General features: G+C 66.0%; 104 protein-coding genes, 3 pseudogenes and 1 riboswitch (2 of these 108 only partly in view). Of the genes and pseudogenes, 68 read left to right on the top strand and 39 right to left on the bottom strand.

Going from position 1 to position 114,285, the window contains the following annotated elements:
• Positions 1-367: the 3' portion of a MarR family winged helix-turn-helix transcriptional regulator gene (locus DACI_RS18395; RefSeq protein WP_012205483.1), read on the top strand. It extends 125 nt beyond the left edge of the window; 367 of the gene's 492 nt are visible here — the last part of the coding sequence; its start codon lies off the left edge, out of view; the stop codon is at positions 365-367.
• Positions 364-1,149: a DNA alkylation repair protein gene (locus DACI_RS18390; protein WP_012205482.1), complete on the top strand. Its 786-nt coding sequence runs from the start codon at positions 364-366 to the stop codon at positions 1,147-1,149. The genes DACI_RS18395 and DACI_RS18390 overlap by 4 nt, the downstream gene beginning before the upstream one ends.
• Here the strand turns inward: DACI_RS18390 and fur are convergent.
• The 6 genes from fur to DACI_RS18360 all read right to left on the bottom strand — a co-directional run bounded on the left by fur (position 1,136) and on the right by DACI_RS18360 (position 5,029).
• Positions 1,136-1,585: a ferric iron uptake transcriptional regulator gene (gene fur / locus DACI_RS18385; RefSeq protein ID WP_012205481.1), complete on the bottom strand. Its 450-nt coding sequence runs from the start codon at positions 1,583-1,585 to the stop codon at positions 1,136-1,138. The genes DACI_RS18390 and fur overlap by 14 nt on opposite strands.
• 17 nt (positions 1,586-1,602) lie before the next feature.
• Positions 1,603-2,163 (bottom strand): gamma carbonic anhydrase family protein, encoded by a 561-nt coding sequence (locus DACI_RS18380; RefSeq protein WP_012205480.1) that lies wholly within the window; start codon positions 2,161-2,163, stop codon positions 1,603-1,605.
• Positions 2,160-2,309, bottom strand: coding sequence for a type B 50S ribosomal protein L36 (gene ykgO, locus DACI_RS18375; RefSeq protein ID WP_012205479.1), 150 nt, complete (start codon positions 2,307-2,309; stop codon positions 2,160-2,162). The genes DACI_RS18380 and ykgO overlap by 4 nt, the downstream gene beginning before the upstream one ends.
• Positions 2,310-2,354: 45 nt before the next feature.
• A complete protein-coding gene (folE2, locus tag DACI_RS18370; protein ID WP_012205478.1) occupies positions 2,355-3,245 on the bottom strand; it encodes a GTP cyclohydrolase FolE2 in 891 nt (296 codons plus the stop codon).
• A 95-nt stretch (positions 3,246-3,340) separates the two neighbouring features.
• Positions 3,341-4,561, bottom strand: a complete 1,221-nt coding sequence (gene zigA, locus DACI_RS18365) for a zinc metallochaperone GTPase ZigA (protein ID WP_043781933.1) — start codon at positions 4,559-4,561, stop codon at positions 3,341-3,343.
• Positions 4,562-4,627: 66 nt separating this feature from the next.
• On the bottom strand, positions 4,628-5,029 hold the full coding sequence (locus DACI_RS18360; protein WP_012205476.1) for a Fur family transcriptional regulator: 402 nt from the start codon (positions 5,027-5,029) through the stop codon (positions 4,628-4,630).
• A 353-nt stretch (positions 5,030-5,382) separates the two neighbouring features.
• On the opposite strand from DACI_RS18360, the gene DACI_RS18355 reads away from it, so the two are divergent.
• Positions 5,383-5,592: a hypothetical protein gene (locus DACI_RS18355; RefSeq protein WP_012205475.1), complete on the top strand. Its 210-nt coding sequence runs from the start codon at positions 5,383-5,385 to the stop codon at positions 5,590-5,592.
• Positions 5,593-5,701: 109 nt separating this feature from the next.
• Positions 5,702-6,049: an RNA recognition motif domain-containing protein gene (locus DACI_RS18350; protein WP_012205474.1), complete on the top strand. Its 348-nt coding sequence runs from the start codon at positions 5,702-5,704 to the stop codon at positions 6,047-6,049.
• A 154-nt stretch (positions 6,050-6,203) separates the two neighbouring features.
• Here DACI_RS18350 and DACI_RS18345 read toward each other — a convergent pair whose 3' ends face one another.
• On the bottom strand, positions 6,204-8,438 hold the full coding sequence (locus tag DACI_RS18345; protein ID WP_012205473.1) for an NADP-dependent isocitrate dehydrogenase: 2,235 nt from the start codon (positions 8,436-8,438) through the stop codon (positions 6,204-6,206).
• A 338-nt stretch (positions 8,439-8,776) separates the two neighbouring features.
• Positions 8,777-9,727, bottom strand: a complete 951-nt coding sequence (locus DACI_RS18340) for a helix-turn-helix domain-containing protein (protein WP_043783510.1) — start codon at positions 9,725-9,727, stop codon at positions 8,777-8,779.
• Between the two features lie 102 nt (positions 9,728-9,829).
• Here DACI_RS18340 and DACI_RS18335 point away from each other — a divergent pair, with 102 nt between their 5' ends.
• The 7 genes from DACI_RS18335 to DACI_RS18305 all read left to right on the top strand — a co-directional run bounded on the left by DACI_RS18335 (position 9,830) and on the right by DACI_RS18305 (position 18,787).
• Positions 9,830-11,320: a cytochrome P450 gene (locus DACI_RS18335; protein ID WP_080518242.1), complete on the top strand. Its 1,491-nt coding sequence runs from the start codon at positions 9,830-9,832 to the stop codon at positions 11,318-11,320.
• Positions 11,321-11,432: 112 nt separating this feature from the next.
• Positions 11,433-12,842 carry a GntP family permease gene (locus tag DACI_RS18330; RefSeq protein WP_012205470.1) on the top strand — a complete coding sequence of 470 codons (1,410 nt, stop codon included), beginning with the start codon at positions 11,433-11,435 and terminating at the stop codon, positions 12,840-12,842.
• Positions 12,843-13,149: 307 nt separating this feature from the next.
• Positions 13,150-14,187 carry an aliphatic amidase gene (locus DACI_RS18325; protein ID WP_012205469.1) on the top strand — a complete coding sequence of 346 codons (1,038 nt, stop codon included), beginning with the start codon at positions 13,150-13,152 and terminating at the stop codon, positions 14,185-14,187.
• 72 nt (positions 14,188-14,259) lie between these two features.
• Positions 14,260-15,117, top strand: a complete 858-nt coding sequence (locus DACI_RS18320) for a CbbQ/NirQ/NorQ/GpvN family protein (protein ID WP_012205468.1) — start codon at positions 14,260-14,262, stop codon at positions 15,115-15,117.
• Between the two features lie 12 nt (positions 15,118-15,129).
• Positions 15,130-16,866, top strand: a complete 1,737-nt coding sequence (locus DACI_RS18315) for a nitric oxide reductase activation protein NorD (protein ID WP_012205467.1) — start codon at positions 15,130-15,132, stop codon at positions 16,864-16,866.
• A gap of 80 nt (positions 16,867-16,946) precedes the next feature.
• Positions 16,947-18,095, top strand: coding sequence for a transporter substrate-binding domain-containing protein (locus DACI_RS18310; RefSeq protein ID WP_012205466.1), 1,149 nt, complete (start codon positions 16,947-16,949; stop codon positions 18,093-18,095).
• Between the two features lie 2 nt (positions 18,096-18,097).
• Positions 18,098-18,787 carry an ANTAR domain-containing response regulator gene (locus DACI_RS18305; protein ID WP_012205465.1) on the top strand — a complete coding sequence of 230 codons (690 nt, stop codon included), beginning with the start codon at positions 18,098-18,100 and terminating at the stop codon, positions 18,785-18,787.
• A 624-nt stretch (positions 18,788-19,411) separates the two neighbouring features.
• Here DACI_RS18305 and DACI_RS31465 read toward each other — a convergent pair.
• The gene (locus DACI_RS31465; protein ID WP_012205464.1) at positions 19,412-20,719 is read right to left on the bottom strand and encodes an HD domain-containing phosphohydrolase; all 1,308 of its coding nucleotides are present in this window, start codon (positions 20,717-20,719) and stop codon (positions 19,412-19,414) included.
• A gap of 124 nt (positions 20,720-20,843) precedes the next feature.
• On the opposite strand from DACI_RS31465, the gene DACI_RS31460 reads away from it, so the two are divergent.
• On the top strand, positions 20,844-21,182 hold the full coding sequence (locus tag DACI_RS31460; protein ID WP_225970952.1) for a hypothetical protein: 339 nt from the start codon (positions 20,844-20,846) through the stop codon (positions 21,180-21,182).
• Positions 21,183-21,523: 341 nt separating this feature from the next.
• Here DACI_RS31460 and DACI_RS32090 read toward each other — a convergent pair whose 3' ends face one another.
• The 4 genes from DACI_RS32090 to DACI_RS31445 form a co-directional block, all read right to left on the bottom strand.
• Positions 21,524-21,868 carry a hypothetical protein gene (locus DACI_RS32090; protein ID WP_012205461.1) on the bottom strand — a complete coding sequence of 115 codons (345 nt, stop codon included), beginning with the start codon at positions 21,866-21,868 and terminating at the stop codon, positions 21,524-21,526.
• A gap of 377 nt (positions 21,869-22,245) precedes the next feature.
• Positions 22,246-22,980: a hypothetical protein gene (locus DACI_RS18295; RefSeq protein WP_012205460.1), complete on the bottom strand. Its 735-nt coding sequence runs from the start codon at positions 22,978-22,980 to the stop codon at positions 22,246-22,248.
• Positions 22,981-23,028: 48 nt separating this feature from the next.
• Positions 23,029-23,837 (bottom strand): IS5 family transposase gene (locus DACI_RS31455; RefSeq protein WP_085930546.1). Its coding sequence is split into 2 segments (ribosomal slippage): positions 23,029-23,507 and positions 23,507-23,837, totalling 810 coding nucleotides; the frame shifts between segments, so codons are not numbered across the junction.
• Between the two features lie 247 nt (positions 23,838-24,084).
• Entirely contained in the window at positions 24,085-25,077 is a 993-nt protein-coding gene (locus tag DACI_RS31445; RefSeq protein ID WP_080518206.1) for an acyltransferase family protein, read from the bottom strand.
• A 202-nt stretch (positions 25,078-25,279) separates the two neighbouring features.
• On the opposite strand from DACI_RS31445, the pseudogene DACI_RS32830 reads away from it, so the two are divergent.
• From DACI_RS32830 to rsxB, 10 genes and pseudogenes are all read left to right on the top strand, one after another.
• Positions 25,280-25,406, top strand: a pseudogene (locus tag DACI_RS32830) (IS5/IS1182 family transposase); the annotation flags it as partial.
• A gap of 114 nt (positions 25,407-25,520) precedes the next feature.
• Positions 25,521-25,787, top strand: coding sequence for a transposase (locus tag DACI_RS32575; RefSeq protein ID WP_012205458.1), 267 nt, complete (start codon positions 25,521-25,523; stop codon positions 25,785-25,787).
• Positions 25,712-26,437: an IS3 family transposase gene (locus tag DACI_RS31760; protein ID WP_404825863.1), complete on the top strand. Its 726-nt coding sequence runs from the start codon at positions 25,712-25,714 to the stop codon at positions 26,435-26,437. Before DACI_RS32575 ends, DACI_RS31760 begins: the two co-directional genes overlap by 76 nt.
• 30 nt (positions 26,438-26,467) lie before the next feature.
• Positions 26,468-26,644, top strand: a complete 177-nt coding sequence (locus tag DACI_RS32825) for an integrase core domain-containing protein (protein ID WP_080518204.1) — start codon at positions 26,468-26,470, stop codon at positions 26,642-26,644.
• A gap of 57 nt (positions 26,645-26,701) precedes the next feature.
• Positions 26,702-26,977: pseudogene (locus DACI_RS31435) on the top strand (IS30 family transposase); the annotation flags it as partial.
• 4 nt (positions 26,978-26,981) lie between these two features.
• Positions 26,982-27,257 (top strand): annotated as a pseudogene (locus tag DACI_RS18270) (IS3 family transposase); the annotation flags it as partial.
• A gap of 70 nt (positions 27,258-27,327) precedes the next feature.
• A protein-coding gene (locus DACI_RS31430; protein ID WP_085930546.1) for an IS5 family transposase occupies positions 27,328-28,136 on the top strand; the annotation gives its coding sequence in 2 pieces (ribosomal slippage) (positions 27,328-27,658 and positions 27,658-28,136; 810 coding nt in all).
• Positions 28,137-28,497: 361 nt separating this feature from the next.
• Positions 28,498-29,508 (top strand): tRNA dihydrouridine(20/20a) synthase DusA, encoded by a 1,011-nt coding sequence (gene dusA, locus DACI_RS18255; RefSeq protein WP_012205455.1) that lies wholly within the window; start codon positions 28,498-28,500, stop codon positions 29,506-29,508.
• Positions 29,509-29,676: 168 nt separating this feature from the next.
• On the top strand, positions 29,677-31,050 hold the full coding sequence (locus DACI_RS18250) for a polyhydroxyalkanoate depolymerase (protein ID WP_012205454.1): 1,374 nt from the start codon (positions 29,677-29,679) through the stop codon (positions 31,048-31,050).
• A 23-nt stretch (positions 31,051-31,073) separates the two neighbouring features.
• Complete coding sequence (rsxB, locus tag DACI_RS18245; protein ID WP_012205453.1) at positions 31,074-31,790, top strand: electron transport complex subunit RsxB; 717 nt, start codon at positions 31,074-31,076, stop codon at positions 31,788-31,790.
• 108 nt (positions 31,791-31,898) lie between these two features.
• Here rsxB and DACI_RS18240 read toward each other — a convergent pair whose 3' ends face one another.
• On the bottom strand, positions 31,899-33,437 hold the full coding sequence (locus DACI_RS18240) for a methyl-accepting chemotaxis protein (RefSeq protein WP_012205452.1): 1,539 nt from the start codon (positions 33,435-33,437) through the stop codon (positions 31,899-31,901).
• 188 nt (positions 33,438-33,625) lie between these two features.
• Between DACI_RS18240 and dapC the strand changes: the two genes are divergently transcribed.
• The 15 genes from dapC to DACI_RS18165 all read left to right on the top strand — a co-directional run bounded on the left by dapC (position 33,626) and on the right by DACI_RS18165 (position 51,900).
• Entirely contained in the window at positions 33,626-34,831 is a 1,206-nt protein-coding gene (gene dapC, locus DACI_RS18235; protein ID WP_012205451.1) for a succinyldiaminopimelate transaminase, read from the top strand.
• Between the two features lie 51 nt (positions 34,832-34,882).
• On the top strand, positions 34,883-35,707 hold the full coding sequence (gene dapD, locus DACI_RS18230) for a 2,3,4,5-tetrahydropyridine-2,6-dicarboxylate N-succinyltransferase (protein ID WP_012205450.1): 825 nt from the start codon (positions 34,883-34,885) through the stop codon (positions 35,705-35,707).
• A gap of 180 nt (positions 35,708-35,887) precedes the next feature.
• The gene (locus DACI_RS18225; RefSeq protein ID WP_012205449.1) at positions 35,888-37,057 is read left to right on the top strand and encodes a PilT/PilU family type 4a pilus ATPase; all 1,170 of its coding nucleotides are present in this window, start codon (positions 35,888-35,890) and stop codon (positions 37,055-37,057) included.
• 86 nt (positions 37,058-37,143) lie between these two features.
• A complete protein-coding gene (dapE, locus tag DACI_RS18220; protein WP_012205448.1) occupies positions 37,144-38,304 on the top strand; it encodes a succinyl-diaminopimelate desuccinylase in 1,161 nt (386 codons plus the stop codon).
• Between the two features lie 20 nt (positions 38,305-38,324).
• A complete protein-coding gene (prmB, locus tag DACI_RS18215; protein ID WP_012205447.1) occupies positions 38,325-39,302 on the top strand; it encodes a 50S ribosomal protein L3 N(5)-glutamine methyltransferase in 978 nt (325 codons plus the stop codon).
• Between the two features lies 1 nt (position 39,303).
• Positions 39,304-40,302 (top strand): LysR family transcriptional regulator, encoded by a 999-nt coding sequence (locus DACI_RS18210; protein ID WP_012205446.1) that lies wholly within the window; start codon positions 39,304-39,306, stop codon positions 40,300-40,302.
• A 175-nt stretch (positions 40,303-40,477) separates the two neighbouring features.
• Entirely contained in the window at positions 40,478-42,076 is a 1,599-nt protein-coding gene (locus tag DACI_RS18205; protein WP_012205445.1) for a class I adenylate-forming enzyme family protein, read from the top strand.
• A 1-nt stretch (position 42,077) separates the two neighbouring features.
• On the top strand, positions 42,078-43,301 hold the full coding sequence (locus DACI_RS18200; protein WP_012205444.1) for an acyl-CoA dehydrogenase family protein: 1,224 nt from the start codon (positions 42,078-42,080) through the stop codon (positions 43,299-43,301).
• A gap of 41 nt (positions 43,302-43,342) precedes the next feature.
• Positions 43,343-44,362: a tripartite tricarboxylate transporter substrate binding protein gene (locus tag DACI_RS18195; protein WP_012205443.1), complete on the top strand. Its 1,020-nt coding sequence runs from the start codon at positions 43,343-43,345 to the stop codon at positions 44,360-44,362.
• Positions 44,363-44,456: 94 nt separating this feature from the next.
• Positions 44,457-46,520 carry an ABC-F family ATP-binding cassette domain-containing protein gene (locus tag DACI_RS18190; protein ID WP_012205442.1) on the top strand — a complete coding sequence of 688 codons (2,064 nt, stop codon included), beginning with the start codon at positions 44,457-44,459 and terminating at the stop codon, positions 46,518-46,520.
• Positions 46,521-46,777: 257 nt separating this feature from the next.
• Positions 46,778-47,725 (top strand): MurR/RpiR family transcriptional regulator, encoded by a 948-nt coding sequence (locus tag DACI_RS18185; RefSeq protein ID WP_225970951.1) that lies wholly within the window; start codon positions 46,778-46,780, stop codon positions 47,723-47,725.
• A complete protein-coding gene (locus DACI_RS18180) occupies positions 47,722-48,759 on the top strand; it encodes an amino acid ABC transporter substrate-binding protein (protein ID WP_012205440.1) in 1,038 nt (345 codons plus the stop codon). Before DACI_RS18185 ends, DACI_RS18180 begins: the two co-directional genes overlap by 4 nt.
• A gap of 20 nt (positions 48,760-48,779) precedes the next feature.
• Complete coding sequence (locus DACI_RS18175; RefSeq protein ID WP_012205439.1) at positions 48,780-49,829, top strand: ABC transporter permease subunit; 1,050 nt, start codon at positions 48,780-48,782, stop codon at positions 49,827-49,829.
• A gap of 17 nt (positions 49,830-49,846) precedes the next feature.
• On the top strand, positions 49,847-50,929 hold the full coding sequence (locus DACI_RS18170) for an amino acid ABC transporter permease (protein WP_012205438.1): 1,083 nt from the start codon (positions 49,847-49,849) through the stop codon (positions 50,927-50,929).
• Positions 50,926-51,900: an isoaspartyl peptidase/L-asparaginase family protein gene (locus DACI_RS18165; RefSeq protein ID WP_012205437.1), complete on the top strand. Its 975-nt coding sequence runs from the start codon at positions 50,926-50,928 to the stop codon at positions 51,898-51,900. The genes DACI_RS18170 and DACI_RS18165 overlap by 4 nt, the downstream gene beginning before the upstream one ends.
• 717 nt (positions 51,901-52,617) lie before the next feature.
• Here the strand turns inward: DACI_RS18165 and phbB are convergent.
• The 3 genes from phbB to DACI_RS18150 all read right to left on the bottom strand — a co-directional run bounded on the left by phbB (position 52,618) and on the right by DACI_RS18150 (position 56,768).
• Positions 52,618-53,355 carry an acetoacetyl-CoA reductase gene (gene phbB, locus DACI_RS18160; protein WP_012205436.1) on the bottom strand — a complete coding sequence of 246 codons (738 nt, stop codon included), beginning with the start codon at positions 53,353-53,355 and terminating at the stop codon, positions 52,618-52,620.
• A 212-nt stretch (positions 53,356-53,567) separates the two neighbouring features.
• Positions 53,568-54,749 carry an acetyl-CoA C-acetyltransferase gene (locus tag DACI_RS18155; RefSeq protein WP_012205435.1) on the bottom strand — a complete coding sequence of 394 codons (1,182 nt, stop codon included), beginning with the start codon at positions 54,747-54,749 and terminating at the stop codon, positions 53,568-53,570.
• 123 nt (positions 54,750-54,872) lie between these two features.
• A complete protein-coding gene (locus DACI_RS18150; RefSeq protein WP_012205434.1) occupies positions 54,873-56,768 on the bottom strand; it encodes a PHA/PHB synthase family protein in 1,896 nt (631 codons plus the stop codon).
• Positions 56,769-56,909: 141 nt separating this feature from the next.
• Between DACI_RS18150 and DACI_RS18145 the strand changes: the two genes are divergently transcribed.
• Positions 56,910-57,245, top strand: coding sequence for a hypothetical protein (locus DACI_RS18145; RefSeq protein ID WP_012205433.1), 336 nt, complete (start codon positions 56,910-56,912; stop codon positions 57,243-57,245).
• Here the strand turns inward: DACI_RS18145 and pgeF are convergent.
• Positions 57,165-58,010, bottom strand: coding sequence for a peptidoglycan editing factor PgeF (pgeF, locus tag DACI_RS18140; RefSeq protein WP_012205432.1), 846 nt, complete (start codon positions 58,008-58,010; stop codon positions 57,165-57,167). The two genes, DACI_RS18145 and pgeF, sit on opposite strands and share 81 nt — an antisense overlap.
• Positions 58,007-58,672: a maleylacetoacetate isomerase gene (gene maiA, locus DACI_RS18135; protein WP_012205431.1), complete on the bottom strand. Its 666-nt coding sequence runs from the start codon at positions 58,670-58,672 to the stop codon at positions 58,007-58,009. Before maiA ends, pgeF begins: the two co-directional genes overlap by 4 nt.
• Positions 58,673-58,805: 133 nt before the next feature.
• Between maiA and DACI_RS18130 the strand changes: the two genes are divergently transcribed.
• The 3 genes from DACI_RS18130 (at position 58,806) to DACI_RS18120 (ending at position 63,316) form a co-directional block, all read left to right on the top strand.
• Entirely contained in the window at positions 58,806-59,501 is a 696-nt protein-coding gene (locus DACI_RS18130; RefSeq protein ID WP_012205430.1) for a fumarylacetoacetate hydrolase family protein, read from the top strand.
• Positions 59,502-59,648: 147 nt separating this feature from the next.
• Entirely contained in the window at positions 59,649-60,212 is a 564-nt protein-coding gene (locus tag DACI_RS18125) for an NUDIX hydrolase (RefSeq protein WP_012205429.1), read from the top strand.
• Between the two features lie 263 nt (positions 60,213-60,475).
• Positions 60,476-63,316: a chemotaxis protein CheW gene (locus tag DACI_RS18120; protein ID WP_012205428.1), complete on the top strand. Its 2,841-nt coding sequence runs from the start codon at positions 60,476-60,478 to the stop codon at positions 63,314-63,316.
• Between the two features lie 70 nt (positions 63,317-63,386).
• Here the strand turns inward: DACI_RS18120 and DACI_RS18115 are convergent, their stop codons facing one another.
• The 5 genes from DACI_RS18115 to DACI_RS18095 all read right to left on the bottom strand — a co-directional run bounded on the left by DACI_RS18115 (position 63,387) and on the right by DACI_RS18095 (position 74,905).
• Positions 63,387-64,394 carry a patatin-like phospholipase family protein gene (locus DACI_RS18115; RefSeq protein ID WP_012205427.1) on the bottom strand — a complete coding sequence of 336 codons (1,008 nt, stop codon included), beginning with the start codon at positions 64,392-64,394 and terminating at the stop codon, positions 63,387-63,389.
• The gene (ligA, locus tag DACI_RS18110; RefSeq protein WP_012205426.1) at positions 64,394-66,505 is read right to left on the bottom strand and encodes an NAD-dependent DNA ligase LigA; all 2,112 of its coding nucleotides are present in this window, start codon (positions 66,503-66,505) and stop codon (positions 64,394-64,396) included. The genes DACI_RS18115 and ligA overlap by 1 nt, the downstream gene beginning before the upstream one ends.
• Positions 66,506-66,552: 47 nt before the next feature.
• On the bottom strand, positions 66,553-67,899 hold the full coding sequence (locus tag DACI_RS18105) for a cell division protein ZipA C-terminal FtsZ-binding domain-containing protein (RefSeq protein ID WP_012205425.1): 1,347 nt from the start codon (positions 67,897-67,899) through the stop codon (positions 66,553-66,555).
• Between the two features lie 57 nt (positions 67,900-67,956).
• Positions 67,957-71,484 (bottom strand): chromosome segregation protein SMC, encoded by a 3,528-nt coding sequence (gene smc / locus DACI_RS18100; RefSeq protein WP_043781925.1) that lies wholly within the window; start codon positions 71,482-71,484, stop codon positions 67,957-67,959.
• Between the two features lie 133 nt (positions 71,485-71,617).
• The gene (locus tag DACI_RS18095) at positions 71,618-74,905 is read right to left on the bottom strand and encodes a bifunctional diguanylate cyclase/phosphodiesterase (protein WP_043781922.1); all 3,288 of its coding nucleotides are present in this window, start codon (positions 74,903-74,905) and stop codon (positions 71,618-71,620) included.
• A 551-nt stretch (positions 74,906-75,456) separates the two neighbouring features.
• Between DACI_RS18095 and DACI_RS18090 the strand changes: the two genes are divergently transcribed.
• The 3 genes from DACI_RS18090 to prpF are packed head-to-tail and all read left to right on the top strand — an operon-like array spanning position 75,457 to position 80,310.
• A complete protein-coding gene (locus tag DACI_RS18090) occupies positions 75,457-76,437 on the top strand; it encodes a tripartite tricarboxylate transporter substrate binding protein (RefSeq protein ID WP_012205422.1) in 981 nt (326 codons plus the stop codon).
• Between the two features lie 49 nt (positions 76,438-76,486).
• On the top strand, positions 76,487-79,114 hold the full coding sequence (acnD, locus tag DACI_RS18085; protein WP_012205421.1) for a Fe/S-dependent 2-methylisocitrate dehydratase AcnD: 2,628 nt from the start codon (positions 76,487-76,489) through the stop codon (positions 79,112-79,114).
• A complete protein-coding gene (gene prpF, locus DACI_RS18080) occupies positions 79,114-80,310 on the top strand; it encodes a 2-methylaconitate cis-trans isomerase PrpF (protein ID WP_012205420.1) in 1,197 nt (398 codons plus the stop codon). Before acnD ends, prpF begins: the two co-directional genes overlap by 1 nt.
• A 16-nt stretch (positions 80,311-80,326) precedes the next feature.
• On the opposite strand, the gene DACI_RS18075 is transcribed toward prpF, so the two are convergent.
• Complete coding sequence (locus DACI_RS18075) at positions 80,327-81,259, bottom strand: pyridoxal-phosphate dependent enzyme (protein ID WP_012205419.1); 933 nt, start codon at positions 81,257-81,259, stop codon at positions 80,327-80,329.
• Between the two features lie 67 nt (positions 81,260-81,326).
• Between DACI_RS18075 and DACI_RS18070 the strand changes: the two genes are divergently transcribed.
• Together DACI_RS18070 and DACI_RS18065 are read left to right on the top strand one after the other, a co-directional pair.
• On the top strand, positions 81,327-82,259 hold the full coding sequence (locus DACI_RS18070; RefSeq protein WP_012205418.1) for a LysR family transcriptional regulator: 933 nt from the start codon (positions 81,327-81,329) through the stop codon (positions 82,257-82,259).
• 166 nt (positions 82,260-82,425) lie between these two features.
• A complete protein-coding gene (locus DACI_RS18065) occupies positions 82,426-83,286 on the top strand; it encodes a hypothetical protein (RefSeq protein ID WP_012205417.1) in 861 nt (286 codons plus the stop codon).
• A gap of 9 nt (positions 83,287-83,295) precedes the next feature.
• On the opposite strand, the gene prpR is transcribed toward DACI_RS18065, so the two are convergent.
• The gene (prpR, locus tag DACI_RS18060) at positions 83,296-85,341 is read right to left on the bottom strand and encodes a propionate catabolism operon regulatory protein PrpR (protein ID WP_012205416.1); all 2,046 of its coding nucleotides are present in this window, start codon (positions 85,339-85,341) and stop codon (positions 83,296-83,298) included.
• 176 nt (positions 85,342-85,517) lie between these two features.
• On the opposite strand from prpR, the gene DACI_RS18055 reads away from it, so the two are divergent.
• Genes DACI_RS18055 through DACI_RS18045 form a run of 3 tightly spaced genes read left to right on the top strand, consistent with a single transcriptional unit; the run spans position 85,518 to position 88,473 of the window.
• Complete coding sequence (locus DACI_RS18055; protein WP_012205415.1) at positions 85,518-86,513, top strand: Bug family tripartite tricarboxylate transporter substrate binding protein; 996 nt, start codon at positions 85,518-85,520, stop codon at positions 86,511-86,513.
• 44 nt (positions 86,514-86,557) lie between these two features.
• Positions 86,558-87,568: a Bug family tripartite tricarboxylate transporter substrate binding protein gene (locus DACI_RS18050; RefSeq protein ID WP_012205414.1), complete on the top strand. Its 1,011-nt coding sequence runs from the start codon at positions 86,558-86,560 to the stop codon at positions 87,566-87,568.
• Between the two features lie 44 nt (positions 87,569-87,612).
• Positions 87,613-88,473, top strand: a complete 861-nt coding sequence (locus tag DACI_RS18045) for an isocitrate lyase/PEP mutase family protein (RefSeq protein ID WP_012205413.1) — start codon at positions 87,613-87,615, stop codon at positions 88,471-88,473.
• Between the two features lie 52 nt (positions 88,474-88,525).
• Here the strand turns inward: DACI_RS18045 and DACI_RS18040 are convergent, their stop codons facing one another.
• Entirely contained in the window at positions 88,526-89,122 is a 597-nt protein-coding gene (locus tag DACI_RS18040; protein ID WP_012205412.1) for a TetR/AcrR family transcriptional regulator, read from the bottom strand.
• Between the two features lie 122 nt (positions 89,123-89,244).
• On the opposite strand from DACI_RS18040, the gene DACI_RS18035 reads away from it, so the two are divergent.
• Complete coding sequence (locus DACI_RS18035; protein ID WP_012205411.1) at positions 89,245-90,465, top strand: MFS transporter; 1,221 nt, start codon at positions 89,245-89,247, stop codon at positions 90,463-90,465.
• Between the two features lie 34 nt (positions 90,466-90,499).
• On the opposite strand, the gene DACI_RS18030 is transcribed toward DACI_RS18035, so the two are convergent.
• A complete protein-coding gene (locus tag DACI_RS18030) occupies positions 90,500-91,381 on the bottom strand; it encodes a LysR family transcriptional regulator (RefSeq protein WP_012205410.1) in 882 nt (293 codons plus the stop codon).
• Between the two features lie 114 nt (positions 91,382-91,495).
• Between DACI_RS18030 and DACI_RS18025 the strand changes: the two genes are divergently transcribed.
• Positions 91,496-93,040, top strand: a complete 1,545-nt coding sequence (locus tag DACI_RS18025; RefSeq protein ID WP_012205409.1) for an MFS transporter — start codon at positions 91,496-91,498, stop codon at positions 93,038-93,040.
• A 92-nt stretch (positions 93,041-93,132) separates the two neighbouring features.
• Here DACI_RS18025 and DACI_RS18020 read toward each other — a convergent pair whose 3' ends face one another.
• From DACI_RS18020 to DACI_RS32085, 3 genes are all read right to left on the bottom strand, one after another.
• Entirely contained in the window at positions 93,133-93,714 is a 582-nt protein-coding gene (locus tag DACI_RS18020; RefSeq protein WP_012205408.1) for a Fe-Mn family superoxide dismutase, read from the bottom strand.
• Positions 93,715-94,032: 318 nt separating this feature from the next.
• Positions 94,033-95,370, bottom strand: a complete 1,338-nt coding sequence (gene xseA / locus DACI_RS18015) for an exodeoxyribonuclease VII large subunit (RefSeq protein WP_012205407.1) — start codon at positions 95,368-95,370, stop codon at positions 94,033-94,035.
• Positions 95,367-95,618, bottom strand: a complete 252-nt coding sequence (locus DACI_RS32085) for a hypothetical protein (protein ID WP_139093503.1) — start codon at positions 95,616-95,618, stop codon at positions 95,367-95,369. Before DACI_RS32085 ends, xseA begins: the two co-directional genes overlap by 4 nt.
• Positions 95,619-95,765: 147 nt before the next feature.
• Between DACI_RS32085 and DACI_RS18010 the strand changes: the two genes are divergently transcribed.
• The 6 genes from DACI_RS18010 (at position 95,766) to adk (ending at position 99,919) form a co-directional block, all read left to right on the top strand.
• Entirely contained in the window at positions 95,766-96,398 is a 633-nt protein-coding gene (locus DACI_RS18010) for a MotA/TolQ/ExbB proton channel family protein (RefSeq protein WP_012205406.1), read from the top strand.
• A 31-nt stretch (positions 96,399-96,429) separates the two neighbouring features.
• Positions 96,430-96,855: an ExbD/TolR family protein gene (locus DACI_RS18005; RefSeq protein WP_012205405.1), complete on the top strand. Its 426-nt coding sequence runs from the start codon at positions 96,430-96,432 to the stop codon at positions 96,853-96,855.
• A 13-nt stretch (positions 96,856-96,868) separates the two neighbouring features.
• Positions 96,869-97,885 carry a tetraacyldisaccharide 4'-kinase gene (lpxK, locus tag DACI_RS18000; RefSeq protein WP_012205404.1) on the top strand — a complete coding sequence of 339 codons (1,017 nt, stop codon included), beginning with the start codon at positions 96,869-96,871 and terminating at the stop codon, positions 97,883-97,885.
• A 64-nt stretch (positions 97,886-97,949) separates the two neighbouring features.
• Positions 97,950-98,132 carry a Trm112 family protein gene (locus DACI_RS17995; protein ID WP_012205403.1) on the top strand — a complete coding sequence of 61 codons (183 nt, stop codon included), beginning with the start codon at positions 97,950-97,952 and terminating at the stop codon, positions 98,130-98,132.
• Between the two features lie 68 nt (positions 98,133-98,200).
• Positions 98,201-98,998 (top strand): 3-deoxy-manno-octulosonate cytidylyltransferase, encoded by a 798-nt coding sequence (gene kdsB / locus DACI_RS17990; RefSeq protein ID WP_012205402.1) that lies wholly within the window; start codon positions 98,201-98,203, stop codon positions 98,996-98,998.
• Between the two features lie 264 nt (positions 98,999-99,262).
• On the top strand, positions 99,263-99,919 hold the full coding sequence (gene adk, locus DACI_RS17985; protein WP_012205401.1) for an adenylate kinase: 657 nt from the start codon (positions 99,263-99,265) through the stop codon (positions 99,917-99,919).
• Positions 99,920-100,010: 91 nt separating this feature from the next.
• Here the strand turns inward: adk and DACI_RS17980 are convergent, their stop codons facing one another.
• Positions 100,011-100,982, bottom strand: coding sequence for an asparaginase (locus DACI_RS17980; RefSeq protein ID WP_043781912.1), 972 nt, complete (start codon positions 100,980-100,982; stop codon positions 100,011-100,013).
• Between the two features lie 98 nt (positions 100,983-101,080).
• Here DACI_RS17980 and lexA point away from each other — a divergent pair, with 98 nt between their 5' ends.
• The 4 genes from lexA (at position 101,081) to DACI_RS17960 (ending at position 104,046) form a co-directional block, all read left to right on the top strand.
• Positions 101,081-101,755 carry a transcriptional repressor LexA gene (lexA, locus tag DACI_RS17975; RefSeq protein ID WP_012205399.1) on the top strand — a complete coding sequence of 225 codons (675 nt, stop codon included), beginning with the start codon at positions 101,081-101,083 and terminating at the stop codon, positions 101,753-101,755.
• A 162-nt stretch (positions 101,756-101,917) separates the two neighbouring features.
• Entirely contained in the window at positions 101,918-102,340 is a 423-nt protein-coding gene (locus DACI_RS17970) for a hypothetical protein (RefSeq protein ID WP_012205398.1), read from the top strand.
• Between the two features lie 253 nt (positions 102,341-102,593).
• Positions 102,594-103,070, top strand: a complete 477-nt coding sequence (locus DACI_RS17965) for a sigma-70 family RNA polymerase sigma factor (RefSeq protein WP_043781909.1) — start codon at positions 102,594-102,596, stop codon at positions 103,068-103,070.
• Positions 103,071-103,074: 4 nt separating this feature from the next.
• Positions 103,075-104,046, top strand: coding sequence for a FecR domain-containing protein (locus DACI_RS17960; protein ID WP_012205396.1), 972 nt, complete (start codon positions 103,075-103,077; stop codon positions 104,044-104,046).
• A 47-nt stretch (positions 104,047-104,093) separates the two neighbouring features.
• Here the strand turns inward: DACI_RS17960 and DACI_RS17955 are convergent, their stop codons facing one another.
• Entirely contained in the window at positions 104,094-104,651 is a 558-nt protein-coding gene (locus tag DACI_RS17955; RefSeq protein ID WP_012205395.1) for an AAA family ATPase, read from the bottom strand.
• A gap of 178 nt (positions 104,652-104,829) precedes the next feature.
• Positions 104,830-105,216, bottom strand: a complete 387-nt coding sequence (gene crcB, locus DACI_RS17950; protein WP_012205394.1) for a fluoride efflux transporter CrcB — start codon at positions 105,214-105,216, stop codon at positions 104,830-104,832.
• Between the two features lie 81 nt (positions 105,217-105,297).
• Positions 105,298-105,361, bottom strand: a riboswitch (Fluoride riboswitch).
• A 112-nt stretch (positions 105,362-105,473) separates the two neighbouring features.
• On the opposite strand from crcB, the gene DACI_RS17945 reads away from it, so the two are divergent.
• The 5 genes from DACI_RS17945 (at position 105,474) to DACI_RS32070 (ending at position 109,016) form a co-directional block, all read left to right on the top strand.
• Positions 105,474-105,677: a hypothetical protein gene (locus DACI_RS17945; RefSeq protein ID WP_043781903.1), complete on the top strand. Its 204-nt coding sequence runs from the start codon at positions 105,474-105,476 to the stop codon at positions 105,675-105,677.
• Positions 105,678-105,784: 107 nt separating this feature from the next.
• Complete coding sequence (locus tag DACI_RS17940) at positions 105,785-106,315, top strand: DUF4124 domain-containing protein (RefSeq protein WP_012205393.1); 531 nt, start codon at positions 105,785-105,787, stop codon at positions 106,313-106,315.
• Positions 106,316-106,671: 356 nt separating this feature from the next.
• The gene (locus DACI_RS32080; protein ID WP_012205392.1) at positions 106,672-107,481 is read left to right on the top strand and encodes an IPTL-CTERM sorting domain-containing protein; all 810 of its coding nucleotides are present in this window, start codon (positions 106,672-106,674) and stop codon (positions 107,479-107,481) included.
• A gap of 620 nt (positions 107,482-108,101) precedes the next feature.
• On the top strand, positions 108,102-108,542 hold the full coding sequence (locus DACI_RS32075; RefSeq protein WP_157059673.1) for a hypothetical protein: 441 nt from the start codon (positions 108,102-108,104) through the stop codon (positions 108,540-108,542).
• 300 nt (positions 108,543-108,842) lie between these two features.
• Positions 108,843-109,016, top strand: a complete 174-nt coding sequence (locus tag DACI_RS32070) for a hypothetical protein (RefSeq protein WP_157059672.1) — start codon at positions 108,843-108,845, stop codon at positions 109,014-109,016.
• 60 nt (positions 109,017-109,076) lie between these two features.
• Here the strand turns inward: DACI_RS32070 and DACI_RS17925 are convergent, their stop codons facing one another.
• From DACI_RS17925 to DACI_RS32065, 3 genes are read right to left on the bottom strand one after another with little or no spacing between them, the layout of a single operon-like run.
• A complete protein-coding gene (locus DACI_RS17925; RefSeq protein ID WP_225970949.1) occupies positions 109,077-109,595 on the bottom strand; it encodes a lysozyme in 519 nt (172 codons plus the stop codon).
• An 11-nt stretch (positions 109,596-109,606) separates the two neighbouring features.
• Positions 109,607-109,933, bottom strand: a complete 327-nt coding sequence (locus DACI_RS17920; protein ID WP_043781893.1) for a hypothetical protein — start codon at positions 109,931-109,933, stop codon at positions 109,607-109,609.
• Between the two features lie 39 nt (positions 109,934-109,972).
• Positions 109,973-110,149, bottom strand: coding sequence for a hypothetical protein (locus DACI_RS32065; RefSeq protein ID WP_157059671.1), 177 nt, complete (start codon positions 110,147-110,149; stop codon positions 109,973-109,975).
• A 406-nt stretch (positions 110,150-110,555) separates the two neighbouring features.
• On the opposite strand from DACI_RS32065, the gene DACI_RS32060 reads away from it, so the two are divergent.
• Complete coding sequence (locus DACI_RS32060) at positions 110,556-110,807, top strand: hypothetical protein (protein WP_157059670.1); 252 nt, start codon at positions 110,556-110,558, stop codon at positions 110,805-110,807.
• 835 nt (positions 110,808-111,642) lie between these two features.
• Here DACI_RS32060 and DACI_RS32055 read toward each other — a convergent pair.
• A complete protein-coding gene (locus DACI_RS32055) occupies positions 111,643-112,119 on the bottom strand; it encodes a hypothetical protein (protein WP_157059669.1) in 477 nt (158 codons plus the stop codon).
• Positions 112,120-113,583: 1,464 nt separating this feature from the next.
• Here DACI_RS32055 and DACI_RS32820 point away from each other — a divergent pair.
• Complete coding sequence (locus DACI_RS32820) at positions 113,584-113,982, top strand: YXWGXW repeat-containing protein (protein WP_012205386.1); 399 nt, start codon at positions 113,584-113,586, stop codon at positions 113,980-113,982.
• Between the two features lie 93 nt (positions 113,983-114,075).
• Here DACI_RS32820 and DACI_RS17900 read toward each other — a convergent pair whose 3' ends face one another.
• Positions 114,076-114,285 carry the final stretch of a hypothetical protein gene (locus DACI_RS17900; RefSeq protein ID WP_012205385.1) on the bottom strand. The gene runs 519 nt beyond the window's last position, so 210 of the gene's 729 nt are visible here — the last part of the coding sequence; the start codon falls outside the window, past its right edge; it ends in the stop codon at positions 114,076-114,078.

Raw genomic sequence — 114,285 nt, 5'->3', positions numbered from 1 at the left:
CGCCGCACTGCTGGCGCCCCATGGCCTGTCCGAAGGGCGCTTCGTGCTGCTGTTCCTGCTGGAATCCGCCAGCGAAGGGCTGGCGCCCAACCACCTGGCCGAGCAGGCCGGCATCACCCGCGCCACCGTGACCGGCCTGCTGGACGGCCTGGAACGCGAGGCCCTGGCCGAGCGCCTGCCTGACCCGGCCGACCGCCGCGCGCTGCGCGTGCAGCTCACCGCCAAGGGCCGCCAGCTGGCGCGCAAGCTGTTTGCCCGGCACAGCCAATGGATCGCCGGCCTGTTTTCCAACCTGTCGCCCGCCGAACGCGGCCAGTTGGGAAAGCTGCTGGCCAAGGCCGCCGCAGGCGTGGAGGCCAGCGCATGACGGCGCCCGCCCCCCGGCGCAAGGGCGCCAACCGCACGGCCGATATCACTCCCGAACTGCTGCAGGCCCTGTCCCTGGGCGAGATCGAGACCGCCACGCTGACCGAAAGCCTGGCCGTGGACCAGGCCCGGCTGCTGCAGGCCGTCTTTCCCGACGCGTGGCCGCAACTGGAGGACACGGCGCAGGCGCTGGGCCAGCTTGGCATTCTCAAGCGCATGGAGTCCATTGGCGGCCTGCTGTGGCAGGCGCTGGGCCAGGCCGGCTGGCAGCGCTGCCTCACGCACCGCTCTGACACGGTGCGCGGCTGGGCCTGCTTCATGGCCGGTGCGCAGCCGGGCCTGACCCTGAGCCAGCGCCTGGAGCTGCTGCAGCCGCTGGCCGATGACTCGCATTTCGGCGTGCGCGAATGGTCGTGGATGGGCGTGCGCCCGCATCTGGCCAGCGATCTGCCGCAGGCCGTGGCCGAGTTGTCCCGGTGGACAAGGCGGACCTCCGACCGCCTGCGCCGCTTCGCCAGCGAGGCCCTGCGGCCGCGCGGCGTCTGGTGCAGCCATATCGCGGCGCTCAAGCAGCAGCCGGAGATCGCCCTGCCCCTTTTGCAGCGGCTGCGCGCCGATGCCTCGCCCTATGTGCAGGACTCGGTGGCCAACTGGCTCAACGACGCGGCCAAGAGCCGGCCCGACTGGGTGCGCGCCCTGTGCGCGCAATGGCTCGAGGAATCGCCCGTGCCCGCCACGCGCCGCATCTGCGAGCGTGCGCAGCGCAGCCTCAAGGAGAGCTAGCCTCCTGCCGGCCCGCCAGCCGCTCGCAGTCGGGCTGGATGCAGCGCCCGTAGAGGATGTGCGAGTGCTCCACGATGGCAAAGCCATGCGAGCGCGCCAGCAGCTTCTGGCGCTGTTCGATCACGGCATCGTGGAACTCCTGCACCAGGCCGCAGCGCGTGCAGATCAGGTGGTCATGGTGCTCGCCGTCGTCGAGTTCATAGACCGCCTTGCCCGCCGCAAAGCGCTGCTGGCGCAGCATGCCGGCCTGCTCCAGCTGCGCCAGCACGCGGTAGACCGTGGCCAGGCTGGTGCCCCGGCCCTGGTCATGCAGCTGGCGGTAGACCTCCTCCGCCGCCAGATGCCGCTGGTCCCCGTGGCGAAAGATGTCCAGTACCCACAGTCGCGCCAGCGTGGCCTTCAGCCCCAGGTTCTTGAGGTCAGCGGAATCGGACATGCAGCCCTCCCGGCCGGTCAGAACTCATTGTGGATGGCCTTGTAGCCGCGCACCAATTCGTTGTTGGTGCGGACCACGTCCTCGGAGAAATCGCTGGCGTCGGCGGGCACCTGGGCCAGCGTGGACAGGTCGGTCTCCGGGCCTATGCGCGCAGTGGACGGCACATAAAAGCCTGGCGGCAGGTGGCATCCATCGACCACGGCGTTGTAGCGCACCACGCAGCCGTCATCGACCACGCAGTTGAACAGCACGCTGTTGAAGCCGATGAACACGCCATTGCCCACGGTGCAGGGCCCGTGGACGATGGCGCGATGGGCGATCGAGGTGTGCTGCCCCACGCTGACGCGCGCGCCGGACTTGGAGTGGATCACCACCCCGTCCTGGATGTTGGAGTGCGCACCGATCACGATGGGGTCGATGTGGCCTTCCGCATCCATCTCGTCGGCACGGATCACCGCATAGGGGCCGATGAAGACGTTCTCTTCCACGACCACCAGTCCGCACAGGATGGCCGTGGGGTCCACGAAGGCGCTGGCATGGATGCGCGGCAGGTCGCCGCGCGGGTTCTTGCGGATCATCCCTTGCGCCTGTTCCTTGCGCCGCCCTGGCGGGCCTTGAAGCGCGGGTTGCTCTTGCAGATGACGTAGATGCGGCCGCGCCGGCGCACCACCTGGCAGTCTCGATGGCGCAGCTTGGCTTCCTTGAGGGACGAGAGAACTTGCATGGGAAAACTCCTTGGGTTGAAGAGAAACGGGTGCCGGCTCGCCGGTCATGCCCAGGCCACGGCATCGTGCGGATGCAGGCTCTCCATGTGGCGCACATGCACGCGCGGCCGGGCGTAGATGCCTTCCAGCGCGGCCTGTATGCGGCGCGCCGCATCCTCGACAAACATCAGGTTGCGGCCGTTGAGCGCGGCAAAGGCCTGCTCGTCGGCGCGCTTGACGGCGGTCTGCACGGGCGTGCCCAGCGCCTGCTCCACGCGGGCGATCAGGGGCAGGATGCCGAGGTCCGGCGCATCACAGGCCAAGTCCACGCTGACCTGGGCCTCGCTGCGCTGGCTGTGTGCCGTGGCCAGCGTGCCGTGCCGGCGCAGCCAGGAAGCCACCTGGTCCGGCTCCACCAGGGGCTCGCCCGCAAAGGCCTGCAAAAAGCCCTGCTCCAGCAACTGGCGCGACAGTGCCGCCGAGCAGGGGCAGGTCGAGGAATAGCCCACGCCCACCTGCAGCCGCAGCTGGAACACGCCCTGCGCCAGCGTGGCGTCCAGGCGCACGGGATAGGACTTCCAGCCCGACAGATCGTGGGTGACCAGGGCGGGCCGCTGGGCCAGCAGGTCCAGCGACAGGCGCATTCGGGCGCTGCGGCTTTGGCAGTCGAGGTGGCTGTCGATCATGGCCTGCAGCGCATGGCGCAGCGCCAGGGCAGACAGCGCGGATTCCTCGGCCAGGCTGTCCAGTTGCCGGTACAGCCGGGACATGTGTATGCCCTTGACATGGGCCGCAGGAAGATCGACCTGCACATCGGCGCGCGCATGCAGCTCGCGCCAGTAGCCGGGCTCGGCCACGGTCACGGGCAGGTCTATGCCCTGCATGCCCACCCATTGCAGCGGGCTGAGGCTGGGCGCGGGATCGGTCAGGGAAACATCGGGAAGAGGTGCAAGCATTCGGGGCTCCAGGGGCCGCGCCCGCGAGGGCGGCGCGGCAAGCGTTCAATGTCGACTCAGGGCCAACTCAGGGCCGGCTCGGTACCGGCCGGGCATCAGTTCCATCCGGGAAAGGGGTTGTCCCACTGCGTCCAGGCCTGCGGGCCCATGGCCATTTCCGCATCGGTCAGCAGGCATTCGTCCAGGCGTGCGCGCAGCGCCTGCTCGTCCATGCCCATGCCGATCAGCACCAGTTCCTGGCGCGCGTCGCCCACGCCATCGACCCATTTGTCCAGGATGCGCTCCACGCTCTCGGGGTCGCGCGGCCAGCGCTCGGCCTCTACGGCGGCCCACCAGTGGCCGGCCGGGCCATGGCGGGCCACGGCGCCGGCCTGGGACCAGGAGCCGGCCAGCGCCGGATGGCTGGCCAGCCAGAAAAATCCCTTGGAGCGCACCACTCCCGGCCATTCGCTTTGCACCAGGCCGAAGAAGCGCCGGGGATGAAAGGGGCGGCGGGCGCGGTAGACAAAGCTGGCAACGCCATAGGCCTCGGTCTCGGGCTGGTGCGTGCCACGCAACTGCTGCAGCCAGCCCGGCGCCCTGGAGGCCTCCTCGAAATCGAACAGCCCGGTATCGAGCACGCGATCCAGCGGCAGCTGGCCGAAGGAGGCGGCCTCCAGCCTGGCACGCGGGTTGAGCCCGCGCAGGATGGCCATGAGCCGGCTGCAGTCCTCATCGGTGACCAGGTCGATCTTGTTGAGCACGATCACATCGCAGAACTCCACCTGCTCGATCAGCAGATCGACCACAGTGCGGCGGTCCTCCTCGCCCAGCGATTCGCCGCGCGAGCGCAGGCTGTCACGCGAGCCATAGTCGTGCAGGAAGTTGAAGGCATCGACCACGGTTACCATGGTGTCCAGCCGCGCCACATCGCCCAGGCTGCGTCCGTCCTCGCCAGCGAAGGTGAAGGTCTCGGCCACCGGCAGCGGCTCGGAGATGCCCGTTGACTCGATGACCAGCTGGTCGAAGCGGCCCTCGCCCGCCAGCCGCGCCACCTCCAGCAGCAGGTCCTCGCGCAGCGTGCAGCAGATGCAGCCATTGCTCATCTCCACCAGCTTTTCGTCGGTGCGCGACAGGCCGGCGCCGCCATCGCGCACCAGGGCCGCGTCGATATTGACCTCGGACATGTCATTGACGATGACGGCCACGCGCCGCCCTTCGCGGTTGTGCAGGATGTGGTTGAGCAAGGTGGTCTTGCCTGCGCCCAGAAAGCCCGACAGCACGGTCACAGGCAATCGGGCATGCGGCGGCTGAACCGGCGCTACGGTATGCATCATGGAATCTCTCGAACAGGGACAGGGAGCACGCGGCGGGCACTGCGGCCGCATGCGCAGGGAAGGGTCTCAGGCGGGGAGCGCGGTGCAGCAGGCGGAGCACTTGCCATGCAGCTCGATGTTCGAATGGGCCAGCGCAAAAGCATTGCCATGCGCCCAGCTGCCCAGGCAGCGGTTGAGCGCGTCGTCCACGAACTCATCGACCTGGCCGCAGCTGTCGCAGATCGCAAAGGCCGAGAAATCATGGCTGCCCTCGTCCGGATGCGAGCAGCAGACATAGGCATTCAGCGACTCCAGGCGATGGACCACGCCCTGCTCGGCCAGCTTGTCCAGCGCGCGGTAGACCTGGGTAGGAGCCGTCAAGCCGTGGTCCCGCAACTGGTCGAGCAGCGCGTAGGCCGTCAGCGGCGCGCCGGCCTGGCGCAGCGTGTCGAGCACGCGTTGTTGCTTGGTGGTCAGGGAGTGGGACATGGTGGTTTCCTGGTCAAAAAGGGCGGGCAGCGACCTTGCCCTGCATCAAAACAGTTACGTTATAACATAACAAAATCGGCGGCCACGCACTGTTTTACAATTAAAAAGAATATTAAGTTGCGCCTAAATACACAACAGGTTATAGTCAGCTCCGTTGTTGAGGCCAAGCGCTTAAGCCGCCCACTTCCCTTCCCTGCACAACGGCTGTCCGCCGCTCCCCGCAGGATGTCTCTTGCGACCTTTGTCGCACAGTTGGTCTGTAGAGCTGCAGCCAACCGAGTTCCCAGATGCTCACGCAGGCCTGTTCAAGGCTGCGAACCTGACTGAACCACATTTCAAACACTGGCATTCCCATGGGCAAGTACGTCGTCTCGCCCTCGACACACCCGACCGACTGCGGCCGCTTCCGCGCCTCCTTCGCGGTCCATCGCTCCCAAGGCAACGGCAGCTACTGCCGCGTATTCCGTTTCGACAAGGCGTTCGCCTCCCGCGAGGCAGCACGGCTGTTTGCCGTCACCCAGGGCTGGCTCCAGACCTGCATGCAGCACCCGCCTGCGTGCTGACGGCTCGCCTGCCGCCCTCCCACCCATTCACCGCCGCGGATTGCACAGTCCGCCGCATGCATGCCAACGGTGCGCCCTTTTGCGCACATCCAATCGAAGAGGTTTTCCTATGACCACCAAAATCTACGTGGGCAATCTGCCCTACTCCGTGACCGACTCCAGCCTGGAAAGCAACTTTGCCGAGTTCGGCAACGTGGCCTCCGCCAAGGTCATGATGGACCGCGAAACCGGCCGCTCCAAGGGCTTCGGCTTTGTGGAGATGGCTTCTGCCGAAGTCGCCCAGGCCGCCATCACCGGCCTGCACGGCATGTCCGTGGACGGACGCTCGATCGTCGTGAACCTGGCCCGTCCCCGTGAAGAAGGCCGCAGCTCCGGTGGTTACAGCCCGCAGGGTTACGCCGGCAAGCGTTCGGACGTCGGCTACGGCAATGGCGGCCACGGCGGCGGTCGCTACTGATCACGGCGCAGCTTCCAAAAACCGGCTCTCTGGGCCGGTTTTTTTTCGCCTGCGGTTTTCTTTCCTGCCGTTGCAGGCATGAAAAAACCGGCCGCCCTTGCGGGTCGGCCGGTCATGGCTGAAGCCTGCCGGGGCCAGGCCCCGGCACAACGGCTTACAGCAGCGCGTCGATGGCTGCGTTGAACGTGGCGCTGGGGCGCATCACGGCATCCATCTTGGCCACGTCGGGCATGTAGTAGCCACCGATGTCCACGGCCTTGCCCTGCACGGTGCGCAGCTCTTCGATGATCTTGGACTCGTTGTCGGCCAGTTGCTTGGCCAGCGAAGCGAACTTGGAGGCCAGTTCGGCATCTTCCGTCTGCGCCGCCAGGGCCTGTGCCCAATACAGGGCGATGTAGAACTGGCTGCCACGGTTGTCCAGCTCGCCGGTGCGGCGCGAAGGCGACTTGTCTTCGTCCAGCAGCTTGCCCGTGGCTTCATCCAGGGTCTTGGCCAGCAGCTTGGCGCGGGCGTTGTCGTTCTTGATGCCCAGGTCTTCAAGCGACACGGCCAGTGCCAGGAACTCGCCCAGCGAATCCCAGCGCAGGTGGTTTTCTTCCACCAGCTGCTGCACGTGCTTGGGAGCCGAGCCGCCAGCACCCGTTTCGTACATGCCGCCACCGGCCATCAGGGGCACGATGGACAGCATCTTGGCTGAGGTGCCCAGTTCCATGATGGGGAACAGGTCGGTCAGGTAGTCGCGCAGGATGTTGCCGGTCACCGAGATGGTGTCCAGGCCGCGGGCCACGCGCTCCAGCGTGTAGCGCATGGCGCGGACCTGAGACAGGATGTGGATTTCCAGGCCCGTGGTGTCGTAGTCCTTCAGGTAGGTGTTGACCTTCTTGATCAGCTCGGCCTCGTGCGGACGATAGGGGTCCAGCCAGAACACGGCAGGCATGCCGGAGTTGCGGGCACGCGTGACGGCCAGCTTGACCCAGTCGCGGATGGGAGCGTCCTTGACCTGGCACATGCGCCAGATGTCGCCCTGCTCCACGTTCTGGCTCATCAGCACTTCGCCGGTGGCCAGATCGACGATGTTGGCAACGCCGTCTTCCTCGATCTCGAAGGTCTTGTCGTGCGAGCCGTACTCTTCGGCCTTTTGCGCCATCAGGCCCACGTTGGGCACGGTGCCCATGGTCTTGGGGTCGAAGTTGCCGTGCCACTTGCAGAAGTTGATCATCTCCTGATAGATGCGGGCAAAGGTGGACTCAGGCATCACGGCCTTGCAGTCGTAGGGCTTGCCGTCGGCGCCCCACATCTTGCCGCCCTGGCGGATCATGGCGGGCATGGACGCGTCAACGATCACGTCGTTGGGCGAGTGGAAGTTGGTGATGCCCTTGGCCGAGTCCACCATGGCCAGCGCGGGACGGTGTTCCTGGCAGGCGTGCAGGTCACGGATGATCTCTTCGCGCAGCGAGGCGGGCAGCGTCTCGATTTTCTCGTACAGCGTGGACATGCCGTTGTTGACGTTCACGCCCAGCTCGTCGAACAGCTTGCCGTGCTTCTCGAAGGCTTCCTTGTAGTAGATCCTCACGCAGTGGCCGAACACGATGGGGTGCGAGACCTTCATCATCGTGGCCTTGACGTGCAGCGAGAACAGGATGCCGGCGTCGCGGCAGTCGTCCAGTTCCTTTTCGTAGAAGTCGCACAGCGCCTTCTTGCTCATGAACATGGAGTCGATGATCTCGCCGGCCTGCAGCGCGACCTTGGGCTTGAGCACCACGGTCTTGCCGCTCTTGGTGGTCAGCTCCATCTTGACGTCGCGGGCCTTGTCCAGGGTCATGGACTTTTCGCCGTGGTAGAAGTCGCCGTGCTCCATGTGCGAGACATGGGTTTGCGACCACTGCTTCCACTCGCCCATGGAGTGGGGGTGCTTCTTGGCGTAGTTCTTGACGGCGGCAGGAGCGCGGCGGTCGGAGTTGCCCTCGCGCAGCACGGGGTTCACGGCCGAGCCCAGGCACTTGCCGTAGCGTGCCTTGATGTCCTTTTCCTGGTCGTTGGTCGGATTCTCGGGGTAGTCGGGCAGTGCGTAGCCCTTGCCCTGCAGCTCCTTGATGGCAGCCGTCAGCTGGGCCACGGAGGCGCTGATGTTGGGCAGCTTGATGATGTTGACATCGGGCTCCAGCGTCTTCTTGCCGAGCTCGGACAAGGTGTGGGCCACGCGCTGGTCTTCGGCCAGGAATTCGGAGAACTCACCCAGGATGCGGTGGGCCACGGAGATGTCGGCGGTCTCGACATTCACGCCGGCGGGTGCGGCAAAGGCGCGCACCACAGGCAGGAAGGCACTGGTGGCAAGGCGCGGAGCCTCATCGGTCAGGGTGTAGATGATGGTGGGTTGCTGCGTGCTCATCTCTTGTCTCAGGTAGTGAAAAGGTAGGGGTCGCGCCGCAGGCCGTCGAACCGGGCATCCGCTAGGGGAAACGGGGCCGGTGCAGCCTGAGGCAGTAGGACCGTCACGCAATGCCCCGTCGCGCCAGCATGCTGCCCCGGCGTTTTCTGCAATGCGATCCCACAATACAAAATTCTAAGCGGAACCCGCCACATTTTTTAAGTCTTGTAGAAGACTTAGGGTTTTACAGCGGCATTCAGGACCTGTTTTCACAGGGAAACGGCTTGCAGCCCCCGCGTTTTCTACCATGCAAAAAATGCTGTAGCGTGACGGACACGCAAGCGGAGCAGACCCCCGGGTCAAACCCAGAGCCGATACATCCAGAACGATTCATCGTGCTCGAAGCGCCGCGCAAACTCCCCCGGCGAAAACCCCGTGATCTGGCGTACGGCGCGGCACATATGGGCCTGGTCGGAGAAGCCCTCGTCCAGCGCCAGCGCGGCCCAGTCCAGCGCCTGTCCCTGTTCATGGTGGCGCCGCGCCGCATGGAACAGGCTTTCCGTGCGCACCATGCCCTGCCACTGCCGCAGGGAGCGGCCGCTGAACTGCTTGATGCGCCGCTCCACCTGGCGCGCGCCCAGCGTTCTTTGCCATTGCAGCGCCTGCATCCCCAGCCAGGCCACCCAGTGGCGCCCATGCTCGCGCAATGAGGGCAGCACCTGCAGGGCGCTCCCCCGGACCTCGCGCCAGCGCGGCGCCAGGTGGCGCTGCAACGCGTCCAGGGTGCCGGCATCGTCCTGCGCGTGCAGCAGGGCCTGGCACAGCGCGGACCAGGACGGCCCCAGCACCCCGGATGCCGCGACAAAGCCATCCTGCGCCTGCAGCACGCCAGGGCCGAACAGCTGCAGCGCGGCATCCAGGTGCAGGCAGACCATGCCGCCACGGCCCGGCCCGCTGGCCCAGCTGGCCGTGGGCGCGGTCTGGCTGCCCGAGAGCATGACGGATGCCTCAAAGGGCTCGCAGCCGTGCACGCCCACCAGGCCTGCGGCCATGTCCTGGTACCAGGACAGGCAGACCATGGGGGTGGCGGGAAAATGCGACAGCCGCTGCGCATCGTCCAGGGCCACGCCCCGCGTATCGCGGCAGACGACGGCCACCACCGCACCATGCAGCCCTGCAGGCGCGGGATACAGCATGGAGTGCGGCTGCCGCCCCTGGCCTGCCCAACGCGCTGCCCTGGCATCCAGAGGGGGACAGGCAGCAAAGGCACTGGGAACACAGGCTTCGGTTTCGGGCTCGGCTTCGGGCATCACGACGGCATCCATGGAGGCGCAGTGTAGGCCTTGCCGCCCGCCGATCCCGTGACGCTTTCGTTCAAGACCACGGGCGGCGTGACCAGCGAGCATGGGAACATGAACCGCCCGAATTCCACGCAAGATACCTGCACACCGGCGCCGTCGAATGCGGCCTCCTGCCCCTTCGCCACGCAACCCGCGCAACCGGCGCAACCCGAGCAATCCGAGCAGACGGCCTCCACGGCCCGGCCACCCGGCCCGGCACCGGGGCTCATGGGCTGGGGCCTGCTGCGCCGCATGTCGCGCGACCTGCTGGGTACGCTGGCGCAGTGGCGCGGCGAGCACGGCGATGCCATCCATCTGCGTATCTGGCCAGAGCACCAGGTCGTCGTCACGGATCCCGAACTGGTGCGCGAGCTGCTGGTGGGCCAGCACGATGCGCTGGTGCGCTGGGAGCACGGCATCTCGGTCTTTGCCCAACTGCACGGCCACAGCGTGCTGGTCAGCGAAGGCCAGCCCTGGCGCAGCAAGCGGCAGGCCCTGCTGCCGGCCTTCTCCCCCAAGGCGGTGCAGGCCCAGATACCGGCCCTGGCCGCAGCCGCGCAGGCCGCGCTCCAGGCCTGGCCACAGCAGTCCGAGGACTTTCCCATGGAACAGGCGCTGACCGCCCTGGCCATGGATGTGATCATGCGGCTGATGTTCTCCGGCGCCATCGGCGAGGATGCGCGCTCCGCGGAGCAGGCCATCCGCGAAGTCAGCCATGCCGCCAACAGCGAGTTCTACTGGCCCCTGCGCTGGCCCGATGCCATGCCCTGGAAGCGCCGCAAGCGCCGGGCGCTTGCCTGGCTGCGCGGCTTCATCGCCCGGCAGGTCCGGCTCCGGCTGGCGCAGGCCGATGCAGACTGGCCCGAGGATCTGCTCAGCCGCCTGCTGCGCCTGCACCGGGGCGATGCCCAGGCCTGGACGCTGCAGGCCGTGCGCGATGAGTGCATGACGGCCTTTCTGGCAGGTCACGAAACCGTGGCCAGCAGCCTGACCTGGTGGTCCTGGTGCATGGCCACCCATCCCGAGGCGCAGCAGCAGGTGGCCGACGAGATCCAGGAACAGCTGCAGGGCCGCACGCCCACGGCGCAGGACCTGCCCGCGCTGCGCCAGTTGGGCTGGAGCCTTCAGGAAGCCATGCGCCTGTACCCGGCCGCACCCGTGCTCATCAGCAGGCGTTGCACACGGCCTGTGCAGTTGGGTCCGTGGCGCCTGCCCGCGCGAACCCTGTTCATGATTGCGCCCGGCCTCATGCAACGCGATGCGCGCTGGTTCCCGCAACCCGATGCCTTTCAGCCGCAGCGTTTCGCCGATGCCGACAAGGACGGCGCCCCTGCCGCGCCGCGCGGCAGCTGGATGCCCTTTGGCACCGGCCCGCGCGTATGCCTGGGCCAGCACCTGGCCAGCACGGAGATGACGGTGGTGGCGGCCATGGTGCTGCAGCGCCTTCGGCTGAGCGTGCCCGAAGGTGCCAGCGCGCCCCGCCCTGTGCTGCAGGTCACGCTGCGGCCATCCACGCCCTTGAGACTGCGGCTGCAGTCGCGCAGCGGCGCACAGGCCGGGTAAACGTGGCGATATATTGCGCCAAATCATCTACAAAGCACGCCAATTACGCCAAATTGTCACCCATCCGCATTTATTCTGTCTTTTTGACTAGAACCACTGGACTGGAGACGATTTGAGTACCCTGGCAATCGTGATTTCACTGGCGGGACTGATGTTCCTGGCCTACCGAGGCATCTCCGTGCTGCTGCTGGCCCCCCTGATGGCCGCCGTGGCCGTGCTGCTGTCCGGCGACCTGGGCCACATGCTGCCGCTGTACACCAGCACCTTCATGGGCGCCCTGGGCAACTACATGCTGCAGTTCTTCCCCGTGTTCTTGCTGGGCGCGCTGTTCGGCCAGTTGATGGCGGACTCGGGCGCGGCCACCGCGATATCGCACTGGATCATGCGCGTGCTGGGCGAGAAGCACGCCATCCTCACCGTGGTTCTGGCCTGCGCCGTGCTCACCTATGGCGGCGTGTCGCTGTTCGTGGTGGCCTTTGCCATCTACCCGATTGCCAAGTCGCTGTTCCGCGCGGCCCATGTGCCCAAGCGGCTGATACCGCCCACCATCGCGCTGGGCTCGTTCACCTTCACCATGACGGCGCTGCCGGGCACGCCGTCCATCCAGAACGCCATTCCCATTCCCTACTACGGCACCAATGTGTTCGCGGCGCCGGGCCTGGGCATCATCGGCGGCATGACCATGCTGGCCCTGGGCCTGTGGTGGCTGCAGTCGCGCGCGGCCAAGGCGCGCGTGGCCGGCGAAGGCTACGGCGACCATGACGACGCCGTCGAGCAGGGCCTGCATGAAGAAAGCGATCCCGCCCTGCACAGCCGCCGGGACCTGCCGCTGCTGCTGGCCCTGCTGCCGCTGGTGCTGGTGATCGCGGTCAACGCGCTGCTGACCTACGGCGTGTTCCCGCAAATGGATTTCGGCTTCCTCAAGGACCGTTTTCCTGCCGTGAACCCGGCCAAGCAGACGGGCCTGTGGGCGCTGATCCTGTCCCTGGCCGTGGCCTGCGCAGCCCTGGTGCTGCTGGGCCTGGGCCGCTGGCGCAATCTCAAGGAGTCGGTGAACAAGGGCGTGCTGGGCTCCATGCTGCCCATCTTCAACACCGCCTCGGAAGTGGGCTACGGCGCCGTCATCGCGAGCCTGGCCGGTTTTGCCATCATCCGCGAGGCCGTGCTCAATGTGGCGCCCCACAACCCGCTGATCTCCGAGGCCGTGGCCATGAACGTGCTGGCCGGCATCACGGGGTCGTCGTCAGGCGGCCTGTCGATTGCACTGTCCACGCTGGGCAAGGACTACCTGGCCATGGCCGCCCAGCTGGGCATCAGCCCCGAGCTGCTGCACCGCGTGGCCGTGATGGCGGCCGGCTGCTTCGACACCCTGCCGCACAGCGGCGCCATCATCACGCTGCTGTCCATCTGCGGCCTCACGCACCGCCAGTCGTACGGCAACATCGCCATCATGACCATTGGCGCGCCACTGCTGTCCCTGGTGCTGGTAATCACGCTCGGCACCATGTTCGGGTCCTTCTGAGGGACCAGGGCGCAGAGCGCGCGCGGGAAATACCACGGCATCGCGCCCGCCACAACCGGCATATGACGTATATGCACGGGGCGGGTGCATGGCAACAATGCATGCACGGCGATAAGGCATCGCCCCGATTCATTCCCGCATCACCGACAAGACGACATCCGCTGCCAAAGCTGCCAGCGCCGATGTCGGGCAACAAGGCCCGAACCGCTCCCTGACCCGGAGCGGTTCGGGCCTTTTTTTGTGGGCCGGGAATCGAGGGGGCAGCGATGCCGCACGCCGCCCCCTCAACCCCTTCAGGAGCAGCAGCATGAGACACGGAGATATTTCCAGCAGCAACGATTGCGTCGGCGTGGCGGTGGTCAACTACAAGATGCCGCGCCTGCACACCAAGGCCGAGGTGCTGGACAACTGCCGCAAGATCGCGGACATGCTGGTAGGCATGAAGCGCGGCCTGCCGGGCATGGACCTGGTGATCTTTCCCGAGTACTCCACGCACGGCATCATGTACGACGCCAAGGAGATGTACGACACGGCCAGCGCCATCCCAGGCGAAGAGACCGAAATCTTCGCCGACGCCTGCCGCAGGGCCAACGTCTGGGGCGTGTTCTCGCTGACGGGCGAGCGCCATGAGGAGCACCCCAACAAGGCGCCCTACAACACCCTCATCCTCATGAACAACCAAGGCGAGATCGTGCAGAAGTACCGCAAGATCATGCCCTGGGTGCCCATCGAGGGCTGGTACCCTGGCGACTGCACCTATGTGAGCGAAGGCCCCAAGGGCCTGAAGATCAGCCTCATCATCTGCGACGACGGCAACTACCCCGAGATCTGGCGCGACTGCGCCATGCGCGGCGCCGAGCTCGTCGTGCGCTGCCAGGGCTACATGTACCCGGCCAAGGAGCAGCAGATCATGGTCTCCAAGGCCATGGCCTTCATGAACAACTGCTACGTGGCCGTGGCCAATGCGGCGGGCTTCGACGGCGTGTACTCGTACTTCGGGCACTCGGCCATCATCGGCTTCGACGGCCGCACCCTGGGCGAGACCGGCGAGGAGGAAATGGGCATCCAGTACGCCGAGTTGTCCAAGCACCTGATCCGCGATGCGCGCAAGAACGGCCAGTCGCAGAACCATCTGTTCAAGCTGGTGCACCGCGGCTACACCGGCACCATCAACTCCGGCGACGGGGACAAGGGCGTGGCCGCCTGCCCCTACAACTTCTACAGCCAGTGGGTCAACGATCCCGAGGGCACGCGCGAGATGGTGGAGTCCTTCACACGCACCACCGTAGGCACGCCCGAATGCCCCATCGAAGGCATTCCGCACGAGGCGCCCAAGCACCGCTGATAGCGTCCTGCCACCGAGCCTGCAGGCCTGGGGGCAGTCCCGCCCATGAACACGCAAAGGTGAAGAGTGAAGATGAGCACGACAACAATCACAGGCCCGCTGCACGCTCCTGCCAACCAGGCCGCCGACCCGCTGGCGGCCTACCGCATCGAGGAAGAACCCTTCTACCGCCCCTCGGGCCGCGAGGTACAGCTGTACCGCCAGGCCTACCAGCACCGCATGCCGCTCATCCTCAAGGGCCCCACGGGCTGCGGCAAGACGCGCTTTGTGGAGTACATGGCGTGGGCGCTCAAGCGCCCCCTGGTCACGCTGGCCTGCAACGAGGACATGACGGCCTCCGACCTGGTGGGCCGCTACCTGCTGGATGCCGACGGCACGGCCTGGCACGACGGCCCGCTGACCCTGGCCGTGCGCCACGGCGGCATCTGCTACCTGGACGAAGTGGTGGAGGCCCGCCAGGACACCACCGTCGTCATCCACCCGCTGACCGACGCGCGCCGCGCCCTGCCGCTGGACAAGAAGGGCGAGGTGGTCCACGCGCACCCCGACTTCCAACTGGTGGTTTCCTACAACCCCGGCTACCAGAGCAGCGCCAAGGACATGAAGCCATCGACCCGCCAGCGCTTCGCGGCGCTGGACTTCGACTACCCGGCGCCCGAGATCGAGGCGGACATCGTGGCCCACGAGACCGGCATTTCCCCGGCCACCGCTCGCAGCCTGGTCAGCCTGGCGCGCAGCACGCGCGAACTGCGCCACCGGGGCCTGGACGAAGGCGCCTCCACCCGCATGCTGATCTACGCAGGCCTGCTGATGCGCGACGGCGTCTCGGTGCACGACAGCTGCGACATGACCATCACCAGCGCCCTGACCGACGACCCCGACACTGCCGCCGCGCTGCGCCAGCTGGTCGAAGCCGAGTTCGGCGCCTGAGGGCCGCACGCCATGGCCATCGTCTCCGTTGCCTTGCCCGAAGAGTCCCGCCTGCTGCACACGCTGGGCCTGCTGGCCAGCGGCTTGGCGCGCCAGCCTGTCGCCGTGCAGGCGCTGGCCAGGGCGCCGGCCAGTGCCCCGGCGCCGGGCCAGGCCCACGCCCTGCCGCCGCGCGCCGTGCTGATCAGCCAGCCTGCCCGGCTGCTGGTTCCCGCCAACTTGCCCATGCAGGCACACCTGCACGCAGCCACGACGGCCCATGCCGCAGCCCATCTGCGCTTTTCGCCCGCCCGCCAGGACAGCAGCGCCCTCAAGCCCATGGGCCAAGCCGTGGTGGGCGCACTGGAAGATGCGCGCGTGGAGCGGCTGCTGTGCCTGCAGCACCCCGGCGTGCGCCGCTGGTTCGAGGCCTGCATCGCCCCCGAGCCCGACCCATCCGACCTGGGCTTTGCCGCCTTCATGGCCCGGCTGGACCGCATGCTGCTGTGGCCAGAGCGCATGGACGGCAACCACTGGATCCACAAGGCCCGTGACCTGTTCGAGAACACCGCCACGCGGCACGGGCTGGAGGACTACGCCGCATTCCGGGCCATTGCCTCCATCCTGGCCAACGACCTGGGACAGATGCGCGTGCGCATGGACCCGCAGCACCATGCCGTGCCCAGCATCTACCGTGATGACAACAGCTATCTCTGGCAGCATCCGGAGTCGCCCCAGGGCGAGGAAGACACACTCGCGCTGCAGCAGTCCGCTGCGCGCGCGGCTCCGCCTCCATCGGCCGGCGCAGGACAGCAGTCCGATGCCCAGGAAGGCCAGTCGCTGGAGCTGAACCCAGGGCTGGAACTGTCGCGCCACAGCTATCCCGAATGGGACCGCAGGTCGGAGCGCCTGAAGACGGACTGGTGCACCGTCATCGACACCCTGCCCGCATGGCAGGCCGAGGCTTTGGCCGGGAAAAGCTCCCAGGCCGGCAGACAGACACTGCCGCACCTGCCGCTGCCGCCGGCACGCCAGCTGGACCGGCGCCAGCGCCTGCGCCGCCAGTGGGAAGGCGATGACCTGGACTTCAATGCCGCCATCGAGGTCCAGGTGGACCGCCGCCTGAACCTGCGCCCTGAGCCCCGCCTTTTCATGCGTGCCGGCAAAGGTCCGCGCCCCACCAGCCTGCTGGTGCTGATGGACGCTTCCGAATCGGTCAACACGCCCGCCCCCCACTGCGCCAGCCTGCTGGAGCTGGAGAAACAGGCGGCGCTCATGCTGGCCGAATCGCGCGCAGGCCACGGGACCGGCGTGGACCGCCTGGCCATCCACGCCTTTTCGTCCAACACGCGCGCCGAAGTCCGCTACCTGCGCCTGCTGGACTTCGGCCAACCCTTTGCCGCAGCAGCGGCCGCCCGGTTGCAGGCACTGCAGGGGCGCCATTCCACCCGCCTGGGCGCCGCCCTGCGCCACGCCAGCAGCCTGCTGGCAGCCGAGCCTGCTGGCCAGCGCCATCTGCTGGTGATCACCGATGGAGCACCCGCCGACATCGACGTGCATGACGATCGCTACCTGATCGAAGACGCGCGCCATGCCGTGCAGCAGGCCCGCGCCGCAGGCATACGCATCAGTTGCCTGGCCGTGGACAGCCAGGCAGACGGCTATGTGCGCCATATCTTTGGCGGGCGCAACTACGGCATTGCCGACGACGCACGGCATCTGCCAAGGCGGCTGTCCCAGATGGGCGCAAGGCTCGCAGCCGGCCGCTGACCACGGCAAGCGCCACGGAAATCTCGATTAACCTGAAGCCTGCAAAGAACGCACGCCAGCACCTGGCACAGAAGGAACCCATGAACGACCCCGTCAGAGTCGGCATTCTTTACTCGGCCACCGGCACCACATCGACCATCGGCCAGTCCCAGCTGCAGGGCGCGCAACTGGCCATCGACGAAATCAACGAGACGGGCGGTCTGCTGGGGCGTGAACTGGTCGCCGTGCGCTACGACCCGGCCTCCACGCCGGCCCGCTATGCGGCCCTGGCCGAGCAACTCATCGTGCGCGACGGCATCAACGTCATCTTCGGCTGCTACATGTCCAGCAGCCGCAAGGCGGTCATCCCCATCGTCGAGAAATGGAACAAGCTGCTGTTCTATCCCACGCTCTACGAAGGCTTCGAGTTTTCGGGCAATGTCATCTACACGGGCGCCGCGCCCAACCAGAACAGCGTGCAACTGGCCGACTACATGACCAGCAGCTTCGGCGCGCGGGTCTACCTCATCGGCTCGGACTACATCTACCCCTACGAGTCCAACCGCATCATGGGCGAGCTGGTCATGCAGCACCCGGGCAGCGACAAGCTCGGTGAACACTACCTGCCTCTGGACGCCACCGAGCGCGACTACGCGGCCATCATGCAGGACATCCGCGCCAGGCAGCCGGACTTCATCTTCTCCACCGTGGTCGGCGACTCCACGGCCAGCCTCTACCGCGCCTATGCCGATGCGGGCTTCAACCCGCAGACCATGCCGATTGCCAGCCTCACCACCTCCGAGGCCGAGATCGCCCAGATGGGCGCCGATGTGGCGGCCGGCCACTTCACGGCCGCGCCCTACTTCCAGTCCATCGATTCGCCCGCCAACGCGCGCTGCCTGGCCCGGCTGCGCCAGCGCCTGGGCGACGACTGCCGGCCCAACCTGTGCTGGGAGGCCGCCTACTTTCAGATGCACCTGTTCGCCAACGCCTTCCGCCAGGCCGGCAGTGACCGCATAGGCGAGCTGCTGCCCCATCTGCTGGGCAGCGAATTCGACGCGCCCCAGGGCCGCATCAGGCTGGACCCCGACAACCACCACACCTGGCTGCACCCGCGCGTGGGCCGCGCCAACGCACAGGGCGGCTTCACCATCGTGCGCCAGGCCACCCGGGCCGTCTCGCCCGACCCCTACCTGGTCACCCACTCCCTGGGCGACTGGACCGCCAGCCTCGGTGCCCTGGAGAACTGAGCGTGGATGCCGCCCCGAACAAGGACGCAGGCAGCGCTGCCACAGGCCGGCCGCTGCTGGAAAGAAAACCGCTGCTGCGTGCCACCTCGCCCCAACTGAAGGAACTGCGCCAGCTGCGCATTGCCGTCGTCCACCCCGACGACGCGGACGGCCGCCTGCTGGCCCAGCAGCTGCAGCGCATAGGCTGCCAGGTCCAGGCCATCTGGCCGCCCCAGCCCAGCCTGCCCGAGGGTACGGACGTGGTCTTCCTGGCCGTGCGCCCCGATCACCTGCAGTTGAACTACGCCTGGACCCAGGGCGAGGGGGAGAGCCCGCCCACCGCCATCGCCGTGGTCAACTACGAGAACCCCACCATCGTCTCCGCCGTGCTGGAACTGCAGGTGCAGGCCATCCTGCCCTCGCCCATCCGCTCCTTCGGCCTGCTGTCCACATTGGTGCTGGCGCGCAGAAACCACAAGGAATCACGCCAGCAGCAGCAGCGCATCGCCAAGCTCCAGGCCAAGCTGCTGGGCCAGCGCCGCGTGGCCGAAGCCAAGGCCATCCTCATGCAAACCCACCAGATCAACGAAGACCAGGCCTACGAAATGATCCGCGCCCAGGCCATGAGCCGGCGAAGCTCGGTGGAGGAGATTGCCCAGGCCATCGTGCATGCGAGCGAAATACTGTCGCTGGGCAAGGGCGTGGGCAGGTAAATCACACAGGACTCCTGCCGCCAGCAGCCATGGCTTGACCCCGGGGAACCAGGGTCCTCTTTTTTTGAACGCATGCAGCGTGTGAAGAAGAAATGGCTCCCGATGCGGAGCACACAGGGCTTGTGAATACTTTGATCAAAAGTTACCCACCAAACCGCCCACGTATGTGAATGTCACTCTCGTTCGATGAGAATCTGATAATGGATTATCAAAATCAATTACTTTGTCAAATTTTGCATCGATTGCAAAATCGAACGACTCTCAGATTAGTATTTCATCCTTGAGCATTGACGTGTTGGGCGTCAACAATAAACCATAATATCGCGAGGCATAAAATGATAGAAGGCGGATGGTGGAAAGCCTATACCAAAAATGGCCGGTATATAGGACTGATTGAAGGAGATGAATTCATAGTCGGAGACAAGAGAATTTTATACAGAATAAGCAACAGCAAGCTATATTCCACAGAAGTGCCACCTTCACATATAGCTGACATATCGGAAAAACAAGCGATTACATCCAACGGTGAAATTCTGCTGAAATTCTTCAAGACGACCAGAGAACAAAAACCATTAACAACTTGATCAAATCCATACCAAATAAATTACAAAATCTCGAAAATCATCAAACAGCCGAGGCCATGGCACGAATCGGCAACTTCCGGCCAAGATCAACACGCAATTGCATTCTGCGTATCAAGTCCGTCGTCAAAACTCGACCTGCCGTAAGCAATACCAAACCTTCCCTCGATACGAAGTCTTGAGCCAAAACCATTCCTGGCCGGAGCTCCGAACAGGGAACATAAAGGGGGGCTGGGTCGGCAACGGGGATTGCCTGTATCAAAATCTGCAAGAAAGCATCGACAACCTCTGGGTCAAATTGTGTTCCTCTACCATGCGAAATGAGGGTTCTTGCCTCTGCACAATTTAGTGGCTTGCTGCTTAAATGTCCTATCATCAGGTCATCGTAAAAATCAGCAACCGCTATTATCCGAGCTCCTATTGGAATATCCTTCCCTTTCAGGCCATCAGGGAAACCTGCCCCGTCAAATCGCTCATGGTGGGACCTGACGAGAGTAGCGACCGGGTGCGCATCGTCTATCGGCAGAAGCAACTGCTCTCCCAAGCTGCTGTGATTCCTATATTTTTCCAGCTCTTCATGACTCAAGCTCGGGACGGGCTTGTTCAACATCCCATCGGCAAGAGTAATATGGGCAATATCATGAATGAGCGCAGCAACAAAAGAATTCTGCTGATCTTCTTCGCTTAGCTGCATGATATTTGCAGTTCGACGGGTCAGGTCCGCAACGCGTCTAGAATGCCCTGCAAGCAGCCCACCCCGCCACTCAAGAAGATTGGAAAACATCCGGATAGCTGCGACGAAATTCTTTTTAAGCTTCCTATGCGCCTCCAACAATTCGTCGTCGTGCACATGGGCAGCAAGCTCAACAGTTGCATTTAATTCTGCCAGCTCCTTCGTCAGCGCTTTATTTTTTTGATCCAGACGAATATTCTCATGGCGTGTGATTTTCTGATCGTTTAATTGATCAATGGCATCCAAAAATTGCTCACTATTCCAAGGTTTTACTATGTGACGGTACAAACCCATCAAACGACCAACGCCTTTCGGAATCACAGTTCTGCCGTATTCCGAAAGAAAAATCACAAACAGGTCAGGGAACTGTCCAACAATGCTCTCCAACCACTGTCCGCCATCCTTGTCAAGTACATGCGTATTGCATATCAACAAGTCAATTCGTCCACCAGAAAACTCCGCCAATGCTTCTGGCGGGCTTGCTGCCATCCGCAGATCATATCCAGCCTGACCAAGCAACAGGTTTAACCCTGCAAAGTCCTCCACCTCCGGGTCAATCAACAATGCCTGCAACCGCGATTGCTGTGCAAATGATTCTTGTTTATCTTCAGCATTCATTTGGCATGCCTCCAATTTCATTATTCGATGCGTCGATCGATGAGTCTCAAGAATATGACATCGAAAGGCATTGGTGAAGATAGTAATTCTTTACTAGCATCACGCAATTGAAGATCAAATCCATTTGAATCCCCTCATTCACTTACACACAGTTACAACAACCAGCCTCGTGCAATGGATGATTTTTGCGTCAGTGATGCCACTCGCTTGGAAGGCCGAGCCGGATGCACGCATCGCGGAAATGATGGAAACAGAAAAAGCCGGTGCGCTGAAAGAGGTTCGCGCCCAGGTTCAGGAACGCCAGTTGACCGAGCAGAACGTGTTCCCTGCCAGCGGCTCCAAGGCGAAGAGCTTCGTGGCCACGCCCAGATTCCGCGCCCTCCCCCCGAGACGGGTGCTCCCCGGATCGGCTGCGGCGAGCCGCCGAACTGGATCAACGGCAAGAACCGCAGGCAATTCCTGATCGAAAAAGCCAAAAGTTAGGCGGCGTGCAGCCGATACACCAAGCAAGGAGGTGCGCGCCAAGTCTAGGCGGCGCCTCAAGCCCCCGGGGTGCGTGCGCGCCAGGGGCTTTTTCTTTGGAGAGTGACCCTTCCGAACTGGACCGTGAGCTTGGAGGCCTGGAGGTCAGCCAGCATGTTGCGCATGTCCGTGGCGCCCATGATGACTGGATACATTTTCATAAAAATCTCTTATACAGCAACAACTTAGCATTATCACTCAGCCACCATGTAGCAATTTTGCTGCACCCGACAGCTGACCCAGGCTTTACAGGTGTACCGGCGGTCGACCGTTCCAAGCGCTTCACCGAATGAAGTTATTGCTACAGACCGGGCATCCAAGACGCCAGACGTACAGTGAATGAATCGTGCAGTAGGGAGCGCTGTCCATTGGGAGAAAGCTAGTGACGGTCAGGCGAGCGCTTCCAGCCTCCACGAATGCCGGTAGTTGCCCAAGTTCCGTTTGAGCATCTTCCCAGCCAAGATGCTTGAGCAGCTCAATATGACGCCCCTCCTCGACTGCACTGCCAAGCCGGCTGTAGACGTCAATTTCTCGCCAACCGGTTTGGCCTGCCATCCACTTGCGGAACTCTCGCTTGTCGGCGGGCCGTACCTTCGCCCAAATCGCGAAGTCTGCAATTTCAGTCATGCTCCTGCCTCATTTCTTGGGTCACCTCAACTCCGAGAGCGGCCTTTGTGGCAAGCAGCAATCTCTCGCCCTTGGCTCGACCTGCTCCGAAAGCTATGGTGGCACCCATTTTGACCACCTGACTCATGCATTGCGCGTCCGCCCAATAGTTTCCTCAATATGGAAGCGCCAAAAACCTACTCGGAACCCTTCTGAGTACCGAGGAGGCTTTGTTTGGGCTGGACTCGGTGCTGCGAGCTGGAGTCAGCGACGTGCCTGGCCCAGCACCTCCGTGGCTTGGTTCAGCCTATGCATAGAAGCCTCAATCTCCGCATTGACCTCCTTCAACAGCTCGCGCTTGTTCGGCGGTTCGCTCGCCTGGATCCTCCGGCGCATCTTCACCAATCGGAGATTTGCTCGTCCACCAAGCCAGCAGATCCGCGCAGTTGGGCTAGCGGTACATCCAGCAGCACCGCATCGGCATCCTCCCCTCGCTCCACCCGCCCCTTCGCCTCGGCCATCATCAGGTAGCCCGCCATGGCCGACACCATGCCAAGGGCCCCTCCCATCATGACCTTGCGCCCGGCCGGCCCAGCCAGCGTCTCCAGCATGCGCTTGTTGCCCTGTATCGCCGCGTTCAGGAAAGCGAAGTGCGTGCCGGCCACGGGCATGTTCCGTCCCTTGCGGTTGAAGTTCACCGTGATGTTCTTGGCGATGCTAGAGGCCTCTTGGCGGCTGATGCCCTGGTCCAGCGCAGCCTTGTAGACGCCCAGGCGCGTTGTGGCTTCCAGGGTCTCATGGAAGCCCGGCAGCCAGGCCAGCAGCGCGCGGCCGTTGCCAACCACCTTGCCCTCGCCCACCTGGTCCAGCGCCCTGTGCAGTGCCTTGGCGCGGTCCTTGGGATCGGCGTGCAGGTCACGGTAGCCCGTGGTGCCGCCGTCCAGCTGCAGCTGCTCCCACAACTTGGCCCATTCGCTTGTGCCGGCGCTCTCCTCCCTGCGCTCGCGGCGCAGATCCTTGTAGATGGAGCGGGTGTTGCGCCGGATGTTGCGGAACACCTCGGCCTGCTTGCCAGCCAGCGGCGTGGTGGACAGCTGCAGCATGGCGCCCTGCAGGTCGCGCGCCAGGTTCATGACGCCGAACACCGGGTTGTACTGAGTGTTGACGGATGCTAAGAGTGGCTAACACCACCGATCCACGAAGCGCGCACAGATGATCGCCGCTGCCAGTTTCAGCAGCGCTTCGTGGATATCCAGCCGTCGTTCAAAGCGGATTCGCAGCTTGCCAAAGCCTGCAAACCAGCTGTGCGTCCTCTCCACCACCCACCGGTGTTTGCCCAGCCTCTCGCTGCTCTCAATGCCTCGTCTGGCAATCCGGCCAATGATGCCCCGCTGCCTCAGGTGGGCTCGGCATCGCTTGAAGTCGTAGCCTTTGTCGGCGTGCAGCTTTGCCGGTCTTCTACGGGGACGTCCTGGCAGGCCAGCAATCGCAGGAATCGCGTCCACGCACCTCTCGAACATCTTGGAGTCGTGCCGGTTCGCGCCGCTGACCAAGATCACCAGCGGGATGCCTCTGGCATCTACGACGATGTGCCGCTTGGAGCCGAGCTTGCCTCTGTCCGTGGGGTTTGGGCCCGTTTCCTGGCCCCCCGGGGGCTTGGTACCGAGGAGCCATCAATGCTGGCCCGGCTCCAATCGATTTGGTCATGTTCACGCAAGCGAGTCAGCATGGCTTGGTGCAGCTGCTCCCAGACACCAGCGGCATTCCAGTCGCGCAGACGCCGCCAGCAAGTCATGCCGCTGCCGTAGCCCAGGGATTGGGGAAGGTCTTCCCATGGAATGCCTGTTTGCAGCACGAACAAGATGCCGTTGAGGGCAGCTTCATCGCTGACTGCGAGTTTGCGCGCACCGCCTTTGGCAGAAGGCACGAAGGCTGGGATCAGGGGTTGTAGCTGTCGCCACAGTTCTTTGCTAACGGGTCGTCTTGCCATGAGGGCAGCGAGCATAACTGCTCTGCGGGGGCCTGTGACGAAGTGGTGTTAGCCACTCTTAACCAAGTGTCTTTGAAACCGACAGCAGCCCATGGGATGAGAGGTTGTAGCTGTCGCCACAGTTCTTTGCTTACGGGTCGTCGTGCCATGAGAGCGGCGAGCATAACCGCTTTGCGGGGTCTATGACGAAATGATGTTGGCCACTCTTATCAAGCGTCTGCGTTTGAAATTAATAGCTCATTTTTAGTCAATGGTGGAATTTGGCTTTTATATTTTCGGAAATTGGCTTTTCAATGTATCTAAAACTAAGATATGAAACCACCAGAATTAAGACAATAATTAAGATTATTGTTATTTTCTCATCAAAGGAAAATTTGTTGGTAAATTTTATGCAGATGGGAATTATAAGCGGGTGAAATAGATAGGTTGAGTATGACCAGTTACCCAGATGATTAGAGTATTTAAAATTACTGAAATATCTTTCCTGACTTATTGCTGATATAAATATAAGTGAGCAGGGTATTCCATTTTTTATGGGATCATGAGAAACACCTCCCGCCCTATATAGCAAGTAAATACCGATATAAAGCAGTATTATCGATGTGACTAGGTTTGCGTTTTTGTATTCTTTTTTTTCGTAGAAAGCAGCTATTAAAATTCCCATGCAAAATTCATATATTATACTTGAGGAATAATACTGAAATACAGAGATATATTTTGCTAAAATTGAATTTAGTATAAATATTCCAATAAATACTGTGAAAATTAATCTATTTTTACCAAAAAATAAGGCAAAAAATAATATAAGATAAAATATCACTTCAAAATTTAGAGTCCAACCAACCGTGACCAAGGGGTATATTCCAAATCCTGATGGGTGTGGTGATGGAATAAATAAAAGACTTCTAATGAAAAATAATGAGTCCACTTCAATAGATGGTATGAATTTTGGCAAAAAAATAAAAAGCAAAGCAGTAATAAATGTACAAAGCCAATAAATGGGAATTATTCGAGCAGCCCTGTGAATTGCGAAATTCAATGGCGATGCAGTATTTTTTCGGGCAGAATTGTATACAACAAAACCACTTATAATGAAGAAAATATCTACACCAATAGCACCATAGTTTGAAAGAAATGCGAAATATGGAGTTTTTTGACTAAAACCGTGGGCCTGCACGTAGTGGTGAGCAACGACAATCCAAGCAGCTATAGCTCGTAGTGTTTGTATAGAATAAAGCACAGTTCTGTTTTAAAATTATTTATAGTGAGATTTGACTTGAATTAATATCTATTGAGTAATATTTTAAAATAAATTTAGAGAAATTGATGCAATATAACAATTTTTATTTATTGCGATTTTACCGAACTGCCTGCCGCGCCTGGGGAAGGTCTTCACAACCTTGGCTCTGCCCGCTTGATGCTGAAGCATTGACGCATGAAAAATGAGCATGAGTGAGGGCATATACGAGCGCAGGAGCCAAACGGACGCGCGAGCTCCTCGACGAGATGACTCTGGTGGTGCCGTGGATTGAATTGGTGTCGCTGATTGCGAAACATGCGTCCGCACCCCTGGTGCTAAGGAAGATCTGCATAATCGCCTGACCCGTTTGACATCGTGAGCTGCTCCCCATAGGGCATACCAGTCGAAGGTTAGTAGAGTCCGTTTTCAGAGGAAGAGCGGACATGAAGAAGAGCAGATTCACCGACGAACAGATCATCGGTTTTCTCAAGCAGGCCGAGGATGGCATGCCCGTCAAGGAACTGTGTCGCCTGGGAGGTTTCAGCGATGCGACCTTCTACAAGTGGCACGCCAAGTTGGGCGGCATGCAGGCCGGCGAGGCCACGCGGCTACGCGAGATCGAGAGCGAGAACGCCTGGCTCAAGAAGCTGCTGGCCGAGGCCCACCTGCACATCGAAGCGCTGAAGGTGGGCTTCGGGGTAAAGCGCTGACCCCGCAGGCCAGGCGCGAGGTCGCTGCCAGGATGGTTCAGGGACTGTCCATCAGCGAGCGCCGCGCCTGTCGCTATGCGGGGTTGTCCAGAACCAGCTACCGGGAGCCGCCCAGCATGAACCAGTCCACGGCCAGCCTAAGCACGCGCATCGTCGAGTTGGCGCACGAGCGCCGGCGCTTTGGCTACCGGCGCATCCACGACCTGTTGAGCCTTGAAGGCCACCAGGTGAACCACAAACGCGTGTGGCGCCTGTACAAGCTGGCCAACCTGTCGGTGCGCAAGCGCCGCAAGGTCAAACGCCCCACTGGCGAGCGCCAGCCCCTGGCTGCCAGCCAGCACGTCAATGACACCTGGAGCGCAGACTTCGTGATGGACGCACTGGCCAACGGCCGGCGCATCAAGTGCCTGACGGTGGTCGATGACTTCAGCCGCGAGTGCGTGGACATCGCGGTGGACCACGGCATGGATGGCGAGTACGTCGTGCGCTTGCTGGACCAGGCAGCGCAGTTCCGCGGCTACCCGCTGGCCATCCGCACCGATCAGGGGCCTGAGTTCAGCAGCCGGGCCTTCATGGCGTGGACAGCGGCACGCGGCGTTCGGCACCTGCTCAACGATGCCGGATGCCCCACCCAGAACGCCTACATCTAAAGCTTCAACGGCAAGTTCAGGGACGAGTGCTTGAACGAGCAATGGTTCGAGACGCTGGCGCAGGCCCGTCAGGAGATAACACGCTGGAGGCGGGAATACAACGAGGTGCGGCCCCACAGTTCACTGGGGCGCATCTCGCCGGCCAGCTTCGCTGCCTTGCATCGCCAGCGCGCTGGCGATGCAAGGCAATCACCGGAGATCAAGTAGTTTCCACAATCTTGGACTCGCTAAGTGAACATTGGCACGTCTAAAGGGGGCAGGTCACACGCGCGGTTCACCATCGAGTCCGGGGTGCGCGTCTTCTTTGCCGATCCGCACAGCCCATGGCAGCGCGGCACGCACGAAAACACAAACGGCCTGCTACGCCAATACTTCCCCAAAGGCACCGACCTGTCTCGCTGGAGCGGGCAAGAGATTCAAGCTGCAGCCCGGACCATGAACAACAGGCCGCGTAAAACGCCGGGCTGGAAGACACCGGCTGAGATGCTGAATGACTACCTAAAATCCGTTCAACAACCCGGTGTTGCGTCAACCGGTTGAATACGCCCAATACACCAGCGAACACTTCCAGCGTGTGCTGACTGAGCAAGGCATCGTGTGCAGCATGAGCCGTGCTGGCGAAGTCTGGGACAACTCGGCAATGGAGAGCTTCTTCAGTAGCCTGAAGACGGAGCGCACGACTCGCAAGGTCTACCGCTCGCGCAAGCAAGCGAGGTCAGATGTGTTCGATTACATCGAGCGGTTCTACAACCCGACGCGTCGGCACTCGACGCTTGAGTACATCAGTCCGATAAAGTTTGAAGAAGCTCGAGAAGCTTAGGTCTGTGTCTAAGAGTGGCTAACACCACTTCGTCACAGGCCCCCGCAGAGCAGTTATGCTCGCTGCCCTCATGGCAAGACGACCCGTTAGCAAAGAACTGTGGCGACAGCTACAACCCCTGATCCCAGCCTTCGTGCCTTCTGCCAAAGGCGGTGCGCGCAAACTCGCAGTCAGCGATGAAGCTGCCCTCAACGGCATCTTGTTCGTGCTGCAAACAGGCATTCCATGGGAAGACCTTCCCCAATCCCTGGGCTACGGCAGCGGCATGACTTGCTGGCGGCGTCTGCGCGACTGGAATGCCGCTGGTGTCTGGGAGCAGCTGCACCAAGCCATGCTGACTCGCTTGCGTGAACATGACCAAATCGATTGGAGCCGGGCCAGCATTGATGGCTCCTCGGTACCAAGCCCCCGGGGGGCCAGGAAACGGGCCCAAACCCCACGGACAGAGGCAAGCTCGGCTCCAAGCGGCACATCGTCGTAGATGCCAGAGGCATCCCGCTGGTGATCTTGGTCAGCGGCGCGAACCGGCACGACTCCAAGATGTTCGAGAGGTGCGTGGACGCGATTCCTGCGATTGCTGGCCTGCCAGGACGTCCCCGTAGAAGACCGGCAAAGCTGCACGCCGACAAAGGCTACGACTTCAAGCGATGCCGAGCCCACCTGAGGCAGCGGGGCATCATTGGCCGGATTGCCAGACGAGGCATTGAGAGCAGCGAGAGGCTGGGCAAACACCGGTGGGTGGTGGAGAGGACGCACAGCTGGTTTGCAGGCTTTGGCAAGCTGCGAATCCGCTTTGAACGACGGCTGGATATCCACGAAGCGCTGCTGAAACTGGCAGCGGCGATCATCTGTGCGCGCTTCGTGGATCGGTGGTGTTAGCCACTCTAAGAGACCGGCAGCAGCCCACGTTCTCGGCTGCGCTGACATAATCCCGCAGTAGCTCCCCCCCTGAAACTCTCTTGTGCTGCATCTGCCCGATGCGCGCTCCTGCTCAATTTTCATACACGCGCCTACGCAGCCACTCGTCCGCCAAAACCTTCCGATGATGGCCGGACTCTCGCTGTGGATGAAGGTACTGCTCCCATTGGCAGGACCTGTACGGTGTCAGCCAGCGAGCCGCCTGCTCGCTTGTGTGCGGTGATGATTCCCATTGAGTGCTCAGAGTTGAACAAACAGGAAAACGGGGTTGAATGGCGAAGAATCAGGCAACGACGCCAGAGCAAAAAACCCAATCAGATCAATGACGAACGTAGAAAATCAAGCACCTGCCAGCATGTGGCGCATGTCCGTGGCGCCCATGATGGACTGGACCGACAAACACTGCCGCTACCTGCACCGCCTGCTGAGCCGTCACACCTTGCTCTACACAGAGATGGTGACGACGGGCGCTCTGCTGCACGGGGATGTGCCGCGGCATCTGCGTTTCGAGGCCGAGGAACACCCGGTGGCGCTGCAACTCGGCGGCAGCGAGCCTTCCGATCTGGCGCAGGCCGCGCGGCTGGGGGCGCAATGGGGATATGACGAGATCAACCTCAATTGCGGCTGCCCCAGCGAGCGCGTGCAGCGCGGCGCATTTGGCGCCTGCCTGATGAACGAGGCGCCGTTGGTGGCCGATTGCGTGAAGGCGATGGTGGATGTGGTGGATGTGCCCGTCACGGTGAAGCACCGCATTGGCATCGACAAGGATGAGAGCTACGAGTTCGTGCGCGATTTCGTGGGCACGGTGGCGGATGCGGGCTGCCGCGTGTTCATCGTGCATGCCCGCAATGCCTGGCTCAAGGGCCTGTCACCCAAGGAAAACCGCGAGATCCCGCCGCTGCGCTACGAGATCGTGGCCCGGCTCAAGCAGGATTTTCCGGAACTGACCATTGCCATCAACGGCGGCATCAAGGCCGATGCCACGGTGCAGGACCTGCTGCAGCAGGTCGATGGCGTGATGGTGGGCCGCGAGGCCTATCACAACCCCTGGTGGCTGGCCTCGTGGGATGCGCTGTACTACGGCGATGCAAGCGTGGAGCACACGCGCGAGTCCATCGAGGAGCAGATGGTGGCGTATATGGAGCGCGAGGCGCGCACGCATGGCACGCACTGGTACTCCATCGCACGGCATATGTTGGGGTTGCGCAACGGGCTGGCGGGGGCGCGCCGCTGGCGCCAGGTGTGGAGCAATCACCAGCTCAAGCAATTGCCGCCTTCAGAGGTGATGCGGCTTGCGCGCACCAAACCGGCCGAGGCGGCGCTTGCCGCCTAGCGCGGGGGACTGCATTGCAGGATGGCCAGGGCTGAGGCGGCCGGTCGCCCAGGCCTATCGGTAAAAACTATCACTTACGCGACAGCATCAAAGGGGTTTTACTACCAATTTTCTTAGCTTGCTGCTGATATATTGCACTGCAACATATCCAAACAACCCCTTGTATCCATGCTCTATCAGCTCTACGAAATCCAGCGCGCCATGGTCGAGCCCTTTGCCGATTTCGCGCAAGCTGCAGCCAAGCTCTACAGCAACCCCCACTCGTTGCTGAGCCAAGGTCCGATGTCCCAGCGCATGGCCGCCGGGTTCGATCTGTTCTACCGCCTTGGCAAGGATTACGAGAAGCCCGAATTCAACCTGCACAGTGTGGATGTGGGCGGCGTTGACGTGACCATCCGCGAGCGCGTCGAAGTGGACAAGCCGTTTTGCGAGCTGCGCCGCTTCAAGCGCTTCTCCGACGACACCGATACGCTGCAGACCATGCTGAGCCAGCCCGTGGTGCTGATCGTGGCGCCGCTGTCGGGCCACTACGCCACGCTGCTGCGCGATACGGTGCAAAGCATGCTGGGCGACCACAAGGTCTACATCACCGACTGGAAGAACGCCCGCCTGGTGCCCCTGGCCGATGGCGAGTTCCACCTCGACGACTACGTGAACTATGTGCAGGAGTTCATCCGCTACCTGCAGGGCAAATACGGCCAGTGCCACGTGGTCAGCGTGTGCCAGCCCACGGTGCCGGTGCTGGCAGCGGTGTCGCTGATGGCCAGCCGTGGCGAGACGCCCCCGCTGTCCATGACCATGATGGGCGGCCCGATCGACGCGCGCCGCTCGCCGACCTCGGTGAACAACCTGGCGCAGAACCGCAGCTTCGAGTGGTTCGAGAACAACGTGATCTACCGCGTGCCCGAAGGCTATCCGGGCGTAGGCCGCCGCGTGTACCCGGGCTTCCTGCAGTACTCGGGCTTCGTGGCCATGAATCCGGACCGCCACGCCAAGAGCCACTACGACTACTTCAAGGACCTGATCAAGGGTGACGACGCCAGCGCCGAGCATCACCGCAAGTTCTATGACGAGTACAACGCCGTGCTCGACATGGATGCCGACTACTACCTCGAGACCATCGCCACGGTGTTCCAGGACTACAAGCTGGTCCATGGCACCTGGGAAGTGCGTTCGCCCGAAGGCCAGGCCGAGCTGGTGCGCCCGCAGGACATCAAGGGCAGCGCCCTGCTGACCGTCGAAGGCGAGCTGGACGACATCTCCGGCTCGGGCCAGACGCGCGCAGCGCACGATCTGTGCACGGGCATCGCGGCAGAGCAGCGCAAGCACCTTGAAGTGCCGGGCGCCGGACACTACGGGATTTTCAGCGGCAGGCGCTGGAGAGAGATCGTCTACCCGCAGGTGCGCGAGTTCATCAGTGCCCACCAGCCCGAAAGCGCCACAGCCGCCAGCGCGGCAGGTCACACCAGCAGCCTGAGCGATGACGCGCCCTCGGCCACCGAGCAGCCGCGCAAGCGCGGTGCCAAGGTGCAGGCAGGCTGAGCACCGAGCAAGCCCGGCACGCCATGTCCGCCTTCGCAATCCTTGCCCGCGACGATCTGGCAGCACGCATAGACGCGGCGCTGCCGCAGACGCAGTGCACGCGTTGCGGCTACCCCGACTGCGCCAGCTATGCCCAGGCCGTGGCCTCGGGCGAGGCCGGCATCAACCAGTGCCCCCCCGGGGGCGCTGCGGGAGTGGAGAGGCTGGCTGCACTCACGGGCCGGCCCGCTGCCCCACTGAGCGCCGAGCACGGCACGGAAGCCCCGCGCACCGTGGCCGTGATCGACGAGGCATGGTGCATCGGTTGCACCCTGTGTATCAAGGCCTGCCCCACGGATGCCATCCTGGGCGCCAACAAGTTCATGCATACGGTGATCGCAGCCCACTGCACGGGCTGCGAGCTGTGCATCCCCGTCTGTCCCGTGGATTGCATCGAGCTGCACAATGCCAGCGGCCCCGCCACAGGCTGGTCTGCGTGGAGCCCCCAGCAGGCCGAGCATGCGCGACAGCGCTATGTGCTGCGCCGAGAGCGTGAACAGGAGCGCGAGCGCCTGGGTGCCGCCCGGGCGCAGACGCCTCTTGCATTGGGTGAGCAGCAAATGGCCGACGACGCCAGCCCTTCCACGCCCTGCCCGGCGCCCCCGCTGGCGACCGAAAGCAAGCAAGCCACCATCGCAGCCATCCTGGCCCGCGCACGCGCCCAGCGTGCGGGTGGCGCCTCGACGCCCAAAGGGCATTGAGTGGATGTGGGCGGGCAGCGAGACCCGCCTACGCCCGCCAGTACAAGCCTATGGATGCCCATAGATGGTCATAGACCGCCATAGGCACCCACGCAGGCCGTGGCAGGCCTACGCAGCCAGCGCCAGGCTCTTGTAGACCCCGCAACCCCAGTACAGCCCGCCATGCTTGCAGACGAAGGACATCTTGGTCTGTACCTGTTGCGTGGCAGGGTTTCTGAAGTCGTACTCCACCCAGCCTGGGCCGCGCTCGGCCTGGGCAATGATGTCGGCCAGCAGCTGCTCACCCCGCACGCCTGGCAGCTCCTGCACGCGCACGCCCACACGCGCAGGGTTGCCGCCGAAGGCGCGGTAGCTGCCGTCGGCGGCCAGCGCGAAAACGTACATATCGCGGTCATGGAAGGGCTGGCCGGGGTCGTTCACGGCGGCCAGCAGTGCCTCGGTGGCCACGCCGCGCCGCGCCAGGCCCAGGGCCGACTCGACCAGGGCCACGGCTTCCTCCGCCGTGCCCTGCTGCAGCCGAAAGCGCGACACCGCCCCTGAAAGCATCTGCGCGCGCTGCTGCAGCGCGCGTGCCTGGTCCAGCGCGTGGCCCACCATCTGCGCGTTGTGCTGGGTGATCTCGTCGATCTGGTGCACGGCGCGGCTGATCTCTGCCAGGCCCGTGCTCTGGCTGCCGGTCGATTGCGAGAGCTCGCCCATGTGCTCGGCCACCTGGCGGATGCCTTCGGTCACGCGCTCCATGCCACGCCCGGCCGTGCGGATCAACTCGGTGCTGTGCTCCACCTGGGTCAGCGCATCGCCAATCAGGTGGCGAATCTCGCGCGCCGCCTCCGCCGAGCGGCCGGCCAGGGAGCGCACCTCGCTGGCCACCACGGCAAAGCCCCGGCCCTGCTCGCCAGCCCGTGCGGCCTCCACGGCGGCATTGAGCGCGAGGATATTGGTCTGGAAAGCAATGCCGTCGATCACGCCGATGATCTCCCGCATGCGCCCGGCGCTGTTCTCAATGGTCTCCACCGACTCCACGGCGCGGCCCATGGCCACCACGCCTTCATCGGCGGCGCCGCGCACGGCGCTGGCCTGGTGGTGGACCACGCCCACCACATCGGCGTTGTGCTGCACGGCGCTGCTCAACTGCTCCACGCTGACCACGGTCTGGGCCAGGTTGGTGGCCTGCAGCTCGGTGCGATCGGAGAGCGCCTGATGCTCGTTCACCAATTGCTGCCCGGCCTGCGCCACCAGCGCCGCATTGCTGCGCACATCGGCCACCATGCCCGACAGCGAGGTGACCATGCCTCCCAGCAGCGCCTTGGGCGTCTGGACGGCACCGGCGCCCTCCTGCGAGGCGGCCGCCTCCACGGTCACGCGCTGACTCAGGTCGCCCTGGGCGATGCCCTGCATGGCCTGCTGCAGCAATTCGCGCTCGCCGATCACCCGCAACCAGAGCCTGTGCATGCCGCCCAGCAGCAGCCCGGCCCACAGCAGCAAGCTTCCCCAAGCCCAGGGCCCCATGTCCGCCGAGCCTGCCACCAGCGCCAGAAGCGGCCCCGCCAATGCCCACACGGCGCATACAAGGAAGCCGGCCCCGGGGCCGGATGTATGCTTACGATGCCTGTTTCCCACTTTTTCCATGCCAGCGCCTGCCTGCATAGCTGATTGCCTCTCTAGTCATTGGTATCTGGAATTCACCGTTCACGAGGCCCCGCCACACGAGATGGCATGGCCCCAGTCGAGACCATGCCAGAATAGGTAACAGAATGCAAAAAAGCCAGCGTGCAGACCCGCAGTCCCCTGTGACAACGGCATGCCGAAAGCGCATCAATCCATAATGCGAGCCCATGAATCCCCTGCTCTCCCGACTCCAGCCCTACCCGTTTGAGCGTCTTCGCAAACTGTTCGCCGGGGTCCAGCCACCGGCGGGCGTGCGCCCCATCAGCCTTGGCATCGGAGAGCCCCGCCATGCCACGCCGGCGTTCATCGAACAGGCGCTGAGCGCCGACCTCGGCGGCCTGGCCAAGTACCCCGCCACGGCCGGCGAGCCCGCGCTGCGCGAGGCCTGCGCCCAGTGGGCTCGCCAGCGCTATGGCATTGCCCTGGACGCCGCCACCCAGGTGCTGCCAGTCAACGGCTCGCGCGAGGCACTGTTTGCCTTCACCCAGGTGGTGGTGGATGCCAGCCAGGACGGCGCGCGCGTGATCTGCCCCAACCCGTTCTATCAAATCTACGAAGGCGCCACCCTGCTGGCCGGCGCCCAGCCGTACTACGCGCCCAGCGACGCCGCGCGCAACTTCGCAGTGGACTGGGACAGCGTGCCCGCCGACGTGTGGGAAAAGACCCAGCTGATCTTCGTGTGCTCGCCCGGCAACCCCACGGGCGCGGTGATGCCGCTGGCCGAGTGGGAAAAGCTGTTTGCGCTGTCCGACCGCTACGGCTTCGTGATTGCCAGCGACGAGTGCTACAGCGAGATCTATTTCGACGGCACCGCCCCCCTGGGCGGCCTGGAAGCCGCGCAGCGCCTGGGCCGCACGGACTACAAAAACCTGCTGATGTTCACCAGCCTGTCCAAGCGCAGCAATGTGCCCGGCCTGCGCAGCGGTTTCGTGGCGGGCGATGCGGCCCTGATCAAGGCCTTTTTGCTGTACCGCACCTACCACGGCGGTGCCATGAGCCCCGTGGTGCAGACGGCCAGCATCGCGGCCTGGGGCGACGAGGCCCATGTCGAGGAAAACCGCCGCCTGTACCGCGAAAAGTTCAACCAGGTCACGCCCGTGCTGGCGCGCGTGATGAATGTGCGCCTGCCCGACGCAAGCTTCTACCTGTGGGCCGGCATTCCCGAATCGCTGGGCCTGGACGACGCCGACTTTGCACGCGAGCTGTATGCCGCCACCGGCGTGACCGTGCTGCCCGGCAGCTACCTGGCGCGCGAAGCCAATGGCCGCAACCCCGGCGCCGGGCGCGTGCGCATGGCCCTGGTGGCCGAGACCGCAGAATGCCTGGAAGCCGCCCAGCGCATTGCACAGTTCATAGAATCGCGCCAGCGCTGAGACAGCCCTGCGCTCCCCTTTCCTCACAAACCCTTTGATCACCAAAGCCATATGACGCAACAGCTGCAATCCATCATCGACACCGCCTGGGACAACCGTGCCAGCCTCTCCCCCGCTGCCGCCCCCAAGGAAGTGACCGAGGCCGTGGACCACGTGATCGAAGCCCTGAACAACGGCCAGCTGCGCGTGGCCACGCGCGAAGGCGTGGGCCAGTGGACCGTGCACCAGTGGATCAAGAAGGCCGTGCTGCTGTCCTTCCGCCTCAAGGACAACGTGCTGATGCAGTCCGGCGACCTGAACTTCTTCGACAAGGTCCCCACCAAGTTCGCCGGCATGACCGAGGCCGAGATCGCCGCCACCGGCGTGCGCGTGGTGCCCCCGGCCGTGGCCCGCCGCGGCAGCTTCGTGGCCAAGGGCGCGATCCTGATGCCTTCCTACGTGAACATCGGCGCCTATGTGGACGAAGGCACCATGGTTGACACCTGGGCCACCGTGGGCTCCTGCGCCCAGGTCGGCAAGAACGTGCACCTGTCCGGCGGCGTGGGCCTGGGCGGCGTGCTGGAGCCGCTGCAGGCCAACCCGACCATCATCGAGGACAACTGCTTCATCGGCGCGCGTTCCGAAATCGTCGAAGGCGTGATCGTGGAAGAGAACTCCGTGATCTCCATGGGCGTGTACATCGGCCAGTCCACCCCCATCTATGACCGTGCGACCGGCGAGACCAGCTATGGCCGCGTGCCTGCCGGCTCGGTGGTGGTGTCGGGCAACCTGCCCAAGGACAACGGCCGCTACAGCATGTACGCCGCCATCATCGTCAAGAAGGTCGATGCCAAGACACGCTCCACCACGAGCCTGAACGACCTGCTGCGCGATTGATCCGCATCCGCACCGCGCCGAAGGCGTGGTTGCGGCGCCAAAACATCCCCTGTTCAGGGGATGGAGCAAGGCATACTCTCGAGGGCGTCCCCGGCCACCAGGCAGCGGACGCCCGTTTCACGTCACAAGAGCGTGCAGACGATCCAAGAACAGCGGCAGTACACGAATTTGGGGGAAAACATGGGCACGATGGAGAGGATTTTGCGCCTGATGGGCGAGAAGCAGGCGTCCGACGTCTACCTGGCGGTCAACGCGCCGGCGCTGATCAAGATCAACGGCGAATGCGTGCCCATCAACAACCAGCTGCTGCCGCCCGACGCGCCGCGCAGCCTGCTGGCCGAGATCGTGCCGGCCGAGCGCCTGCAGGAGCTGGACGAAACGGGCGAGCTCAACATGGGCGTGCCGCTGCGCGGCGTGGGGCGTTTTCGCGTCAGCGCCATGCACCAGCGCGGCAGCTGCGCCGTGGTGATCCGCTTCATCGCCCAGCACATTCCGGCCATGGACACGCTGAACCTGCCGCCCGTGCTGGGCGAGCTGATCATGCAAAAGCGCGGCCTGCTGCTGGTCGTGGGCTCCACGGGCTCGGGCAAGAGCACGACGCTGGCCTCGATGATCGATGCGCGCAACGAAAAGCTCACGGGCCACATCCTCACCATCGAGGACCCCATCGAATACCAGTTCCGCAACAAGCGCTCCATCGTCAACCAGCGCGAAGTGGGCTCGGACACGGCATCGCTGCAGATCGCGCTCAAGAACGCGCTGCGCCAGGCCCCCGACGTTATCCTGATCGGCGAAATCCGCGACCGCGAGACCATGTCCTCGGCCATGGGCTTTGCGCAGTCGGGCCACCTGTGCCTGGCCACGCTGCACGCCAACAACAGCTACCACGCGCTCAACCGCATCCTGTCCTTCTTCCCCGAGGAAATCCGCCCCACCATGCTGGGCGAGCTGTCTGCTGCGCTCAAGGGCGTGATCTCCCAGCGCCTGGTGCGCACCGTGGACGGCGGCCGCATGCCGGCCGTCGAGGTCATGCTCAACACCAAGCTGATCGCCGACCTCATCGAGCGCGGCAACTTTTCGGGCGTCAAGGAGGCCATGGAAAAATCCATGGCCGAAGGCTCGCAGACCTTTGAAGAGGCGCTGGCGCAGCTGGTCCGCTCCGGCCGCATCGACCGCGCCGAAGCCCTGGCCTTCGCCGATTCGCCCACCAACCTGATGTGGCGCCTGGAAAACGACGTGGTCAAGGCCAGCCATGCCGCGCCGTCCAGCCAGTTCGCCGAACTGGCCACGCCCGGCGAGGACGACATGCCCTCGTTCACGGAAATCATGCTGGAAGTCAAGCCGAACTGATCGGCTGGCCCCGCAGCGTTCACAATGTCGGAGCACGCTGGCGGCAGCCGGCCCTCCGACTTTTTTGTTTTTTGATTCCACCCACCATGTCCCGCACCCTGCAACTGACCGAGCAGCTGATCAGCCTGCCCTCCGTCACTCCCGAAGACGCCGGCTGCCTCGAACTCCTGGCCGATGCCCTGCAGCCCATGGGCTTTGCCTGCGAGCGCATCGACAGCGGCCCCGACAGCTTTCGCGTGCGCAACCTCTGGGCCCGGCGCTCCGGGACAGGCGCCGACCGGCCCGTGCTGGTCTTTGCCGGCCATACCGACGTAGTGCCCACCGGCCCGCTGGAGCAGTGGAGCAGCCCGCCCTTCGTGCCCACGCACCGCGACGGCAAGCTGTACGGCCGCGGCGCCAGCGACATGAAGACCTCCATCGCCGCCTTCGTCGTGGCACTGGAGGAATTCCTGGCCGAGACACCGGCCCCCTCCTTCGACATTGCCCTGCTGCTGACCAGCGACGAGGAAGGCCCCTCGGTGGACGGCACCAAGGTCGTGGTCGAGCTGCTGCGCGAGCGCGGCGAGCGCCTGGACTGGTGCATCGTCGGCGAGCCCACCTCGGTGGAGCGCACGGGCGACATGATCAAGAACGGCCGCCGGGGCACCATGAGCGGGCGCCTCACGGTCAAGGGCATCCAGGGCCACATCGCCTACCCGCAGCTCGCGCGCAACCCCATCCACCAGGCCCTGCCGGCCCTGGCCGAACTGGCCGCCACGCGCTGGGACGAGGGCAATGCCTTCTTCCCGCCCACCAGCTGGCAGATCAGCAACATGCATGGCGGCACGGGCGCATCCAACGTCATCCCCGGCCATGTGACCATCGACTTCAACTTCCGCTTCTGCACCGAGTCCACGGCCGAATCGCTGCAGCAGCGCGTGCACGCCGTGCTGGACCACCACGGGCTGGAGTACGAGCTGGCCTGGACCATTGGCGGCCAGCCCTTCCTGACCACGCCGGGCACGCTGGTGAACGCCGTGCAGGCCGCCATCCGCGCCGAGACCGGCCTGGAGACCGAGCTGTCCACCACGGGCGGCACCAGCGACGGCCGCTTCATCGCCCAGATCTGCAGCCAGGTCGTGGAGGTGGGCCCGTCCAACGCCAGCATCCACAAGATCGACGAGCACATCGTGGTGGCCGACATCGAGCCCATCAAGAACATTTACCGCCGCACGCTCCAGGAGCTGCAGCGACAGCAGGCCGTCTGAACGCGACCAAGGAGCCGACGATGACATCCGCCCCCACCCCTGCCAATATTCCCGCCATCTCGGGCAGCACCATCGCCGACCTCGTGGCCTCCGGGGCCGCAGCGCTCACGGCGGCCGGCGTGGCTTTCGGCCACGGCACGGCCACTGCCGAAGACGAAGCGGCCTGGCTCACGCTGTGGAAGCTGGGCCTGCCACTGGACAGCGAACTGGCGCCCGGCGCGCCCGAATCCCTGGCCGACCAGGCCGTCAGCGCCCAGCAGCAGGCCGAAGTGGCCGAGCTGTTCGCAGAGCGCATCCAAACGCGCAAGCCCGCCGCCTACCTCACGCGCGAGGCCTGGCTGCAGGGCGTGCCCTTCTACGTGGACGAGCGCGCCATCGTGCCGCGCAGCTTCATTGCCGAGCTGCTGGCCGACGGCAGCATCGACGGCTGGCTGTCCGACCGCACGCGCCGCGTGCTGGACCTGTGCACCGGCAACGGCAGCCTGGCCTGCCTGGCGGCCATGGCCTGGCCCGAGGTCGAGGTCACGGGCGCCGACATCTCGGCCGATGCGCTGGCCGTGGCGCGCATCAACGTGGACCGCCATGAACTCGCCGAGCGCGTGCAATTGCTGGAGAGCGACGGACTGGCCGCCCTTCCCGGCCCCTGGGACCTGGTGCTGTGCAACCCGCCCTATGTGAACGCCGACAGCATGTTGCGCCTGCCCGCCGAATACCAGGCCGAGCCCGAACTGGCGCTGGCCGGCGGCGCCGACGGCATGGACTTCATCCGCCGCCTGCTGCTGGATCTGCCGTCGCGCCTGGCCAAGGAAGGCGTGGTCGTGCTGGAAATCGGCAATGAAAAGGACTTCTTCGAAGCCGCCTTCCCCGACCTGCCCGTGTTCTGGCTGGACACCAGCTCGGGCGACGAGCAGGTGCTGCTGATCACCCAGGAGGCACTGCGCGCCTGGACCGAAGGCGACATCGAGGCCCTGCGCCCCACCTACCGCCCCCTGGGCTGAAATGGACCTGCGGGCGCTGCGCTACTTCATCGCGGTGCTGGAGGCGGGCAGCCTCTCGCGCGCCGCGCATTCGCTGTACGTGGCCCAGCCCGCGCTCACGGCGCAGATCAAGAAGCTGGAAGGCGAGCTGGGCGCCCAGTTGCTGGAGCGCAGCCACGCCGGCGTGACCCCCACGCCGGCCGGCGCCCAGCTGTACGAGGACGCACGCCGCCTGCTGTCCGACGCCGATGCCATGCGCGAGCGCATACAGCGCCTGCCGCAGGGCCCCGAAGGCTCGGTCACCATCGCCCTGCCCTTTTTGCTGACCAGCCTGCTGGCCGGCCCCGTGATCGCCAGCCTGCGCAACAGCCACCCGCGCATACGCATCTTTGTGCTCGACGACCTCAGCCTCATGGTGCAAAAGGCCATGCTGGACCGGCGCGCCGACCTGGCCATCCTCGTGGACACGGCCAGCCTGCACGACATGCAGGTGCAGCCCATGGCCGAGGAATCCATCTACGTCTGCGGCCAGGATGTCGATGGCAGCGTGGCCCCGCTGCTGCGCCCCGCGCCGGACGGCGGCCTGCCGCACATGGACTTTGCCCACGCCTGCCAGCTGCCGCTGGTGCTGCAGTCGCGGCGCTTTTCCATCCGCCAGACCGTGGAGGCCGCGGCCGACGCACGGGACCTGCGGCTGAACATCGTCCACGAACACGATTCAGCGCGCGTCATCCGCTCGCTCTACCACTGCGGCGCGGGCTTCACCTTCACGCCCGCCTGCTCGCTGAGCGATGCGCCCGCCTGGCTGCGCGAGGAAGCCAAGGCTGCGCCCACGGCCATCCAGCACGGCTGGATCGTGGCCCAGGTCACGGCGCCCGAACTGCTGCGCCGCTACTTCCTGGCCGTGCAGGCCAACCGCAGCAGCGACCCGGCGCTGCAGGTGGTCCAGCAGGCGCTGATGGCACAGGCCCGGCAACTGATCACGGCCGGCATCTGGCAGGCACGCTGGCAGCAGGCATGACGGCATGACCGCAGGGGTCTGGGCACGGGCCATCAGCAAATACCGCAAGGGTTGATCTGGACATCAATTTTTCTGATGCGCCTGAATCACTAAACGGTATTTCCCCGCTCCAGGCCTCTTCTGGAACAGTGCATGGCACGCCACGCAAAACGCGCGGCTTCAGCCAAGGAATGCCATGCACGAGACATCCCGGCCCACCGCAGGCCACCCCCATTCCCACTCCCTTCCCATCCCCAATGTCGGCGAACTGGTCGCGCGCAGTTGCAGGGCCCACGGCGCGCAGCCGGCCGTGACCAGCGCCGCGCGCAGCATCAGCTACGCCGAGCTGGAGCAGCGCTCCAACCGCCTGGCGAACGCCCTGCTTGCCCAGGGCCTGGCCCGTGGCGACCGCGTGGGCATCTACCTGCCCAACTGCGTGGAAATCGTGGAGATCGAGATCGCCTGCTACAAGGCCGGGCTCATCAAGGCGCCCTTCAACGCACGCCTTTCGCCGCGCGAAGTGGGCGATATCGCGGCCAACAGCGATGCCGCCGTCATCGTGACCACCGCAGCGCGCGCCGAGGCCTTCAAGCCGCACCTGCAGTCCGCCGACGTGCGCCTGCTGCTGCTGGACGGCCCCGCCGGCGAAAGCTACGAGGCCCTGCTCGCCCGCGCCAGCGACCGCTTCCAGCCCGTGGCCGTGCACGAGCACGAGGTGGCCGTGCTGCACTACACCTCGGGCTCCTCGGGCGTGCTCAAGGCCGCCATGCAGACCTTCGGCAACCGCCTGGCCCAGCTGCGCAAATTCCTGATGCGCGGCGAGGGCATGCAGGCCGGCCACGTGCTGGGACTGGTCGGTCCGGTCACGCACGCCTCGGGCATGCAGATGGTGCCGGCGCTGTGCACGGGCGCCACCATCCACCTGTTCTCGGGCTTCGAGCCGGGCGCCTTCATGGCCGAGATGCAGGCGCGGCGCGTCACCCATACCTTCATGGTGCCCACCATGATCAACATGCTGCTGGCCGAGATCGGCGGCCGCTACCGCCCCCTGCCCGACCTGCTGCGCCTGGGCTACGGCGCAGCGCCCATGGCGCCGGCGCGCATCCTGCAGGCCATGGACGTGTTCGGCCCCATCCTGTCCCAGGGCTATGGCGCGGGCGAGACCACCTCCGGCGTCTGCGGCCTGAGCGTGCAGGACCACCTGCAGGCGCGCGCATCGCGCCCAGAGCGGCTGGCTTCCTGCGGCCGGCCCTTCCTGGAATCCCTGGTCGAGGTGCTGGACGACGAGGGCCGCCCGGTGCCCGAGGGCGAGATCGGCGAGATCGTGGTCAGCGGCGCCGATGTCTTTGCAGGCTACTGGCGCGCGCCCGAGCTGACGGCCGAGGTGCTCAGGAACGGCCGCTACCACACGGGCGATCTGGCCCGCATGGACGAGCAGGGCTTTGTCTACATCGTGGACCGCAAGAAGGACATGGTCATCAGCGGAGGCTTCAACGTCTATCCGTCCGAGGTGGAGTCCGTGCTCTACGAACACGCCTCGGTGGCCGATGCCTGCGTGTTCGCCATCCCCGACGACAAATGGGGCGAGGCCGTGGCCGCCCACATCGTGCTCAAGCCCGGCCTGGCCGGCGACAGTGCCGCGCTGGACCGCTTTTGCGCCGAGCGCCTGGGCGGCTTCAAGCGCCCGCGCCACATCGAATTCGTGCAGCAGCTGCCCAAGAACCCCAACGGCAAGGTCATGCGCCGCGCCGTGCAGGCGCCCTACTGGGCCAACCACGCCCGCAAGGTAAACTGAGATGAACGCCAAAGACACTCTCCCCGCCGCCAACGCTGCCCTGCTGGAAATGCCTTTTGAAGGCTCCGAGCGCGCAGCCGGCCTGATCGACGCGCTCAACGCCTTCATCCACGGCGAACTGGCCGACCTCGCCCGCGCGCATGGCGTGGACCATGAAAACAGCGCCTCCACCGAGCTGCTGCGCCAGGTCTGGAAGCTGTCGCATGCGCGCGGCTTCTACGGCATGACCCTGCCCGAGGCCATGGGCGGCGCCGGCCTGTCCGTGCTCGACCAGGTGCTGGTCAAGGAGGCCATCTACGCCACGGGCTCGCCCTTCGCGCCCCATGTGCTGGGCGAACTCAGCGGCCCGCCGCGCATAGGCGCGCTGATCCGCAAGGCCACGCCTTTGCAGATGGAGCAGTTCATCCTGCCCGTGGCGCGCGCCGAGAAATCCATCTGCTTTGCACTGACCGAGGCAGCGGCCGGCTCGGACGCGGGCGCGCTGGAGACGCGCGCCGTGCTCGAAGGCGACCACTACGTGCTGCACGGCCGCAAGCGCTTCATCTCGGGCTCTCCATTCGCCGACTTCGCCGTGCTCATGGCCTCGACCGCGCCCGAAGGCAGCCCGCAGCGCGAGATCAGCGCCTTCTTCGTGGACCTGCATGCCCCGGGCGTGCAGGTGGTCAGCGGCTACAAGACCATGGCGGGGCAATCGAGCACGGGGGACATCGTGCTCGACGGCTGCCGCGTGCCCGCTGCCCAGTTGATCGGCGAGCCGGGCCGGGGCCTGGCCCTGGCGCTGGGCCGCATCACCGTCAACCGCCTGCTGCACTGCCCGGCCATGCTGGGCCTGGCCCAGGTGGCGCTGCGCGATGCGCGCGACTATGCGCTGGGGCGCCAGCAATTCGGCCGCAGCATTGCCCAGTTCCAGTCCATACAGCACATGCTGGCCGACATGGCCACCGAATGGATGGCCGCGCGCGCACTGATGGTGCAGACGGCCCGCGCCATCGACGCCGGCATTGATGCGCGCGCCCAGGCCTCGATGAGCAAGCTGTTCTGCTCGGAGACGGCGTTCCGCATCGCCGACCGCGCCGTGCAGATCCATGGCGGCGAAGGCATCGTCCAGGGCCGGCGCGTGGAATTCCTGTTCCGCATGCTGCGCATGTACCGCGTGCTCACGGGCACCAGCGAGATACAGCGCAACACCATCGCCAAGGAACTGCTGGAGCGGGCCGGCGCCTGAGGCCGGCCGGCATAGAAGCGAAAAGACAAGGAGACAACGCCATGCAAGACAATCCATCCCAAAGGCCGGACCGACGCCGATTCCTGCGCGCTGCGGGCGCCGCATCGCTTGCCGCAGGCCTGCCCTGGGCCACCACAGCCGCCACAGCCACCACACATGACAGCGCCTGGCCCACGCGCCCCATCAAATGGGTGGTGCCCTACCTGGCCGGCACCAGCCCCGACACGGCCGCGCGCATCGTGGCCGAGGCGCTGTCGGCCCAGCTGGGCCAGCCCGTGGTGATAGACAACCGCGCAGGCGCGGGCGGCAACATCGGAGCACGCCAGGTGGCCAAGGCGCCGGCGGACGGCTACACCCTGCTGTACTCGGGCTCGCCCATGGCCGCCGCCATGCGCATGTACAAAAGCCCGGGCTACGACGTGTTCAAGGACTTCCGCCATGTGCTGGGCATGTCGCGCTCGGACATCCTGGTCGTCGTGCATGCCGACTCTGGCATGCGCACGCTGGACGACCTGGCCGCGCGCGCCAAGGCCAGGCCGGGGGCGCTGGACTATGCCTCGGGCGGCGTGGGCACGCCGTCGCACCTGGGCGTGGAGATGCTGGCCTCCAGCATGGGCCTGCAGGTCAACCATGTGCCCTACAAGGGCGCGTCCGAGCTGGTCAATGCCGTGCTGGGCCAGCAGGTAGCGTTCGGCGCCCCGCTGTTTTCCGTGGCCTATCCCCAGGTGCTGGCCGGCAAGCTGGTGCCGCTGGCCATTGCCGGGCCGCAGCGCAACGCCAAGCTGCCCCAGGTGCAGACCCTGGCCGAGCTGGGCGTGCCCAATGTCAACCTCACGTCCTGGGGCGGCGTGTCCGTGCCGGCCGCCACGCCCGAGCCCATCGTCCAGCGGCTGCGCACGGCGCTGGAGGAGGTGCTCAGGCAGCCCAGGGTCATCGCCTTGCTGGAGCAGGAAGGCGGCAAGGTCGCCATCACCAGCGCCGACGCCTATGCCAAGGGTTTCGAGCGCGAGATCCAGTTCACCCAGTCCATGATGCAGCGCGTGGGCATACAGCCGATCTAGGGCCTGGTACCAGGGCTTTGCACCGTGGCCGGGCACGGGCATGGCGGGCGGCAATACTGCCCTGGCGCAATCGCTGGGATAATCCTGCCCATTCATGATCAGCCTTCGCAACATTACCCTGCGCCGCGGCACCCGCGTGCTGCTGGACAGCACCTCCGTCTCCATCAACCCTGGTGAAAAAGTCGGCCTTGTCGGACGCAATGGCGCCGGCAAGTCCAGCCTGTTCGCCCTGCTCAACGGCAGCCTGGCCGAGGACGGTGGAGAGTTCTCCATCCCTTCGCAATGGCGCCTGGGCCAGGTCGCGCAGAACATGCCAGAGACCTCGGAGACGGCCACCCAGTTCGTGCTGGACGGCGACACCCGCCTGAGCGAGCTCAACGCCCAGCTCGCGGCCGCCGAGGCCAGCGAGGACGGCATGGCCATTGCCCACGCCCACGTGGACCTGGCCGACGCCGGCGCGCATGATGCCGTGCCGCGCGCCCAGGCCCTTATCCTGGGCCTGGGCTTCAAGGTCTCCGAGCTGGAGCACCCCGTCAACAGCTTCTCCGGCGGCTGGCGCATGCGCCTGCAGCTGGCGCGCGCGCTGATGTGCCCCTCCGACCTGCTGCTGCTGGACGAGCCCACCAACCACTTGGACCTGGACGCCCTGGTCTGGCTGGAAGCCTGGCTCAAGCGCTACCCCGGCACCCTGGTCGTGATCAGCCATGACCGCGAATTCCTGGACGCCATCACCAACACCACGCTGCACATAGAAAACGCGCAGGTCACGCGCTATGGCGGCAACTACAGCAAGTTCGAGGAACTGCGCGCCCAGCAGATCCTGCTGCAGCAGGCCTCGTTCGAGCGCCAGCAGGACAAGATCGCCCACCTGCAGAAATTCATCGACCGCTTCAAGGCCAAGGCCTCCAAGGCCAAGCAGGCGCAAAGCCGCGTCAAGCAGATCGAGCGCATGGAAAAGGTCGCACCCATGCTGGCCAGCGCCGATTTCACCTTCGAGTTCAAGCCGCCGGCCAACCTGCCCAACCCCATGCTGGCGATCACGGACGCCGCATTCGGCTACGTGGACGACGAAGGCCAGGCGACCACCATCCTGCGCGGCGTCAACCGCTCGGTGCTGGCGGGCCAGCGCATCGGTATCCTGGGCGCCAACGGCCAGGGCAAGTCCACCCTGGTCAAGACCATTGCGCGCGAGATGAAGGCGCTGGCCGGCACCGTGACCGAAGGCAAGGGCCTGAACATCGGCTACTTCGCCCAGCAGGAACTGGATGTGCTGCGTCCCGGCGAAAACCCCATGGAGCACATGATCCGCCTGGCACGGGACACCGGCGCCACCGGCCCGCAGGCCCGCGAGCAGGACCTGCGCAGCTACCTGGGCACGTTCAACTTCAGCGGCGACATGGTCAAGCAGGCCGTGGGCAGCATGAGCGGCGGCGAAAAGGCCCGCCTGGTGCTGGCCATGATCGTCTGGCAGCGCCCCAACCTGCTGCTGCTGGACGAGCCCACCAACCACCTGGACCTGGCCACGCGCGAGGCCCTGGCCATGGCGATCAACGACTTCGACGGCACCGTCATGCTGGTCAGCCACGACCGCGCGCTGCTGCGCTCGGTCTGCGAGGACTTCTGGCTGGTCGGCCGTGGCGTGGTCGGCCCCTTCGACGGCGACCTGGACGACTACCAGCGCTACCTGCTGGAAGAATCCCGCCGCCTGCGCGAGGAAGCCCGCAAGGCCGAACAGGCGGCTGCGGCCACCAGCAAGGCGGCAGCGCAGGTGGAGCCCGCAGCACATGCAGCACCTGCAGTGCAGGCCCCCGTGGCTGCTGCGCTGGCCCCGGCCCCCGCTGCCCCGTCCACGCCCCCGGCCGCCAGTGCCGGAGACCAGCGCGAGCAACGGCGCCTGGCCGCCCTGGCCCGCCAGCAGATGGCCGAAAAGACCCGGCCGTTCAAGAAGGAACTGGAACAGCTGGACAAGCGCCTGCCCCAGCTGCAGGCCGAGCGCACGCGGCTCGAAGGCCTGCTGAGCCAGCCCATCTCGCCCGCCGACATGGCCGAGACGGGCCGCAGCCTCAAGGCCTGCAACGACGAGATAGACAGCCTGGAAGAGCGCTGGCTGGAACTGAGCGAGCAGATCGAGCAGCTGTCGGCCGCGATTTCCGACTGATTCCAGTCGTTCTCGAAAACCAGGCGGTCCCATGGGACCGCCTGCCACAAGCGTCGTCCCGCGTGAAGACGGCGCTCCACTTCGGCTCCGCCCAAGTGCGCCCCTGAGGCCTCGCCCTCCCTCCACTCCCCTCGCGCCCCCGCATTCCCCCGCACCCAGCGGAACGCATGGATCGTTTGATTCAGGGTTTTTCCTGAATGAAAGATTTCATTCTTAAAAAATAATGAATGAAAGAGACCATTCACTTTCATTCATTCATGGAACTCCACCCCCACCCCGCCGTACAGGAACTGCTGCGCGCCAGCGTCGATGGCTCGCCCGCCGTCGCCCGGGTCGGCCGCTGGATGGCCGCGCATCCGGTGCTGGCCGTCACGCTGAGCGCCGAAGAAGTGGCCAATGCCTGCGGCGGTTCCCTGGCCGCCGTCAATCGCTTCGCCAAGCACGCCGGCTACGAAGGCTTTGCCGATTTGCGCCTGCACCTGGGCCGCCAGCTGCAGCAGGCCCTGGAGCCCGTGAACAAGCTGCGCGCGGCGCATGGGCCCGAGGCCGCCACGGCAGGCGCCGTGGGCACCATGGGCGAGCAGGCTTTCAGGCACACGCAGCGCAACCTGCAGGCGGCTGCGCAGGCCTGCGACCCCGGACTGCTCGACCAACTGGCCCAGCGCATCTGCCGCGCACGCCGTGTGCTCTTCATGGGGTTCGGCAGCTCCCACCATGTGGCGGCCTTTGGCGCCGACGTACTGCAACCCTATCTGCCGCAGGTGGTGGAAGTGACCTCCGCAGGCGGATCGGAACAGGCGGTGCGCCGCATGACAGGGCTGACGGAGCAGGACGTGCTGATCGCCATTTCACTGCCGCGCTACTCGCGCGAAGCCGTCGCGCTGACGGCGCACGCACGCCAGCGGGGCGCCCTGACCATCGCCATCACCGACGAATCCACGAGTCCGCTGGCCCGCGAGGCCGACTACACGCTGCTGGCGCCCGCCTCGCATCCCCTGCTGCCTTCATCGCCAATGGCGGCCATGGCCATGGTCGAGGCACTGGCCACCCAGGTCATCCGCGCCACGCCCCAGGCCGTGCGCAGCCTGGTCGAACTGTCCGAGTCGGTGCTTCCCTACCTGACTCCGGACGCCGATACCGCTTCGCCGGCGGCAGGCAAGCCGCAGCCCCAGGCCCCCCATCCCGCTGGAAAGGATTCACCATGAACGCCCCTGCCCGTCTGCGCCTTGCGCTTGCATCGATGGCCGCCCTCCTCACACTCGCTGCCGCGCCCGCCCACGCTGGCAAGACGCTGGACGGCATCAAGCAGCGCGGCGCCGTGGCCTGCGGCGTGCACACGGGGCGCGCAGGCTTTGCGCTCGCCGACGGCAGCGGCAACTGGTCCGGGCTGGACGTGGATCTGTGCCGTGCCGTGGCTGCAGCCACCCTGGGCGACGCCAGCAAGGTCAAGTTCATTCCCACCAGCGGCCAGACACGCATCACGGCGCTGCAGTCCGGCGAGATCGATCTGCTGGCACGCAACACCACCTGGACCTTCACGCGCGACAACGGCCTGGGCCTGATGTGGGCGGGCATCAATTTCCACGACGGCCAGGGCTTCATGGCCAGGAAGAAACCCGGCCTGAACAGCGTCAAGCAGCTCTCTGGCGCCACCATCTGCGTGATCAGCGGATCCACCACGGAAAAGACCCTGTCGGAGTACTTTCGCGCCCACAAGCTCAACTACAAGGCGGTGGTGTTCGACAACCCCGAAGCGGCCCTGCAGGCCTTCAGCAGCGGACGCTGCCAGGCCTATACAGGCGACCTCGGCGCCCTGGCCGTGCTGCGCGGCAAGGAACTGGCCAACCCTGACGACTACGTGATCCTGCCCGAAGTCATCTCCAAGGAGCCGGCCGGCCCGGCAGTGCGCCGCGGTGACGACGAATGGTTCGCCGTCGTGCGCTGGACACTCAACGCCATGATCGAGGCCGAGGAACTGGGCATCACCCAAGCCAATGCCGACGAGCTCAAGACCCGCTCCGACAGCATCCAGGTCAAGCGTTTCCTGGGCCAGAGCGACGACCTGGGCAAGCAGCTGGGGCTGGACAAGGAATGGGCGCTGCGCATCGTCAAGGCCGTGGGCAACTATGGCGAGAGCTATGAGCGCAACCTGGGCGCCAAGTCCGGATTGAACGTGCCGCGTGGCAAGAACGCGCTGTTCACCAAGGGCGGCCTGATGATGTCGCCGCCGATGAACTGACGCGCCGAGGGCACCCTGCCATGAACGCCGCGAACGCTGTGGATGCTGCGAAAGCCGTGAATGCCATCGACACCGGGGCACGGCAGCCACCGGCCCCCACCCGGCCACGCTGGGGCCGGCTGGCCTTGCAGCTCGCCATCGGCTGGCTGCTGATATTGCTGCTGGGCTGGCTGGCGCACAACGCCAGCCGCAACATGGCCGCGCGCGGCATTGCCGGGGGCTTCGGCTTTCTGGAGCAGACGGCCGGCTTTTCCATCTCCGAAGGGCTGCTGCCCTACGAGCCCGGCGACAGCTACCTGCGTGCGGTCGCAGCCGGCGTGGCCAACACGGTTCGCGCCGCCGTGCCCGCGCTCGCGCTGGCAACCATGCTGGGCCTGCTGCTGGGCGTGGCCGCCGTGGCAAGGCATCCGCTGCTGCGCGGCGCCGTGCGCCTCTATGTCGATGTGGCGCGAAATATCCCGTTGCTGGTGCAGGTGCTGCTGTGGTATTTCGCGCTGACTTCGCTGCTGCCCGATGTGGACCACCCTCTGGCCATCGGCCCCCTGGGCTTTCTGAGCAAGGCGGGGCTGGCCCTGCCCGGCCCGGTGTACGACAGCGCGGCGGGCTGGCACTGGAGCTCGCCGCAGCCGGGCATGTTCAGCATTGACGGAGGACTGGCGCTGACGCCGGAATTCCTGGCCCTGGTGGGAGCCCTGGGCCTGTATGCCGCCGCCTATTGCGCGGAAATCGTGCGCGCCGGTCTGCAGGCCGTGCCGCGCGGGCAATGGAATGCCGCCTCGGCCCTGGGCATGCGCCGCGGCCAGCAGTTGCGCCTGGTCGTGCTGCCGCAGGCCCTGCGGGTGATCATTCCCCCCTATACCAACCTGGCGCTCAGCACCATCAAGAACTCCTCGCTGGCCGTGGCCATCGGCTACCCCGACGTGGTGATGGTCGCCAACACCGCCATGAGCCAGACCGGCCAGGCCATCGAGTGCGTGACCATCATCGCGGTGGTCTACCTGGCCATCAACCTGCTGACCTCGCTGGCATTGAATGCCTTCAACCAGCGCAGTGCCTTCATCACACGCTAGCCGGGAAAGACCTGCCCATGAGTGCCGTACTCCGCGCACCGGCCCTGCCGGTGGCCCCGCCACGGGTTCCGCTGGCGCAGCGCCTGCGCGCCAGCCTGTTTCCGGATGCGCTCTCCGGGCTCATCACCGCCACGCTGCTGCTGGCCGCGCTGTGGGCGGGCTGGAAGCTGCTGGCCTGGGGCCTGCTCGACGCCGAAACCGCAGCCAACCCCAACACATGCCGCGCTGCGGCCGGCGCCTGCTGGGGCGTGGTGCGCGACAAGTACCGTCTGGTGTTCCTGGGGCGCTACCCCATGGCCGAACAGTGGCGCCCCGTCGCCGCCAGCCTGCTGCTGCTGGGCAGCGTGGGGGTGGCGGCACTGCCGCGCTTCTTCGGCCGCGCCGGCATGGCAATGCTGCTGGCCGGGTTGACCGGCTTTGGCGTGCTGATGGCGGGCGGTGTGGCCGGCCTGGCACCCGTGCCCAGCGATCTGTGGGGTGGCCTGCCGCTGACCCTGTTCCTTGCCGTGATCGCCTGCCTGGCCGGTGTCCCGCTGGGCATTCTGCTGGCGCTGGGCCGGCGCTCCAGCCTGCCCTTGATCCGCATCCTGTGCACGGGCTTCATCGAGGCCGTGCGCGGCGTACCCCTGATCACGCTGCTGTTCTTCGGGGCCTTCGTGCTGCCCATGCTGGTGCCCGCGCAATGGCGGGTGGACCCCATGGTCCGCATCGCCGTCTGCCTGGCGGCCTTCAGCGCCGCCTATCTTGCCGAGGTGTTTCGCGGCGGGCTGCAGGCCGTGCCCCAGGGCCAGGTCATGGCGGCCCAGGCCATGGGTTTCACCAGGGTGCAGGTGCTGCGCCATGTGGTCCTGCCGCAGGCACTGCGCGTGACCATCGCGCCCACGGTGAGCAACTTCATCGGCGCGGTGAAGGACACCTCCCTGGTGGCGATCGTGAACATCTACGACATCACTGGCTCCCTGAAGATGGCCATGAGCGACCCCCACTGGATTGCCTACTTCGTGGAGATGTACATGGTGGTCTGTACCGTCTACCTGCTCATCGGCCTGGGCATCGCCCGCTATGGCCGCTTCCTGGAATCGCGCTACGCACTCCAATGAACATCTCCCAGAACTCCCGAAAATTTTCCATTGCCGTGCACGGCGGCGCAGGCACCGTCATCCAGGGCCAGGCCGACGAGGCCCCCTACCACGCCGCGCTGGCCCAGGCGCTGGAGTCGGGCGCCGCCCTGCTGCGGCGCGGCGCCAGCGCGCTGGACGCAGTCCAGGCCGCGTGCCAGTCCCTGGAAGACTGCCCGCTGTTCAATGCCGGGCGCGGCTCCGTCTACACACGCGACGCGCGCCACGAGATGGATGCCGGCCTGATGGACGGCAGCAACCTGCGGGCCGGCGCAGTCGCCTCCGTCAGCCAGGTGCGCAATCCGATTGCGCTGGCACGGCATGTTCTTGACGACGGCCAGTGCGTGCTCCTGGTCGGCGAGGGGGCGCAGAGGTTTGCCGATGAGCGCGGGCTGGCGCGGATGGATGCCGGCTACTTCGACTCTGCCGAGCGCCTGGCACAGCTGCGCCGGGTGCAGGCGCAATCCGGCCAGACCGCGCTGCTGGACCACGACGCCAGCGGACTGGCGGCGCACCCTGCTCCGTTGAACGAGAACGGCAAGATGGGCACGGTCGGCGCCGTGGCGCGCGATGTGCATGGCAACCTGGCCGCCGCGGCATCCACCGGCGGGCTGACCAACAAGCGCCCCGGGCGCGTGGGCGACACGCCCGTGGTGGGCGCAGGTTTCTACGCCGACAGCACCACCTGCGCCGTGGCGGCCACCGGAACCGGCGAGCATTTCCTGCGCGCAGCCATCGCGCACGACATCCATGCGCGCATGCGCTACCTGGGGCAAAGCCTGGAACTCGCAGCCGACGCCGCAGTGCGGGGCACGCTGACACACATCGGTGGCCAGGGCGGCGTGGTGGCCGTGGACAGCCAGGGACGCGTGCACTGCCCCTTCAACAGCGCCGGCATGTACCGCGGCTACATCGTGGACGACGCGCCTGCCGTGACCCTGATTTTTGCCTGATGGACGTTTTCGCCCCGGGTTGACCTGTGCCCACGCATTGCGGGCAACGAGGCGTAACAGCATCGGCATTGGCTCGCCGTGCCCGTAAGCCTCTGTCAGGAAAAGGATTTTTTCTCACCGCACCAGAAATCTGTCTTCAAACTGACAGACCCCCACCTCCGGGCTTGCAATTGCTTGCGTCCTGGGGCAATCCCTGAGTCAACCTGCAGCCACTTGCCCGCGTTGAACACGCAACAAAGGAGTGATTGCACATGACCGACATCTTTTCCCACACCGCCCTGCAGACCCGCTTTGCAGCCGCTGCGCTGGCCCAAGCTGTCTGGCCATGGGATGACCGTGACCGCAAGCGCGGCCCCCGCAACGCCTGAAAACCGGGTCACAAAAAAGTTTCGACTTCCTTCGAAAATTTTTTGAAAACCTGTCAACCAGCTGAATCTGGCCCGCGTTAAGAGAGCAATACAGGAGAAAGTTTCCATGCAAACGACTGCCATCATGTCCATCTGGCCCGAAGACGAACGCGATCGCAAGCGCTGAGGCGCTGGCTGGCGCACACGGTGCCCCAGTCTCTGACACCACCGGTCTGACGGCTTTCCGTGCAGACCCCATCTTCCACAAAACCCGCTTCAGCGGGTTTTGTCATTTCTGGGCCATTTGCAGCGGGGCTGCCCAACAAAAAAGGAGCCCGAAGGCTCCTTTGCAGCGCGAACCCTTGCAGGTTCAATGCATGTGCAGGCCACCGTTGACCGAAAAATCGGCGCCGGTGGAGTAGCCGCCTTCCTCCGAGGCCAGCCAGGCGATGATCGATGCGATCTCGCTGGGCTCGCCCAGGCGCTTGACGGGGATGGTGCCCACGATCTTCTCCAGCACGTCGGGACGGATGGCCTTGACCATGTCGGTGCCGATGTAGCCGGGGCTCACGGTGTTCACGGTCACACCCTTGGTGGCCATCTCCTGCGCCAGCGCCATGGTGAAGCCGTGCATGCCCGCCTTGGCGGCCGAGTAATTGGTCTGCCCGGCCTGGCCCTTGGCACCATTGACCGAGCTGATGTTGATGATGCGGCCCCAGCCCTTTTCCACCATGTCGCCCACGACCTGCTTGGTCACGTTGAACATGGAGTTGAGGTTGGTCTCGATGACGGCCTGCCAGTCTTCCGGCGTCATCTTGATGAACATGCGGTCACGCGTGATGCCGGCATTGTTGACCAGCACATCGATGCTGCCGTGCTCGGCCTTGGTCTTGCTGAAGGCCTCGACGGTGGAAGCCCAGTCGCCCACATTGCCGACCGATGCATGGAAGTTGTATCCCAGCGCCTTTTGCTCGTCCAGCCACTTCTGGAAGTCGCGCGACGGACCGCAACCTGCGATGACCTTGAAGCCTTCCTTGTGCAGACGCTGGCAGATAGCCGTTCCGATGCCTCCCATTCCCCCTGTGACATACGCTACTTTTTGAGCCATTCTTCTCTCCTGTCAATCAATGGTTGCTTCAGATCAATCTATCCACGACAACCGGGGCATTGACTCCGGTTATCACCAAGGGTGCCTGAACCTCTGGGTCCGGCACCCCCGTATGGCTAGTATGCAGCGCGTGCGCTGCGCCTCTCTTCGGGCAGGCCCTAGGCAGGCCTAGGATCTACCCTGAAAGCTTGCTAACGTTTTCCCGGAGCCCTTCAGACGCGCTCCACCGCCATGGCCACGCCCATGCCGCCGCCGATGCACAGGCCGGCCAGGCCCTTCTTGGCGCCGCTGCGCTGCATCTCGTGCAGCAGGGTCACCAGGATGCGGGCGCCCGAAGCGCCGATGGGGTGGCCGATGGCAATGGCGCCGCCGTTGACGTTGACCTTGGCCGGGTCGATGCCCAGCTCCTGGTTCACCGCACAGGCCTGGGCCGCAAAGGCTTCGTTCAGCTCGAACAGGTCCACGTCCTGCGCTGTCCAGCCCGCACGCTCCAGCGCCTTGCGCGAGGCGAACACCGGGCCCAGGCCCATGGTGGCGGGGTCCAGGCCGCTGGTGGCGTAGGAGACGATGCGCGCCAGCGGCTTCAGGCCCAGGGCCTTGGCCTTGGAGGCGCTCATCACCACCACGGCGGCCGCGCCGTCGTTCAGGCCCGAGGCGTTGCCGGCCGTCACCGAGCCGGCCTTGTCGAAGGCCGGGCGCAGGCCTGCCAGGGCGTCGGCATTGGTCTTGCGGTTGATGTACTCATCGGCCGCGAACACCACGGGATCGCCCTTGCGCTGCGGAATGCTGACGGGAACGATTTCGTCCACGAACTTGCCTGCGTCCTGTGCGGCCGTGGCCTTTTGCTGGCTGGCCAGGGCCAGGGCATCCTGCTGCTCGCGGCTGACGCTCTTTTCCTTGGCCACGTTCTCGGCCGTGATGCCCATGTGGTACTGGTTGTAGACGTCCCACAGGCCGTCCACGATCATGGTGTCGGCCATCTTCCAGTCGCCCATGCGCTGGCCGTCGCGCGAGCCCGGCAGCACGTGGGGCGACAGGCTCATGTTCTCCTGGCCGCCGGCCACGACGATCTCGCTGTCGCCCGTGGCCACGGCCTGGGCTGCCAGCATCACGGCCTTCAGGCCCGAGCCGCAGACGGCGTTGATGGTGAGGGCCGGGGTTTCCTTGGCAACGCCAGCCTTCATCATGGCCTGGCGTGCGGGGTTCTGGCCTGCGCCAGCGGCCAGCACCTGGCCCATGATGACTTCACCGACCTGGTCGGTGCCGACCTTGGCGCGGTTCAGTGCCTCGCGGATCACGATGGAGCCCAGTTCGGTGGCGGGGATCTTGGCAAGGGTGCCGCCAAACTTGCCAACGGCAGTACGGACAGCGGAAACGATGACGATGTCTTCCATGATGACGGACCTTTCTTTGGACTCTTGAAGGGATGCCCGGGCGCACATTGCCGCAGTCGCGGCAGCGGCACCCTGCATTCAAGCCGCAGCGTTATTGCACTGCAGCATCGAAACGATTGTGCCTCAGGCCTTGACCAGTACGTAGCGGCCCGGGGCCGGCTCGATGGCCGTGTATTCCCTGCCTTTGCCATACTGCTTTGGCGCTGCGACCAGCTTGCCGCCGTGCTCGGCCAGCCAGGGGCTCCAGTCGGCCCACCAGCTGCCCGGGTACTCGTCGGCGCCGGCCTGCCACTCCTTGAGCGTGGGCGGCAACTGGCCGTCCTCGCGCAGCCAGTAGCTGCGCTTTTTCTTGGCCGGCGGATTGATCACGCCCGCGATGTGGCCCGACGCGCCCATCACAAAACGCTTGTCGCCACCCAGCACCTGGGTGGACGCATAGGAGCCGCCCACGGGCACGATGTGGTCCTCCCGCGAGCCATAGATATAGGCCGGCAGGCGCAGTTGGTGCATGTCGATGCGCTCGCCGCAGACGGTCAGCGCGCCGGGCTGGGCCAGCTTGTTTTCCAGGTAGAGGTTGCGCAGGTACCAGGCGTAGTAGGGGCCGGGCAGGTTGGTGGAGTCGCTGTTCCAGTACAGCAGGTCGAACGGCGGGGGCGTCTCGCCCTTGAGGTAGTTGCCCACCACGTAGTTCCAGACCAGGTCGTTGGGCCGCAGAAAGCTGAAGGTGGACGCCAGGTCCTGGCCCTTCATGAGACCGCCCTCGCCCATCTGCATCTCGCGGAAGCGCACCACGGATTCGTCGATGAAGACATCGAGGATGCCGGTGTCGCTGAAGTCGATGAAGGTGGTCAGCAGCGTGACGCTGGCCACGGGAAACGGCACGCCGGCCGGCGCCGTGGCGCGGGCTGTGGATGTGCGGGCGGCGCTGCGGCTGCCAGCCGCGCGCTTGGCCGCAGGCGCCTTGGCCGCCGCCGGAGCGGCAACTGCGCCATGCTCGCGGTCATGGCGCGCCTGCAGCACTGCCAGCGCGGTGGACAGCATGGTGCCACCCACGCAAAAGCCCAGCACATTGATCTGCTCGGCTCCTGCGATCTCGCGCGCCACGCGGATGCCGGTGAGCACGCCGTCCTCGATGTAGTTGTCCCAGGTCTTGCGCGCCAGGCTTTCGTCGGGGTTGCGCCAGCTCATCACGAAGGTGCGATGGCCCTGGCTGACGGCGTAGCGGATCAGCGAGTTGTCGGGCTGCAGATCCAGGATGTAGAACTTGTTGATGCAGGGCGGCACCATGAGGAAGGGCCGCTCGTGCACCTTGTCCGTCAGCGGCTTGTATTCGATGAGCTGGAACAGCTCGTTCTCGAACACCACGGCGCCTTCGGTGGTGGCGACGTTCTTGCCCACGGTGAACAGGCTCTCGTCGGTCATGGACACATGGCCCTGGCGCATGTCGGCCAGCAGGTTGGCCACGCCCTGGGCCAGGCTCTCGCCCTGGGTTTCGATGGCTTTCTTCTGAGCCTCGGCATTGAGTGCCAGGAAGTTGCTGGGCGCCATGGCCGCCAGCCATTGCTCGATGGCGAAGCGCACGCGGTTGCGCGTCTTGTCATCGGCCTGCACGGCATCGGCCAGGCCCATGAGCATGCGGCTGTTGAGCAGATAGGTCGCAGCCGTGGCCGCCGTCAGCGGATTGCCGGCCCACGATTCGGTGTTGAAGCGCTTGTCCTTGGCCAGCAGCGCCTGGGCGCCGCCCTGTTCGGCCATGGCCTTGGCACCATCCAGGTACTGGCGCTGCAGCTCCAGCAGCTTTTCGGGGTCCAGCGACAGCGCGTTCTCGGGCAGGGCGCCGGGTTCGGGGACGGCCGCTTTCCAGGCCTGGGCCATGTCCGGCATGCCTGGCATGCCCTGGGTTCCCGGAAGGCCTGGTTGCCCCAGTTGCTGCAGTGTCTGCAGCGTGCGGCTCCATTGCTCGTTCCAGAATTGCTGGACGGATTGGCCTGACAGGCCAGCGAGTGGGTCAAAATTCATGCTGCATCCTTGTTCGTGGATGCCATGCAATAGCCTGGGGCTTGCGGGGCATCCGTTTTGATTGTGACCCAGGCGAGCCCCGCCTTGCCCGGCACAGACCTCCACGAAAACCCGTGCCTCGCTCGTTTTTTTGGTTCGACCATGTATCTCGTTGTTATCGCCTGGCTGTATGTCACTCTGATGATGGCAGTGGCCGAGGCCGCCAGCCCCACGGGCAGCATACTCGGCGCCGTGATCACGTTCGCACTCTATGGACTGCTGCCACTGTCCATCGTGATCTACATCATGGGCACGCCCGCGCGCAAGCGAAAACGCCATGCACGCGAATTGGCCGAGCGCGAGGCCTGGCTGGCGCAGCAGCAGGTCTCGCAGAGCGGCCCCGGCACGCAGGCGCGCTCAGTCCTTCCAGATGCAGGCGGCGAACCGCCCGCTGCTGCCCAGGCGGGCAGCGTCGCGCCGGTGCGAAAAGAACCGTGAGCCGTTGAGCACCGTGCACCATGCGTCGCCGCCGTCATTGCCGTAGATGGCGGTGATGCCCAGCGCCGCCAGGCGCTGGCGCGCAAGCCCGGCCAGGTTGGCCAGGTACTTGGGTGCGCCCCCGCCCTCTTGCGGCACGGCGGTGAAATGCGCCCCGGCCGCCGCGTCATGCGCGATGAAGGCCGCGCGCACCTCAGCGCCCACTTCGAAGGAACGCGGGCCGATGCAGGGACCGAGCCAGGCCAGGGTCTGCTGCGCCGCTTGCCCGGGCGGTGTCTGGATCTGGCCAGCAAAGCGCTCGAACAGCGTCTCCAGCACCCCGCCCGCCAGCCCGCGCCAGCCCGCATGGGCCGCGCCCACCACGGCACCGCTGCGATGGGCCAGCAGCACGGGCAGGCAGTCGGCCACCATGATGGTGCAGACCACGCCCGAGGCGCGGGTCACGCAGGCATCGAAGGCCTGGCCCTGCGCGCTGCCTGCATCCAGGGCCACGACATCCACGCCATGCACCTGCTGCAGGAACACCGCGCAGGCGCCCGGCGTATGGGCGCGCACGATCTCCTGCAGCCGCTGGCGGTTGGTGCGCACGGCCTGCGGGTCATCGCCCACATGGTCGCCCAGGTTCAGGCTGCCCCAGGGCGCCGTGCTGACGCCGCCTTCGCGCGAGGTGCACAGCGCGTGCACGCCCGGCGGCGCGGGCCACTCGGGCACCAGCCAGGATGCGGGGATGGTGCCGGGGAGGGAGTCAGGCCGGGCCGCGCTCATTCCGCGTCGGGGCAGGCCGAGGGATGGGCCTTCTGGAAGGCCGGCAGCGCCTCGCAGCGATCGACGATGGCCGCCAGGCGCGGCAGGCCGTCCAGGCTCACGTTGAAGCGGCGGCCGTTGAAGATCTGCGGCACCAGGCAGCAGTCGGCCAGCGTGGGCGTGTCGCCCCAGCAAAACAGCGAAGGCGCCAGGCCTGCGGCTTCGCGCTCGGCGGCCAGCAAGTCCAGCTGGCGTTCGAAGGCTTCCAGGCCGGAGCGCACCCAATGCACGTACCAGGCGCTCTTGGCCTCGTCGGAGACACCCAGGTTGCGCACCAGGTACTTGAGCACGCGCAGGTTGTTGAGCGGATGGATCTCGCAGGCCACCATCTGGGCCAGCGCGCGCACATGGGCACGGCCCAGGGCGTCGCGCGGCAGCAGCGGTATTTCGGCATGGGTCTCATCGAGATATTCGATGATGGCCATGGACTGGGTCAGCCAGTGGCCGTCCTCGGTTTCCAGCGCCGGCACCAGCGCATCGCCGACATGCTGGGCATAGGCCGGCGCCCTGTGATCGCCGCGCAGCAGGTGCACGGGTACGGATTCATAGTCCAGGCCCTTGATCTGCAGCGCAATGCGCACGCGGTAGGAGGCCGACGAGCGGAAGTAGGTGTGGAGCTTCATAGACCGCAAAGCATACCGTGCGACCCGGGGTCTGTTCCGGCTCATCCGGCCATCGCGTTGCCCCGTTGCGGGGCCACAGGCATGGCACACTTGCGACGGCGCCCACGAGACAAGGCGCCAGAGGAACACCGACATGAGCTACGTTTTCAACCCGCCCGCCGTGGCCAGCGTACCCGTCCTGGGCCGCCCCGAGCGTTTTCCCGTGCACCGCATCTACTGCGTGGGCCGCAACTACGAAGAGCACGCCAAGGAGATGGGCTTCACCGGCCGCGAGCCGCCCTTCTTCTTCCTCAAGCCTGCCGACGCCATCGTGCCCGTCGAGGCCGGCACCACGGGCACCATGCCCTACCCCACGCTGACCTCCAACCTGCACCACGAGATCGAGCTCGTCGTGGCCATCGGCAAGGCGGGCAAGAACATCCTGGCCGCCGACGCCCTGGACTACATCTGGGGCTACGCCGTGGGCCTGGACATGACGCGCCGCGACCTGCAGAACGACATGAAGAAGCAGGGTCGCCCCTGGTGCATCGGCAAGGCCTTCGAGCATGCCGCGCCCATCGGTCCCATCACCCCGGCAGCCGAGGCCGGCGACATCGCCAAGGCCATGATCTCGCTGCAGGTCAATGGCGCCGACCGCCAGCGCAGCGACATCGGCAAGCTGATCTGGAACATTGCCGAGACCATCGAGCACCTGTCGGCCGCCTGGGAACTGCAGCCCGGCGACCTGATCATGACGGGCACGCCCGAAGGCGTGGCCGCCGTGGTGCGCGGTGACCTGCTGGAAGGCCGCATCGATGGCCTGAGCCCCTTGAGCGTCAAGATCGCCTGAGATCCCTGTGCCTGGCGACAGGCCGGCAAGGCAGCGGGGAGCGCGCTCCCCGGCCTGCCGGCCTTCGTTTTTCTGAACCCACAGTCCGCCGCACGGAATGCCTTCCTGCCTTCCGTCTGGCGGCGCTTTCACTTCCATGGTGTCGGCATGATTTTTCGCAGCCCCATCAAGTTCTGCCGAGCCTGCGGCACGGCCGTGGTCTACCGCATTCCCGACGATGGCGACACGCGCGAACGCGCCGTGTGCCCGCACTGCCACACCATCCATTACGAGAATCCGCTGAACGTGGTCGGCACCATCCCCGTCACCGACGACGGCCGCGTGCTGCTGTGCAAGCGCAACATCGAGCCGCGCCGGGGCCTGTGGACCCTGCCTGCCGGCTTCATGGAACTGGCCGAGACCACGGCGCGCGGCGCCCAGCGCGAGACCGATGAGGAAGCCGGTGCCGACATCGAGATGGGACCGCTGTTTTCCATCGTTGACGTGCCCAAGGTCAGCCAGGTCCACCTGTTCTACCGCGCCCGCCTGCGCAGCGAGCAGTTCTATCCAGGCCCCGAGACCATGGAGGCCCGCCTTTTTGCCGAGGCCGAGATTCCCTGGGAGGAACTGGCCTTTCGCACCGTGCGCGTGACGCTGGAGCGCTACTTTGAGGACCGTGCGGCCGGCCTGCTTGACGCGCACCGCGTGCACTCCATCGACCTGAGCCTGTAGGCGCATGCACCGCCGCCCGGCACCACCGTGCTGCACGGCAGTGCCGGACGCACCCCGGTGACGCCAGGCCATGCCCCGGCGTGGCGCCGATGGGGCGGCGGGTGGGGCCGTGGATGGGGTGTGGATGGGGGGCTGTCATACCTGTGTCACCTTGCAGACACATTTAGTCACAAGCTGGCCTCCTTCTTGCTCGTTGCATCAGGCTTTTCCCTGATCGGGGAAAGCGGGTTTCACCCAGCCTGAACCTGACTGCGGAGCGCTCCATGGCCACATCCCTGCCAACCGACCTGATTCTTCCCCACCTGCGGGAACTCAACCGCAACGCCGCCGACCTGCGCGAAATACGGCTCATGTGGCGGCTCATCGAAGCCTCAGCCCGCATGCAGGCCTCGCAGCAGGGGCAGGCCCTGGTGTCCATGCTCACCGACACGCGCCAGGGACTGGAGCAGCTGGAGCAAGGCCTGCTGCAGTCGCAGCTGGCGCAGTCCGCTCAGGAGGCCATGGCCCAGCTGGGCATGCAGTCCGCCCATGCCATCGACCTGCTGGTGCGAAGCCTGTACGAGCGCACGGCCGATGTCGGCTTTCTCGCCGCCGATACCGTGCTCTGCGAGGCCATGGCCCGGCTTGACGATGGCGATGGCGATGACTGTGGCCTGCCCGACATGGCGGCCGGCGGTCTGCGCGCATGGCAGGCACCGCTGCAGGCGCACCTGCAGAGCTACCGAGCCAAGTACACGGTGTATGACGACATCCTGCTGCTGGACACGCAGGGCCAGGTCTGCGCACGTGCCCAGGCGCAGGCAGGCCGCAAGCCGCCACCGCCCTGTGCCGAGGCCTGGTTCCAGCAGTCCCTGCAGCAGGCCGGCCATGTCAGCCATTTCGGCGCCAGTTGCGTGCTGCCCGGCGCTGACCGCCTGATCTACGCTCAGCGCCTGCTGCACCCACGCACCATGGCGGTGCTCGGCGTGCTGTGCCTGAGCTTCGACTTCGCCGCCGAGATGCAGGCCATCTTTGCCTCGGGCGGGCCGCGTGCCCAGGTGGGACTGCTGCTGGACGAGGGCGGACTCGTCATCGCCAGCAGCGACGCCCACTGGATAGCCCCCGGCAGCCGCGTGCCCATGCACCATGGTGATGCCGTGCAGCCGCTGATCCATGCAGGGCGCACCTACCTGGTGCGCACGGCGCGCGCCCTACCCTACCAGGGCTATGCGGGGCCGCAGGGCTGGCAGACCCAGGTGATGGCACCGCTGGACCTGGCCTTCGCCGCGCAGCAAAGACCGCAGGTGCTGCAGGCGCTGGAGCCGGCCATTGCCGAGGGGCTGATGGCCCAGGCGCGCGGCTTTTGCCCGCCGCTGCACGCCATGGCCCGCGCGGCCGACGACATACGCCGCGTGGTCTGGAATGGCCAGGTGCTGGCTGCCAGCCAGGCGCCGGAGTCCCCCGTGCAGGGCACGGCCCACCCGGACCCGCTGCAGGCCGTGCTGGAGCAGATGGGCGAGACCGGCGACCTGACCCATGCCGTGTTCACACGCGCCATTCACGGCCTGCACGAGACCGCGCTGTCCACCCGGCTGCAGGAGCACAGCACGCTGAACCGGCTGCTGATGGACCTGCTGGAGCGCAATCTCTATGAACGTGCCAACGACTGCCGCTGGTGGGCCCTGACGCCGGGCTTGCAAAAGGTGCTGGAAGACAACAGCGGCTGCCTGGCCCTTTCGGTACAGGCCCACGACAGCGCGCAGCGGCTGCTGGAGCAGCTCAATGCGCTGTACACCGTCTATGCGCGCATTGCGCTGTACGACGCCCAGGGCCTGGTGCTGGCCTGCAGCCATGAGAACGAGGCCGGCCTGCCCCTGGCTCCCGGCACGCGCGTGCAGGCATCGGCCCTGCAGGCCACTGTGCTGCTGCGCGATGCCCAGGCCTACCACGTGCAGGAGATGGACGATGGAGGCCTGCCCGTCCATGTCTACCATGCCGCGCTGCGCGCGCCATCGCCTGGGAGTGAACAGCCGCACGGACATGCACACGGCGGCGATCAGGGCCCCGTCATCGGCGGCATCGCCCTGCTGTTCCACACGCGGCGCGAGCTGCAGGCCATGCTGCAGGCCGCAGCGCCAGAGCAGGCGGCAACGGCAGAGCACTCTGCAGCCACCGATCCCGAAGACAGCGGCCTGCCGCGCCTGCCGATGGAAGCGTTCTACGTGGCGCGTGACGGGCGCATCGTCGCTGCCAGCCATGGCGGGCGCCCGCTGGGCAGTTGCATCGCAGGCGTGGCCGGCCTGGCATCTCTGGCCGATGGCGAGGTGCGCAGCAGCATCGAGGAGATCGAAGGCCACTACTGCATCGTCGGCATGGCCGCCGGGCGCGGCTACCGCGAGTTCCGGCTGGACCAGGGCGCGGCACGCGATGCAAAAGAAAGCGCAACGGACGACACACTGGCCGGCCTCGTCAGCCTGAGCCTGCAGCGGCTGGGCCCCGTGCATGCCGATGCGCGCAACCGCGCGCTGCGCCTGGCGTCCGCCACCCGGCTGGATGGCGCCCGGCCCGCTACGCACGGGCACGGGCGCGCAGCGCATGGCAGCGGCGACGCGCCTGTGGAACTGGCCAGCTTCTACGTGGGCGCCAGCCTGCTGGCCCTGCGCGCGGGCGATGTCTGCGAAGCCCTGCCCGCCAGCGCCATCTCGCCCGTGGCGGCAGGACGGCTGCCGTTTTGCGTGGGCGCGCTGGCACGGCGCAGCCAGGGCAGCGTCAGCGGCTATGTCTGGGTGTTCGACCTGGCCGCGCTGCTGCAGGGCCAGCCCGGCGTGGTCACCGAGCAGTCACAGGTCATCGTGGTCCAGCATGGCGGCCTGCGCGTGGGCCTGCTGGTCAGCGCGCTGCAGGGCGTGCACCGGCTGCCAGCCAGCGCGCTGGTGGATTCGCCCATGCTGAACGCGGCCGACACCGCGACGGCCCTGGTGCGCAAGCTGGTGCATGCCGACTCGGGCCTGCCGCTGATCCAGTGCCTGGACCCCGCCGCGCTGATGCGAAGGCTGCAGCCTTCGCGCGTTGCCGCGGCCAATGCCGACCGCAATGCGGTCAGCGTGGAAAGAGAGGCGGCCTAGCCCGGGCCTGTCGGGCCTATGGGCATGTCGGGCGCGCCGGGCCTGTCGGGTGTGCCGCGCCTTTAGCGCTTCAAAGGCCCCAGTGGCGCAGGCCCGGCAACGCGGCCTGCGCTGCCTCGTAGCCTTCGTCGATGGCCTCGCGCGCGCGGTGGAAGTCCAGCAGGCCCAGGTGGGACAGGCGCGGCGCGATCACCAACTCGGGCGGGTCGCCCGCCATGCGGCTGCGCGTGATGCGCATCTGCATGATGTTGACGCTGGTCATCACCACGTCCAGCAGCGAGGGGGGCCGGGGCGGGGGCTCGGTCTCGCGGCCTGCCTCGTCGCGGTGGTGGCCGGGCATCCACCCCATCACGCCGCGCTGCAGCCTGCGCACCCAGGCCGTGCCGGCCACGGCACTGGCCTGGCCGGCCAGGTCTTCGGGCGCCACGCCCTGCTCCACGGCGGGCGGGGCTTCCTCCAGCGGCGGCGCGGCAGCCATGGCGGCGGAGGGAACCAGCGGCCGCATGTGGCGCCGCATGATGTCGGCATTGAGATCGACCGCGATCACGATGTCCGCGCCCATGGCGCGCGCCAGCGAGGCGGGCACGGGGTTGACGATGCCGCCATCGACCAGCAGCCGCCCCTCGCGCTGCACGGGCGTGAACAGGCCGGGCAGCGCGATGGAGGCACGCACGGCATCGGCGATGGAGCCCTTGCGCAGCCAGACCTCGGCGCCCGAATGCAGGTCGGTGGCCACGGCGCCGAAGGGAATCTTCAGGTCCTCGATGGCCGAGTCCACGAAGTGCTCGCGCCAGAACGCGATCAGCTTCTCGCCCTTGAGCATGCCGCCCGTGATGTTGAAGTCCATGAAACCGAACACCTTGCGCATGCCCAGTCCCAGCACCCATTCCTCGAAGCGCTGCATCTCGCCAGCCGCATAGGAGGCACCGACCAGGGCGCCGATGGACGAGCCGCAGATGATGTCGGGCCTCAGGCCCGCATCCTCCAGCGCGCGCAGCACGCCGAAATGCGCCCAGCCACGCGCCGACCCGCTGCCCAGCGCCAGGCCGACCACGGGTTTGCGCGGACTCAGCGCCATCAGCGGTCCCCGCCTGCCAGCAGCGCCAGCATGCCGGCCTCGTCCAGCACGGTCACGCCCAGTTCCTCGGCCTTGGCCAGCTTGCTGCCGGCCTCGGCGCCAGCCACCACATAGCTGGTCTTCTTGCTGACCGAGCCGGAGACCTTGGCGCCCGCGGCCTCCAGCATCTCCTTGGCCTGGTCGCGGCCCAGCGTGGGCAGCGTTCCCGTGAGCACCACGGTCATGCCGGCCAGCGGCTGGGCGGTCTGCTCGCGCGCCGCGCCCTCTTCCCAGTGCACGCCGCAGGCACGCAGTTGCTCGACCACCTCGCGGTTATGGGGCTGGGCGAAGAAGGTGTGGATGCTCTCGGCCACGATGGGCCCCACGTCGCGCACCTGCAGCAGTTGCTCGACGCTGGCGTCCATGATGGCGTCCAGCTGGCCGAAGTGGCGGGCCAGGTCCTTGGCCGTGGACTCGCCCACCTGGCGGATGCCCAGGCCGAAGAGGAACCGCGACAGCGTGGTCTTCTTGGATTTTTCCAGCGCGTCCAGCACGTTCTGGGCCGACTTCTCGGCCATGCGGTCCAGCGATGCCAGGGCCACCAGGCCCAGGCGGTAGAGATCGGGCAGCGTGCGCACCACGTGGCCGTCCACCAACTGGTCCACGAGCTTGTCGCCCAGGCCCTCGATGTCCATGGCGCGCCGCGCGGCAAAGTGCAGGATGGCCTCCTTGCGCTGCGCCGGGCAGAACAGGCCGCCAGTGCAGCGGTGGTTGGCCTCGCCCTTGGGCCGCGCCACGGCGCTGCCGCAGATGGGGCATGCAGCGGGCATGCGGAAGTTGGGCACATAGGCCGGCCGGTCGCCGGGCACGCGGCCCACGACTTCGGGGATCACGTCACCGGCGCGGCGCACGACCACGGTGTCGCCCGTGCGCACGCGCTTTTTGCGGATCTCGAACAGGTTGTGCAGCGTGGCATTCGTGACGATGACGCCGCCCACCGCCACGGGGGCCAGGCGCGCCACGGGCGTGAGCTTGCCCGTGCGGCCGACCTGTATGTCGATGCCTTCCATGCGCGTGGGCATTTCCTCGGCCGGGTACTTGTGGGCCACGGCCCAGCGCGGCTCGCGCGAGACAAAGCCCAGCTGGCGCTGCTGGGCCAGGCTGTTGACCTTGTAGACCACGCCGTCGATCTCGTAGGGCAGCGTGGCGCGCTCGGCGCCCATGCGCTGGTGGAAGGCCACCAGCTCGGCTGCGCCCTTGGCGATGCAGACCTGGGGCGCCACCGGAAAGCCCCAGTCGCGCAGCGTCTGCAGCATGGCGTAGTGGGTGACGAAGTCGGGGCCGCCCTGGGCAGCCGGCGTGATCTCTCCCAGGCCATAGGCGAAGAAGGACAGCGGGCGCTGGGCCGCAATGCCCGAGTCCAGCTGGCGCACCGAGCCTGCGGCCGCATTGCGCGGATTGGCAAAGCTCTTGCCGCCGGCGGCCTGCTGGCGCTCGTTGAGCTTGACGAAGTCGGCGCGGCCCATGTAGACCTCGCCGCGCACCTCGACCACGGGCGGCACGCCCTTGCCTTCGGGCAGGGACAGCGGAATCTTGCGGATGGTGCGGATGTTGTGCGTGACGTCCTCGCCCACCTCGCCGTCGCCGCGCGTGGTGGCCTGCACCAGGCGGCCGTTCTCGTAGCGCAGGTTCATGGCCAGGCCGTCGAACTTGGGCTCGGCCACGTACTCCACGGGCGGCGCGCCTTCGGCCAGTTCCAGCTCCTTGCGGATGCGTGCGTCGAAGGCCTCGGCACCCGTGGCCTCGTTGTCGGTCTCGGTGCGGATGCTGAGCATGGGCACGGCATGGCGCACGGGCATCAGGCCGTCGAGCACGGCGCCAATCACGCGCTGCGTGGGCGAGTCCGGCGTGACCAGTTCGGGATAGGCACCTTCCAGCGCCTGCAGTTGCTGGAAGACGCGGTCGTACTCGCCGTCGGGCACGGTGGGCGTGTCCAGCACGTAGTACTCATGCGCCCATTGGTTGAGCTGGGCGCGCAGCGCCTGCACCTTGGCCAGCACCTTGTCGGGGGCGGCCCCGGACTCCGGCGCCGCGGGGGCTGCGCCGGAGAAAAGATCCAGATTGTCGTTCATGGGGTTGAGGCCAGGAGCCTGTTGTGCACCAGGGGCACCGCGCCGCGTCAGCTGAACAGTCGCCGCGCCAGCATGGAGCCCGCCGACAGCTCGCGGCTGTCGAGCTTGTCATAGAGATGTTCCAGGTCGTGCTGGATGGGGTCCAGCGCCATGGCCGGCAGCAGGTAGCCGTTCTGGTCGCAGAGCACGCCGTCCATGGTCTGACACAGGCGCTCGGCCACCTGGCGCAACTGCACGAAGGCCTGCTCGCCGCGCGGCACCTGGGGCACGTCCAGGCTCAGCAGGAACTCGCGCACCACCGAGGTGTCCAGGTCGTCGGCCATCGCCGCCTGCGGGTCGTAGTTGAGCACCAGCACCGGCGGCATGCCGGGCGTGGGCGAAGGCAGGGCCATGCGCCCGGGCATGGAGCCCGGCAGAAAGCCCTGGCGCGATGCGTTCTGCTGCACGTAGCCCGCGCTCCAGGAGGCCTGGCGTGCGCGCAGCATGAAGGTGAGCTGGGCGTCGTGCTCGCTGGCGAACTGGTCGAGCTCGCGCGCTCGCGCCACTTCCTGCAGCATGTCGGGCACGTCGGGCGTGGCGCCCAGCGCGTCGGCAAAGCGCTGCACCTTGGCAACGAACTCGGAGAACTCGATCTCGTTGAGCGCACCCGTGCGGTTGGCCAGCTGCACGCCGGCCTGGAAGCCCAGGTAGCGCTGGCCGGGCTGCAGCGGCTCCCACTGGTGGGTGGACTGGTTCATGCCCTCGATCGCAAAGGGCTTGTTGCCCGCGCGCCGCGTGGCGGGCTGGGCCTGCAGCGCCAGTTCGCCAGGCACGGCCTGGCCGACCTGCACGGGGGCAATGGCGTCGATCAGCGCATCCAAACCCGGGCGGCTGGCGGCCGCGCTGGTCAGGGCCGCGTCGTTGAGGGAAGGCTCGATGGACTGCGGTGCCGACGGGGACGCCGCAGGCACGGACACAGATTCAGATGCGGGTGCCGAAGCGCTGGCGTCTTCGCCCGCCTGCAGGGCATGGGCGGCCTGCGCGGACTGCACTGCCTGGGCGGCCTTGGCAGCCAGCGCAGCCTGGGCCGCGGCCTGGCGCTGCTGCTCTTCGAGCTGGACCAGATGGGCCAGCTCGGCGTCGGTTTCGGCGAAGCGGTCCACAGAGGCGGGGCTCTGGCCCGGCGCGGCGGAGCCGAAGTCGCCCAGCACGGGCTCGCGCAGGCTGTGCGTCAGGTCCGGGCCGTGGCCCACGGTGTCCATGCCGGGCTCATGGCGCGAGGGATCGCGCTGCGCTTCATCGACGGGGTCGGCGCGCTTGGGTGCATTGCGGCGCGCGGACCAGCTGTTGTAGGCAATGATCAGGGCCAGCACCACAAAGCCCAGGACGGCCAGACTGATTTGCAGGTTACTCATGGAATGAAGGAATGAAACGTCGTTCCAGCAAAGGGGTTTGAAAGGTTGCGGACATGCTCAGGATAGCTCAGCCATGGACAGCGCGGACTCCATGTCCACGGCCACGATGCGGGACACGCCCTGCTCCTGCATGGTCACGCCGATGAGCTGCTGGGCCATTTCCATGGCGATCTTGTTGTGGCTGATGAACAGGAACTGCGTGCTCTTGCTCATGCTGGCCACCAGCTTGGCATAGCGCTCGGTGTTGGCGTCGTCCAGCGGCGCGTCCACCTCGTCCAGCAGACAGAACGGGGCCGGGTTGAGCTGGAAGATGGCGAAGACCAGGGCAATCGCGGTCAGCGCCTTCTCGCCACCCGACAGCAGGTGAATCGTCTGGTTCTTCTTGCCGGGCGGCTGCGCGATCACCTGCACGCCCGAGTCCAGGATTTCATCGCCCGTGATGACCAGCTTGGCCTGCCCGCCGCCGAACAGCTCGGGGAACATGCGCCCGAAATGCCCGTTCACGGTCTCGAAGGTGCCCGACAGCAGCTCGCGCGTCTCGGCATCGATCTTGCGGATGGCATCTTCCAGCGTGTTCATGGCCTGGGTCAGGTCCTCGGTCTGCGCGTCGAGGAAGGTCTTGCGCTCGCGCGCCAGCTTCAGCTCGTCCAGCGCCGCCAGGTTGACCGCGCCCAGGGCCGCGATCTCGCGGTGCAGGCGGTCGATCTCGCCCTGCAGGCCGTGCATGCGCACATTGGCCTCGGCAATGGACTGGGAGACGGCGGCCAGGTCGGCGCCCGCCTCTTCCAGCAAGGTGGAGTACTGCTCCAGGCCCAGGCGCGCGGCCTGCTCCTTGAGCTGGAATTCGGTGATGCGCTGGCGCAGCGGGTCCAGCGCCTTTTCCAGTTGCTGGCGGCGTTCGTCGCTGGCGCGCAGCTTGTTGGTCAGGTCGTCATATTCGCTGCGGCGCGCGGCCACGGCCTGCTCGCGCTGCATCTTCAAATCCAGCGCATCCTGCAGGCCGCCCTGGGCCGCGGCATCGGTCAGGCGCGTGAGCTCGTCCTGCGCGCGCTGCTGCTCGTCGGCCAGCGAGCGGGCCTGCTGGCTGGCCGTCTCTATGGTGCGGCTGAGTTCGCCCCGGCGCGCTTCCAGGCTGCGGCGCGAGAACGTGGCCTCCTGGGCCTGGCGTTCCAGCGTGCGCAGCTGCTCGCGCGATTCGTTCAGGCGCCGCTCGGACTCCAGCACCTTGTCGCCGAGCTGGGCATGGCGCTCCTGGCTGTCGGCCAGTTGCATGTCCAGTTCCTCGAAGCGGGCCTCGGCCGCCACGCGGCGCTCCTCGATGTCGGACAGCTGGGCCTCGACCTCGGCCAGGTCGGCGCTGATCTGGGCATTGCGCGCGCGGGCCTGCTCGGCCAGCTGCGACAGGCGCAGCGTCTCGACCTGCAGCTCGTGGGCACGGCTTTGCGATTCGCTGGCCTCGCGCCGGGCGCTGACCAGGCGCTGCGAGGCCTCGGCATAGGCGCTTTCGGCACGCACCAGGGCCGTGCGTGATTCATCGGAAATCAGCGCCTGGGCGCGCACTTCCTTTTCAAGGTGCTCTATTTCCTGGGCGCGGGCCAGCAGGCCGGATTGCTCCGAGTCCTGCGCATAAAAGCTCACGCTGTGGCTGCTGACGGCATGGCCCGTGGGCACGTAGACGGTTTCACCGGGCCGCAGTTCGCTGCGACGCGACAGCGCCTCTTCCAGAGTGGGCGCCGTGTAGCAGTCCTGCAGCCAGTCGCCGAGCACGGCGCGCAGGCCGGCATCGTTCACGCGCAGCAGGTCCGACAGGTGCTGCCAGCGGCCGGCGGCCGGCGCGGGTGCGCCCTGCGGCGGGCTGAAGAAGGCCAGGCGCGCGGGCGGCGCATCGTGCCCGCCTGAGCCCAGAAAGCCACGCACCATGTCGAGCCGGCCCACTTCCAGCGCGCCCAGGCGCTCGCGCAGCGCGGCCTCCAGCGCGTTTTCCCAGCCGGGCTCAATGGCAATGCGGCTCCACAGGCCCTGCATGCCGTCCAGGCCGTGCTTGGCCAGCCAGGGCTGGAGCTTGCCGTCTGTCTTGACCTTTTCCTGCAGGGCCTTGAGCGCTTCCAGCCGCGCCGACAGGTCCGCGTGGCGCGCGGCCTCGGCATTGACGGCCTGCTGGCGCGTGCGGCGGTCCTCGTCGAGCTGGGGCACGGAGTCCTGCAGCTCGTTGAGCACGGCATCGGCCATTTCAGCCAGTTCGCGCGCCTCTTGCAGCTGGGACTGCAGATTGTTCAGGCGGGCCTCGTCGGGCGTCTCCAGCGCGTTGCGGTCGGCGCGCAGGCGCTCGAAGCGGGTCTCGAACTGGCGGCGCTGCTCGTCCAGGCTGCGCTGCTCGGCGGCCAGCACCTGGATCTGCTGCTGCACCTGGACCACGCTGGCGCGCTGGTCGGTGTCGGCCTTCTGGGCATTGCGCAGGGCGTCCTCCAGGTCGGGCAGGCGCATGCTTTGCTCCTCGACCTGGGCGGCCAGCATCTCGGCCTGTTCCTCGGCGTCCATGCCGGCGCCTTCGAGGTTCTCGATCTCGGCTTCGGCTTCCTCGCGGCGGCTGTTCCACAGCAGCACCTGCTCGGACAGCTGCTGCAGCCGCTGCTGCACGCGCTGGCGGCCTTCGAGCACGTAGCGGATCTCGGCCTCCAGCTTGCCGACTTCGGCCGTGGATTCGTAGAGCTTGGCCTGGGCCTGGTTGACCTGATCGCTGGCGTCGTAGTGGGCCTGGCGCAGGGTTTCGAGTCCGCTTTCGTTGTTGCGGATGTCGGCCATGCGCTCTTCGAGCTCGTTGACGGCCTGCAGGCCCTCCACGCGCACGCGGTCCTGCTCGGCCTCGGCCTCGGCGCGCTTGAGGAACCACAGCTGCTGCTGCTTGAGCGTGACCTGGGACTGCAGCGCGTTGTACTGGGCCGCCACCTCGGCCTGCTTTTCCAGCCGGTCGAGGTTGTTGTTGAGCTCGCGCAGGATGTCTTCCACGCGCGTGAGGTTCTCGGTGGTGGCCGAGAGCCGGTTCTCGGTCTCGCGCCGGCGCTCCTTGTACTTGGACACGCCTGCGGCCTCTTCCAGGAACAGGCGCAGTTCCTCGGGGCGCGACTCGATGATGCGGCTGATCGTGCCCTGGCCGATGATGGCGTAGGCGCGCGGGCCCAGGCCCGTGCCCAGGAACACGTCCTGCACATCGCGGCGGCGCACGGCCTGGTTGTTGATGAAGTAGCTGCTGTTGCCCTCGCGCGTGAGCACGCGCTTGACGGCGATCTCGCCGAACTGGCCCCACTGGCCGCCCGCGCGGTGGTCACTGTTGTCGAACACCAGTTCCACGCTGGAGCGGCTGGCCGGCTTGCGGTGCGTGGTGCCGTTGAAGATCACGTCCTGCATGGACTCGCCGCGCAGCTCGCTGGCCTTGCTCTCGCCCAGCACCCAGCGCACCGCATCCATGATGTTGGACTTGCCGCAGCCGTTGGGGCCCACCACGCCCACCAGTTGCCCCGGCAGCATGAAGTTGGTGGGCTCGGCGAAGGACTTGAAGCCGGACAGCTTGATGGAATTCAGGCGCACGATGCAGGCAGATGGCGGTCCGCGGCGAACGGACGAATGAGGACGTGGGGGAACAACAGGGAAGCTCGGAATGATACCGCGCGCCACCCCTGCTCAAGAATGGAAAGCGGCCCGCGCGGGGCCGTGTCGAATGTCAAGAATGGTTTGAGGGGGCGTCCGGCACCCCGCTGCCATCCGTGCACTCCACCACCTGGGGCCGGTCCTGCGCCTCCTGCGCCTGCTGCGGCAGGTTCGCCGGGCTCAGGGCCGGAGGGCGCGACACGATGGCCTGGCGCACCAGTGCCTCGAAGCTGCGCACGGGCACGGGCGGGCTGAGCAGGTAGCCCTGCCAGGCATGGCAGTGCTGGTCTTCGAGGAACTGGCGCTGCGCCTCGGTCTCCACACCCTCGGCGATGACCTGCAGGCCCAGGCTGGTGCCCAGGGCGACGATGGTGCGCGCAATGGCCGCGTCGTTGGGGTCGCTGAGCACGTCGCGCACGAAGCTGCGGTCGATCTTGAGCTGGTCCAGCGGCAGGCGCTTGAGATAGGCCAGCGAGGAGTAGCCGGTGCCGAAGTCGTCCAGCGAGAACCCCACGCCGTGTGCCTTGAGCGTGGCCATCTTGGCCGCCGTGTCGTCCACGTCGGCCAGCAGCAGGCTTTCGGTCAGCTCCAGCTTGAGCAGGCGCGGGTTGGCACCGTGCTCCTTGAGCGCCTGCAGCACCTGCTCCACGAAGCGCGCCTGGTGGAACTGGCGCGGGCTGACGTTGACGGCCAGCATCAGGCAGGCCATGTCCGGCTCCGCCGCCCATTGCGCCAGTTGCCGGCAGGCCTCGCCCAGCACCCATTCGCCCAGTTGCTGGATCAGGCCCGTTTCCTCGGCCAGCGAGACGAAGAGCGACGGAGGCACCAGCCCTTCGCGCGGGTGATTCCAGCGCAGCAGGCCCTCGGCGCCGACGATGCGCCCGTTCGCCACCTGCGGCTGGTAGTACAGGACGAATTGCGAGCGCACCAGACCCTCGCGCATTTCCTGCTCCATGGCCGTGCGCGATCTCAGCACGGCCTGCAGTTGCGGATCGAAGAACTGCAGCGTGTTGCGCCCCATGCCCTTGGCCTGGTACATGGCCATCTCGGCACGGCGCAGCACCTCGTCGGCACTGAGTTCCTGCTCGCCGAACAGGCTGGCGCCTATGCTCAGCGTGATGTGGCAGGACTGGCCACTCAGTTGCAACGGTTGCAGCAGCAGCGAACGCATGCGCTGGACCTCGCCTTCGAGCTTGGAGGCGGCGTGCATGGAGTCCTTGCCCAGATCCTCCAGCAGCACGACGAAGTCATCGCCGCTGTGGCGGGCCAGCGTGGCCTCGCGGCCCAGGGACTGGGCCAGTCGCTCGGCAATCATGCGCAGCAGCACGTCGCCCAGTTCCAGCCCCAGGCTGTCGTTGAAGGCCTTGAAGTTGTCCACGTCCAGCAGCATGACGGCGCCACAGCGCCCGCGACGGCGGCTGGAGGCCAGCGCCTGCTGCAGCCGGTCCACCAGCAGGCGGCGGTTGGGCAGGCCGGTGAGCGCATCGTAGAAGGCCAGGCGGCGAATTTCCTCTTCGGCGGTCTTGCGCTGGCTCTGGTCCTGCAGGATCAGCAGGCAGCCCTCGTCCAGCAGCATGCCGCCGATGGATACGGAGCGCGCGCAGCCGTCGCTGCCTATGAGCTGGTACTCCTCGGAGTTGAGGGTGCCGCAGCTGTCGGACTCGCTGCCATGGGGGCTTTGGGCAACGCGCGCCCGCGCCTGCGCGGCTTCGAAGCGGCGCTGCATGCGCTGGCGGCGGGCTTCATCCGGGCACATGTTGCGCCACCAGCCGTCGCCATCCATGCCGGCCGTGGCGCCGTGGCCTGCCAGGCGCATGAATTCCTCGTTCCAGTAGGCGAAGCGGCCATCCTCCTGCAGCATGGCCAGGCCCAGGGGCAGGCGCTGAATGACCATGCGCAGGTGGCGCGATCCGTCGCGTTGCATTTGCTGCAAGTGGCGGCGCGCGCTGATGTCCTGCACCAGGGCCATCAGCCGCAGCGATGGGCCGTGGCCCAGCGCGGAGATGTGCAGTTCCACCCAGACCAGGCTGCCGTCGCTGCGCCGCAGCTGCCGCTCGATCTGCAGGGCGCGGCGCTGGCCCGCAGCCAGTTCCTGCAGCAGCAGCCTGTCGCCCTCCACCGTTTCGGCGGCCACCAGGGCCAGCAGGGGGCGCTGGCACAGCTGCTGTGCCTCGTGGCCGGTGATGTCGCAATACCTGCGGTTCACATGCAGGACATTGCCGTTGGCCGCGTCGATCTGCACCACGCCCACGGCGGCCTGCTCGAACAGTGCCTGAAAGCGGGCATCGCTCTCGCGCATGCTGCGGGAAGAGGCACGCAGCTGCGCCCAGCTGGACGGATGGCGTCGCCACCAGGCTGCCGCCAGCGAGGCCAGCAGGACTGACACCAGCATGCCCAGCGCAAACAGCACCAGGGGCTGGGCGCGCTCGGTCCAGGACAGGGCCGTGCTCACGGGAATGAAGTTCAGCCGCCACAGCCGGTCCTGGGCCTGCAGCGTCTGCTCCAGCACCACCTGGCCGGTGTCGCCCAGGCCTACCGCTTCCTGCCCGCGCTCGGGCCAGGCAGCACCCAGATACAGCGGCAGCGGCGATACGCCGGCCGGCGGCAGGGGCGAGACCGGGCCTGCGTCATGCATGGCCAGCGCTAGCCGGCCCAGGAAGCCGCGCTCATGCAGGTCCTGCACCAGATCATGCACACGAATGCTGACGTCGGCCGTTCCCAGGAACAGCGGATGCGCGGCCGCGCCATCCGGAGACTGGTGGTCCGCAAGGGCAAAGACGGGCGCGCGCACCAGCACGGCGGTGGCATGCTCGCCGGGCTGCTTCATGGCAAACGGCGCCGAGACCACGGCGGCCGCGCTGTCCCGGCTGCGCAGCATGCTGGCCATGAGACTGGGGCGGTCGTGCATGTCCAGGCCGGCGATGGATTCATTGCCTTCCACCGGCCAGAGATAGTCGATGAAGAAATAGTGGGGATCGGGCCTGAACGAGGCCGACGGATCCTGGCTGGCCTGTCCGCGCTCCGTTGCGGCCCGCGTAAAGGTCAGCGCCTGCATGCCGGGCTGTATCTGTATGCGCAGCGCCTGCGCAATGCGCGCGAAGGCCTGCTGCCCCATCTCGGGAGAGGCGGCCAGCTGGTTGGCCACATGCTGGACCATGACGGCATAGGCATCCAGGCGCATCTCCAGCGCCTGGCGGGCAGACTGAGCCTGTTGCGTATGGCGCTGCAGATCGATGCGCTCCAGCGCCCTCTGCTGCTGCAAGGCGAGCGCGGCGCTCAGGCACATGCCCACCGCCATGACGGTGGCGGCTGGCCAGGCGGTCCGGATGGCTACAAGCGTGCGCTGGGCAAAAGCTGACATGGAGCGGCTAAGGCTGAATAGGCAGTCACGGGGGAATCGGTCCAGGAGCACGGAACCACTCGTTGCCAGCCCCATGGCCAGCCACCCGAAAAGGCCGGGCAGGCCATGTGGAGCAGAGAGCGAGGATAAATGGATTTCGGCATCCGGCAGGCAAATCACATGTAAGACAAATCCTACAAACGCCTTTGATCTATCGTCGGAATGCGCTCTTGCTGAAGCCCTCCACGGGCAAACCCTAGACTGCAGGCAGCAAGGTGCTTGCACCCGGCCCCCATGTACCCGAGCCTGCCGAGCCCGCCGGGCCTGCCGGGCCTTGCCGGGCACCAGGGGTGGAGGGCGAGGCATTGCACAAGCCCTCATCCATGAAATCAGAGGCTGCAGTTTTGAAACATCAATGAAACGGATCGTGCGGCAGCAGGTGGCGCTGCAGCCCTTCAGCCTCTGGCAGCAGGCTGTGATGCTTGCACGGGTTTCCCCTTGAGTCGGATGGCATGCCGCTTGCAACAAGCCTGGTGCACTGCCAACCATAACTCTGCAGGAGACACCAACCCATGAGCATCAACCGCCGCCGCTTTTGCGCCGCCCTGCCCGCCCCGCTGGCCGGCCTTGCGCTGCCGCACCAGGGTCTGGCCCAGGAGGCCTTTCCCAGCAAATCGCTGAAGATCGTCTGCCCCTTCGCGCCCGGCGGCGGTTCGGACTTCATTGCGCGCGTGGCCTCCAACGTGCTCAACGACAGGCTGGGCCAGCCCGTGGTGGTGGAGAACCGGCCTGGCGCCGGTGGCACGCTGGGCACCGAGTACGCGCTGCGCTCGGCGGCCGATGGCTACACGCTGCTGCTGGTGGCGGGCAGCTATACGGTCAACCCTTCGCTGTACAAGCTGCGCTTCGACCCCGTGGCCGACATGACGCCCGTGATCCAGCTGTCCAAAGGCGCCTACGTGGTCTGCGTGAGCCCCCGCGTGCCCGCCAGAAACCTGCAGGAATTGCTGACCCATGCGCGTGAGAACCCGGGCAAGCTGACCTTTGCCTCGGCCGGCAATGGCAGCCATCTTCACATCGTCACCGAGTACCTGTTCGGCATGGCCAAGGTCAAGGCCACGCATGTGCCCTATCGCGGCACGGGCCCGGCCGTGACCGATTTGCTGTCGGGCAACGTGGACATGCTGGTGGCCGGCACCGAGGCGCTGATGCAGCACGTCAAGAGCGGCAAGCTGCACGCCCTGGCCGTGACCACGGCCCAGCGCCTGCCCGCCTATCCCGAGATTCCGTCGGTGGCCGAAAGCGGCCTGCCGGACTATGACGTGGTGGCCTGGCACGGCCTGCTCGCGCCCAAGGGCCTGCCGCCCGCCGTGCTGTCGCGCATCAATGCGGCGTTGGACACCGGCCTCAAGGCGCCGGCACTGCTGGCCCAGCTGGAGCCCACGGGCGTGTCCCCGGCAGGCGGCACACCGGCCCAGTTCGGCGCCCTGATCCAGTCCGAGATTCCCCGCTACGCCAAGGTGGTGAAAGACAACGAAATCCGCGCACAGTAATCGGCGCACAGCAATCGGCTCACGCAGGCCCGAGAATCCATCCGCCCCCATGACGTCCCGCTACAAGAAACCCCTGCCCGGCACCACGCTGCACTACATCGACGCCCGCGCCGCCGTCGATGCCCTCTCGCCCGGCGCCTGGGCACGCCTGCCCTACACCGCCCGCGTCCACGCCGAGAACCTTGTGCGCCGCGCCGATCCCGCGCAGCTGGACAGCTACCTGCTGCAGCTCATCGAGCGCCGCCGCGACATCGACTTTCCCTGGTACCCCGTGCGCGTGGTCTGCCACGACATCCTGGGCCAGACCGCCCTGGTGGACCTGGCCGGCCTGCGCGACGCCATTGCGGCCGAAGGCGGCGACCCCGCCCAGGTCAACCCCGTCGTTCCCGTGCAGCTCATCGTGGACCATTCGCTGGCCGTGGAGTGCGGCGGCTTCGATCCCGACGCCTTCGTGAAGAACCGCGCCATCGAGGACCGCCGCAACGAGGACCGCTTCCACTTCATCGAGTGGACAAAAAAAGCCTTTGCCAACGTGGATGTGATCCCCGCAGGGAACGGGATCATGCACCAGATCAATCTGGAAAAAATGTCCCCCGTGGTGACCGTGCAGGATGGCCTGGCCTTCCCCGATACCTGCGTGGGCACGGACAGTCACACGCCCCATGTCGATGCCCTGGGCGTGATCGCCGTGGGCGTGGGTGGCCTTGAGGCCGAGAACGTCATGCTGGGCCGCGCCTGCTGGATGCGCCTGCCCGAGATCGTGGGCGTGCGCCTCACGGGCCGGCGCCAGGGCGGCATCACCGCCACCGACATCGTGCTGGCCCTGACCGAATTCCTGCGCCAGCAAAAAGTTGTCGGCGCCTATGTGGAATTCTTTGGCGAGGGCGCCGACAGCCTGAGCATTGGCGACCGCGCCACCATCTCCAACATGTGCCCTGAATACGGCGCCACGGCGGCCATGTTCTCCATTGACGACCAGACCCTGGCCTACCTGCGCCTGACCGGCCGCGACGAGGCCCAGGTGCGCCTGGTCGAGGCCTATGCGCGCACCGCGGGTTTCTGGAGCGACAGCCTGGCCGATGCCCAGTACGAGCGCGTGCTGCAGTTCGACCTGTCCACCGTGGTGCGCAACATGGCCGGCCCCTCGAATCCGCACCGGCGCCTGCCCACCTCGGCCCTGGCCGAGCGCGGCATTGCCGATGCGGCCAAGCTGCAGGCCGCCCGCGCCCAGGAGGCGGAAGGCCTGATGCCCGATGGGGCCGTCATCATCGCCGCCATCACCAGCTGCACCAACACCAGCAACCCGCGCAACGTCATCGCCGCGGCGCTGCTGGCGCGCAATGCCAATCGCCTGGGTCTCACGCGCAAGCCCTGGGTCAAGACCTCGCTGGCGCCGGGCTCCAAGGCCGTGGAGCTGTATCTGAAGGAGGCCGGGCTGCTCACCGAGCTGGAGCAACTGGGCTTTGGCATCGTCGCCTTTGCCTGCACCACCTGCAACGGCATGAGCGGCGCGCTGGACCCCGCCATCCAGCAGGAAATCATCGAGCGCGACCTCTACGCCACGGCCGTGCTCTCGGGCAACCGCAACTTCGACGGGCGCATCCATCCCCAGGCCAAACAAGCCTTCCTGGCCTCGCCGCCGCTGGTCGTGGCCTATGCGCTGGCGGGCACGGTGCGCTTTGACATCGAGCAGGATGTGCTGGCTGTGGTGGACGGCCGCGAGATCCACCTCAAGGACCTGTGGCCCGCCGACGAGGAGATCGACGCCATCGTCAAGCAATCGGTCAAACCTGCGCAATTCCGCGCCGTCTACGAACCCATGTTCGCCCTCCGCAAGGACGATGGAGACCGGGCACGGCCCCAGTACGACTGGCGCCCCCAGTCCACCTACATCCGCCGCCCCCCGTACTGGGACACCGAAGGCGTGGGCGCGCTGGCGGCCTTCCCGCGCACGCTGCGCAACATGCGGCCGCTGGCCCTGCTGCCCGACAACATCACCACCGACCACCTGTCGCCCTCCAACGCCATCCTGGCCGACAGCGCCGCGGGCGAATACCTGGCGCGCATGGGCCTGCCCGAGGAGGACTTCAACTCCTACGCCACCCACCGCGGCGACCACCTCACCGCCATGCGGGCCACCTTTGCCAACCCGCAGCTGGTCAATGAAATGGCCGTCATCGACGGCGTGCAGCACAAGGGCTCGCTGGCGCGCATCGAGCCCGAAGGCCGCGTGGAGCGCATGTGGGAGGCCATGGAAACCTACCTGAACCGCCGCCAGCCGCTGATCATCATCGCGGGCGCCGACTACGGCCAGGGCTCCAGCCGCGACTGGGCGGCCAAGGGAGTGCGGCTGGCCGGAGTCGAGGCCGTGGTGGCCGAAGGCTTCGAGCGCATCCACCGCACCAACCTCATCGGCATGGGCGTGCTGCCGCTGCAGTTCGTGCCGGGCACCGACCGCAGGACCCTGGGGCTGGACGGCACGGAGATCTATGGCGTGGAGGGCGAGCGCACGCCGGGAACCCAACTCACTCTGGTGATTGAACGAAGAAGCGGCCAGACGCTGCGCGTGCCGGTGACCTGCCGGCTGGACACGGCCGAGGAGGTATCGGTCTACGAAGCGGGCGGCGTGCTGCAGCGGTTTGCCCAGGACTTTCTTGCACAGACACAGGACGCTTGATGAACACCACACCCCAGATCCGCATTCCCGCCACCTACCTGCGCGGCGGCACCAGCAAGGGCGTGTTCTTCCGCCTGCAAGACCTTCCGGAGGCTGCGCAACAGCCGGGCCCCGTGCGCGACGCCATCCTGCTGCGCGCCCTGGGCAGCCCCGACCCTTACGGCAAGCAGATCGACGGCATGGGCAATGCATCGTCGAGCACCAGCAAGGCCGTGATCCTCTCGGCCAGCACGCGCGAAGGCCATGACGTGGACTACCTGTTCGGCCAGGTCTCCATCGACCGGCCCTTCGTGGACTGGAGCGGCAACTGCGGCAACCTCTCGGCCGCCGTGGGGCCCTGCGCCATCCACATGGGATTGATAGCCCCTGCGCGCATTCCACGCAACGGCACGGTCACCCTCCGTATCTGGCAGGCCAATATCGGCAAGACCATCGTGGCCCATGTGCCCATCACGAACGGCCAGGTGCAGGAGACAGGCGACTTCGAGCTCGATGGCGTGACCTTTCCTGCGGCCGAGGTGGCGTTGGAGTTCCTGGACCCTGCCGATGAGGGAGAGGACGGAGGCGCCATGTTCCCCACGGGCCATCTCGTGGATCGCCTGGATGTGCCTGGCGTGGGCAGCTTTGCAGCCACGCTGATCAATGCGGGCATTCCGACCATCTTCCTGAACGCAAAGGACCTGGGCTACACGGGCTGCGAGCTGCAGGACGCCATCAACGGCGATGCCGAGGCGCTGGCGCGCTTCGAGGCCATACGCGCCCACGGCGCCCTGCAGATGGGCCTGATCCAGGAACTGTCCGAAGCCGCCAGGCGCCAGCACACGCCCAAAATCGCCTTTGTGGCACCGCCAGCGCCCTACACGGCCTCCAGCGGCAAACGCATCGAGGCAGGCGATGTGGACCTGCTGGTGCGCGCCCTGTCCATGGGCAAGCTGCACCACGCCATGATGGGCACGGCGGCGGTGGCCATCGGCACGGCGGCAGCGGTGCCGGGCACGCTGGTGAATCTGGCGGCGGGCGGCGGCGAACGCGGTGCCGTTCGCTTCGGCCATCCCTCCGGCACGCTGCGCGTGGGCGCCGAGGCCCGGTTGGTGAATGGCCAGTGGCATGTGACCAAGGCCTTGATGAGCCGCAGCGCGCGCATCCTGATGGAAGGCTGGATCAGGGTGCCTGGCGAAGTGTTGAACGCCGCGTGAATGCGCAGGTCCGGGTTCAGGCCTGGGCTCTCAGCGCCGCTGCGTGCCACGTCCGCAGTTGCTCCAGCGTGTTCGTCGTGCCGCCGCAGGCCACCACCAGCACGCGCTTGAAGCCTTGCAGCGCAGGTGCGCCTGCGTAGGCCAGGGCCAGCGCGGCACCGCAGGCGGGCTCCACATGCAGGCGATGGTCATCAATGAAGCGCAGGCAGGCATCCAGCGCCTGCGCATCCGTCACCACGGCGCTGCGCACGGGGTGCACCTGCGCCAGATCGAAGGCCCGCTGGCAGACTTGGCGCGCGCCCAGCGAAGTGGCAACGCTGGTGATGCGGTCCAGCAGCACGCGGCGGCCCTGGGCCAGCGACTGCGCCAGGGAGTCGGCGCCGGCCGTCTCCGCGGCAATTACGGGCACATCGGTCCAGCCGTGGCGCTCCAGGCCCTGCACCACGCCGGCCAGCAGGCCGCCGCCGCCCACGGCCAGCACCACGGCGTCGGGCTTGAAGTCGGCAGCAGCCAGCTCATCGACCAGGGTGGAATGCCCCGTCCACAGCAGCGGGTCGTCAAACGGATGGACAAAGGCATCCTCGGCGCCCAACAGGGACTGGGCCAGGGCATTGGCCTCGTCCCAGACGGCGCCATGCACGATCAGCTCGGCGCCCTGGGCACGGATCAGTGCCCGCGCATGCTCGGTCGTGGTTTGCGGTACGACCACGGTGACGGGCATGGACAGCTGCCGCCCGGCATAGGCCACGGCAATGCCGGCATTGCCGCCCGATGAGGCCACAAAGCGCTTCTTGCCCTGGCGCGCCAGGGTCTCGCAGGCATGGCCTATGCCGCGCAGCTTGAACGATCCGCAGGGCTGCAGCGCATCCAGCTTGAGCCAGATTTCAGGACCACCGGCGTGACTCAGGGCATGGGACGGGATAAGGGGAGTGAAGGTGTGCAAAGGCATGGGGTGGCAGTGTAGGACTGGCGTTCAGCCGCGATAATCCCTTGGCTTTTCAAATATTCTTTGCGCCATGAGCACAAATCAAGCCCTGCCCCTGTTCGGAGAAATGGCCATCTTCGTCAAGGTGGTGGACACGGGCAGCTTCTCCGAGGCCGCACGCCAGCTGGGCAGCACGCCATCGGCCACCAGCCGGGGCGTGGCGCGGCTGGAAAGGGCACTGGGTCTGCGCCTGCTGGAACGCACCACGCGCAAGCTGCGCCTGAGCGAGGCCGGCCGCGAGGTGCATGCGCGCTGCCTGGACATGGTGGGCGCCGCCCAGGCCGTCATGGCCGCGTCCCTGCGGCAGGACGCGCAGCCGCGCGGCCTGGTGCGCATCAGCGTGCCCAAGGCCGTGGGCCGTACCGTGGTCCATCCCCACATGCCCGACTTCCTGGCCCTGTATCCCGAGGTCGACGTGCAGATGCGGCTGGAAGACCGCTACATGGACCTGATCGACGACCCTGTGGACCTGGCCATACGCATCACCAACCACCCGCCGCCGGGACTCATGGGCCGCCACCTGATGGACATCGACCATCTGCTGTGCGCCTCGCCCCAGTACCTGGCCCGGCACGGCACGCCCGTGCATCCGCTGGAGCTCAAGGCCCACAGCTGCATCTACCTGGGGGAGGAGCCCGGCGACGCGCACTGGAAGCTGCGCGGCCATGGCAAGACCGTCACCGTGGCCGTGCGCGGGCGCTATGCCGCCAACCACACCGGTGTGCGGCTGGACGCCGTGCTGCAGCACATCGGCATCGCCAGCCTGCCCCGCTTCACGGCACGCGAGGCCCTGGCGGACGGGCGCATCGTGCAGGTGCTGCCGGACTGGAACTTTCTGCCCAACTACAGCGGCCAGCTGTGGATTCTTCACCCGCCCACGCGCCACCTTCCGCTCAAGCTGCGCGTGCTGATGGATTTCCTTGCTGAACGGCTGGGCGGGGTTGATGGGCTGCAGTTTTCATGATTCTTCCATGTGATTTTCAATAGCCAATGGCAATCACGACGACCATTTCATTCGAGCAGAAAGCCAAATGACTCCGTCATCCCGGGCGATTCAGCATTCCGAAGTGGATCGCGGTTAAAGTCCGGCATCCATTCGATTCAATATCCCCAAAACCAACGGAGCAAGCATGTCAAAGCGACTGAATGGCCTCATGGCCGCGGCCCTTGCCGCCTTCATTTCCACACCCGCGCTGGCCATTCTTCCGGATTCGGGCATGTGGAGCATTGGCGCGGAACTCAATGGCAATCCCGGGCGCGGCATTCAGATCGACAGGCAAGGCGGCTCCACGCTGATCCTGACCTATTTCGGTTATCGCGCGGACGGATCGTCCCTGTTCCTGCAGGCCGCAGGCACGCTGAAGGACGGCAAGCAGTTTGACGGCGTGCTCACGGAATACCGCAATGGCCGCGCACTGGGTGGCCAGGCCCGCGATGGAGAGTTTGCACAGGAGGCTGGCCCGGTCAGGATCGTCTTCGATTCCTCCACCACGGCGACGATCACCCTGCCCGGCGAGGCTCCGCAGCGCCTTCAGCGCTTCCAGTTCGAGGATCTCAGGAACCGGCTCAACTTCACGTTCTTCCATTCGAGCGCACAGGACTATGCACGAATGTCGTCATCTGGCGAAATAACTTTCAAGGTTGATGCGAACTCATTGATCGCCGTCGAGAGATCAAATGCTGGAAGCATTGCCTGCGAGTACAGTGGGAATTTGCAACCGACGGGTGATTCCTTCAGCTCCGAAGGAACTGCCCAATGTTTTTTTGGGGCCACGTCGCAAGCCTACCTGTACAGCATGAGAGAACTGAAGGTGGATGAGTTCGGCGCGCTCACTGCACGTTTTTATTTCAGGCATCCCAGCTATCCCGAACTGCGACCTTCCCTTCGGTCGGTCGCTGGCATATGCAAAGGCAGTGCTGCCAATATTGACGTCTACCGTTGCGATCCATCCGATTTGAAACTTGACCCTGGCCTCTGGAAAGAGTGGTGACAGCTCGCGTCAGTCGTTTTGGCTACGCAACCTGCGCCACAGCGTGGCCCGGCTGATGCCCAGGATCTCGCAGGCGCGGCGCTGGTCGCCCTGCACCTGCTCCAGTACTTCGCGCATGCGCTGGCGCTCGGCATCGCGACGGGCCTCGCGCAGTTGCAGTTGCCGCTGCTGCGCTGGCAGGGCCTGAACGGTACCCTGCCCAGCCCCGTCGCATTCAGGAAACAGCTCCCGCAACCGGCCCATGTCCACGCGGCCCGCGCCGTCACGCAGGTCGTGGCGGCAGGCCAGCAGGCGTTCCACCCAGTTGTCCAGCTCTCGCGCATTGCCGGGCCAGCGGTGCGCGGCGGCCAAATCCAGCAGGGCTTCCAGCAAGGGCTCCAGTGAAGAGGACTCGGCCTGCAGTGACTGCGTGCGCAAACGCCGCGCAAGCATGGTGCGGGCCAGGGCCTGGACATCGCCCTGTCCGCGTTCGTGCAGTCCGGGCATGGCCAGGCGCAGCACGGCCAGGCGGTAGAACAGGTCGCGCCTGAATTCACCGCGCTCGACCAGGGCCGCCAGATCGGCATGCGTGGCGGCGATGACGCGCAGGTCCACGGGCACGGACGTGGTGGAGCCCACGCGCAGCACTTCGCGCTCCTGCAGCACGCGCAGCAGGCGGGACTGCAGGGCCAGCGGCATGTCCCCGATCTCGTCCAGGAACAAGGTGCCCGTATGGGCCGCCTCGATCAGCCCGGTCTTGCCGCCGCGCCGCGCGCCGGTGAAAGCGCCTTCGTCGTAGCCGAAGAGTTCGCTCTCCAGCAGGCTTTCCCCCAGGGCCGCGCAGTTGACGGCCAGAAAGGGCTGGGCGGCGCGCCGGCTGGCGCGGTGCATGCCCTGTGCCAGCAGCTCCTTGCCCGTGCCACTGTCGCCCTGGATGAGCACGGTGGCATCGCTGGCCGCGAACTGGCGCGCCAGGCGGCGCACGCGCTGGGCGGGTTCACTGTCGCCCGCGTAGTCTTCGATGCGCCAGCGCACGCCCGCGCCGCGCAGGCTGCGGTTGGCGCGCAGGTGGCGGTCGGCGCGCTGGATGGTGGCGGGGTCGCGGCAGACCAGCAAGGCGCCCGTGAGCTGGCCGTTTTCCACGATGGGTGCGCGCCGTACCACCAGGGTGCGCATGGCCAGCTGGACCACGTCTTCACTGCCTTCGGGCTCCAGGGACTGCGACTGCAGCGCCTGTGCCAGCGCCAGCGCGGGCGCCACCTCGTCCAGCAGCCGGCCATGCAGCGCCCTGGCGGGCGCTCCCAGCAGGGCTGCCATGGTGGGGTTCAGTGCCTGGATGCAGCCTTGCGTATCCACGGCGACCACGCCGTCCTGCAACTGGCCAAGCACGGTTTCCAGCCGCTGGTGGCGGGCACGCTCGGCATGGCGGTGGCGGGCCAGCAGCACCGCGTCGCGCAGGGCCTGCAGCACGGCGCCGTCGGAGTACAGCAGCACGCTGGGAATGCCGGCCTGCTCGGCCAGGTCGGCAACCAGACCTGGCGCGACCACGGCACCCACGCCTGCGGCCTGCAGCGCACGCACGCAGGCCTGGGCATCCTCGGGCCCGTGGTAGCTGAACTGGGCAATGCCGGCGCCGAACAGCGCGTCGAACTGGGCCAGGTGAGGCGAGGGATGGTCAAACGACACCAGCCCGATGCGCGGCGTGCCGCCCGCCTGCGCCAATTCCCGCGCGCTGGCCAGCGCCTGCAGCAGATCGAAGCCGCGCACCTCGATCATGACCACGGGAATGTCGACATGCTCGCGCACCCAGGCACCACTGGCGCCGGCGGCCACCAGGGCGTCTATGGGCTCGACCGCCTGCAGCGCACGCACGGCCTGCACGGCGTCGTCAAAGGCCGCGCTGACATGCTCCACACGCACCTGGTCGCCCACCGCCAGGGACATGCGCTCCAGCACGCGGCCGATGCGGTGGCGGCCTATGGTGACGACACGGGGCCATGCCGCGCGGGGGCCGGACGGGGTTCCAGGGACAGGGGGCACGACTGATTCATTCATGCAACCGATTATTTCATTCATGCAACATCGCGCTGCGTGAATCCCGCAGCAGGTTCCGCCCCATCCTCTTGTGAACTTAAAAATGCATTCAGATCAATGGCTTGCAATGACAAGGGTTTACCCTTTATTGCCATGGCATGCAGCTTGCAAACAAAGCCGGCGTTTCAATCATTTCAAGTATTTCCAGGAGACTCCCCATGCACCAGCCATCCCGCCTGCCCCGCCGCACCGCCCTGGCCGCCCTGCTTGCCACCGTGCTGCCGCTGGCCGGCGTGTCGTTTGCCGCGCCTGCCGCCGATGCCTGGCCCACCCGCCCCATCCGCCTGGTGGTGCCGTTCTCTGCAGGCGGCGCCAACGACCTGATGGCCCGCTCGGCCGCCGAAGGTGCGTCGAAAATCCTGGGCCAGCCGGTGGTCATCGACAACCGGCCCGGCGCAGGCGGCACCGTGGGCGCCGACATCGTGGCCAAGGCCCAGCCCGATGGCTACACCCTGCTGGTGAGCGCAGCCGGCGTGATCTCCAACAGCATGATCAAGAAGACCATGCCGTTCAAGGACGATGCGCTGGTGCCCGTGGCCATGATCGGACTGGCGCCTTCGGTGATCGTGGTTCCCAAGAACGCGCCCTACCAGAACCTGCGAGATTTCGTCGAGGCATCGAAGAAGGGCCAGGGCTTCAATTTCGCCACGGCCGGCACGGGCAGCACGCCGCATTTCGTGGCGGAGATGCTGAACGTGAAGTACGGCGCACAGCTGCAGCCCGTGCCCTACAAGAGCGGATCGGAAAGCACGACGGCCGTGCTGGGCGGCCAGGTGGAGGGAACGTCGGAGGCCAGCATCATCGCCCTGCCCCACATCCTCAATGAGGGCAAGTTCAAGGCCCTGGCCACGACCTGGACGCAGCGCATCTCCGCCTATCCGCAGCTGTCCACCGCCGTGGAGCAGGGCTTTGCCGAACTGCAGATCGCGCACTGGGCCGGCATCCATGCGCCCAAGGGAACGCCGCCCGCCATCCTGGACAAGCTGGCCGCCGCCGTGGACCAGGCCATGAAGGAGCCGGCGACCGTGGAGAAGCTCAAGGGCCTGGGCATCGAGCCCATCGGCGGCACGCGCGCCGAGTTCGTGAAATTCACCGATGCCGAGCGCAAGCGCCTGGGCGAGATCGTCAAGGCCGCGAAGATGCAGGAAAAGTGAGCCGCTCCCGCCACAACCACGGATCCCAACCGAGACAAGACACCATGAATACCCGCCGCAATACCCTCCGCCTGAGCTTGGGGCTGGCCCTGAGCGCCACCGCCGCCGCTGCGGCCCTGCTCGCCGCCCCCGCCACCGCCGTGGCCCAGGGCGCAGATGCCTGGCCCTCGCGCCCCATCAAGCTCATCGTGCCCTATGCGGCCGGCGGCTTTGCCGATACGCGGGCCCGCAAGATCGCCGACAAGATAGGCCAGAGCCTGGGCCAGCCCATCGTGATCGACAACCGCGGCGGCGCGGGCGGCGTGACGGGCACGGATGCCATTGCCAAGGCCACGGACGGCCATACCTTCGGCTTCGGCTCGCCAGGCCCGCTGGTGACCAATCCCATGCTGATGAAAAAGCTGCCCTACAACGCCGCCCGCGACCTGCAGCCCATCATCCTGATCGAAGAGGCGCCGCTGATCCTGACCACGGCGCCCAACCAGCCGTTCAAGACCGTGGCCGAGCTGGTGGCTGCAGCCAAGGCCAAGCCGGGCACGCTGACCTATGGATCGTCGGGCGTGGGCGGTGCCCACCACCTGTCGGGCGAGCTGCTGGCCTTCCAGACGCGCACGGACATGGTCCATGTGCCCTACAAGGGCGGCGCGCTGGCAGCCACCGACCTGATGGGCGGGCACCTGGCCTTCATGTTCGAGATGGGCTATGCGGCCCTGCCCGCCATCCAGGGCGACAAGGTCAAGGCGCTGGCCGTGTCCAGCAAGCAGCGACTGAAGGTGCTGCCCAGCGTGCCCACGCTGGATGAGGCGGGCATCAAGGGCTTCGAGTCGTACAACTGGCTGGGCATGATCGCGCCGGCCAGCACGCCGCCGGCCGTGATCGAGCGCCTGAACAAGGCCGTGAACGAGGCACTCAAGGACGCCGAGGTGCGCGCCATGATCGAGAACACGGGCGGCATGGTCATGGGCGGCACGCCCCAGGCCTACGGCAAGTTCATCGAGGCCGAGCGCGCCAAGTGGGGCCCGGTGATCAAGAACGCCAACATCACGCTGGACTGAGCGCCAGCCCGCGCATCGCTTTTTCCCATCCGACAGAACCATCCATGAACACCAAGCAACAACTCAAGGCCCTGGCCGAAGCGCGCCGCGGCGTGCTCGTGCCCGGCGCATTCAACGCGCTGTCCGCGCGCGTCGTGGCCGATCTCGGCTTCGAGGCCATCTATGTGACCGGCGCCGGCGTGACCAACATGTGGTTCGGCCTGCCCGACCAGGCCTTCATGGGCCTGACCGACATCGCCGACCACACGGCCCGCATCCGTGACGCCGTGGATCTGCCGCTGATCGTCGATGCCGACACCGGCTTTGGCAACGCGCTCAACACCTATCACGCCGTGCGCACGCTGGAGCGCGCAGGCGCCGACTGCATCCAGATTGAAGACCAGATCAGCCCCAAGCGCTGCGGCCATTTCAACGGCAAGGAAGTGATTTCCACCGACGAGATGCTGGGCAAGATCAAGGCCGCCGTGGACGCGCGCCGCGACCAGGGCACGCTGATCATGGCGCGCACCGATGCCTGCGCCACCCAGGGCTTCGAGGCCGCCGTGGAGCGCGCCCAGCGCTTTGCCGAGGCGGGAGCCGACATTCTGTTCGTGGAAGCCGTGACCCAGGCCGATGAGATCCGCGCCCTGCCCCAGCTCCTGTCCACGCCGCAGCTGATGAACATGGTGATCGGAGGCAAGACGCCCATCACCGACGCGGGCGAGCTGGCAGACCTGGGCTATGGCCTGGTGCTGTATGCCAACGCGGCCCTGCAAGGCGCCGTGGCCGGCATGCAAAAGGCGCTGGGCCAGCTGCGCAACGAGCGCAGGGTGGACGAGAACCCCGCTGTGGTCGCCCCCTTTGCCGAGCGCCAGCGCCTGGTCAACAAGCCGTTCTGGGACGCGCTGGAAAAGAAGTACGAGTGAAGCGCGAGTGAAGCACGAGCGAGGGCGGGCTGGCACAGCGCCGCTCAGCCGCTCAGCCCCTCGCAGGCGCCTTCCACCCCTTGAGCGTCAACTCCAGCGCCTGCAGCGCCTGCTGCAGGCGTTCGGGGGGCGCCCCTTCCTCGGCAATCCAGAATGCCGACTCCACCAGGCAGCCATTGAGCAGCCGCGACATGGCCAGAGGATTGGCACGCACGATCACGCCGCGCTCCATGAGTTGCTCCAGGTAGCCGGCCACGAAGGCGATGCAGGCGCGGTGCTGCTCGCCCTGGTCCGTGCCCGTGAGCACGGCGCGCGCATCCTGCAGCACGATGCGGCGTATCTCGCCCTCCTGCGCCATGGCCAGGTAGGCGCGGCAGTAGGCCAGGAACCCCTCCCAGGGGTCGGCATGGTCGGCCAGCACCTGCTCCAGGCGTGCGTCCATCTCGGCATCCATCTGCGCCACCACGGCGGCCAGCAGGCCCGGCTTGCCACCGAAATGGTGGTACAGCGCGCCGCGCGTCAGCCCGGCCTTGGCCGTCAATTCGTCCATGGAGGCCTGGGAATAGCCCTGGCTGCCAAAGGCCTCGCGCGCAGCCTCGATGAGTTTGGCGCGTGTCTCCTCGATCATGCTGGCCCGGCTTTTGCGCATGGCGCACTCCATTCACATACAAAACGTATGCCAATGATACGGCGCGTCATGGGCAGCCCGTAGAATTGCTGACATACGCCGCGTATGTGATTGCAGCGGCCTGTCCGTTTTCCGAGGTTTCCATGTTCCACGCCTACCGCCAGCTGTTCACCCGGCCCGGCACGGCCGCCTTTGTGCTGGCCGGTCTCCTGGCCCGCCTGCCCCTGTCGATGACGGGCATCGGCCTGATCACCATGCTGTCCCAGCAGCGCGGCGCCTACACGCTGGCCGGCGCGGTCGCTGCCTGCTTTGCGCTGTCCATTGCGGTGCTGGCCCCGCGCATCTCGGCCCTGGTGGACCGCCATGGCCAGCGCAAGGTGCTGCCCTGGGCAGCGGCCGTGAGTGCTGCCGCCATGTTCGCGCTGCTGGCCTGCGCGCATTGGCAGGGACCGGATTGGCTGCTGTTGGTGCTGGCAGCGCTGGTGGGCGCCCTGCCCAGCATGCCGGCCATGGTGCGCGCGCGCTGGACCGTGCTGCTGCGTGGCACGCCCCAGCTGCAGACGGCCTATGCGCTGGAGGCCGTGCTGGACGATGTCTGCTTCATCGTCGGCCCGCCGCTGTCGGTGGGCCTGAGCATGGTGCTGTTCCCCGAGGCCGGGCCGCTGGCCGCCTCCTTGCTGCTGCTGGTGGGTGTGGCGCTGTTCGTGGCCCAGCGCCGCACAGAGCCGCCCGTGGACACATCGCAGCAGCGCACGCGCCAGCAGTCGCTGGCCCGCCATCCCGTGGTGCGCACGCTGGCGCTGTTCATGCTGGCCCAGGGCATCATCGTGGGCACCATCGACGTGGCCAGCGTGGCCTTTGCCACGCAGCAGGGCCAGCCGGCGGCGGCCAGCATCGTGCTCTCGTTCTACGCGCTGGGGTCCTGCGTGATGGGACTGGTCTTCGGCACGCTGCGCCTGAAGGCGCCGCTGCACCGCCAGATTGCCTGGGTGGGCGCCTCGGTGTGCATCACCGCCGTGCCCCTGCTGCTGGCCACCAATGTGTTCACGCTGACCCTGGCCGTGTTGCTGGCCGGCATTACCTTCGGGCCGACCATCACCGTAGCCATGGGCCTGGTGGAGCAGCAGGTGCCGCACCAGCGCCTGACCGAAGGCATGACCTGGCTGCTGACCGGCATTGCCATGGGCGTGGCCCTGGGTGCGGCCGCCGCAGGCTGGGCCACCGACCTGTGGGGCGCGCGCATTTCCTTCGTGGTGGCGCTGCTGGCCGGTGTCGCCATGTGGGCCCTGGGCGTGCTGGCCGCACGCCAGGCACGAGCGAAAGAGAGCCCGCCTGCCGAAGACGCAGCCGCCGCCTGCACCTGAACACGGCCGCAACGCCCGCGCCAGCCCAGACTGCTCAGGCCGTGGCCATCAGCGCCAGCAGCTCGGCCAGGCGCTGGCGCATCCACAGCGCTTCGGCCCCGGGCGCCAGCCCTTCCAGCCACAGCATGCGCACGGTCAGCGGCGGCAGCGCCAGCCCCTCGCAGGCGCGTTGCCGCAGGTGCGGGCGCAGATCGGCGAACTCGGCAATGTTGACCGGCAGGATGGCCCAGCCCAGGCCATCGGCCACCATGTCGGCAATCACATAGAAGCTGTTGGAGCGCCAGACGGCGGGACTGAGCACGGTGTCCTCCACGCCCTCGATGTGCATCAGCAACTGGCGGTGCGCGGCCAGCTGCCTGCGCGTGAGGGCCGCCGTGCCATCGAGCACATGGCCCTTGGCCACGCAAATGGTCTGCGGCACGCTGCCGATATGGCGCTGGGCGCAGGTGGCGGGCGCAGGCGCTCGGTCGAACTGGAAGGCAATCTGGGCACGCTGCGCCGCCACATGCTCGGCCACTTCGGAGGCCGTGCCGTTCAGCACGGTCAGCTCCATGGCCGGAAAGCGCGCCGCCAGCTCCTTGAACAGCTGGGCCAGCGGCACATAGGGCAATGCCTCGTCCAGCGCAACGGCCAGGCGTGCCTGCCCGCCTGCGGCCAATGCGCGGGCGCGGTGGTCCATGGCCTGGGCCTGGTGCAGCAGGGACCGGGCCTCCAGCAGCATCACCTCCCCTGCCGCCGTCAACTGCACGCGGCGCCCCACACGGTCGAAGAGCTCCAGCCCCAGGTCGGCTTCCAGCAGGCCGATGGCCGTGCTCACGGCCGATTGCGCACGGCCCAGGCGACGGGCGGCCTCGGTCATGGTGCCGGCTTCGGCCACCGCCACAAAATGCTTCAGCCTGTCGAGTGTCCATTCCATTCATCAATTTTATGGATGGAATCAAACTTTGATTAATCATTTCATTGATGGAAACTGTGGTTTTCATCAAGAAGGAAGCCCTGGCCCACAAGGCCCGGGGCAAACAGGTGCTTTATGGCGTTCACAACGCAAACCCAGAACCCCGTTTCGGGGCATCTTCCAAAATCCCAGTCGGCCGATCCGCGCCGCTGGCTGGTGCTGGCCATCGTCTCGGTGGCGCTGCTGCTCATCGTCATCGACATGACGGTGCTCTACACGGCGCTTCCGCGCCTGACGCATGACCTGGCGGCCACGGCCTCGGCCAAGCTGTGGATCGTCAACATCTACGCGCTGGTGGTCTCCGGCCTGCTGCTGGGCATGGGCACGCTGGGCGACAGGCTCGGCCACAAGCGGCTGTTCATGGCCGGGCTGTGCGTGTTCGGCGTGGCATCGCTGTGCGCGGCCTTTGCGCCCTCGCCCGCCTTGCTGATTGCAGCGCGTGCGCTGCTGGGCGTGGGCGCGGCCATGATGATGCCGGCCACGCTGTCCCTGATCCGCCTGAGCTTTGCCGATGAGCGCGAGCGCGCGCTGGCCATCGGCATCTGGGCCTCGGTGGCCTCGGGCGGTGCGGCCTTCGGGCCGGTGGTGAGCGGGCTGCTGCTCGAATACTTCTGGTGGGGCTCGGTGTTCCTGATCAATGTGCCCATCGTGCTGCTCGCCCTGCCCCTGGCCGGCTGGCTGATTCCCGCAGGCACGGCCACCTCGCAGCGGCCCTGGGACTTCATCGGCTCGTTGCAGGTCATGGCAGGCCTGGTGGGCAGCACCTACGCCATCAAGGAAGCCGGCAAACAGTCGCCCGACTGGGCCCTGGCCGCCGTGGCTCTGGTGCTGGGCCTGGGCTTTCTCGCGCTGTTCGTGCGGCGCCAGCGCCGCAGCAGCGACCCGCTGCTGGACTTCGCGCTGTTCCGCAACCCGGCGTTTGCCACGGCCGTGGCCTCGGCCCTGGTGGCAGCGGCCGCGCTGATCGGCATGGAGCTCGTGTTCAGCCAGCGCCTGCAACTGGTGCAGGGACTGTCGCCACTGCAGGCCGGCCTGGCCGTGCTGCCGCTGCCGCTGGCCGCCTTTGTCGCAGGCCCCGTGGCAGGCAACTGGCTGCCACGGCTGGGCGGCGCGCGCATGCTGCCGGCAGCGCTGCTGCTGTCGAGCCTGGGCATGGGCGGCTATCTGCTGGTCCACGACATGGGCTGGTGGCCACAGGCGGCAGCGCTGGCCGTGCTGGGCCTGGGCATAGGCGCGGCCATGACCACGGCGTCGAGCACCATCATGCAAAGCGCTCCCGCGGACCGTGCCGGCATGGCGGCCTCGGTCGAGGAGGTGTCCTACGAGCTGGGCGGCGCCCTGGGCGTGACGCTGATGGGCAGCCTGCTGTCGGCCGTCTATGCAGGCTCATTGCGCCTGCCGGAGGGCCTGGGCCTGGCCCTGCCCGCTTCCGTGCGCGACAGCCTGGACGAAGCCCTGCTGGCTGCCGATCAGCTGATGCCTCAGGCCGCGCACCAGTTGACCGAGCTGGCACGCACGGCCTTCGGCCAGGGCTTCAGCGCCGTGATCGCCAGCGCCACGCTGCTGCTGGTCTGCACGGCACTGTGGACGGGCTGGCGGCTGCGCGGTCCGCGCCGCTGAGCCGTCGCCTTCCCCTCAAAAAGCAAAAAGCCCCGTCCGGGGCTTTTTGGGTTGCGTGCACATGGTGTGCACACGTCGTACCTGCGCTTCGATCAGGCGAAGTTCTGCTCGGCAAACTTCCAGTTCACCAGTTGGCCGAGGAAGGTCTCGACGAACTTGGGACGCAGGTTGCGGTAGTCGATGTAGTAGGCGTGTTCCCAGACGTCCACGGTCAGCAGGGCCTTGTCTTCCGTGGTCAGGGGCGTGCCAGCGGCGCCGGTGTTGACGATGTCCACCGAACCGTCGGCCTTCTTGACCAGCCAGGTCCAGCCCGAGCCGAAGTTGCCCACGGCCGACTTCACGAAGGCTTCCTTGAAGGCGGCGTAGCTGCCCCACTTCTTGTTGATGGCGTCAGCCAGTGCGCCGGTGGGCTCGCCGCCACCGTTGGGGGCCATGCAGTTCCAGAAGAAGGTGTGGTTCCAGATCTGGGCTGCGTTGTTGTAGATGCCGCCGGAAGACTTCTTGACGATCTCTTCCAGGGTCATGTTTTCAAATTCGGTGCCCTTTTGCAGGTTGTTCAGGTTCACCACATAGGCGTTGTGGTGCTTGCCATGGTGGTACTCCAGCGTTTCCTGGCTGTAGTGGGGTGCCAGCGCGTCAATCGCATAGGGCAGAGGGGGCAAGGTATGTTCCATGGTGTTTCCTTCGTGGTTGAAATCTTTTAGGACGGGCCAGCACCTGTTGCGCAGAGCGCCTGCAGCGCCTGCCGTGACCGTCGCGCGGGGCCTGCACTGCGCGCATTGCTGCGAGCCCTGGCCCTCACGCACCCGAACGGGCATTGTAGGAACAACTTCGTGACCCTGCGGCGAAAGCGCGCGCCAAATGGCCCATCTTGGCCCGCTGCTGCGGGGGTGGATGTGAATTGACCTTGATCCGGCCAATCGGCCTACACGGATACTGCCTGCCACCCGCCACTCCCCGCACGCCGAACGCTGCACACAGCGGGCCGCAGTTCAGAGCAGGCGCGGCTGCGTCACCACCAGGTCCAGGCTGCCGTCGGCCAGCTGTGCCTGCAAGGCCGTGCCCGGTGGCGCGCTGCGCGCCTCGGTCACGGGATGACCCTCGGCATCGGTCAGCAGGGCATAGCCGCGCTGCAGCACCAGGCGCGGGTCCAGCAGCTGCAGGCGAAGCTCCATGCGCGCCAGGTGATCCGCGCGCCGGTCCAGGCCGCGACGCATGCCGGCAGGCAACTGCGCCTGCAGGCCCTGCCCCGCATGGTCCATGCGCTGCAGCCGCAACTGCATGGCATGGCGCAGTCGCTGGGCCTGTCGGCTGAGCTGCAGCCGGCTGCGGGCCAGTTGCTCGCTGGGCCGGCCCAGGCGCTGCGCTGCCAGGTCCAGGCGCTGCTGCTGGCGGTCCAGCAGCCGCTGCACACCGTCCTCCAGGCGGCCCTGCATGAGCTGCAGCGCACCCATCCAGACCTCGCGCGGCTGGCTCACCAGTTCGGCCGCCGCCGTGGGCGTGGGCGCGCGCAGGTCGGCGCAGAAGTCGGCAATGGTGAAGTCGGTCTCGTGCCCCACGCCGCTGATCAGCGGCACCGGGCTTTGCACGATGGTGCGGGCCAGGCGCTCGTCATTGAAGGCCCAAAGGTCTTCGATGGAGCCGCCCCCGCGCACCAGCAAGATGGTGTCGATGGGCGGCGCGCCGGCCACCGAGCCATCAACCGAGCCCGCGCCTTCCCGCGCCAGGCCATAAAGCCTTTGCAGCGCATCGATCAGGGAGGCCGGCGCCTGCACGCCCTGCACCAGGGCAGGCACCAGCACCACGGGGATATGGGGCACGCGGCGGCGCAGCGCCGTGATCACATCGTGCAGCGCAGCAGCCCCCGGCGAAGTCACCACGCCAATGCCGCGCGGCAGCGGCGGCAGGCTGCGCTTTCGGGCCGCGTCGAAAAGGCCTTCGGCCTCCAGCCGCGCCTTCAGCCGAAGGAACTGCTCGAACAGGGCGCCCTGGCCCGCACGCTGCATGCTTTCGACGACCAGTTGCAGGTCGCCACGCTGCTCGTAGACGCCCAGCCGGCCCCGCAACTCGACCAGCTCGCCATCGCGCGGCGAAAAATCCATGAGCTGGGCCGCACGCCGGAACATGGCGCAGCGGATCTGCCCGCCCGCATCCTTGATGCTGAAGTAGCAATGCCCGCTGGCCGCGCGGGAAAAGCCGCTGATCTCCCCGCGCACCGCCACCGGATTGAAGCGTGCCTGCAAGGCGTCGCTCACGGCGCGGCACAGCGCGCCGACTTCCCAGACCAGCGGCGCCGCTGCTGGGTTCATTGCGCCGAATGCACCACTCATGCGGCCTCCCGGTCTGCATGCAGTGCAACATTCTCCACAGGCAGGCGGATGCAGACCCGAGCAGGCACTTTGGCGGCAATTTGCAGAAGCACTCTCAAAAACACCTCGCAAGCAATTGATTCATAAAGATTTTTTTGCTGCAACAAAGAATTCACATTTGTCACAGTGTCCATTCGCCGCCGCAGCGGCGTTTGCGCAACCCGCTTGATAACAAAGTTATCCACAGAAATCTGTGCTATAGCGACCATCCAAAATCCCGAATATGGGGAGCCGCCCGTTGCCTGGATGCTGCGCCGGGTCACAGTTTTCAGGCGATCGCGGACACGAGACGCCTGGACCGGCCATATGGCTGGGCCATAATCGTCGGCTGCAGTTAAACGCGGGGGGAAAACAACTTGCTGTCGATCATACAAGCCGCAGGCTGGCCGATCTGGCCACTGATTGCCTGCTCCATCCTGGCTCTGGCCCTGGTCTTTGAACGTTTCGTGGCGCTGAAAACGGCCCGCGTGGCGCCGCCCGCCCTGCTGGGCGAGGCGATTTCCGTGTCCTCGCGCGGCCTGCCCAGCCAGGAAGTCGTGCAGCAGCTGTCCCAGAACTCCACGCTGGGCGAAGTCCTGGCAAGCGGACTGCGCGCCCTGCAGGCTCATCCGGACAGCAGCGAAGAAGAGCTTCGCGCCTCCATGGAAGGCGCCGGCCGCGCTGCTGCCCACACCCTGGAAAAGCACCTGAGCGCGCTGGCCACCATCGCCTCTGCAGCGCCTTTGCTGGGCCTGCTGGGCACGGTGATCGGCATGATCGAGATCTTCGGCTCGCAAGGCGGCGCATCGGCCACCGGCGGCGGCAACCCGGCGCAGCTGGCGGCCGGCATCTCCATCGCCCTGTACAACACGGCCTTCGGCCTGATCGTCGCCATTCCGGCACTGATCTTCTGGCGCTACTTCCGCGCCCGCGTCGATGGCTACCTGCTGGGCATGGAGCTGGCTTCCGAGCAGTTCGTGCGCCACCTGGTGCGCGTCGGCGGCAAGTGAACCCGCAGAACCCGCACGCAAGAGACCTGCCATGAACTTCCGTCCCCGCCGCCGTGACGAGCCCGAGATCAACCTGATCCCGTTCATCGATGTGCTGCTGGTGGTGCTGATCTTTCTGATGCTGTCCACCACCTACAGCAAGTTCACCGAGCTGCAGCTGACCCTTCCCGTGGCCGATGTCGAGCAGCAGCGCGACCGGCCCCGCGAAATCATCGTCGCCATCGCCGCCGACGGCCGCTACGCCATCAACAAGACCGCCGTGGAAGACCGCAGCGTCACCGGCCTGACCCAGGCACTGGCCGCAGCGGCCGTTGCCGGCAAGGACAGCGTGGTCATCATCAGCGCCGACGCCACCGCGCCGCACCAGTCCGTGGTGTCGGTGATGGAAGCCTCGCGCCGCGCCGGACTGTCCCAGATCACCTTTGCCACGCAGACCTCGGCCAGCGCCGGGCGCTGAGGGCAAGGCCTCCATGCCCGGGAATGGCCCCGCCCCCGCAGCCCGGGGGCTTCGCGCGGCCTGGCGCCACCGCGGCCCGCTGGCCTGCGCGCTCCTTCCCCTGTCCCTGCTGTACCGTGCCCTGCTGGGCCTGCATCGGCTGCCCTATGCACTGGGCTTCAGGCGTGCAGGCCAGGCCGGCATTCCGGTCATCGTCGTCGGCAATGTGATTGCGGGCGGCGCCGGAAAGACCCCCGTCACGCTCGCTCTGGCCCGCCATCTGCGGGACAGCGGCTGGAGCCCCGGCATCGTCTCGCGCGGCTATGGCCGCAGCACGGATGATTGCCGAGAAGCCACGCCCGAAAGCGCCCCCGCCGATGTGGGCGATGAACCCGCGCTGCTGGCGCGTGCCAGCGGCGTGCCGGTCTTCGTGGCCCGCAAGCGCATCGAGGCCGTCCAGGCCCTGCGCGCCCGCCATTCGCAGGTGGATGTGGTCATCAGCGACGACGGCCTGCAGCACCTGGCCCTGGCCCGCGACATCGAGCTGTGCGTCTTCAATGACGACGGCATCGGCAATGGCTGGCTGCTGCCGGCCGGCCCGCTGCGCGAACCCTGGCCGCGCCCCGTCACCGCCGTGCTGCACGCGGGAGCCTGCCCTCCAACGGATGCGCCCGCCTTTGCCATGCAGCGCCAACTGGCCGCTGAAGGCGTCAATGCGCACGGTGAGCGCATTCCCCTGGCGGCCCTGCGCGGACGGCCCGTGGAGGCCGTGGCCGCCGTTGCCCGGCCCGAGGGCTTTTTCTCCATGCTGGCCAGCGAACAGGACCTGGCGCTGGAGCATGCCCAGGCGCTGCCGGATCACTATAATTTTGAGAGCTTCCAGCGCCTGGGACGCAATGAAGACCCGCTGGTCTGCACCGAAAAGGATGCGGTCAAGCTGTGGCGAACCCATCCCCAGGCATGGTCCGTTGCGCTGCAATTGCAGCTGCCGCCAGATTTCTGGGCGCTGCTGGATCAGCGGCTGCAGGCGCTGCGCAGGCCACGCGCCTGACTATCATCACCGTCTTGGCTGGCCGCCACGGCCCGCCCTCCCCCTCCAAAACACAGGATCCGAAATGGACGCCAAACTTCTCGAACTGCTGGTCTGCCCCGTCACCAAGGGCCCGCTGCGCTTTGACCGCGAGCACCAGGAACTGGTCTCGCGCAGCGCGCGCCTGGCCTACCCCGTGCGCGACGGCATCCCGGTGCTGCTGGAGGCCGAAGCCCGCACGCTGGACGACGACGAGCTCGAGGACTGATCGCGCCCGCAAGGCCCGATTTCCGACGACGCCCGCGCCCGCACTTTCGACCTTCTCCGCAACGCACCATGCCCACCGCGCCCTTCACGGTTCTGATTCCTGCCCGCCTTGCCTCCAGCCGCCTGCCAGGCAAGCCCCTTGCAGACATTGCAGGCCTTCCCATGGTCGTGCGCGTGGCACAGCGCGCCGGCCTCAGCGGCGCCACGCGCTGCGTGGTCGCGGCGGATGACGAAAGCATCGTCGCCGCCTGCGCCGCGCATGGCGTTGCGGCCGTGCTCACCCGCAGCGACCACGCCAGCGGCAGCGACCGCCTGGCCGAGGCCTGCGAACTGCTGGGCCTGGATGGCGACGACATCGTCGTCAACGTCCAGGGCGACGAACCGTTGATCGCTCCCGACCTCATCGATGCCGTGGCCGCCCTGCTGCCGCAGCAGCCCTCGGCCAGCATGGGCACGGCGGCACATGCCATCGACAGCCTGGCCGACTTCACCAACCCGAACGTGGTCAAGGTCGTCTGCGATGCCCAGGGCATGGCCCACTATTTCAGCCGCGCCCCCATCCCCTTTGCGCGTGAACATGCAGGCCAGGCATGGTGGGAGGCGGCATCTGCAGCAGCATCTGCAGCGCCGGGCCACCCCGGCTTCGCGCCACTGCGCCACATCGGCATCTACAGCTACCGTGCCGGTTTCCTGCGCAGCTTCCCGCAGCTATCTCCCGCCCCTACCGAGGTGCTGGAGGCGCTGGAACAGTTGCGTGCGCTGTGGCACGGCCACCGCATCGCCGTCCACCTGACGCCCCATGCACCAGGCCCCGGCGTGGACACCCCCGAAGATCTGGAGCGGGTGCGCGCCCGGTTGTCCGCCTGAATCCGATCCCGCATACGCCAATACAGATGCGCCAACGGCGATGCCCGGCATCGCCATTCACAACACAACTGCACATGCGGTTTTGTCGGACAGCAAAACGCAGTTTTTGGAGATTGCACAGGCGACAGTTTTGCCCTCTGCGTGTAAGCCAGTGTTAGCCCTGTGCGTGCTATCCTTGCCCGCGACAAAAATATGACGCATGGACTGTCCGCCCCGGTGGGCCGATCCGGCAGACAAGAATTTCTACTCTCCTCAAGGACTTCCATGAAACTGATTTTGTTGGGCGCACCCGGCGCCGGCAAAGGCACGCAAGCCGCTTTCATCTGCCAGAAGTACGGCATCCCCCAGATTTCCACCGGTGACATGCTGCGTGCCGCCGTCAAGGCCGGAACGCCCCTGGGCCAGCAGGCCAAGGCCGTGATGGACGCCGGCCAACTGGTCAGCGACGACCTGATCATCAATCTGGTCAAGGAACGCATCGCCCAGGCCGATTGCGCCAACGGCTTCCTGTTTGATGGATTCCCCCGCACCATTCCCCAGGCAGACGCCATGAAGGCCGCTGGCGTGAAGCTGGACTACGTGCTGGAGATCGACGTGCCCTTCGACGCCATCATCGAGCGCATGAGCGGCCGCCGTTCCCACCCCGCCTCTGGCCGCACCTACCACGTCAAGTTCAACCCGCCCAAGGTCGAAGGCCAGGACGACGTGACCGGCGAGCCGCTGGTGCAGCGCGAAGACGACAAGGAAGAAACCGTCAAGAAGCGCCTGGACGTCTACAGCAGCCAGACCCGCCCCCTGGTGGACTACTACCGCGCATGGGCCGAAAAGGAAGCCGCAGCGGCGCCCAAGTACCGCGCCATCAGCGGCCTGGGCTCGGTCGAGGACATCACCCAACGCGCACTGGCTGCACTGGCTGAGTGATGCAGGCCATGTGCCGCAACGAAAAAGCACCCGCCGGGTGCTTTTTTGTTGACCGCCAGCAACTGAAGAAATGCCGGCGTAGCCGCCCGGCTCAGTCGCGCGGCTGCGCTGCCAGCTCCAGCATCATCGCAATCCGGGCCTTTGCCACGGGCAGATGCGCCAGATCGGCCTCTGCCGGGTTGGTCCCAAGGCCGGAGGCCACGGGCAGGCCTTCTGCACAGCGCGTGCCCCGCCAGATCCAGACGCCCTTGTCGCGGGCACGCTGCAAGGCCGCTTCCATGCCTTCGTGAACCGTCGCATTGCCCGTGCCAGCCACGACGATGCCACGCACGCCTGCCGCCACCAGCGCATCCACGCCGCTGGCACGCGCCAAGGCGCCACTGAACACCACCTCGACCCAGGGCAGCTCATCCAGCGCCAGCAGACCAGAGGACATGGCCGCAGGCACCATGGCCCGCGCGGACGGCGCGGCGGGCACCAGCCAGCGCACACGCCCTTCTTCCACCAACGCCTGCGGCCCGCCTTCCACGGAGCGCATTGCCTGCAGCCGGTAGGGATGGACCTTCTGCACCTGGGCTGCCGCATGCACCTCGCCGCCTGCCACCACCCATACGCCGCTGCGCCCGCCGCTGGCAGCCACGGTCACGGCATCGCGCAGATTCTGCGGTCCATCGGCCAACAGGGCAGTGGCCGGGCGCATGGCGCAGGTCAACACAATGGGTTTGGTGGCCGGCAGCAGGCTGTGCAGCAGCCAGGCCGTCTCTTCCAGCGTGTCCGTTCCATGCGTGATCACCACGGCGCGTGTATCCGCATCCTCCAGTGCCTGCGTGCAGGCGCGCAGCAACGCGCGCCACACGGGCCAGTCCATATCCTTGCTGTCCACCTGCGCGATCTGCTGCGTCTGCACGGGCCCCAGCGCCTGCTGCTCCAGGTCCGGCACGGCCTCCAGCAGCGACTGCACCGTGATCTGCCCGGCCTTGTACCCCACGCCCTGCGACTGCGAATCCGCCCGGCCGGCGATGGTCCCGCCCGTGCCCAGAATCACCAACTTTGACTGCCCCACTTGCACCTCTTGGAAAACTGGTTAAAAATACAGATACTGTATAAATCATCAGATGGCCTCCCAGCCTGCCATCTGCCCTCAAGGACCGGACGCACGCCATGCTCGACCATCCCAAGCTCACCGCCCGCCAGCAACAGATCCTGGACCTGATCCAGGCCGCCATCTCCCGCACGGGCGCGCCTCCCACCCGCGCGGAAATCGCCAACACGCTGGGCTTCAAGTCCGCCAACGCTGCCGAGGAACACCTGCAGGCCCTGGCCCGCAAAGGTGTGATCGAACTGGTCAGCGGCACCTCGCGCGGCATTCGCCTGCGTACCGACACCGTGCGCAACATCAATGCCGCGCGCGGCACCAGCTTCGGACTGCCGCTGTCGGCCCTGGCACCGCTGATGCTGCCCCTGGTGGGCCGCGTTGCGGCGGGCTCGCCCATTCTCGCGCAGGAACACATCGACCAAACCTATTCCGTCGAGCCCAGCCTGTTCCAGACGCGCCCCGACTATCTGCTGCGCGTGCGCGGCATGTCCATGCGCGACGCGGGCATCATGGACGGCGACCTGCTGGCCGTGCAGTCCGCACACGAAGCCCGCAACGGCCAGATCGTCGTGGCGCGCCTGGGTGACGAAGTCACCGTCAAGCGCCTGCGCCGCACCACGCAGGGCGTGGAACTTCTGCCGGAGAACCCCGATTACCCGGTGATCCGCGTCGCCCCCGAAGAGGCCTTTGCCATTGAAGGCCTGGCCGTGGGGCTGATCCGCAACAGCATGTCCATGTAAGCCGGACTGGCGGCCCTTCTCAGGCCGCCTCATCCCATTTCACGCACCGCCCAGGTGGTAGGCGCGAAGCCTTGGAGCTTCGCCCTGGGCGGAGCTTTGCCCGCAAACCGCAATCCTGCCTGTGTCCATGCCTCTTTGAAACACGCCAACAGGAGTCGTCACATGGGATTCGCTCTGCCAACACTGTCTTCTTTTTCCTTCCTGCGCCTGGCACATGGCATCCGCCTGACTGCGACCGCCATGGAGTCGGCCATGCCACTTGCACAAGCCCCTGAGTGCCAGCCATTACCTGCCGCAGCACCCGAGCCCGCCAACGTGATCTCTTTCAGCAAGGCACGCCGGCGCAGCCAGCAGCGCCGCGGCAAGGCAGCACGCGCTGCAGACCATGGAGATGCCCAGCTGATCCTGCCCTTGCTGCCGACGCAGCCCGCCCTGCAATCCGCACCTGAGCGGCCTTCAGGCCTGCGCATCATCCAGCGGTCGCCGCAGGAGCAGCCGGAATGCCTGTTCATCTCCGGGCGCATGGCCGATGTCTGCGCCGCGCTGGAGCGCATGGAAGCGCATGGCGGACCAGCAGCCAACTGAGGCCCCGATGCAAGGTGTGCGACACACCTTGCACGACACAAACCTGGGTGGCGCGGACCGCGTGCCGCACGAGGAATCGGCCTGCGCAAAGCTGATGCAGGCTGGCGGCCACCATTGCCCTGTAGCGCACATGCAACAGTGGACGCCCTCTTTGCGGGAGGGGTGCCGGCCTGAAAGATAATTGATAAGCATTCTTATTATCTTTTGCAGCAGCGATTGCCACTGCGCCGCCTCCTCCGCCCCAGCCTTCTCCGTGCACAGCCTCTACCAGAACCACCATCCCTGGCTGGAAAGCCTGCTGCGCAAACGCCTGGGCAACCGTGACGATGCCGCCGACCTGGCCCAGGACACCTTTGTGCGCCTGCTGCGCTCGCCCCTGCCGCAGCAGGACATCCGCGAACCCAGGCGCTACCTGGCCACCATCGCCCGGGGCCTGGTCGCCGACCTGTTTCGCCGCCGCACGCTGGAGCAGTCCTATCTGGACTATCTGGCCCAGTTGCCACAATCGCTGGCGCCTTCGCCCGAAGAGCAGGCCATCGTCCAGCAGACCCTGCTGGATGTGGACCGCATGCTCCAGGGCCTTCCTCCCAAGGTTCGCGAAGCCTTCGTGCTGGCCCAGTTCGAGGAACTGAGCTACCCAGAGATCGCCCAGCGCCTGGGTGTATCGCTGCGCACCGTCAGCAACTACCTGACCCGGGCGATGGAGCATTGCTGCCTGGTCCTGGCATAGCCACATGGGCGAGAGACATCTGGAAGGCAACGACCGCCGCGCCTTGCATGAGGCCGCCGCCTGGCACGTGAAATTGCGCGGCGCCTCTGCCACAGAGGGCCTGCAACAGGACTGGCAGAAATGGCATGACGCCGATCCCGCCCACCAGCGCGCCTGGCTGCGCGTGCAATCCGTCACCGCGCAACTGTCGCATCTGCCCGCACCCCTGGCGCGCCAGGCGCTGGGCCGTCGCGCCTCGCCCACCCGCCGCTCCGTGGTGCGCGGCTTGGCTCTGGGCCTGGGCAGCGGCGCCACGGCCTGGATGGCCTGGAAAGGCGCACCACTGGAAAGCTGGCAGGCCGGGCAGCGCACAGCCACGGGCGAGCGCCGGGATCTAAAGCTGCCCGACGGCTCCCTGGTGGCCCTGGATACGGCAACCGCCTTGGACACCGTTTTCGACGACCGGCAGCGCGTGCTGCGCCTGCACCGTGGCCGCATCCTCGTCGCCACCGAGCCCGACGCGCTGGGCCGCCCCTTCAGCGTGCAGACCCCGCAAGGCCATGTACTGGCCCTGGGCACGCGCTTCACGGTCCATCTTGCGGACGATGGCCTGTGCCATGTCACCGTGCTGGAAAAGGCCGTGCGCCTGCAGCCTCTGGACGGCGATGCGCCCTCCGCACAATTGCAGGCCGGACAGCAGGCCGCCTTCTCGTCCAGCGCCACCCAGCCGCCCACGTCCGCAGACCCCTTTGCAGCCAGCTGGCATGAAGGCGGACTGGTCGCGCTGGACATGCCGTTGGGCCAGCTGATTGACGCCCTTGCCCGCTACCGGCCCGGCTACCTGGGCTGCTCGGCCGAGGTCGCCGGGATGCTTGTCTCGGGCGCCTTTCCCGTGGATGACACGGATCGCGCCCTGGCCGCGCTCGTCAGCCGCTTTCCTCTGCAACTGCGCAGCCGCACCCGCTATTGGGTGGAGGTGCAAGCGCGATCAAGCTGAGATGGTGGGATGAGGCCGTGGCGAAGTCTCTTTTCCAGGCCGGCACTTCAGACAGGCGCGTACGGGTGACGCACCACGTCGAAGCCCTCCTCGTCGGAGGGCGCGACAAAGTAGCTAGTGATCAGGTCGAATTGCTCATCGCTGGCCTGAAACGGATGCTCGCCTGCCGCATTGCGCACACGCAAGCGCTGCTTGCAGACCTCGTCAGGCACATCCAGAAAATGCAGGCGGTGCGAGGCGCCCACTTTCTTGAACACGCTGCGCGCCCAGCCCCGCCCCTCCAGGGTATTGGCCGGAAAATCCAGCACCACCGACACACCAGCGTCCAGCAGCGCCTGTACATGCGCCCCCATCAACCCCTTGAGCCGCGTGCTGCAACGCACGTAATCGGCCACCGACTGCATCTCGCCGGGGTACAGGCCGGCCAGCCAGGAATCCTCGCTGACCAACACCGTTCCGGGCTCGGCCGCCAATTGCCGCGCCAGCGTTGACTTGCCCGAGCCGATCTTGCCGCAGACCATGTGCAGCGTGGCAAGCCGCGCGTTGGCGGCAGGGGCATCGGCATATTCTGCGCAACGGGGCCGGGACTGTTCGGAAACCTGCATATCCATCTCCTGAAAGGCTTGAGAAAACCCCGGAGACGGAATGAAAAAACCCGCCTCCTCTGGGCGGGTTGCATGGCGCTGAAGGCCGCTGGCTAACCCACCATCCAATGGATGGTGCGAATAATCTGCGTTGCGTTCACGCGGGCCATGGCGCACAGCATAGCGCAATCACGGTGTCTCAATGGGCCACCATGCGCACCAGCCCCAACCCCGCAAACAGCGCAGCCACGCCCAGCACCAGCGAGCCCAGCGCATACAGCACGGAGGCCAGCCAGTCGCCACGCTCATACAGCATGCCGACCTCCAGCGCGTACGTCGAAAACGTGGTGAAGCCACCCAGAATGCCCGTGGTGATGAACAGCCGCGCACTCTGCGGCAGCGATGTCTTGAGCGCAAACCACTCCACCACCACCCCCATCACGAAAGCGCCCAGCACATTGATGGCCAAGGTGCCCAGCGGATAGGCACTGCCCACCAGCCGCAGTGCAAGCAGGTTCGCGCCATGCCTGAGCGCGGAGCCGAGGCCGCCGCCAACGAACACCAGAATGAAACCGTAGAACCCCATGACCGTCCTTTCATCGAATAACCGGGACGGGCGTGCCGGGCAGGATCAAGACATGGCCCCGCCACCGGCAGGACCCATCCCACCAAGGCAGGAGCCATCAGCCCTTCGCAGGGAGGTTTCGGGAAGCTCCATTCCCATCGTGCAGCGAGTGCTGGCTGCGGGGCGAGTTTACTCTGGACCTGGCAAGCGGCACAGGCGTGAGATTGCGTTGCAGACGCTGGCTGTACCCTCCAAATGACCAACGGCACAATGCAACAATGAAATTCATCGTGCTCCTGATCATTGCAGCGGCCTTGCTGTACGGCACAGCAAGGCTTTCCAACATTCACATCGGTGAGCGCGCCGCAGGCGGCCATGACGGCACATCGACCACAGCACAAGAACGTTTCAGGCAAGCCGAGAAGGAGGCTCAGGAGACCGCTGAAACAGCCCGCCGCGCTGCCCTGCGGGACGCCGAGTGAAGCGGGCCATTCGAACCAAGACGAAAGTTGTCAGGCATGCGGGTCAAAGGACTATTCTTCGTCTGTAATTCGATTCCGATCAGGCCCATCAATTCTTCGATTTGCATATGCGACTCTTGACCACAGCAATCTTTACAGTACTTTTCGCATTGCCTGCCGCAGCCCAGGTCTTTCAATGCAAGGATGCTTCTGGAAAGTCGACTTTCTCAGACAGTCCTTGCAGCAGCACTGACGCTGGAGCTCTGATACAGCGCAAAAAATCGGACGATGAGATCTCCCGTGAGCGGGCTGATGCAGCACAGGCGAATGAACAAAAGTATCAGCGCCAGATGAACGAAATGCAGCAGCGCCAGATCGAGAGCCAGCAGCGTGTCATCGAGCAGCAAGCCCGCCAGACAACTGCTCCTGCGCCGGAGCAGCTCGGCGCGTCCCTTCAGTGCAAGCAGGCGCGCAAGGAGCTGGAATTCGTCTCCAGCATTCGCACCATTTCCCAAGACGAAAAACGGATGCGGACCAATGCCGCGATCACGGGTGTCAATGCTGCATGCGGCTCAAATACGCCCCTGATGCAGGAGCCGCCGAAGGTTATTGGGAAACCGCGAGTACCCCACTCCATTCAGCAACCAGTTTCTCAATGAGAACCAGGCACGGAACTGCCAGATATCGAGCGCAATCATGACCTCGCTCCCGCCACTCACCAGCGGGGGAGCATGTTCAGGCATTCTCCCACGTCAGACCGCCGCCAACCCGGTCTTCACCGACTTTGCCAACAGGCGGCCATCCACCAAGCCTTCTCGACATCGTCGTCGCCAAGACGTTCAGTGTGTAAGGAACGCTGTTGCTCGTGCCCGAGGCAAGGCGCGCAGCCTGCTCACGCCGGACTTTCCCAGGAAAGTTCGACGCTCCAGCATTCGTCCGCCGCTCAGATTTGCTCAGATTCAATATGTTTCAAGACGTTATGATCCTCAACAAATTTATCTAGGAGGATTGACCAATGAAATACAAGATTGCTGCGGCACTGATCGCTTTTTCAGCTTTCTCAGTCCAAGCCGCAAACGTGGCCTTCTTCAATAACCCAGCGTTTGTGGACGTGGCACAAGAGGGACTGAACCTGCGCACCACCCTGGTATCGGGAGGCCATACGGTAAGCGACATCACCGGGTCAGCACTGGCAGATTTCAACACCGGGCTGTCGGGAAAAACAATTTTAGTGATCCCCGAACTTCAGAATGGTGACTTGGCCGCAGCACTTGATGCTCCCACGCGCGCAGCCATCGCTAACTTTGTCAATGCTGGTGGCACCGTGCAAGTACATGGAGGAACAACACCAAACGATGTGAATTTCCTGAATGGAGTTTTCGGATACAGCATCACTACCAACGGCTACGCATCTGCCCCCTCTACCAAAACTGCGGCTGCCGCAGGTACTCCGTTCGCAAGTGGGCCCGCGTCACTAACGAGCAATAGCGCAACAACACAGGTTGCAGCAGCGGCACTCCCAGCTGGAGCGAAAAGCATATACAGCCCGGACGGTGGTACCAACAGTGTGATGTTCACTGTTGCAAATGGCACCGGCCAAGTGATATTCATGGGTTGGGATTGGTTCGGCGCTCCTCCTCAAGGGGCCGCCGACGGTGGATGGTTGACCTTGGCTAGCTTGGTTAGCACAGCGTCTGCTACGCCTGGCGGAGTAACCCCCGCCTCGACAGCCAGTATCCCCACGCTGAGCGAATGGGGCCTGATCTTCATGTCCTCGATCCTTGCCATGGTTGGTATCTCGAGAATGCGCCGCCGCCAGCGCTGAAGCACAAGCCACCCGAGGGTGGCTTTTTTTATTTCGACGGATTTACAGGCCACGCATCAGCGCTGCGTCAGCGGCATGGCCATCGGCCGCTCGCGCGGCGCCTGCACAGTGCTCTGCCATCCTTCCACCTCGGTCTGCCAGCTCCTGGAGTACTGCTGTGCAGGTTGGGTGTACTGAGCGAGGGCGGGCTGGGCAGCTCCAGCGATGCGCTCCGGAAGGCCGGCAAAGTCGCCACGCATGCCTGCAGTAACAGTGCGTAGTTCGCGCAGGCTACGGTCCAGATCCTGCCCGCCCGCCGTGGCTGACCGCCTGACCTGAGGCTGCACGCCCACGGCACCGGGCTGGTACGCATGCGTCGTGGACTAGGGCCGCTTGCCCTTACCCGCAGCCAGGCGCTGGACCGGCGCCCGCCGGGATGATGAGCGAGGCATCAAGGCATTCGACGGGCCGCACGCCGACGCCGAGGCGGCCCTGGAATGGGCCATGGAGCGGTGCCCGGATGATTGAGGTCTCCAGATTGAGTGCGAGCAATGAGAAATGACAGGCATTTACCGGCTTATTCAGTGAAACTGAATTAATCAGAACAATAGAATGAACACCTCATTCAAGGAGGAGTTTTTATGCCGATTAAACAAATCATTTCTGCCGCAACAATTATATTTTTCGCCGGAACATCTTATGCGTGGAATTTGGTTTACGCTCATGATGCAAGCGGAAATGCGACAGCAGGATCGCTGCAGACACTGCGGACGGCTGTGAGCAATGGCTCTAGTGTCAAGGTCGCCGTAAATTACAAAAACACCCATACTTGGGCATTTAACTGCACGCATGTGTCTCTACGACAAGAGGCATCTCAAGGCGTTGTTTGCCTCAGCGGCACAGGGCTCGGCATAGATATTACCCCGGGTCCGACATTTGCAGCTGTGGTTACTCCACCGAACTCTGTCCATTACGCAGTCAACACCCTTGGACAATTTGTCGAGACCAACATAAATCACAATGGAGGCTCAGTTCTTTGGCGTCAGTCAATTAATCAACCTATGCAATGGTTCGTTGACTAATCTACGGCCTGCAGGTTCGGGATCACGGGCCAGGCGGCGCCGAGGGTTTGGACATCAGCTGCGTGGCCTGCAGCCTTTGCTGCCATGTCCCCATACGCTGCGCGGCAGTCTTCAAATACGACTCCGAGGGCAGTGGCGTACTCAATGACGGCAGCAGGGGGAGCGCTGGCAAGTCGGTGGGCGGCATCTGCGGATTGCTCGCGCAGGCCGTCAGAGACAGCGCGCAGCTGGACAAGATCACGGCGCAGCAGCGCCTCGCGGTCACGGGCGGCATTGAGAGCTCCTTGGTATTTGGTGGTTATGGCCTTCTCGGCCTGGCGCACGCGGGCGTCCGCCGCGCGCTGCGCGGTGCTGGTGGCCAGTTGCTGGGTGGTGGTCTCCAGCCGGGCCTCGGCCAGCTCGGCGCCCAGGCGCGCGCCCTGGAACTACCACGCCAGCGCGGCGGCCACGGCGGCGGCTCCCAGATGGGTGTAGAGCACGGGGATCGTCGCCCGCCCCTCCACCGGTACCACCACATGGCAACCCAGATCGGACTCATGGCAGCCCCTCCAGGCACAGTGCACGCTCGGCCTGGCGCCGGTTCTGCAGGCCCTGCACGAACACCCCGCCCGCATAGGACCAGTTCGGCCGGCCGTCGGGCGTGCTCGCAATCAGGTCGCAGCCGGCGTCTACCGCGCCAGCGTTGATCTGGCGCACCGCCTGCGAACCGCAGGCCCCGTCCTTGCCCACGTTGATGGCGAACACCGTCAGGCCGATCAAGCGCCGCGCCGTCAGGTAGTCCCAGTTCACGCAGCCCAGCACGGCATAGCCATATTCGAGGAGCGTGGTCTTGTTGATGGACTGGCACTGGTCGCTGGTCAGCTTGGTGCCAACCACCGCAGTCGGGTCCGTGCGGCCAGCGCAGTAGGTGGGCAGGCCGCCGGCCAGATGGTCCGCATAGACCTGCAGCACATTGCCCTCCCAGCGCTCCAGGGTCTGGAAGGCCAGCGGGCTGGTGAGCGCAGCCAGCAACGTGGCGGGGATCGCTCCCTTTCGCAGCAGAGCGGCAGGCATGCGCGGCCCTGTCATGTCAACGGCCCCAGGTCGGTTTCCGGCTCGGGCTGCAGCCGGGCCAGGCCCGCCAGCCGCTCGCGGTCGGCGCGCCGCTGCCGGTCCCGCTGGTAGTCCCGGCGCCACTTCCAGACCAGATAGCCGGCCTGGAGCGCGATGAACGCCAGCGAGGCAATGACCAGCCACTCGCTGAGCGGCAAGTCCCAGACCTTGAACACCCCGGTCGCGGCGGCGCCCGGCGTGGTGTGCATCGCGGCGCCGATCAGGTCCTGCCGCTGCTCGGCGCTCAGGTGCTGGTGGATGCCCATCAGCGCGAGCAGGGATACGAGGTGTTTCTTCATGGCCCCGATGTTTCCGGGGCCGGACCGCGCTGGCGAACCCTACAAGGGGGGCCATGCGCGCTGCGCCGCCGCCCAAACAAACAGCGCGTCCACCTGCTCCGCTGTCAGGCCCAGCACAGCGGCCACCGCCGCCACGGTCTCGCTGTCGCGCAACCAGTCCTTGGCATCGTCGAGCACGGCGTCCACACGGTCCAGCAGTTCGCCTGGCTGCAGCATCCTCCGCACGCTGGCGGCCCTGCTGGTCTGCCTGGCGGGCGCGGCGGTTCGCCCCGCCGCTCACATTGGCGCCAGCCCCCATCACGCCGCCTGCAATCGCGCCTTCCGTGCTGGCCCTGGCCACGCCCTCCATCAGCGGTTTGCCCTCAGCATAGTTCGGCCACATCTGCTCCTGTGCCGACTGGGGCAGTTCCTGCAGCACCGCTTCGGAGACCATGCCCCCAAGATCCGACGCTGGGCCGACAGCGGCACCTCCGCGGTCGCGCCCGTGCCGATATTGGCCATGGCCGTTTCGGCCGTCTCCAGGCCCAGGCGGTTGGCCACCCGGCCCGCGCCCACGCCGATAGCACCCGTCAGCGCGCCCGCGCCCAGGGCAGCCAGAGCATTCCGCTGTTGATTCTCGCCCGTGGCCTGCTCCATCTGCTGGCCGGCCGTGACCACGCCCTCGCCCATACCTGCCGCCACCGGCGCGGCCCACTTCTCGCCCACCGTGCGCGCCAGCACGCCGGGAGCTGCCGCACGCGCCGCTGTGCCTGTTGCTGCGTTGGCGGCAACTGCGCCAGCTCCCACGACTGCGCTCCCGAGGACGCCGCCAGCCACCATCGACGGCAGCGACTCGGCCACCTGGTTCGCCGTGTACGCCGGGTTCTTCAGGTAGGCCAGCGCGATGTCGCCGACCGATCCGTCCTTCCAGGCCTCACCTTCTGGCGCCCGGCCTCATACGCCGGGGAGAACTTCGTTTCGTCGGCCCACTTGCCCGGCTGGAATCCCGTGGCCTCGCCCAGCGCATCAGCAGCCGCGGTGACGGGGCAATAGGCAGATCTGCCAGACCCGTGACCATGCCCGGCAGCCGCTGGGCGCCGGCCTTTACGGACTTGCCGAGGTCGGAGAGGGTGCTGGATTTGGCGGGTTCAGGTGTAGAGAAAACGCCCTTCTCCCAGTCGGGCGCGCCACCCGCATTCGGTGCGGCAAAGGTACCGCGTTCCCAGTCTGTATTTGCCATGCCCCCAGTGTTCCCACGCGGGGCGCTCGGAGCGAACCCTACGCGGGGTATGAGGGGTGTGCTTCAACCCACGCGTCTGTTCAGGGCGCGACGAGGCAGTCAACCCGCGCGCTAAGGGGCAGGTCGAGTTTCAATCCACGCACCTACACGGAGGTGCGACGCCAAGCCCAAATCCCGCAACCCTCTCGCCATCCTATTTCAATGCGCGCACTTGCGCGAAGTGCGACGCGGGCCCTGTGCCCAATCGACGACCATCTCCTTGTTTCAATCCACGCACCCACGGGCGCGACTGTGTAGTTATATCGTAGTTGCGTCCTGCCGGTAGCCAGCGGGATCGGGCGAACCTTGGGCGGGGGCGTGAAAAAAACCCGCTGGTGCGGGCTCTATCCAGTGGCCCAGGATAGCCGGCGAGAACGGATGTTGGGACAAGAAAACGTGGGTAGGTAAACGTCGCGCCGCTTTGGCACGGAGCTCGATGACGTAGGCGTGGCTACTTCTCAACCGAAAAGAACTTCGCGCCGAGAGCGACTTCACGCGTGTTGATCGCAAAACTCGCTTCGATCGCCTCCATCAGCCGTTCCCTGTCCATGCAGAACTGCCGTTCAACCTGAGACTGCTTGCCCTGCTGCAGTCCCGTTCTGAGGAGCGTAATAGCCTCAACGATCTGCTGCTGGTGGGGCACCCTTTCCTTCTCCATTGCCAGATATTCTGGAGAGGTGAGGTACCGCTGCACCTCCCCACGGAGTTTGGCCGCATCCCAATTCTTCGCCCTTGCCTTCTCCATGGCGATGCCCTTTACGCGCTCGCCCTGTTCTCGCTGAGCCTTCCCTACGCTATCGAGGCGATCTATTAGTGGTTTCAAGCTCGCTTCGACCTGTTCACGACTACTACATTGCGGCGCTGCCGCCACTCCGCCACAGAACAAAACCGCGCAGACAGCTGTAAGCAAAGAAAAACGACTGCGCATTGGTATCAAGGTGAGAGAACAGGACGGGCCGAACTATAGCTGACCCGTGCACCGTGCTTACCGGATGGGCGCATTTTCTTCGCCCCGGCTCAACACCGGTGCGGAATCGCGCGAACCCTGGGCGGGGGCGCGGAGTAGTACGCTTCGGGCACTGCCGAAGAGGCAGCTCAGAAAGGTGTGTGATGCCAAGGCCAGCGCACCCCGGCGTTCACTGCCGTGTAGGCAGCTCAGAATAAGGCGCCAGGTCGTTTACCGCCCGACCATGCGTTCCCTGCCGCACAGGCAGCCATGCCCGCCCAGCGGGCCTTTTTCTTAGGCGCTGCTCACACGGGCCGCGTCCGCACCTCGGCTGTCCAAGCAGATTGCCCTCGGGGCTGCAACGAACCCCGATCCGTTGCAGCGATGTGGAGATATTCGCTACCCCTCAAGGCCCGCGCCTGCTGCGACAGCTGCTCGCGCACGTCATTGGATTCAGCGCGGAGCTTGCTGATCACCATTTTGCTCACCTTCAGCTCGCGACAACAGCGGCAGGAAAAGTGCATCCACTTTCCATAGTCTTCGAGGTAGGCAATGCAGGGGAGATTGCACAAGGGGCATGGACTTTGGATGGAATCTGGCATGGCGACACCCCGGGTAAAACTGTGCGAAAAAATGCGCTGAACCTGTTGTACCCCACAGGCACGCCCCAAAACCAAGCGCCGAGTTAGGGGTTGTCCGAACCCCCTCTGGAGCGCTGGCGATCGCCCATGTCGGCAACTACCGCCCCAGTAGCGCTCAGAAGGCACATAGAGCTACCCCACGACCAAAGCACTCGAACTCTCTTGAATCGCGCTGGTGTCCCTGGTGCTCAGCGCAGGCGCCCAGCAGCAGCTGACACCCTCTGTCGACAGAGCCATTCCCGCATCGTAAAAAGCCAACAGTTCTCATCCGACACCTGTAGCAGAATGTCACAGACGCCCCATACCGGTGCGTCCATTCGAACGTTTAAAGGGAGTCAGAATGAAGAAAACAGTGATCCTGATAGCGGCAATTTCGGCATGCACATTGGCGCTGGCCAAAGGCGGAGGTGGCCACAGCGGAGGGGGTTCGAGCCGGGGAAGCAGCAGCTACCACAGCTACTCCGGCTCGCACAGCGGTGGCTCGTCAAGCAGCCACTCTGTCCAGGGCTACACCCGCAAAGATGGCACCTATGTCGCCCCCCACCACGCCACCAATCGAGATGACACAAAGAACAACAACTGGACCACGCAGGGGAACGTGAATCCGCACACTGGCAAGCCAGGGACCAAGCCTGGGGACTGATGACGACGAGGCCCGTTCAACGGGTCTTTTCATATACCAATTCTCCCAGCAGGGCGCCGCCTACAACGGCAATGACAGGGCGCTGACAGCACACCACCAGACCTCGGTTCGTTAATCAGAGTGCAGCATCAGCATTGCTGCTTCAACTCACGAGGTCGGTAAATGACATTCAAACGAATCGCCGCTGTAGGACTTGCATCTGTGGGGCTGGCGTCAGCCCTTGCCCTGACTGGATGCGTTGTTGCGCCGGAGCGGCACCCACGACCGGCGCCTGCTGTCCACGTCCAAGAGCGCGTGATGCCGGAAGTGATCGTGGAAGAGCGCGGTGCACCCCCTGCGCCTGGTTGGCACTGGGTGAACGGGTACTGGCGCTGGGAGCGGGACCAGTGGGTTTGGCAGCGAGGTCACTGGGTTGCCAACACCGTGCCGCCAATGCCTCCCGTCATCGTCGAGGTGAGGCCAGCGCCACCCAGCCCGGTTCACTACTGGGTGCCTGGCCACTGGGTGTGGCGCGCGGACATCAACAACTGGTTCTGGGTGAAGGGCCAGTGGCACGGCTGATCAGCCCAACTTCACAGGCCCGCCCAGCGGGCCTTTTTATTGGGCGCAGTGCCAACGCTCAGAAACGACCAAGCCCGCGCGGGGCGGGCTCCATTAGACGAGTTGCAGAGACGGCCGCTGCTTCACGGGCTGATTCTTGGCAAACAAACCTGCGGCTTCGATCTGGGGGATGCGGTTCTGGCCTATGACGGGCGGCGGCTCCGAGGCATAGTAAGCCAGCCCACGGGCGGCCTGCTGGCTCCGAGGGCTGATGCCGCCACCGTTGCGAGGGACCTGGCCGTTGATGCTCACGTCGCCCGACAC

This window comes from Delftia acidovorans SPH-1 (assembly GCF_000018665.1).
Taxonomy (GTDB): Bacteria; Pseudomonadota; Gammaproteobacteria; order Burkholderiales; family Burkholderiaceae_C; genus Comamonas; species Comamonas acidovorans.
This window is presented reverse-complemented; position numbering and strand designations above follow the sequence as displayed.

Bases quoted from the DNA above. Each gene is read 5' to 3' on its own strand.
- DACI_RS18030 (WP_012205410.1), bottom strand. From the start codon at position 91,381: ATGGAATGGACACTCGACAGGCTGAAGCATTTTGTGGCGGTGGCCGAA.
- DACI_RS18190 (WP_012205442.1), top strand. From the start codon at position 44,457: ATGATCAGCCTTCGCAACATTACCCTGCGCCGCGGCACCCGCGTGCTG.
- DACI_RS18320 (WP_012205468.1), top strand. From the start codon at position 14,260: ATGAGCACGACAACAATCACAGGCCCGCTGCACGCTCCTGCCAACCAG.
- DACI_RS17970 (WP_012205398.1), top strand. From the start codon at position 101,918: ATGGGATTCGCTCTGCCAACACTGTCTTCTTTTTCCTTCCTGCGCCTG.
- DACI_RS18130 (WP_012205430.1), top strand. From the start codon at position 58,806: ATGAGCTACGTTTTCAACCCGCCCGCCGTGGCCAGCGTACCCGTCCTG.
- dusA (WP_012205455.1), top strand. From the start codon at position 28,498: ATGACGAACGTAGAAAATCAAGCACCTGCCAGCATGTGGCGCATGTCC.
- DACI_RS17920 (WP_043781893.1), bottom strand. From the start codon at position 109,933: ATGAAGAAACACCTCGTATCCCTGCTCGCGCTGATGGGCATCCACCAG.
- DACI_RS18065 (WP_012205417.1), top strand. From the start codon at position 82,426: ATGTCAAAGCGACTGAATGGCCTCATGGCCGCGGCCCTTGCCGCCTTC.
- DACI_RS18170 (WP_012205438.1), top strand. From the start codon at position 49,847: ATGAGTGCCGTACTCCGCGCACCGGCCCTGCCGGTGGCCCCGCCACGG.
- DACI_RS32070 (WP_157059672.1), top strand. From the start codon at position 108,843: ATGGCCTTCTCGGCCTGGCGCACGCGGGCGTCCGCCGCGCGCTGCGCG.
- DACI_RS18360 (WP_012205476.1), bottom strand. From the start codon at position 5,029: ATGTCCCACTCCCTGACCACCAAGCAACAACGCGTGCTCGACACGCTG.
- DACI_RS18145 (WP_012205433.1), top strand. From the start codon at position 56,910: ATGTATCTCGTTGTTATCGCCTGGCTGTATGTCACTCTGATGATGGCA.
- DACI_RS32575 (WP_012205458.1), top strand. From the start codon at position 25,521: ATGAAGAAGAGCAGATTCACCGACGAACAGATCATCGGTTTTCTCAAG.
- DACI_RS18355 (WP_012205475.1), top strand. From the start codon at position 5,383: ATGGGCAAGTACGTCGTCTCGCCCTCGACACACCCGACCGACTGCGGC.
- crcB (WP_012205394.1), bottom strand. From the start codon at position 105,216: ATGGGGTTCTACGGTTTCATTCTGGTGTTCGTTGGCGGCGGCCTCGGC.
- DACI_RS18335 (WP_080518242.1), top strand. From the start codon at position 9,830: ATGAACCGCCCGAATTCCACGCAAGATACCTGCACACCGGCGCCGTCG.
- zigA (WP_043781933.1), bottom strand. From the start codon at position 4,561: ATGATGCATACCGTAGCGCCGGTTCAGCCGCCGCATGCCCGATTGCCT.
- DACI_RS18040 (WP_012205412.1), bottom strand. From the start codon at position 89,122: ATGCGCAAAAGCCGGGCCAGCATGATCGAGGAGACACGCGCCAAACTC.
- DACI_RS17940 (WP_012205393.1), top strand. From the start codon at position 105,785: ATGCGACTCTTGACCACAGCAATCTTTACAGTACTTTTCGCATTGCCT.
- DACI_RS18200 (WP_012205444.1), top strand. From the start codon at position 42,078: ATGAACGCCAAAGACACTCTCCCCGCCGCCAACGCTGCCCTGCTGGAA.
- DACI_RS18025 (WP_012205409.1), top strand. From the start codon at position 91,496: ATGGCGTTCACAACGCAAACCCAGAACCCCGTTTCGGGGCATCTTCCA.
- prpR (WP_012205416.1), bottom strand. From the start codon at position 85,341: ATGAATGAAATAATCGGTTGCATGAATGAATCAGTCGTGCCCCCTGTC.
- DACI_RS32055 (WP_157059669.1), bottom strand. From the start codon at position 112,119: ATGCGCAGTCGTTTTTCTTTGCTTACAGCTGTCTGCGCGGTTTTGTTC.
- DACI_RS18345 (WP_012205473.1), bottom strand. From the start codon at position 8,438: ATGAGCACGCAGCAACCCACCATCATCTACACCCTGACCGATGAGGCT.
- DACI_RS18210 (WP_012205446.1), top strand. From the start codon at position 39,304: ATGGACCTGCGGGCGCTGCGCTACTTCATCGCGGTGCTGGAGGCGGGC.
- DACI_RS18095 (WP_043781922.1), bottom strand. From the start codon at position 74,905: ATGTCAGCTTTTGCCCAGCGCACGCTTGTAGCCATCCGGACCGCCTGG.
- kdsB (WP_012205402.1), top strand. From the start codon at position 98,201: ATGCCCACCGCGCCCTTCACGGTTCTGATTCCTGCCCGCCTTGCCTCC.
- DACI_RS18165 (WP_012205437.1), top strand. From the start codon at position 50,926: ATGAACATCTCCCAGAACTCCCGAAAATTTTCCATTGCCGTGCACGGC.
- prpF (WP_012205420.1), top strand. From the start codon at position 79,114: ATGAACACCACACCCCAGATCCGCATTCCCGCCACCTACCTGCGCGGC.
- DACI_RS32090 (WP_012205461.1), bottom strand. From the start codon at position 21,868: ATGACTGAAATTGCAGACTTCGCGATTTGGGCGAAGGTACGGCCCGCC.
- DACI_RS18310 (WP_012205466.1), top strand. From the start codon at position 16,947: ATGAACGACCCCGTCAGAGTCGGCATTCTTTACTCGGCCACCGGCACC.
- DACI_RS17925 (WP_225970949.1), bottom strand. From the start codon at position 109,595: ATGCCTGCCGCTCTGCTGCGAAAGGGAGCGATCCCCGCCACGTTGCTG.
- ligA (WP_012205426.1), bottom strand. From the start codon at position 66,505: ATGAACGACAATCTGGATCTTTTCTCCGGCGCAGCCCCCGCGGCGCCG.
- maiA (WP_012205431.1), bottom strand. From the start codon at position 58,672: ATGAAGCTCCACACCTACTTCCGCTCGTCGGCCTCCTACCGCGTGCGC.
- DACI_RS32085 (WP_139093503.1), bottom strand. From the start codon at position 95,618: ATGGTCGCTATAGCACAGATTTCTGTGGATAACTTTGTTATCAAGCGG.
- DACI_RS18180 (WP_012205440.1), top strand. From the start codon at position 47,722: ATGAACGCCCCTGCCCGTCTGCGCCTTGCGCTTGCATCGATGGCCGCC.
- DACI_RS18205 (WP_012205445.1), top strand. From the start codon at position 40,478: ATGCACGAGACATCCCGGCCCACCGCAGGCCACCCCCATTCCCACTCC.
- xseA (WP_012205407.1), bottom strand. From the start codon at position 95,370: ATGAGTGGTGCATTCGGCGCAATGAACCCAGCAGCGGCGCCGCTGGTC.
- ykgO (WP_012205479.1), bottom strand. From the start codon at position 2,309: ATGCAAGTTCTCTCGTCCCTCAAGGAAGCCAAGCTGCGCCATCGAGAC.
- DACI_RS18035 (WP_012205411.1), top strand. From the start codon at position 89,245: ATGTTCCACGCCTACCGCCAGCTGTTCACCCGGCCCGGCACGGCCGCC.
- DACI_RS18005 (WP_012205405.1), top strand. From the start codon at position 96,430: ATGAACTTCCGTCCCCGCCGCCGTGACGAGCCCGAGATCAACCTGATC.
- DACI_RS18075 (WP_012205419.1), bottom strand. From the start codon at position 81,259: ATGCCTTTGCACACCTTCACTCCCCTTATCCCGTCCCATGCCCTGAGT.
- DACI_RS32820 (WP_012205386.1), top strand. From the start codon at position 113,584: ATGACATTCAAACGAATCGCCGCTGTAGGACTTGCATCTGTGGGGCTG.
- DACI_RS18340 (WP_043783510.1), bottom strand. From the start codon at position 9,727: ATGCCCGAAGCCGAGCCCGAAACCGAAGCCTGTGTTCCCAGTGCCTTT.
- folE2 (WP_012205478.1), bottom strand. From the start codon at position 3,245: ATGCTTGCACCTCTTCCCGATGTTTCCCTGACCGATCCCGCGCCCAGC.
- DACI_RS18150 (WP_012205434.1), bottom strand. From the start codon at position 56,768: ATGAATTTTGACCCACTCGCTGGCCTGTCAGGCCAATCCGTCCAGCAA.
- DACI_RS18315 (WP_012205467.1), top strand. From the start codon at position 15,130: ATGGCCATCGTCTCCGTTGCCTTGCCCGAAGAGTCCCGCCTGCTGCAC.
- dapD (WP_012205450.1), top strand. From the start codon at position 34,883: ATGACGCAACAGCTGCAATCCATCATCGACACCGCCTGGGACAACCGT.
- DACI_RS18240 (WP_012205452.1), bottom strand. From the start codon at position 33,437: ATGCAGGCAGGCGCTGGCATGGAAAAAGTGGGAAACAGGCATCGTAAG.
- adk (WP_012205401.1), top strand. From the start codon at position 99,263: ATGAAACTGATTTTGTTGGGCGCACCCGGCGCCGGCAAAGGCACGCAA.
- fur (WP_012205481.1), bottom strand. From the start codon at position 1,585: ATGTCCGATTCCGCTGACCTCAAGAACCTGGGGCTGAAGGCCACGCTG.
- DACI_RS18155 (WP_012205435.1), bottom strand. From the start codon at position 54,749: ATGGAAGACATCGTCATCGTTTCCGCTGTCCGTACTGCCGTTGGCAAG.
- DACI_RS17995 (WP_012205403.1), top strand. From the start codon at position 97,950: ATGGACGCCAAACTTCTCGAACTGCTGGTCTGCCCCGTCACCAAGGGC.
- DACI_RS18115 (WP_012205427.1), bottom strand. From the start codon at position 64,394: ATGGCGCTGAGTCCGCGCAAACCCGTGGTCGGCCTGGCGCTGGGCAGC.
- rsxB (WP_012205453.1), top strand. From the start codon at position 31,074: ATGTCCGCCTTCGCAATCCTTGCCCGCGACGATCTGGCAGCACGCATA.
- DACI_RS32065 (WP_157059671.1), bottom strand. From the start codon at position 110,149: ATGCTGCAGCCAGGCGAACTGCTGGACCGTGTGGACGCCGTGCTCGAC.
- DACI_RS18250 (WP_012205454.1), top strand. From the start codon at position 29,677: ATGCTCTATCAGCTCTACGAAATCCAGCGCGCCATGGTCGAGCCCTTT.
- DACI_RS18325 (WP_012205469.1), top strand. From the start codon at position 13,150: ATGAGACACGGAGATATTTCCAGCAGCAACGATTGCGTCGGCGTGGCG.
- DACI_RS18020 (WP_012205408.1), bottom strand. From the start codon at position 93,714: ATGGAACATACCTTGCCCCCTCTGCCCTATGCGATTGACGCGCTGGCA.
- DACI_RS31465 (WP_012205464.1), bottom strand. From the start codon at position 20,719: ATGAATGCTGAAGATAAACAAGAATCATTTGCACAGCAATCGCGGTTG.
- DACI_RS18105 (WP_012205425.1), bottom strand. From the start codon at position 67,899: ATGAGTAACCTGCAAATCAGTCTGGCCGTCCTGGGCTTTGTGGTGCTG.
- DACI_RS18050 (WP_012205414.1), top strand. From the start codon at position 86,558: ATGAATACCCGCCGCAATACCCTCCGCCTGAGCTTGGGGCTGGCCCTG.
- DACI_RS18055 (WP_012205415.1), top strand. From the start codon at position 85,518: ATGCACCAGCCATCCCGCCTGCCCCGCCGCACCGCCCTGGCCGCCCTG.
- DACI_RS18125 (WP_012205429.1), top strand. From the start codon at position 59,649: ATGATTTTTCGCAGCCCCATCAAGTTCTGCCGAGCCTGCGGCACGGCC.
- DACI_RS18090 (WP_012205422.1), top strand. From the start codon at position 75,457: ATGAGCATCAACCGCCGCCGCTTTTGCGCCGCCCTGCCCGCCCCGCTG.
- DACI_RS18045 (WP_012205413.1), top strand. From the start codon at position 87,613: ATGAACACCAAGCAACAACTCAAGGCCCTGGCCGAAGCGCGCCGCGGC.
- lpxK (WP_012205404.1), top strand. From the start codon at position 96,869: ATGCCCGGGAATGGCCCCGCCCCCGCAGCCCGGGGGCTTCGCGCGGCC.
- acnD (WP_012205421.1), top strand. From the start codon at position 76,487: ATGACGTCCCGCTACAAGAAACCCCTGCCCGGCACCACGCTGCACTAC.
- DACI_RS18225 (WP_012205449.1), top strand. From the start codon at position 35,888: ATGGGCACGATGGAGAGGATTTTGCGCCTGATGGGCGAGAAGCAGGCG.
- DACI_RS18390 (WP_012205482.1), top strand. From the start codon at position 364: ATGACGGCGCCCGCCCCCCGGCGCAAGGGCGCCAACCGCACGGCCGAT.
- dapC (WP_012205451.1), top strand. From the start codon at position 33,626: ATGAATCCCCTGCTCTCCCGACTCCAGCCCTACCCGTTTGAGCGTCTT.
- dapE (WP_012205448.1), top strand. From the start codon at position 37,144: ATGTCCCGCACCCTGCAACTGACCGAGCAGCTGATCAGCCTGCCCTCC.
- DACI_RS18380 (WP_012205480.1), bottom strand. From the start codon at position 2,163: ATGATCCGCAAGAACCCGCGCGGCGACCTGCCGCGCATCCATGCCAGC.
- DACI_RS32075 (WP_157059673.1), top strand. From the start codon at position 108,102: ATGCCGATTAAACAAATCATTTCTGCCGCAACAATTATATTTTTCGCC.
- pgeF (WP_012205432.1), bottom strand. From the start codon at position 58,010: ATGAGCGCGGCCCGGCCTGACTCCCTCCCCGGCACCATCCCCGCATCC.
- DACI_RS17955 (WP_012205395.1), bottom strand. From the start codon at position 104,651: ATGCAGGTTTCCGAACAGTCCCGGCCCCGTTGCGCAGAATATGCCGAT.
- lexA (WP_012205399.1), top strand. From the start codon at position 101,081: ATGCTCGACCATCCCAAGCTCACCGCCCGCCAGCAACAGATCCTGGAC.
- prmB (WP_012205447.1), top strand. From the start codon at position 38,325: ATGACATCCGCCCCCACCCCTGCCAATATTCCCGCCATCTCGGGCAGC.
- DACI_RS17960 (WP_012205396.1), top strand. From the start codon at position 103,075: ATGGGCGAGAGACATCTGGAAGGCAACGACCGCCGCGCCTTGCATGAG.
- DACI_RS18120 (WP_012205428.1), top strand. From the start codon at position 60,476: ATGGCCACATCCCTGCCAACCGACCTGATTCTTCCCCACCTGCGGGAA.
- DACI_RS18350 (WP_012205474.1), top strand. From the start codon at position 5,702: ATGACCACCAAAATCTACGTGGGCAATCTGCCCTACTCCGTGACCGAC.
- DACI_RS18185 (WP_225970951.1), top strand. From the start codon at position 46,778: ATGGAACTCCACCCCCACCCCGCCGTACAGGAACTGCTGCGCGCCAGC.
- DACI_RS18070 (WP_012205418.1), top strand. From the start codon at position 81,327: ATGAGCACAAATCAAGCCCTGCCCCTGTTCGGAGAAATGGCCATCTTC.
- DACI_RS17945 (WP_043781903.1), top strand. From the start codon at position 105,474: ATGAAATTCATCGTGCTCCTGATCATTGCAGCGGCCTTGCTGTACGGC.
- DACI_RS18195 (WP_012205443.1), top strand. From the start codon at position 43,343: ATGCAAGACAATCCATCCCAAAGGCCGGACCGACGCCGATTCCTGCGC.
- DACI_RS18175 (WP_012205439.1), top strand. From the start codon at position 48,780: ATGAACGCCGCGAACGCTGTGGATGCTGCGAAAGCCGTGAATGCCATC.
- phbB (WP_012205436.1), bottom strand. From the start codon at position 53,355: ATGGCTCAAAAAGTAGCGTATGTCACAGGGGGAATGGGAGGCATCGGA.
- DACI_RS18295 (WP_012205460.1), bottom strand. From the start codon at position 22,980: ATGAACCTGGCGCGCGACCTGCAGGGCGCCATGCTGCAGCTGTCCACC.
- DACI_RS32080 (WP_012205392.1), top strand. From the start codon at position 106,672: ATGAAATACAAGATTGCTGCGGCACTGATCGCTTTTTCAGCTTTCTCA.